At 45.3% G+C, this 115,343-nt stretch carries 97 protein-coding genes and 1 pseudogene (2 of these 98 cut by a window edge); 79 read left to right on the top strand and 19 right to left on the bottom strand.

Going from position 1 to position 115,343, the window contains the following annotated elements:
* The 5 genes from BN3261_RS11695 to BN3261_RS11675 all read left to right on the top strand — a co-directional run.
* On the top strand, window positions 1–1,014 hold the 3' portion of the coding sequence (locus tag BN3261_RS11695) for an O-antigen polymerase (protein WP_059086326.1). It extends 186 nt beyond the left edge of the window; only the last 1,014 of its 1,200 coding nucleotides appear in the window; its start codon lies off the left edge, out of view; it ends in the stop codon at window positions 1,012–1,014.
* A 12-nt stretch (window positions 1,015–1,026) separates the two neighbouring features.
* On the top strand, window positions 1,027–2,430 hold the full coding sequence (locus BN3261_RS11690; protein WP_059086325.1) for a lipopolysaccharide biosynthesis protein: 1,404 nt from the start codon (window positions 1,027–1,029) through the stop codon (window positions 2,428–2,430).
* 51 nt (window positions 2,431–2,481) lie between these two features.
* Window positions 2,482–3,453 carry a glycosyltransferase gene (locus tag BN3261_RS11685; protein WP_059086324.1) on the top strand — a complete coding sequence of 324 codons (972 nt, stop codon included), beginning with the start codon at window positions 2,482–2,484 and terminating at the stop codon, window positions 3,451–3,453.
* 75 nt (window positions 3,454–3,528) lie between these two features.
* Window positions 3,529–4,767, top strand: a complete 1,239-nt coding sequence (locus tag BN3261_RS11680; protein ID WP_059086323.1) for a nucleotide sugar dehydrogenase — start codon at window positions 3,529–3,531, stop codon at window positions 4,765–4,767.
* A gap of 20 nt (window positions 4,768–4,787) precedes the next feature.
* Complete coding sequence (locus tag BN3261_RS11675; protein WP_110925798.1) at window positions 4,788–5,354, top strand: VanZ family protein; 567 nt, start codon at window positions 4,788–4,790, stop codon at window positions 5,352–5,354.
* Between the two features lie 16 nt (window positions 5,355–5,370).
* Here BN3261_RS11675 and BN3261_RS11670 read toward each other — a convergent pair whose 3' ends face one another.
* A complete protein-coding gene (locus BN3261_RS11670) occupies window positions 5,371–5,844 on the bottom strand; it encodes an RpnC/YadD family protein (protein ID WP_059086322.1) in 474 nt (157 codons plus the stop codon).
* Window positions 5,845–6,282: 438 nt separating this feature from the next.
* Here BN3261_RS11670 and BN3261_RS11665 point away from each other — a divergent pair, with 438 nt between their 5' ends.
* The 6 genes from BN3261_RS11665 to BN3261_RS11640 all read left to right on the top strand — a co-directional run bounded on the left by BN3261_RS11665 (window position 6,283) and on the right by BN3261_RS11640 (window position 13,037).
* The gene (locus BN3261_RS11665; protein WP_059086321.1) at window positions 6,283–6,819 is read left to right on the top strand and encodes a hypothetical protein; all 537 of its coding nucleotides are present in this window, start codon (window positions 6,283–6,285) and stop codon (window positions 6,817–6,819) included.
* Complete coding sequence (locus tag BN3261_RS11660) at window positions 6,783–7,364, top strand: hypothetical protein (RefSeq protein ID WP_059086320.1); 582 nt, start codon at window positions 6,783–6,785, stop codon at window positions 7,362–7,364. The genes BN3261_RS11665 and BN3261_RS11660 overlap by 37 nt, the downstream gene beginning before the upstream one ends.
* A gap of 23 nt (window positions 7,365–7,387) precedes the next feature.
* Entirely contained in the window at window positions 7,388–7,771 is a 384-nt protein-coding gene (locus BN3261_RS11655) for a protein-export chaperone SecB (RefSeq protein ID WP_059086319.1), read from the top strand.
* 112 nt (window positions 7,772–7,883) lie between these two features.
* Window positions 7,884–9,272, top strand: coding sequence for a phosphoglucosamine mutase (gene glmM, locus BN3261_RS11650; RefSeq protein WP_059086318.1), 1,389 nt, complete (start codon window positions 7,884–7,886; stop codon window positions 9,270–9,272).
* A gap of 81 nt (window positions 9,273–9,353) precedes the next feature.
* Window positions 9,354–11,192 carry a glutamine--fructose-6-phosphate transaminase (isomerizing) gene (gene glmS, locus BN3261_RS11645; RefSeq protein ID WP_059086317.1) on the top strand — a complete coding sequence of 613 codons (1,839 nt, stop codon included), beginning with the start codon at window positions 9,354–9,356 and terminating at the stop codon, window positions 11,190–11,192.
* 219 nt (window positions 11,193–11,411) lie between these two features.
* Window positions 11,412–13,037, top strand: a complete 1,626-nt coding sequence (locus tag BN3261_RS11640; RefSeq protein ID WP_022426274.1) for an LCP family glycopolymer transferase — start codon at window positions 11,412–11,414, stop codon at window positions 13,035–13,037.
* 120 nt (window positions 13,038–13,157) lie between these two features.
* On the opposite strand, the gene rfbD is transcribed toward BN3261_RS11640, so the two are convergent.
* The 4 genes from rfbD to BN3261_RS11620 all read right to left on the bottom strand — a co-directional run bounded on the left by rfbD (window position 13,158) and on the right by BN3261_RS11620 (window position 17,422).
* Window positions 13,158–14,090: a dTDP-4-dehydrorhamnose reductase gene (rfbD, locus tag BN3261_RS11635; RefSeq protein WP_059086316.1), complete on the bottom strand. Its 933-nt coding sequence runs from the start codon at window positions 14,088–14,090 to the stop codon at window positions 13,158–13,160.
* Complete coding sequence (gene rfbB / locus BN3261_RS11630; RefSeq protein ID WP_021651092.1) at window positions 14,087–15,121, bottom strand: dTDP-glucose 4,6-dehydratase; 1,035 nt, start codon at window positions 15,119–15,121, stop codon at window positions 14,087–14,089. Before rfbB ends, rfbD begins: the two co-directional genes overlap by 4 nt.
* 93 nt (window positions 15,122–15,214) lie before the next feature.
* Complete coding sequence (gene rfbA / locus BN3261_RS11625; protein WP_015525711.1) at window positions 15,215–16,111, bottom strand: glucose-1-phosphate thymidylyltransferase RfbA; 897 nt, start codon at window positions 16,109–16,111, stop codon at window positions 15,215–15,217.
* A gap of 129 nt (window positions 16,112–16,240) precedes the next feature.
* The gene (locus BN3261_RS11620; RefSeq protein WP_021976536.1) at window positions 16,241–17,422 is read right to left on the bottom strand and encodes a MerR family transcriptional regulator; all 1,182 of its coding nucleotides are present in this window, start codon (window positions 17,420–17,422) and stop codon (window positions 16,241–16,243) included.
* Between the two features lie 234 nt (window positions 17,423–17,656).
* Here BN3261_RS11620 and BN3261_RS11615 point away from each other — a divergent pair, with 234 nt between their 5' ends.
* Together BN3261_RS11615 and BN3261_RS11610 are read left to right on the top strand one after the other, a co-directional pair.
* Complete coding sequence (locus BN3261_RS11615) at window positions 17,657–18,655, top strand: acyltransferase (protein WP_059086315.1); 999 nt, start codon at window positions 17,657–17,659, stop codon at window positions 18,653–18,655.
* A gap of 170 nt (window positions 18,656–18,825) precedes the next feature.
* On the top strand, window positions 18,826–19,536 hold the full coding sequence (locus BN3261_RS11610) for a hypothetical protein (RefSeq protein WP_015525714.1): 711 nt from the start codon (window positions 18,826–18,828) through the stop codon (window positions 19,534–19,536).
* Window positions 19,537–19,622: 86 nt separating this feature from the next.
* Here the strand turns inward: BN3261_RS11610 and glgD are convergent, their stop codons facing one another.
* Together glgD and BN3261_RS11600 are read right to left on the bottom strand one after the other, a co-directional pair.
* Entirely contained in the window at window positions 19,623–20,744 is a 1,122-nt protein-coding gene (glgD, locus tag BN3261_RS11605; RefSeq protein ID WP_015525715.1) for a glucose-1-phosphate adenylyltransferase subunit GlgD, read from the bottom strand.
* 1 nt (window position 20,745) lies between these two features.
* Complete coding sequence (locus BN3261_RS11600) at window positions 20,746–21,885, bottom strand: glucose-1-phosphate adenylyltransferase (protein ID WP_059086314.1); 1,140 nt, start codon at window positions 21,883–21,885, stop codon at window positions 20,746–20,748.
* 356 nt (window positions 21,886–22,241) lie between these two features.
* On the opposite strand from BN3261_RS11600, the gene BN3261_RS11595 reads away from it, so the two are divergent.
* Complete coding sequence (locus BN3261_RS11595) at window positions 22,242–22,895, top strand: DUF3786 domain-containing protein (RefSeq protein ID WP_015525717.1); 654 nt, start codon at window positions 22,242–22,244, stop codon at window positions 22,893–22,895.
* A gap of 159 nt (window positions 22,896–23,054) precedes the next feature.
* Complete coding sequence (locus BN3261_RS11590; RefSeq protein WP_235812377.1) at window positions 23,055–25,481, top strand: putative bifunctional diguanylate cyclase/phosphodiesterase; 2,427 nt, start codon at window positions 23,055–23,057, stop codon at window positions 25,479–25,481.
* 29 nt (window positions 25,482–25,510) lie between these two features.
* Here BN3261_RS11590 and BN3261_RS11585 read toward each other — a convergent pair whose 3' ends face one another.
* Together BN3261_RS11585 and BN3261_RS11580 are read right to left on the bottom strand one after the other, a co-directional pair.
* Window positions 25,511–26,305: an ABC transporter permease gene (locus BN3261_RS11585; protein WP_059086313.1), complete on the bottom strand. Its 795-nt coding sequence runs from the start codon at window positions 26,303–26,305 to the stop codon at window positions 25,511–25,513.
* On the bottom strand, window positions 26,298–27,065 hold the full coding sequence (locus BN3261_RS11580; RefSeq protein ID WP_044961273.1) for an ABC transporter ATP-binding protein: 768 nt from the start codon (window positions 27,063–27,065) through the stop codon (window positions 26,298–26,300). Before BN3261_RS11580 ends, BN3261_RS11585 begins: the two co-directional genes overlap by 8 nt.
* A 129-nt stretch (window positions 27,066–27,194) precedes the next feature.
* On the opposite strand from BN3261_RS11580, the gene BN3261_RS11575 reads away from it, so the two are divergent.
* From BN3261_RS11575 to BN3261_RS11545, 7 genes are all read left to right on the top strand, one after another.
* Window positions 27,195–27,860 carry an epoxyqueuosine reductase QueH gene (locus BN3261_RS11575; RefSeq protein ID WP_059086312.1) on the top strand — a complete coding sequence of 222 codons (666 nt, stop codon included), beginning with the start codon at window positions 27,195–27,197 and terminating at the stop codon, window positions 27,858–27,860.
* A gap of 151 nt (window positions 27,861–28,011) precedes the next feature.
* Entirely contained in the window at window positions 28,012–29,391 is a 1,380-nt protein-coding gene (gene argH, locus BN3261_RS11570; protein ID WP_015525719.1) for an argininosuccinate lyase, read from the top strand.
* Window positions 29,392–29,484: 93 nt separating this feature from the next.
* Window positions 29,485–30,570, top strand: coding sequence for an aspartate-semialdehyde dehydrogenase (asd, locus tag BN3261_RS11565; RefSeq protein WP_015525720.1), 1,086 nt, complete (start codon window positions 29,485–29,487; stop codon window positions 30,568–30,570).
* 99 nt (window positions 30,571–30,669) lie between these two features.
* Window positions 30,670–30,906, top strand: a complete 237-nt coding sequence (locus tag BN3261_RS11560) for a putative Se/S carrier protein (protein ID WP_059086311.1) — start codon at window positions 30,670–30,672, stop codon at window positions 30,904–30,906.
* A 181-nt stretch (window positions 30,907–31,087) separates the two neighbouring features.
* On the top strand, window positions 31,088–31,843 hold the full coding sequence (locus tag BN3261_RS11555; protein ID WP_059086310.1) for a formate/nitrite transporter family protein: 756 nt from the start codon (window positions 31,088–31,090) through the stop codon (window positions 31,841–31,843).
* Window position 31,844: 1 nt separating this feature from the next.
* Window positions 31,845–33,896, top strand: coding sequence for a DNA topoisomerase (locus BN3261_RS11550; protein ID WP_059086309.1), 2,052 nt, complete (start codon window positions 31,845–31,847; stop codon window positions 33,894–33,896).
* Complete coding sequence (locus BN3261_RS11545; RefSeq protein WP_059086308.1) at window positions 33,893–34,561, top strand: LbetaH domain-containing protein; 669 nt, start codon at window positions 33,893–33,895, stop codon at window positions 34,559–34,561. Before BN3261_RS11550 ends, BN3261_RS11545 begins: the two co-directional genes overlap by 4 nt.
* A gap of 123 nt (window positions 34,562–34,684) precedes the next feature.
* Here BN3261_RS11545 and BN3261_RS11540 read toward each other — a convergent pair whose 3' ends face one another.
* Complete coding sequence (locus BN3261_RS11540; RefSeq protein ID WP_021651110.1) at window positions 34,685–35,422, bottom strand: TraX family protein; 738 nt, start codon at window positions 35,420–35,422, stop codon at window positions 34,685–34,687.
* Window positions 35,423–35,668: 246 nt separating this feature from the next.
* Between BN3261_RS11540 and BN3261_RS11535 the strand changes: the two genes are divergently transcribed.
* From BN3261_RS11535 to BN3261_RS11525, 3 genes are all read left to right on the top strand, one after another.
* Complete coding sequence (locus BN3261_RS11535; RefSeq protein WP_015525726.1) at window positions 35,669–36,361, top strand: iron-sulfur cluster assembly scaffold protein; 693 nt, start codon at window positions 35,669–35,671, stop codon at window positions 36,359–36,361.
* A gap of 40 nt (window positions 36,362–36,401) precedes the next feature.
* On the top strand, window positions 36,402–37,412 hold the full coding sequence (locus BN3261_RS11530) for a GGGtGRT protein (protein WP_015525727.1): 1,011 nt from the start codon (window positions 36,402–36,404) through the stop codon (window positions 37,410–37,412).
* Window positions 37,413–37,624: 212 nt separating this feature from the next.
* Window positions 37,625–37,918 carry a phage holin family protein gene (locus tag BN3261_RS11525; RefSeq protein WP_059086307.1) on the top strand — a complete coding sequence of 98 codons (294 nt, stop codon included), beginning with the start codon at window positions 37,625–37,627 and terminating at the stop codon, window positions 37,916–37,918.
* Between the two features lie 189 nt (window positions 37,919–38,107).
* Here the strand turns inward: BN3261_RS11525 and BN3261_RS11520 are convergent, their stop codons facing one another.
* Window positions 38,108–39,391 (bottom strand): O-acetylhomoserine aminocarboxypropyltransferase/cysteine synthase family protein, encoded by a 1,284-nt coding sequence (locus BN3261_RS11520; RefSeq protein WP_059086306.1) that lies wholly within the window; start codon window positions 39,389–39,391, stop codon window positions 38,108–38,110.
* 512 nt (window positions 39,392–39,903) lie between these two features.
* Between BN3261_RS11520 and BN3261_RS11515 the strand changes: the two genes are divergently transcribed.
* The 9 genes from BN3261_RS11515 (at window position 39,904) to BN3261_RS11475 (ending at window position 50,217) form a co-directional block, all read left to right on the top strand.
* Window positions 39,904–40,908, top strand: coding sequence for a Gfo/Idh/MocA family protein (locus BN3261_RS11515; RefSeq protein WP_059086305.1), 1,005 nt, complete (start codon window positions 39,904–39,906; stop codon window positions 40,906–40,908).
* 201 nt (window positions 40,909–41,109) lie between these two features.
* The gene (locus BN3261_RS11510) at window positions 41,110–41,943 is read left to right on the top strand and encodes a sugar phosphate isomerase/epimerase family protein (protein WP_021651116.1); all 834 of its coding nucleotides are present in this window, start codon (window positions 41,110–41,112) and stop codon (window positions 41,941–41,943) included.
* Window positions 41,944–41,988: 45 nt separating this feature from the next.
* A complete protein-coding gene (locus BN3261_RS11505) occupies window positions 41,989–44,097 on the top strand; it encodes a cytidylate kinase family protein (protein WP_059086304.1) in 2,109 nt (702 codons plus the stop codon).
* Entirely contained in the window at window positions 44,094–45,014 is a 921-nt protein-coding gene (locus tag BN3261_RS11500) for a sugar phosphate isomerase/epimerase family protein (protein ID WP_015525733.1), read from the top strand. The genes BN3261_RS11505 and BN3261_RS11500 overlap by 4 nt, the downstream gene beginning before the upstream one ends.
* 439 nt (window positions 45,015–45,453) lie before the next feature.
* On the top strand, window positions 45,454–46,359 hold the full coding sequence (nadA, locus tag BN3261_RS11495; protein ID WP_059086303.1) for a quinolinate synthase NadA: 906 nt from the start codon (window positions 45,454–45,456) through the stop codon (window positions 46,357–46,359).
* A 73-nt stretch (window positions 46,360–46,432) separates the two neighbouring features.
* Entirely contained in the window at window positions 46,433–47,692 is a 1,260-nt protein-coding gene (locus BN3261_RS11490) for an FAD-binding protein (protein ID WP_059086302.1), read from the top strand.
* 101 nt (window positions 47,693–47,793) lie between these two features.
* Window positions 47,794–48,648, top strand: a complete 855-nt coding sequence (gene nadC / locus BN3261_RS11485) for a carboxylating nicotinate-nucleotide diphosphorylase (RefSeq protein ID WP_059086301.1) — start codon at window positions 47,794–47,796, stop codon at window positions 48,646–48,648.
* Between the two features lie 188 nt (window positions 48,649–48,836).
* Window positions 48,837–49,349, top strand: coding sequence for a transcription repressor NadR (locus BN3261_RS11480; RefSeq protein WP_059086300.1), 513 nt, complete (start codon window positions 48,837–48,839; stop codon window positions 49,347–49,349).
* 217 nt (window positions 49,350–49,566) lie between these two features.
* Complete coding sequence (locus BN3261_RS11475; protein WP_022426741.1) at window positions 49,567–50,217, top strand: trimeric intracellular cation channel family protein; 651 nt, start codon at window positions 49,567–49,569, stop codon at window positions 50,215–50,217.
* A 111-nt stretch (window positions 50,218–50,328) separates the two neighbouring features.
* Here BN3261_RS11475 and BN3261_RS11470 read toward each other — a convergent pair whose 3' ends face one another.
* Both BN3261_RS11470 and BN3261_RS11465 read right to left on the bottom strand, forming a co-directional pair.
* Window positions 50,329–52,053: an ammonium transporter gene (locus BN3261_RS11470; RefSeq protein ID WP_059086299.1), complete on the bottom strand. Its 1,725-nt coding sequence runs from the start codon at window positions 52,051–52,053 to the stop codon at window positions 50,329–50,331.
* A 290-nt stretch (window positions 52,054–52,343) separates the two neighbouring features.
* Window positions 52,344–54,446, bottom strand: coding sequence for a glutamine synthetase III family protein (locus tag BN3261_RS11465; protein WP_059086298.1), 2,103 nt, complete (start codon window positions 54,444–54,446; stop codon window positions 52,344–52,346).
* A gap of 391 nt (window positions 54,447–54,837) precedes the next feature.
* Here BN3261_RS11465 and purF point away from each other — a divergent pair, with 391 nt between their 5' ends.
* The 7 genes and pseudogenes from purF to pflA all read left to right on the top strand — a co-directional run bounded on the left by purF (window position 54,838) and on the right by pflA (window position 67,476).
* On the top strand, window positions 54,838–56,232 hold the full coding sequence (gene purF / locus BN3261_RS11460; RefSeq protein ID WP_015525743.1) for an amidophosphoribosyltransferase: 1,395 nt from the start codon (window positions 54,838–54,840) through the stop codon (window positions 56,230–56,232).
* A gap of 287 nt (window positions 56,233–56,519) precedes the next feature.
* Window positions 56,520–56,744: an HPr family phosphocarrier protein gene (locus BN3261_RS11455; RefSeq protein WP_022426744.1), complete on the top strand. Its 225-nt coding sequence runs from the start codon at window positions 56,520–56,522 to the stop codon at window positions 56,742–56,744.
* 321 nt (window positions 56,745–57,065) lie between these two features.
* On the top strand, window positions 57,066–58,694 hold the full coding sequence (locus BN3261_RS11450) for a CTP synthase (protein WP_022426745.1): 1,629 nt from the start codon (window positions 57,066–57,068) through the stop codon (window positions 58,692–58,694).
* Window positions 58,691–63,244: a glutamate synthase large subunit gene (gene gltB, locus BN3261_RS11445; protein ID WP_015525746.1), complete on the top strand. Its 4,554-nt coding sequence runs from the start codon at window positions 58,691–58,693 to the stop codon at window positions 63,242–63,244. The genes BN3261_RS11450 and gltB overlap by 4 nt, the downstream gene beginning before the upstream one ends.
* Window positions 63,245–63,257: 13 nt before the next feature.
* A pseudogene (locus tag BN3261_RS11440) lies at window positions 63,258–64,061 on the top strand (glutamate synthase subunit beta); the annotation flags it as partial.
* A 395-nt stretch (window positions 64,062–64,456) separates the two neighbouring features.
* The gene (gene pflB, locus BN3261_RS11435; RefSeq protein WP_235812376.1) at window positions 64,457–66,718 is read left to right on the top strand and encodes a formate C-acetyltransferase; all 2,262 of its coding nucleotides are present in this window, start codon (window positions 64,457–64,459) and stop codon (window positions 66,716–66,718) included.
* A gap of 8 nt (window positions 66,719–66,726) precedes the next feature.
* Window positions 66,727–67,476, top strand: coding sequence for a pyruvate formate-lyase-activating protein (pflA, locus tag BN3261_RS11430; protein WP_022427299.1), 750 nt, complete (start codon window positions 66,727–66,729; stop codon window positions 67,474–67,476).
* Window positions 67,477–67,531: 55 nt separating this feature from the next.
* On the opposite strand, the gene BN3261_RS11425 is transcribed toward pflA, so the two are convergent.
* Window positions 67,532–68,272 (bottom strand): lysophospholipid acyltransferase family protein, encoded by a 741-nt coding sequence (locus tag BN3261_RS11425; protein ID WP_022427300.1) that lies wholly within the window; start codon window positions 68,270–68,272, stop codon window positions 67,532–67,534.
* A 215-nt stretch (window positions 68,273–68,487) separates the two neighbouring features.
* Here BN3261_RS11425 and BN3261_RS11420 point away from each other — a divergent pair, with 215 nt between their 5' ends.
* From BN3261_RS11420 to BN3261_RS11380, 9 genes are all read left to right on the top strand, one after another.
* Entirely contained in the window at window positions 68,488–68,943 is a 456-nt protein-coding gene (locus tag BN3261_RS11420; protein ID WP_022427301.1) for a protease complex subunit PrcB family protein, read from the top strand.
* 3 nt (window positions 68,944–68,946) lie between these two features.
* Entirely contained in the window at window positions 68,947–70,515 is a 1,569-nt protein-coding gene (locus BN3261_RS11415; RefSeq protein WP_059086294.1) for a DUF3794 and LysM peptidoglycan-binding domain-containing protein, read from the top strand.
* A 90-nt stretch (window positions 70,516–70,605) separates the two neighbouring features.
* The gene (gene ispE / locus BN3261_RS11410; RefSeq protein WP_059086293.1) at window positions 70,606–71,487 is read left to right on the top strand and encodes a 4-(cytidine 5'-diphospho)-2-C-methyl-D-erythritol kinase; all 882 of its coding nucleotides are present in this window, start codon (window positions 70,606–70,608) and stop codon (window positions 71,485–71,487) included.
* Window positions 71,477–72,178 (top strand): GntR family transcriptional regulator, encoded by a 702-nt coding sequence (locus tag BN3261_RS11405; RefSeq protein ID WP_022427303.1) that lies wholly within the window; start codon window positions 71,477–71,479, stop codon window positions 72,176–72,178. Before ispE ends, BN3261_RS11405 begins: the two co-directional genes overlap by 11 nt.
* A 141-nt stretch (window positions 72,179–72,319) precedes the next feature.
* Window positions 72,320–73,816, top strand: coding sequence for a spore germination protein (locus BN3261_RS11400; protein WP_022427304.1), 1,497 nt, complete (start codon window positions 72,320–72,322; stop codon window positions 73,814–73,816).
* A 5-nt stretch (window positions 73,817–73,821) separates the two neighbouring features.
* Window positions 73,822–75,507: a GerAB/ArcD/ProY family transporter gene (locus BN3261_RS11395; protein WP_059086933.1), complete on the top strand. Its 1,686-nt coding sequence runs from the start codon at window positions 73,822–73,824 to the stop codon at window positions 75,505–75,507.
* Window positions 75,508–75,612: 105 nt separating this feature from the next.
* Window positions 75,613–75,852, top strand: a complete 240-nt coding sequence (locus BN3261_RS11390) for a hypothetical protein (RefSeq protein WP_021653073.1) — start codon at window positions 75,613–75,615, stop codon at window positions 75,850–75,852.
* Window positions 75,853–75,908: 56 nt separating this feature from the next.
* On the top strand, window positions 75,909–76,730 hold the full coding sequence (gene murI / locus BN3261_RS11385; RefSeq protein WP_021653072.1) for a glutamate racemase: 822 nt from the start codon (window positions 75,909–75,911) through the stop codon (window positions 76,728–76,730).
* A 32-nt stretch (window positions 76,731–76,762) separates the two neighbouring features.
* Window positions 76,763–77,209 carry a YwiB family protein gene (locus BN3261_RS11380; protein ID WP_021653071.1) on the top strand — a complete coding sequence of 149 codons (447 nt, stop codon included), beginning with the start codon at window positions 76,763–76,765 and terminating at the stop codon, window positions 77,207–77,209.
* Between the two features lie 99 nt (window positions 77,210–77,308).
* Here the strand turns inward: BN3261_RS11380 and BN3261_RS11375 are convergent, their stop codons facing one another.
* Window positions 77,309–77,749 carry a type IV pilin gene (locus tag BN3261_RS11375; RefSeq protein ID WP_059086292.1) on the bottom strand — a complete coding sequence of 147 codons (441 nt, stop codon included), beginning with the start codon at window positions 77,747–77,749 and terminating at the stop codon, window positions 77,309–77,311.
* A gap of 94 nt (window positions 77,750–77,843) precedes the next feature.
* On the opposite strand from BN3261_RS11375, the gene BN3261_RS17750 reads away from it, so the two are divergent.
* The 6 genes from BN3261_RS17750 to glgB all read left to right on the top strand — a co-directional run bounded on the left by BN3261_RS17750 (window position 77,844) and on the right by glgB (window position 86,192).
* Complete coding sequence (locus tag BN3261_RS17750) at window positions 77,844–78,047, top strand: hypothetical protein (RefSeq protein ID WP_173741147.1); 204 nt, start codon at window positions 77,844–77,846, stop codon at window positions 78,045–78,047.
* Window positions 77,998–79,482 carry a polysaccharide deacetylase family protein gene (locus tag BN3261_RS11370; RefSeq protein ID WP_330383266.1) on the top strand — a complete coding sequence of 495 codons (1,485 nt, stop codon included), beginning with the start codon at window positions 77,998–78,000 and terminating at the stop codon, window positions 79,480–79,482. Before BN3261_RS17750 ends, BN3261_RS11370 begins: the two co-directional genes overlap by 50 nt.
* Before the next feature lie 53 nt (window positions 79,483–79,535).
* Window positions 79,536–81,026 carry a polysaccharide deacetylase family protein gene (locus BN3261_RS11365; RefSeq protein ID WP_059086291.1) on the top strand — a complete coding sequence of 497 codons (1,491 nt, stop codon included), beginning with the start codon at window positions 79,536–79,538 and terminating at the stop codon, window positions 81,024–81,026.
* A gap of 78 nt (window positions 81,027–81,104) precedes the next feature.
* A complete protein-coding gene (tig, locus tag BN3261_RS11360; protein ID WP_059086290.1) occupies window positions 81,105–82,460 on the top strand; it encodes a trigger factor in 1,356 nt (451 codons plus the stop codon).
* Between the two features lie 227 nt (window positions 82,461–82,687).
* Window positions 82,688–84,094, top strand: a complete 1,407-nt coding sequence (locus BN3261_RS11355; protein ID WP_059086289.1) for a polysaccharide deacetylase family protein — start codon at window positions 82,688–82,690, stop codon at window positions 84,092–84,094.
* A 211-nt stretch (window positions 84,095–84,305) separates the two neighbouring features.
* The gene (gene glgB / locus BN3261_RS11350) at window positions 84,306–86,192 is read left to right on the top strand and encodes a 1,4-alpha-glucan branching protein GlgB (protein ID WP_059086288.1); all 1,887 of its coding nucleotides are present in this window, start codon (window positions 84,306–84,308) and stop codon (window positions 86,190–86,192) included.
* Between the two features lie 149 nt (window positions 86,193–86,341).
* Here glgB and BN3261_RS11345 read toward each other — a convergent pair whose 3' ends face one another.
* Window positions 86,342–88,036, bottom strand: coding sequence for a CapA family protein (locus BN3261_RS11345; RefSeq protein WP_235812375.1), 1,695 nt, complete (start codon window positions 88,034–88,036; stop codon window positions 86,342–86,344).
* 871 nt (window positions 88,037–88,907) lie between these two features.
* Here BN3261_RS11345 and tnpA (BN3261_RS11335) point away from each other — a divergent pair.
* From tnpA (BN3261_RS11335) to BN3261_RS11295, 9 genes are all read left to right on the top strand, one after another.
* Window positions 88,908–89,336: an IS200/IS605 family transposase gene (gene tnpA, locus BN3261_RS11335; protein WP_420313731.1), complete on the top strand. Its 429-nt coding sequence runs from the start codon at window positions 88,908–88,910 to the stop codon at window positions 89,334–89,336.
* The gene (gene tnpB, locus BN3261_RS11330) at window positions 89,336–90,433 is read left to right on the top strand and encodes an IS200/IS605 family element RNA-guided endonuclease TnpB (protein ID WP_059086285.1); all 1,098 of its coding nucleotides are present in this window, start codon (window positions 89,336–89,338) and stop codon (window positions 90,431–90,433) included. Before tnpA (BN3261_RS11335) ends, tnpB begins: the two co-directional genes overlap by 1 nt.
* Window positions 90,434–90,623: 190 nt before the next feature.
* A complete protein-coding gene (locus BN3261_RS11325; RefSeq protein ID WP_059086284.1) occupies window positions 90,624–90,839 on the top strand; it encodes a hypothetical protein in 216 nt (71 codons plus the stop codon).
* Window positions 90,840–90,854: 15 nt separating this feature from the next.
* A complete protein-coding gene (locus BN3261_RS11320) occupies window positions 90,855–91,244 on the top strand; it encodes a hypothetical protein (RefSeq protein WP_139148853.1) in 390 nt (129 codons plus the stop codon).
* A 54-nt stretch (window positions 91,245–91,298) separates the two neighbouring features.
* Window positions 91,299–91,730, top strand: a complete 432-nt coding sequence (gene tnpA, locus BN3261_RS11315) for an IS200/IS605 family transposase (protein ID WP_110103717.1) — start codon at window positions 91,299–91,301, stop codon at window positions 91,728–91,730.
* A 45-nt stretch (window positions 91,731–91,775) separates the two neighbouring features.
* The gene (locus tag BN3261_RS11310; RefSeq protein WP_059086281.1) at window positions 91,776–93,104 is read left to right on the top strand and encodes an IS200/IS605 family element transposase accessory protein TnpB; all 1,329 of its coding nucleotides are present in this window, start codon (window positions 91,776–91,778) and stop codon (window positions 93,102–93,104) included.
* A 237-nt stretch (window positions 93,105–93,341) separates the two neighbouring features.
* A complete protein-coding gene (locus BN3261_RS11305; RefSeq protein ID WP_059086280.1) occupies window positions 93,342–93,572 on the top strand; it encodes a hypothetical protein in 231 nt (76 codons plus the stop codon).
* 66 nt (window positions 93,573–93,638) lie between these two features.
* The gene (locus tag BN3261_RS11300; protein ID WP_227945569.1) at window positions 93,639–94,052 is read left to right on the top strand and encodes an acyl-CoA thioesterase; all 414 of its coding nucleotides are present in this window, start codon (window positions 93,639–93,641) and stop codon (window positions 94,050–94,052) included.
* Window positions 94,053–94,057: 5 nt separating this feature from the next.
* Entirely contained in the window at window positions 94,058–94,339 is a 282-nt protein-coding gene (locus BN3261_RS11295; RefSeq protein ID WP_021651190.1) for a hypothetical protein, read from the top strand.
* A gap of 10 nt (window positions 94,340–94,349) precedes the next feature.
* Here the strand turns inward: BN3261_RS11295 and BN3261_RS11290 are convergent, their stop codons facing one another.
* Window positions 94,350–96,122: a DUF885 domain-containing protein gene (locus BN3261_RS11290; RefSeq protein WP_235812374.1), complete on the bottom strand. Its 1,773-nt coding sequence runs from the start codon at window positions 96,120–96,122 to the stop codon at window positions 94,350–94,352.
* 168 nt (window positions 96,123–96,290) lie between these two features.
* On the opposite strand from BN3261_RS11290, the gene trxB reads away from it, so the two are divergent.
* The 13 genes from trxB to BN3261_RS11220 all read left to right on the top strand — a co-directional run bounded on the left by trxB (window position 96,291) and on the right by BN3261_RS11220 (window position 112,548).
* Window positions 96,291–97,229, top strand: a complete 939-nt coding sequence (gene trxB, locus BN3261_RS11285) for a thioredoxin-disulfide reductase (protein WP_015525369.1) — start codon at window positions 96,291–96,293, stop codon at window positions 97,227–97,229.
* A complete protein-coding gene (locus tag BN3261_RS11280) occupies window positions 97,216–98,253 on the top strand; it encodes a LacI family DNA-binding transcriptional regulator (protein ID WP_021651186.1) in 1,038 nt (345 codons plus the stop codon). The genes trxB and BN3261_RS11280 overlap by 14 nt, the downstream gene beginning before the upstream one ends.
* Window positions 98,254–98,673: 420 nt before the next feature.
* Entirely contained in the window at window positions 98,674–99,705 is a 1,032-nt protein-coding gene (locus BN3261_RS17345; RefSeq protein ID WP_110925797.1) for a PTS sugar transporter subunit IIAB, read from the top strand.
* 49 nt (window positions 99,706–99,754) lie between these two features.
* Complete coding sequence (locus tag BN3261_RS11270) at window positions 99,755–100,570, top strand: PTS mannose/fructose/sorbose/N-acetylgalactosamine transporter subunit IIC (RefSeq protein WP_059086278.1); 816 nt, start codon at window positions 99,755–99,757, stop codon at window positions 100,568–100,570.
* Complete coding sequence (locus BN3261_RS11265; protein WP_059086277.1) at window positions 100,567–101,397, top strand: PTS system mannose/fructose/sorbose family transporter subunit IID; 831 nt, start codon at window positions 100,567–100,569, stop codon at window positions 101,395–101,397. Before BN3261_RS11270 ends, BN3261_RS11265 begins: the two co-directional genes overlap by 4 nt.
* Window positions 101,398–101,588: 191 nt before the next feature.
* The gene (locus BN3261_RS11260; protein ID WP_059086276.1) at window positions 101,589–103,268 is read left to right on the top strand and encodes a glycoside hydrolase family 13 protein; all 1,680 of its coding nucleotides are present in this window, start codon (window positions 101,589–101,591) and stop codon (window positions 103,266–103,268) included.
* 160 nt (window positions 103,269–103,428) lie between these two features.
* Entirely contained in the window at window positions 103,429–104,271 is an 843-nt protein-coding gene (locus BN3261_RS11255; protein ID WP_059086275.1) for a Cof-type HAD-IIB family hydrolase, read from the top strand.
* Window positions 104,272–104,449: 178 nt separating this feature from the next.
* The gene (locus tag BN3261_RS11250) at window positions 104,450–105,307 is read left to right on the top strand and encodes a YitT family protein (protein ID WP_059086274.1); all 858 of its coding nucleotides are present in this window, start codon (window positions 104,450–104,452) and stop codon (window positions 105,305–105,307) included.
* Window positions 105,308–105,898: 591 nt separating this feature from the next.
* A complete protein-coding gene (locus tag BN3261_RS11240; RefSeq protein WP_059086272.1) occupies window positions 105,899–106,588 on the top strand; it encodes a C40 family peptidase in 690 nt (229 codons plus the stop codon).
* 206 nt (window positions 106,589–106,794) lie between these two features.
* Window positions 106,795–108,108 (top strand): M28 family metallopeptidase, encoded by a 1,314-nt coding sequence (locus BN3261_RS11235; RefSeq protein WP_059086271.1) that lies wholly within the window; start codon window positions 106,795–106,797, stop codon window positions 108,106–108,108.
* A 420-nt stretch (window positions 108,109–108,528) separates the two neighbouring features.
* A complete protein-coding gene (locus BN3261_RS11230) occupies window positions 108,529–109,290 on the top strand; it encodes a DeoR/GlpR family DNA-binding transcription regulator (RefSeq protein WP_015525379.1) in 762 nt (253 codons plus the stop codon).
* A 28-nt stretch (window positions 109,291–109,318) separates the two neighbouring features.
* Window positions 109,319–110,065 carry a copper homeostasis protein CutC gene (locus BN3261_RS11225; RefSeq protein WP_015525380.1) on the top strand — a complete coding sequence of 249 codons (747 nt, stop codon included), beginning with the start codon at window positions 109,319–109,321 and terminating at the stop codon, window positions 110,063–110,065.
* Window positions 110,065–112,548, top strand: a complete 2,484-nt coding sequence (locus tag BN3261_RS11220) for a transglutaminase domain-containing protein (protein ID WP_059086270.1) — start codon at window positions 110,065–110,067, stop codon at window positions 112,546–112,548. Before BN3261_RS11225 ends, BN3261_RS11220 begins: the two co-directional genes overlap by 1 nt.
* A gap of 185 nt (window positions 112,549–112,733) precedes the next feature.
* On the opposite strand, the gene BN3261_RS11215 is transcribed toward BN3261_RS11220, so the two are convergent.
* Window positions 112,734–113,750 carry a LacI family DNA-binding transcriptional regulator gene (locus BN3261_RS11215; protein WP_015525383.1) on the bottom strand — a complete coding sequence of 339 codons (1,017 nt, stop codon included), beginning with the start codon at window positions 113,748–113,750 and terminating at the stop codon, window positions 112,734–112,736.
* A 3-nt stretch (window positions 113,751–113,753) separates the two neighbouring features.
* Window positions 113,754–114,818, bottom strand: a complete 1,065-nt coding sequence (locus tag BN3261_RS11210) for a LacI family DNA-binding transcriptional regulator (RefSeq protein ID WP_015525384.1) — start codon at window positions 114,816–114,818, stop codon at window positions 113,754–113,756.
* A gap of 243 nt (window positions 114,819–115,061) precedes the next feature.
* On the opposite strand from BN3261_RS11210, the gene BN3261_RS11205 reads away from it, so the two are divergent.
* Window positions 115,062–115,343, top strand: partial view of an alpha-L-fucosidase gene (locus BN3261_RS11205; RefSeq protein ID WP_268872678.1) — the beginning only. The gene runs 1,083 nt beyond the window's last position; only the first 282 of its 1,365 coding nucleotides appear in the window; its start codon is at window positions 115,062–115,064; the stop codon falls past the right edge of the window.

Here is a 115,343-nt window from a genome sequence, read left to right as displayed (position 1 = left end):
ATTTTTTGTTTTTTTATAATAATTTTTTTAATTGATTTTTTAGGAGGTTATTTATATAGGAATACGCCACATTGTAGTTTTTCTTTTTCTACCAGATTTAAAAATAATGTGAGTGTAACGTTATTATTTTTTATCGGAGTTGTAGCATATAGTATTCAGTTTCTGCTTTTATATCGGAAATATGGATTATCAATTAAGGGGCTTAATGATGGAATTTTAGGACATTTAAGTTCATTTGCATTTATATTAGGTCCGGTAGCACTGGATCTTTCAATTAAGACAGGTAAAAAAATACGTATTATATTTGCTTTGCTTCTTAATATTCTAGTACTTGGCATAAGCGTGGCTTTTGGCGGAAAATATGTAATATTTATTAATTTAACTTACTTTTTGCTGTATTTTGTTTTGAAAAGAGATCGACAAGCTAATTTGCTAAAATTATTAAAAATTATTTTACCTTTAATTGGAGCTGCCTTTGGAGCATTTATAATTCTCTATTATATAATACCTAGAGTAACAGGACAATATCAATCTACGATGGATTTTGCTATTAAACATATGTTTTATTATTTACTAGGATCTGTAACAGCTAATAATTATACTATGGTTCATGCTGGACAGGGAGATGCTTTAATACCATTTACAGTAATAGTCAATATAGGTAAAGCATTATTTGGAAAGAATGATTATATCAGTTCTATCTATCCATTTATATTTCAAGTGGATAATATAACGAAAACAAATGTAGCAGGATTTCTTGGAGAAACAGTTTATAATTTGGGATTAAGTGGAGCATTTTTCTATACTTCAGTAATTTTTGGTGTAATAAATTATTTTTATTATCAATATAGAAGCAAAAACAAATTCTACCTTAGCTTTTGCTATTCCAATGCGATAATTGCTTTTCTATTTTTTTGCAATTTCTATTCAGTGTCAGGCGTCTTTTTACCTTTTTTACTGGCGGTCTTTTTAGATATGTTTTCGCTATGTAAAATAGGAGATTACCATATATAATCAGGAGATAGTATGAGTTCAAAAGTCAGTTTCAGTCAAATAAAAAAGAATATAGGCTTGTCGATTATAGCCCAAATAATTTCATTAGCTGTCAGCTTTGTCATGAATTTGATATTGCCTAAGTTTATTAGTGAATATCAGTACGCTTTATGGCAAACATATTTGTTATATATTGGTTATGTCGGAATATTGCATTTTGGATTGCTGGATGGAATTGTATTAAGGTATTCACAATATGATTATGGTGAGTTAGATAAACCAAGAATACGTTCACAATTTAAATGCTTACTAACAATGACAAGTGTATTTTGTTTAATTGCTATTGTATGTTCCAGTTTGTTTTGCAAATCAGAGATGCGATTAGTATTTATTATGACGGCAATAGGAATTATAACACGAACTATGTTTACTTATACATCTTATTCCTTTCAAATTACTAACCGCATAAAATATTATGCAGAAATGATTATTGGTTATAGAATATTTTATGGTTTTGGTGCCATTGTAATGTTATTTTTTGGATTCCATAATTTTTATTATTTCTGTTTGGTCGATTTATGCAGTGACATATTTGGAATTTTGTTTTCAGTACATAATAATAAAGGAATGTATTTTGGAACTTCTTTGAACATCAGAGATACACTTGAAGAGGCAAAAAAGAATATTTCTGCTGGCATTATGTTGATGATTTCAAACTGGAGTTCTTTTTTGTTAACTGGAAGTGCCAGGCTAATTATTCAGTGGCATTGGGATAAAATTACATTCGGGAAGGTATCATTTGCTTTTAGTATTACAAATTTGTTTTTAACTTTTGTGACAGCTATCAGCGTTGTGTTGTTTCCTTCTTTAAAGAGAACAGATAAGAAAAATTTGCCAGGATTGTATCAAAAAATAAGAGGAGCGATAAATCCTTTATTGATTACAATATTAATATTCTATTATCCAGGATGCTGGATCTTAAAAAAATGGTTGCCATCATATAATAATAGTTTGATTTATTTGGGAATATTATTACCAATTATAATTTTTACGTCAAAAATAAGCCTATTAACAAATAATTATTTGAAAGCATTAAGAAAAGAAAAAACAATGTTTGTTATCAATTTGATTTCAGTAGGAATTGCTGTTGGAATGTTTTCTATCAGTGCTTATGTAATTAATGATCTAAAAATGTTGTTGGTATCTATCGTTATTGCTATTATGATATGTTCTGTTTTATCAGAAACTGTTGTTATGAAGACACTAAGTGTATTTGATATAAGAAATTTTTTTGGTGAAATTATAATGACTGTAGTATTTGTTATTACGACCATACTGCCTTCTCAAATAATAGGGCTATTAATTTATACTATGGCAGTTGCAATATTCATATTTCTTAATAAGAAAAACATGTGTTATATTTTCAAAAAAAATTAGAATAAATAAACAGTTTGCCTAGTTAGAGTATTTTAAGAGGAAGTGATAATTTTGAAAAGTTTGGCAATTATATTATTAAATTATAATGGTTCTGTTGATACGATTGAGTGTATTGAGTCTTTGGATAACACAATAACAAATTATGAGTACGATATTTATATTATTGACAATGCTTCTCAGAAAGAAGAAGTTGATATTTTAAAAAGATATATCAGTAGCAGAGAAGAATTTGATATATATTCAGATGCTATATATGAAAGAAATAAGGTAAAAGGAAATCTTCTTATTCTGTCAAATGATAATGCGGGATTTGCCGGTGGAAATAATAAGGTCATTAGGAAAATTTATGAAGATTATTCGTATGTTTTACTTTTGAATAATGATACAGTAGTGCAACCGAATTTCATTGAAAAAATGATTTGTATGTTAAATGAAGATCCAACAATAGGTTATGCAAGTTGCAGGATTGATAATTATTATGATCATACATTATTATGGAATTGCGGTGGAAAACTTAGACCATGGGGATTGAGAAAATATTATTCAGAGAAAGAACTAAAAAAAATGCCAGATATTATTGATGCTGAGTTTATTACCGGATGTGCATTATTTATACGATCCTCAGTGATAGAAAAGTATGGTACTTTATCGGATGATTTTTTTCATGGAGAAGAAGATTTTAATTTTTGTTGGAGAATGAAGAAAAACCATATTAAAGGGAAATGTATAAATCAAACTTTAGTATATCATAAAGTAAGTGCTACAAGTAGTAAAAATGGATTACAACCAGGAAAAATGGCAAGTTATTATGCGTATAGAATTGTTGATATGAAACAATTTTATTCTGTATTTATATGGAATATATGGAAGTTTGTTTTAATGCAAATTTTAAAGATACGATGGATAAGAGGAGGGTATACACAAGAGGAAATAAGAAAAATGATGGATATTATCAAACGTACATCGAAATTAAATGCAATAAATCGTGAAGATACACTTAAAATATGGAATCTAACATATTAAATTTAAAAAGATGCGTTACTAAGATGGTTTTTTATTTAGAAAAAAATGATAGGTTATTGAAAGGGTATTATAATTATGAAAATAGCAGTAGCCGGAACAGGATATGTTGGACTTTCTATTGCCACATTATTATCTCAAAATCATGAGGTAATGGCAGTTGATATAGTCCAAGAAAAGGTAGAAAAGATTAATAAAAAAATCAGTCCAATTCAGGATGAGTATATTGAAAAGTATTTAAAGGAAAAACAGTTAAATCTGACAGCTACGTTAGATGCAGAAACAGCATATAAAGATGCGGATTTTGTAGTTATCGCTGCACCTACAAACTATGACAGCAAGAAAAATTTTTTTGATACATCAGCAGTAGAAGCTGTGATTAAGTTGGTTATTGGATATAATCCAGATGCAATTATGGTAATTAAATCTACAATTCCGGTAGGGTATACAGCAAGTATTAGAGAAAAATTTCACTGTGATAATATCATTTTCAGCCCAGAATTTTTGCGAGAATCTAAAGCATTATATGATAATCTGTATCCATCCAGAATTATTGTAGGAACAGATGTTGAAAATGCAAGACTTGTAAAAGCTGCGAACACATTTGCTGGCTTATTGCAGGAGGGGGCTATTAAAGAAAATATTGATACCCTGATTATGGGATTTACAGAAGCAGAAGCAGTGAAGTTATTTGCTAATACATATTTGGCTCTCAGAGTATCATATTTTAATGAGCTTGACACTTATGCCGAAATGAAAGGCTTGAATACACAGCAGATTATTAATGGGGTATGTCTTGATCCGAGAATTGGATTACATTATAACAATCCGTCATTTGGATATGGTGGTTATTGTTTACCAAAAGATACCAAGCAGCTCTTGGCTAATTACGAAGATGTACCGCAGAATATGATGTCTGCAATCGTTGAATCAAATAGAACCAGGAAAGATTTCATAGCAGATCGTGTTTTGCAGAAAGCAGGGTATTATGCTTATGAAGATGAAAATACTTATGATGCTTCTATGGAAAAAGAAGTTGTAATTGGTGTATATCGTCTTACCATGAAATCAAATTCAGATAATTTCCGTCAGTCTTCTATACAAGGTGTGATGAAGCGCATTAAAGCCAAAGGTGCCACCATTATTGTTTATGAACCGACATTAGAGGACGGAACAACATTTTTTGGAAGTAAAGTTGTAAATGATCTTGAGGCATTTAAAGAGCAGAGTCAGGCAATTATTGCAAATAGATATGATAAATGTCTGGATGATGTAAAAGAACGAGTATACACAAGAGATATCTTTTACAGAGATTAAAAGATAAGTTATAAATTTAAATGGATATTTATAAAACAATTACTAAGCAAAATCCCAGTTGGGGAATAACTGGGGTTTGTTGGTTTTTCGTATTTTTATTGTGTTTTAGCCGGATCATAAAACAGTCATACAAAAGTAACAGAATTAGCTTTTCACAAAGTCTGGCGTATATCGCAATTTTTATATATCTTTGGACAGTATTGGAATCTACAGTTTTTACCCGCATTCCACAGGCATATCCTCAATATGAACTTCACATATTCTGGTCCTGGAAAGCATTTTTTGTATATCATGACAATGAGATGCTGAAGGAAAATATTCTAAATTGCATATTATTGATGCCGTATGGCTGTTTATTGCCAGTTGCTTTAGATAAGAGAATCAACTGGAAAAGAGGTTTGGTGATTGGAATGGGAACATCGTTTGTGATAGAATTATTGCAGTTGATCACCTGTCGAGGATTGTTTGAGTTTGATGATATTATCCACAATGGGTTTGGATGTATGATGGGAGCTGTTTTGGGTTCCTGGTGTTGGCTGAGAATGTTAAAGAAATTTAAAATGCCCAGGAAGCCTCACGCTTCCTGAGCATTTTCTCAAATCATCATTTCTCCCGTAATTTCAGAACATCCTCAAGTGGCAGCCCTGAAAACCTGCTGATATCCTCAGGTGAGAATCTGGAATCCTCTAGCATGCGCTGTGCAGTAAGTAAAGCATGTTCCTGAAGACCTTGGGCGCGACCTTGAGATAGACCTTCGGCGCGTGCATCATCGCACATTTCCTGAACAGCCTGACACATATTAACACTCCCTTCTGTTTCTGTGAAACGTAAATTGATACCGGTTATGGAGTCAATGACTCGGGCTGCTTTGAGCTCGAGCGACCGGAAGCCAGGGGTCTGTGATGTGAGTTCCTGAAGCTTCCGTTTATCTTTGGAGTATTTGATGAAGAGCATGACTTCTTTGAGATTGCTCTGGAGTTTGTCAGGTTCTTCATCCTTTATCTCGGCAGGTGAGAAGAGATTGATCCGGTAATCTGGGACCAGAGAAAGAATCTCGGGGTCTTGGACAGAGAGCATTTCGTGGAGGCTCCTGGGAGCTTTCCAGGTATCGGAGCCGAAGTATACGACACGGTGATGACCGGAATCAGCCGGTCATCTTTGTAGAAGCCGGTGAGATATTCTCCGGATGTGGAGGGTCATTGCTTTGCAGCTCTGTGGGTTGTCAGCCATGTAATTTTTGGTGATGGTATCCTTTGTACCCATAGGTTTCACCACCTTCGATCTTGTTATGTGATCAGAATTATTTTATCATCGGATTCATTTTCTGGGTAACGTAGTTTATTGCTTTTGGAAAGAGGATTTTTGTGAAAAAGCTTCAGAGCTGCGCAGTTAAGGAGGATATGTTTGTCGAACGGAGTCGAAATAAATCAATAGACAAAAAGAGCGTATTGTGCTACTCTGAAAGCACGAATTATATATAGCAATGTAAGAAAAAATAGGGGTGAGATACAGATCATGCTAGAAAATGATGTTCTTATGGAGAAAAGTACAGTTCAGATACAGCAGGAAGAGGCATCCGAGGAATATATAAAACGATTTCCGACAAAGTTGCATGAGATGTTAAAAGACTCAAGGGTAAGAGATAAATTTTTTAAAAGTATATCCAAAGAATATGCGGACATAATTGTATATAGAGGAATTCATCGAGAGAATAAAATTGAGAGAGATGATTTTCTGGGAAACCTGGATGAAGCAGAGTTGTATGATCGTCCTGTCAGGAAACCGACATTTCAAATGTGCGGTGTTTCAGTTAATGAAGATCCGATGCAGTTGATTAAGGCGTTACATATTCCGAATCCTGGAAGACCAACTCTTGGAATAGTCAGAGGAATCATGAAATGTCAGTATGGACCAGCGGATTTTCAAGAGGGAAAAACACATCATAATTGGTATTTATTCAAAGATAAAATTGATTCAGCTAGCAGTGAATTCAAAATCATAGAGGTGGACGAACTATGCCAGAAGAATATTGGGACGAAATCAGGGGAATAGGTAAATTATATGTAGAAGAGGAACTGGTTGTGGGGATAGAACCTGTACTCTTTGTATGTATTGATGATAAGAATAATAGATATTTGGTTATGACATATGATTCCTACAACGGAATATATATATATCGGAAAATAGAATCTGATGAATTGTTAGATATGTTGGAAAATCGCAATACAATGGAACGTACTTTCCGTTTAGGTAAAAGAATTTATAAGACATTTATAGAAGAAAATAGCAATATACTTGGCGTAGAAGAATATGATTCGCAAACATTTTCGGGATCAATGCTTCCAGATGTGGGAGAATATTACGAGATACACTCGGAATATATACAAAAATATATTGAAAAGTTGCGAGGTTGTAAGATCAATCAACAGGAATTCGAAAAATTTGATTGTGAGATTATAGTTACGACGGTAAAAAATGGGAAAGATATTGATTACTGTGCCCTAAATTATAACAGACAATTCTGTAAAACCGTTACTGAAAAGGATATATGGGACAAGAATTATTGTTTTGAAGAAAAGATCAATTTTGCTGCATAGTTTTTTTAGGAGGATGGTGACGTATGGAATATGAAAGTCATCTTATTTTACAACATCTCGTGTTTGATGAAATAGAGTTTAAACGGTTGGGATTTAAAACAGAAAGTGAAGTTAATTATGGACTGGAAATACAGATAGGAAGAGATCATGATAATCAGGAACATTATAAAGTTACGTTAGTTTTAAATGGGAAGAAAGATAAAGAATATATTTTTAAAATTGTATTGAGTGGTTTCTTTGAAATAAAGAATGCGGAAAATATATCAGACAAAGAAACTTTGATACATAAGAATGCGGTTGCAATTATGATGCCATATTTACGAAGTGAGGTATCGTTATTAACATCACAACCGGAAACTAACAGTATCGTAATGCCAATTTTCAATATTAATAAGATGATTAAATAAACAGTATTATGGATGTGCATACAGAAATGGCAGAAGGAATTCTGATCAATCTATATGACACATCAATATATAAGATAAGTTATAAATATTAACATACAAAGGAGAGCAAGAAATGGGAAAATATTTTGGTACAGATGGCTTCCGTGGGGAGGCGGGTGTTTCGTTGACGGCGGATCATGCTTTCAAGATCGGGCGTTTTCTGGGGTGGTATTATAATGAGCTGCGCAGAAGAGCGGGGGAGACGGCTGCGGCCAGGATCGTGATCGGCAAGGATACCCGACGTTCCAGCTATATGTTTGAGTATTCGCTGGTCGGCGGACTGGTGGCGTCCGGAGCGGATGCTTATCTTCTCCACGTGACAACAACGCCGTCTGTGGCTTATGTTGCTCGTACCGATGGCTTTGACTGTGGTATTATGATCTCTGCCAGCCATAATCCTTATTATGATAACGGGATTAAGCTGATCAATGGCCAGGGTGAGAAGATGGAAGAGGAAATCATCGCTCTGGTGGAGGATTATCTGGATGACCGTCTTCAGCTGTTCGGAGAGAAATGGCATGAGATTCCTTTTACAAAGGGCGGTGAGATCGGCAGGACGGTGGATTATTCGGCAGGCCGGAACCGTTACATAGGATATCTGATCTCCCTGGGAGTATATTCCTTTAAGGGAATGAGGATTGGTCTGGACTGTGCCAACGGAAGTGCATGGAATATCGCAAAGGCGGTTTTTGATGCGCTGGGAGCGAAGACTTATGTGATCAATGCTGAGCCGGATGGTACCAATATCAATAACAATGCCGGTTCCACCCATATCGAGGGTCTCCAGAAGCTTGTAGTGGAGAAGGGGCTGGATGTTGGCTTTGCCTACGATGGAGATGCGGACCGCTGTCTCTGTGTGGATGAGAAGGGAAATGTGGTCAGCGGGGATGCGATCCTTTATGTGTACGGCCGTTATATGAAGGAGCGCGGAAAGCTTCTCACCAATACGGTTGTGACTACGGTAATGTCCAATTTTGGCCTTTACAAGGCTTTTGATGCTCTTGATATCGATTATGCGAAGACTGCAGTAGGGGATAAATATGTTTATGAATATATGATGCAGAATGGCTGCCGTATTGGTGGTGAGCAGTCCGGGCACATTATTTTTTCCAAGTATGCATCTACCGGGGATGGCATCCTTACAAGTCTGAAGATGATGGAAGTTATAATGGCAAGGAAGAAAAAGCTCAGTGAGCTTACTGCTGATCTGGCGATCTATCCCCAGGTTCTTGAGAACGTGCGTGTCCATGACAAGGCAGCAGCGCAGGCAGATGTGGATGTGCAGGCAGCAGTAGAGAGTGTGGCTGAGGCGCTTGGAGACACCGGAAGGATCCTGGTGAGAGAATCCGGTACAGAACCTCTGCTTCGTGTTATGGTTGAGGCAGAGAGTGAGGAGCTTTGCAGAAAATATGTGGACCAGGTGGTTGAGATCGTCCGTAAGAAGGGGCATGTGGCAGAGTGATGTCCTGGATGCAGACCGCAGGTGTCTGAAGAACGGAGCAGTCAGAAGAATATAAAAATGCAATAAGAGGAGAAAAAAATCATGTGTGGAATTGTAGGTTTTACAGGCAGGCATCAGGCAGCACCCATCCTTCTGGACGGGCTTTCCAAACTGGAATACAGGGGATATGATTCCGCCGGCATCGCAGTGCGTGACGGGGAAAAGGATATCGAGATCATTAAGGCGAAGGGCCGTCTGAAGGTCCTTCTGGAGAAAACAAACGCAGGTGAATCTGTTCCGGGTATGTGCGGGATCGGTCATACCCGCTGGGCAACTCACGGAGAACCATCAGAGGTCAATGCCCATCCTCATGTCAGTGATAACGGAAATGTGGCAGCTGTGCATAACGGCATTATCGAGAATTACCAGGAGCTGAAGGAGAAGCTTCTCCGCAGGGGATATTCTTTTTATTCTTCCACAGATACGGAGGTTGCTGTGAAGCTGGTGGATTATTACTACCAGAAATACGGCGGATCTCCGGTTGAGGCAGTGCGTCATGCCATGGTGCGTATCCGTGGTTCCTATGCGCTGGCAATGATGTTCCGTGATTATCCGGAAGAGATCTTTGTAGCGAGAAAAGACAGCCCTATGATCCTGGGTGTGGAGAATGGAGAATCCTATATCGCATCGGATGTTCCTGCGATCCTGAAGTATACAAGAAATGTTTATTATATCGGAAATCTGGAGCTGGCATGTGTAAAACCGGGTGAGATCACTTTTTACAATCTGGATGGTGAGGAGATCGAGAAGGAGCCTAAGATCATTGAGTGGGATGCAGAGGCAGCGGAGAAAGCCGGTTTTGAGCATTTCATGATGAAGGAAATCCATGAGCAGCCGAAAGCAGTTGCAGATACACTGAACTCCGTTATCCGGGAGGGCAAGCTGGATCTGACGGAGATCGGTCTGGATGATGAGAGAATCCGCAGCATCAGCCAGGTTTATATCGTGGCCTGCGGCTCTGCTTACCATGTGGGAATGGCTGCACAGTATGTGATCGAGGATCTTGCAGGTCTTCCGGTGCGTGTGGAGCTTGCTTCGGAGTTCCGTTACCGGAAGCCGCTTCTGGATCCTGACGGCCTGGCAGTGATCATCAGTCAGTCCGGTGAGACTGCGGACAGTCTGGCTGCGCTTCGGGAATGTAAGGAGAAGGGAATCCGCACGCTGGCTATTGTCAATGTGGTCGGCTCTTCCATTGCAAGAGAGGCGGATCATGTATTCTACACACTTGCAGGACCGGAGATCTCGGTTGCTACCACCAAGGCGTACAGTACACAGCTGATCGCTTCCTATGTGCTGGCATTGCAGATGGCACTGGTCCGCGGAAAGATCTCAGAGGAGCAGTGTGAGTCCTACATTAAGGAACTGAAGACACTTCCGGACAAGATCGGCAGGATCATCGAGGATAAGGAAAGGCTTCAGTGGTTTGCCTCCAAGCAGGCCAATGCAAAGGATATCTTTTTTATCGGAAGAGGGATTGATTATGCCATCAGCCTTGAGGGCAGCCTTAAGATGAAGGAGATCAGCTACATCCATTCTGAGGCGTATGCGGCTGGCGAGCTGAAGCATGGCACCATTTCCCTGATCGAGGACGGCACTCTTGTGATCGGTGTCCTGACACAGCCGGAGCTTTATGAGAAAACAGTCAGCAACATGGTGGAGTGCAGAAGCCGTGGAGCGTATCTGATGGGGCTTACTACGTTTGGAAACTATAATATCGAGGATACTGCAGATTTTACGGTTTATATCCCGAAAACAGATCCGCATTTTGCAACTTCTCTGGCAGTGATCCCGCTGCAGCTTCTGGGTTACTATGTCAGTGTAAATAAAGGTCTGGATGTGGATAAGCCGAGAAATCTTGCTAAGAGTGTTACCGTGGAATAAGGATATCTGTTTCATGGAAGGAACATTTTAGAGGCAGTTCCGTGACATCGTGAGAGCATAAAAGAATCATGATATCACGGAACTGTTTTTGCATTTGGCGATTTACGATATTTCTTGCTTTTATCAGTAAAAAAGCGTAAAATGATTAGGATATTTGAATCTGTACAGAGGGTGTCCATATGTAATATTCTCTGTACCATCAAAAATGGAGGATTGCATATGAGAAAAATGGGAAAACATATCCCAGGGCTGATCGTGACGCTTGTGGTTCTGATCACAGCGATCGTATTTGCGGTCATGCTTCTGAATATGAAGGTGATCCCGACGAAGTTCATTGCAGTGATCGGACTGGTAATGCTGGTCCTGATCGTGATCGTCGGAGCGCTTGTATGGAGTACGGATGGTAAGATAAGATTTGTAGTGGGAGTGATCCTGGCAGCAGTTTTTGCAGCAGTATTTATTCTCGGAAGTATGTATGTTTATAAGACACATTCCACACTGGCAGGGATTTCCGGTGTGAACACAGAGGTTACGGAGGTCGGCATTTATGTCCGTGCAGATGATTCTGCAGATTCCATAGAGGCTACAGCAGATTATGTGTATGGTGTGCTGACAGATCTTGACAGAGCCAATTCGGACAAGGCTATCCAGGAGGTGGATTCCGAGACAGGCAAGACTGTGCAGGTCCAGGAGTATGCAGGACTTACAGAGCTGGTTGACGGTCTTCTGAACGGACAGACAGGTGCGATCGTGCTGAACAGCGCATATTTAAGCGTTATTGAAGAGATGGATGGATATTCCGATATTTCTTCCAGGATCAAAGAGCTGACCGTGAAGAAGGTGGAGACGACCATTGAACCGCAGGAGACAGAGGCGAAGGCTGAAGAGAGTACCAATGACGGTTCTGTATATACCATCTTTATCAGTGGTATCGACAGCCGCAGCGGCCTTGTTGCAAAGAGCCGAAGCGATTCCAATATCATTGCTACGGTAAATACAGCTACCAGACAGGTGCTTCTGGTTTCCACACCTCGTGATTATTTTGTACCGCTTTCTATTTCAGGCGGACAGAGAGATAAGCTGACACATGCAGGTATCTATGGTATCAATGTATGTATGGATACTCTGGGAATGCTTTATAATGAGGATATCAACTATTATTTCCGTATCAACTTTGCGGGATTTGAGCAGCTGATCAATTCGCTTGGCGGAGTTACTGTTTATTCTGACTATGACTTTGATTCCAAGAATGAGACAGGATATCACTTCAATCAGGGAGAGAACTACCTGAACGGTGAGCAGGCTCTGGTATTCAGCCGTGAGCGTTATGCCTTTAAAGAGGGCGACCGTCAGCGTGGCAAGAACCAGATGGCAGTGATCAAGGGTGTGATCAACAAGGCTCTTTCACCGGAGCTTCTGAAGAATTATTCTTCTGTTCTTTCCAGCATCCAGGGATGCTTTGAGACCAATATCTCCTACGAGGAGATCGCCAGACTGCTCCAGCAGCAGCTGAACAACGGTGGTGACTGGAACATCGTAAGCTACAGTGTAAATGGTACCGGTGACACACAGAAGCCGTATTCTATGAGCCAGAAGGCTTACGTTATGATTCCGGATGAGTCTACCGTTCAGAAGGCGGAGGCCATGATGAAGAAGGTTCGTGACGGAGAGACTGTTTCCCAGGAGGAGGCAGACAGTGCAACATCAGCGGCAGTAGCTACGGATAATGATGCACAGGCAGCTGCAGAGGGAAGTACAGCAGAAGCGCAGGGTGAGACTGCAGATGCCACACAGAATGGCACAGCAGATGCCCAGAGTGCAGACGGAACTGTTGCACAGCAGTAAGATAAAATTATTAAATTTTAGCATAAGAACAGCCGGGGAAGCGTAAAGCTTTCCACCGGCTGTTTTTTCATGAGAAACAGAACGAAAAAAATCCACCGGCGATCACCGATGGATTTTTTTTTACAGGATCTCTTTCAGATATCTTTCCAGGGCATCCTGCCATGTTGGAAGTGGCTGGAAGCCGTTTTTTACAAGCTTGGATTTATCCAGGCGGCTGTTGAATGGACGTACAGCCTTGGAAACGCCGTACTCTGCAGTTGTGACAGGAGATACCTCTACTTTTTCGTATTCCTTGTGGCCGAGGGCAGCAGCCTGGCGGAAGATCTCTTTAGTGAAATCATACCAGCTGATGAAGCCGCCTTCGTTGGTTGCGTGATAGTAGCCGTATTTCTCTGTCTCGACCATGTCTACCAGAAGACGTGCAAGGTCGTAGGTGTAGGTCGGAGTTCCGATCTGGTCACTGACTACGGTAAGCTTGTCATGGGTTTTTCCCAGATTTACCATGGTACGGATAAAGTTTTTGCCGTTTTTGCCGAATACCCATGCAATACGTACGATAAAGAATTTATCTACAGTGCCGGATACTGCCAGTTCACCGTCAAGCTTGGTCTGACCGTATACGTTCTGTGGAGCGTAGTCCTTGCAGTCCGGATCCCATGGTGTGGTTCCCTGGCCGTCAAAAACGTAGTCTGTGGAAATATACATCATCTTGATGCCAAGCTCCTTGCAGATGTCCGCAATGTTCTGTGTTCCTACAACATTGACAAGACGTACCTTCTCACGGTTTTCCTCGTCCTCTGCAGCATCTACGGCTGTCCATGCGGCACAGTGTACTACTGCATCAGGCTTTACCTCACGGATGGTTTTTGCTACCGCTTCTTTATCTGTGATATCAAGCTGCACATAAGGCATGGTGGTAACAGGAGTACCATCAGCGATGCCGCTGTAGGAAGGAGCAATGTCACTTCCTACGCCTTCATATCCACGGCCGGACAGTTCATTCATTACGTCATGGCCAAGCTGGCCGCCAACACCTGTTACGAAAAATTTCATGCTTTAACCTCCTCGCGGTTTCCATACATTTCTTCGTAGTAGTTCTGATACTCGCCGGAGATGATGGTTTCCCACCATTCCTTGTTGTCAAGGTACCATTTGATGGTCTTTTTGATTCCGTCTGCGAATTTTGTTTCAGGAAGCCATCCAAGCTCGTTGTGGATCTTGGTCGGGTCGATAGCGTAGCGCATGTCATGGCCTTTACGGTCTGCTACATGTGTGATCAGGCTTTCCGGTTTGCCAAGCTCCTTGCAGATCAGTTTTACGATATCGATGTTTTTCATCTCGTTATGTCCGCCTACATTGTAAACCTCGCCTACACGTCCTTTGTGGATGATCAGGTCGATGGCACGGCAGTGATCCTCAACATAGAGCCAGTCGCGGACATTTTCACCCTTTCCGTAAACCGGGAGTGGTTTGTCGTTCAAAGCGTTGGCGATCATCAGCGGGATCAGCTTTTCCGGGAAGTGATACGGGCCGTAGTTGTTGGAGCAGCGGCTGATGGTCACAGGCAGGCCGTAGGTTCTGTGGTATGCGAGAACAAGAAGGTCAGCACCTGCTTTGGAGGAGCTGTACGGGCTGCTTGTATGGATCGGAGTTTCCTCTGTGAAGAAGAGGTCCGGTCTGTCAAGAGGAAGATCTCCGTAAACCTCGTCTGTGGAAACCTGATGATAACGCTGGATTCCGTATTTACGGCAGGCATCCATGAGAACAGCAGTACCCTTGATGTTGGTGTCAAGGAATACCTCCGGGTTTTCGATGGAACGGTCTACGTGGCTCTCAGCTGCGAAGTTTACCACGATGTCAGGATGCTCCTCCTCGAAAAGCTTGTAAACAGCGTCACGGTCTGTGATGCTTTCCTTTACAAAGCGGAAGTTCGGTTTGTCCATGACCGGTGCAAGAGTGGAAAGGTTTCCGGCATAGGTCAGGCAGTCCAGGCATACGATACGGTAATCCGGATGAGCCTCCATCATATGAAAAATAAAGTTGCTTCCGATAAATCCGGCGCCGCCGGTAACGATGATTGTCATAAAAAATCTCCTTTATAATAAATGATTGATCTTATGCGGATTCCGTCGAAACGGAGTCCGCAGGTAAATTCAGTGTCGGAAAATCAGATCGGCTTAGTGAAGCGCGTCCAGATATTTTCCATCCAGAACATCCTTGAGATACTGGCCATACTGGTTTTTCTTAAGGATTTCGTAAACCTTGAGCACGTCCTCCTTTGTGATCCAGCCGTTTAAGTAAGCAATCTCCTCAAGGCATGCGATCTTGCGGTGCTGATGCTGCTCCATGGTTTTTACGAAGTTGGTTGCCTCTACAAGGCTTTCATGTGTACCGGTATCCAGCCATGTGAAGCCCTGGCCCAGAAGCTCAACGTTCAGCTGTCCTTTCTCAAGGTAGATACGGTTCAGGTCTGTGATCTCAAGCTCGCCTCTTGCGCTTGGCTTCAGATTTTTTGCGTACTCTACAACCTTGTTGTCGTAGAAGTAGAGACCGGTTACACAGTAGTTGCTTTTGGGCTTTTCCGGTTTCTCTTCAATGGAAACCGCTTTTCCGTTCTGGTCGAATTCCACGATGCCGAAACGCTCCGGATCATCTACATAGTATCCGAAAACAGTGGCACCTTTGCCTGTTTCTGCGTTGTCTACAGCAGCTTTCAGGCGCTTTTTGAGGCCATGTCCTGCGAAAATGTTGTCACCAAGGACCATACATACGGTGTCGTTGCCGATGAATTCCTCGCCGATGATAAATGCCTGAGCAAGTCCGTCCGGGCTTGGCTGTACAGCATAGGTAAGGTTGACACCGAACTGATGGCCGTCACCGAGAAGCTCCTCAAATCTCGGGGTATCCTGCGGGGTGGAGATGATCAGGATATCACGGATGCCTGCGTTCATAAGAACAGACATAGGATAGTAGATCATCGGTTTGTCAAAGATCGGCAGAAGCTGTTTGGAGGTCACCATGGTAAGTGGGTAAAGACGTGTTCCGGAGCCTCCGGCTAAAATAATTCCTTTCATATGTTTTCTCCTTTGCGTGATGATGTGCAGCATAAGTCGTGCCTGCACATAACTTTGTTACTGTAACTGTATTATAAAAGGTGACGCAAGGTCACCTTCAAGAGCTTTTTTCATATTTTTTATTTTTGGCTATTTTTCACAAAGAAATACGCCGGCATCTTTGGTAATGCGGAATCCTTTGGCAGTTTTTCTGGCGGTGTAGGCCCGGAATTCCTTGTAACGGTCCAATATATACTGATTCTGGTTGCCGTGGCAGGAGAGGACGTAGGAGATCAGCGGCTCCGCATCCTGGACCAGAAGGCAGTCTTCATAAGAAAGCCACTGAGCCTTTGGGAAAAAAGGCGCTAGGATACTCTGACCGTTTTCACGTCCGAACCGTTCATAAAGCCGGTCTGCGGAAAGCACGATCCGTTCATCAAAATCCTGCACCAGCTGGCTGACCTCCTGCATATGTGCCTTTCCGTAAGCACTGCAGAGAAATCTTCCGCCGGGAGCGAGGACACGGCGGACTTCCTTCAGGACGGAAGGAATATCATCGCAGTAAAAAAGCACGTGATTGGCGATCACCAGATCAAAGCTTTCGTCCTTGCAGGGGATTTTTCTGCAGTCAAAGGCCCGGAATGCAAACCGGGTATCCGAGGAACCGATGGCTCGTCTGGCATCGCGGAGCATACCGCTGGAAATATCGGAAAGTGTGATGGAGATATCCTCCGGCAGAAGGGAAAGATTGTCGGTCCATAACGTTCCGTCCCCGCAGCCCAGCTCCAGAATACGAAGACCGGGTGAGATCCGGCATTGCTCAAAGATCCAGGGAAACCATCCCTGTTTGTTCTGGGAGTACAGGCTGTGGAGGTTGATCCTGGAGGAAATGTTGGTGGCATTCTGATACTGATTCTTGAGGCTTTTTTCCATGCCGGTCAGGTGGATCAGGTTCAGCATCTGGCTCCAGTCAATGGTGTGCTGTTCCTTTATCATCTGTGCGGTATCCTGGATCGCTTTTTCCACCAGCTGCATCTGTTCGATCCGGTCACGGACCAGACGAAGCTGGATATTCAGAGAATTCAGCATGAAATGATAATCGGAATCACCGATGGTCATTTCACGGATGTCATCCAGGGAAAAGCCCAGGTATTTCAGAAGGAGGATCTGCTGAAGCCTTGCAAAATCCTCATCTGTATAAAAACGTGCGCCGGATTCGGTGACGAGAGAGGGTTTCAGGATATCCTGTTTATCATAATAGCGGACAGTACGCAGAGTTACGTGTGCCATGCGTGCAAATTCGCCGGAAGAATAGTAGCCGTCTTTTTTCATAAAAAATAGAATCCTTTCTGAGGAAATAACAAACATCCTGTCATAGAAGTCATAAAAGAATTATAATTCAGATCCGGAAGCCGTACAAGAGTAAAACGTATAAGAGCAAACCGTACAGGAGAAAAACAGCATTGACAAAATTCTGCTGGTTTGTTAGTATATCGTTTCGAAAAAAAGGGAACCCCGGAATCATATTTCCGGGATAAGCGTTCGATATAAAAAGGAGTAATTTTTATGCGAAACCGTACTCTGGATATGGTAAAGGCAATCTGTGCTTATGCAGTTGTGCTTCTTCACGTCCATTTTCCGGGAAATGCCGGAATTATAGCCAATGTACTTGCCAGATTTGCAGTACCTGTGTTTTTTATGGTATCCGGATATTTTTGTTTCCGTGGCGATGATACGGAATTTATAAGAACCGGAAAAAAGATCCGGCATGTTCTGAAGCTGATGCTTGTGGCATTTCCGGTCTGCTGTCTGTGGGAGCTGATCCAGAACCACATCGACGGAGCAAGCCAGAAGGAATGGCTGGAAGCCCTGGTTTCGGGGGAACATATCCGCCAGTTTCTTCTATATAATAACAGCTCTCAGGTGAAATGGCATCTGTGGTTTCTCCCGGCACTGCTCTATTGTTATCTTCTTTTTGCCCTGGCAGCAAGATTCCGGATTTGTAAGCAGGTATATGTTCTGATACCGGTGCTTCTTCTGATCCATTTCGGAATGGAGGAATTTTCGACCTTCCTGTTCCCGGAAAAGCATTTCCGTGTTATGCAGTTTCGAAACTATCTGTTTACCGGATTTCCGTTTTTTATGTTGGGACATCTGATACACAGACATCAGGAAAAGCTGGAAGCCTGGTTTGCCGGAAAAAAAGTGCTTCTTTTGTATGGCATGGCAGCTGGCGGCGGGATCGCAAGTCTGCTGGAATACCGGTATTTTGGCAAACTGGAATTGTTTCTGGGGTCAGTATCTATGGCTGTTGGTCTTTTTCTCATTGCGATCATGGGAAAGAATCGGAAAGTGCCCGAGCTTCCGGCAGCCATCGGTCAGAAATATGCGTTTTTTATTTATCTGTTCCATCTCTGCGTGGCTGATATCCTGAAGGATGTGGCTGTGGCAGCTGGAATTGAGAAAAATCTTTTATATCTGTGGATGAGACCGGTGATGGTCTGTGTTCTTGTGACTGCTGTGGCGGTAATGTATGGATATGGAATGAAGATCTGCCGGAAATAGAAGAGTTTATGGTATTTTCATATTTATGCGCTGTGATTTTGTACCAAAATATGCTAAAATATCCTTTATTGATAAGTCACAGCACCCACCCGGAGGATGTGGGGAAAGCGACTGGAATATCCCGCTTCAGGGTAAAAAATACTGAGACATGAAAGAAAAAGGAGATTTTTATGGATTTACAAAACAGAGCGGAGGCCGGCAGTGACGGACACGATGAGAGTGTACTGAATCCGGAGATGCCCAACGAAACTGATCTGACGAAGAAGGAACGCCGCCGGATCGAAAGAGAGAAACTGAAGGGAATGGGAACAGGTAAGAAGATTCAGTATATCTGGATGTATTATAAGATACATATGCTGTGCGTGCTTCTTGCCATTGGCGGAGTCTGTCTGGGAGTGAATATTTATCGTCACGCACAGATGAAGACGGTGCTTTCCATTGCGGTGGTGAATGCAGGGAATTATGACTCTGAGAAGGTGGAAGAGGATGTTTTGAAGACACTGGGAACAGAGGATAAATATGCAGAAGTCAGTGTGGCGCAGAATCTGATGACGGACGAGACAGGAGAGGATTTTGATTACTATGCCAGGATCGCATATGTGACGGAAATCCAGAGTGCTACCGTTGATGTCCTGATCATGCCGAAGGAACTCTATGAACATGAGAAAGATAGCGGAATGTATGCAAATCTCAGGGAAACGTTTGGAGATGAGGTGTTTGAGTCTCTGGGCGCTGTGGATGATCAGCATCTGGAGCTTGACGGCAGCAGTAGTGTTGCTCAGGACTTTGGCCTGAGATATGATCCGGTGTGCATCTGCCTTCCGGGTAATGTGAAGAATAAAGAGAATGCGTTGAAATGGATCCAGTCTGTTCTGAAATGATGGATCCATATGTTTAGCTGAGTACAGAGATAAATAAGGCCTCCGGTTCGTAACACAGGAACCGGAGGCCTTATTATATATGAATATTACAGTGTATCGTTACGTTTGATGTAGCCAGGCTCATCCGCAGGACGGATGATCTCCTTGGCATGCGTGATCTTGGCATGCTTGTCTACCACCAGATTTTCGATATGGACATTCTCACCGATGGTACAGTCTGCAAGAACGACACAGTTCTTGATAACAGCGCCCTTTTTGATGGTACAGCCACGTCCGACAATGGAATTTTCTACAGTTCCCTCGATCATGGAGCCGTTGGAGATAACGGAGTTGGAAACATTGGCTGTGTCAAAATAATGGGTCGGACAGGAGTTGTTGGTGCGTGTATAGATCGGCCAGTTATCATGGAAAAGATCGGTTGCAGTTTTGTAGTCGATCAGATCCATATTTGCATCGTGATAGCTCTTGAAATCAGTGATCGATGCAAAATATCCGCGATGAGATATACCACGCACATCCAGCTCACCGTCTCTGCAGCCGGCATTGATCACGTCTGCAAGGGTATAAAGAGAGGAGATCTCTTTTGCCTTATGGATGAGGCTGATGAAAAGCTCCTTGCTCATTACGTAGGTATCCATGAAAATGTTGCGGTTCTTTGCATTGCCGTGGTTGTGCTCAATGGAGAGAACACCCTTCTGACGGTTCAGGTTCAGGATGTGGCAGTTCAGATAGTTCTCCTTGGCATTATCAACGGAATGATAAAGCATGGTCACATCTGCACCGGATTCGATATGGGCATCGATCAGCTTGGAATAGTCGGTGGTGTAGATCATGTAATTCGGAGCGATAACAACATACGGATAATGAACTGCTTCGATGCACTCCAGATTGGAGTAGTAGTTGTCGATATCGGTGTTATAGATATCGTTGACTCCGGAATGCTCTGAAAAGAGGAGTTGGAGATTACCGCTCTTGGAGTTGATGTTGTAGTGACGTCCGGTTCCGAGATGTTCTACAAGAGAACGGGGTTTGTTCTTTACATAGACCTGAATGTACTCAATTCCGCTGTTGGTCATATTTGAGATCGGGAAGTCGATGACACGATATCTTCCGAGAAATGAAAAGGCGCCGATCGCACGGTAGTCCTGAAGCCCCTCCACATGGATATTTCTTTCTGAGGAATTCACGATTCCAAATGCTTTAAACATATTACTCAGCCCCCTTTACACGTTTTGATACAAGTTCGATGTGCTCACTGTCCTTGGAACCGACACGAGCATTGGTACCGATCACGACTCCGTCTGCAACGAGAGCACGCTGGACAACGGCACCTGCTTCAACAACAACACCCGGCATCAGGACACTGTCGATGATCTTGGCACCAGGACCGACCTTGACGCCTGTGAAAAGTACGGAGTTGGTGATCTCACCTTCTACAACACAGCCCTGAGTAATGAAAGCAGTGTTGATCACAGCGGTATCACAGATATACTGTGGAAGAGAGGTAGCATCCTCAGTGTAGATTTTCCAGGTAGGATCGTTAAGATCCAGTTCACTGTTAGGACTGAGAAGATCCATGTTCGCTTCCCAGAGGGAATCGATGGTTCCTACATCCTTCCAGTAGCCTTTGAACTTGTAGGCGTAGAGCGCCTTGTCCTGTGCAAGGAGTGTAGGGATGATGTCTTTACCGAAATCGTGATTGGAATCCGGATTTTTGATATCTGCCAGCAGGAGCTTGCGCAGAAGCTTCCAGTTGAATATGTAGATACCCATGGAGGCAAGATTGCTCTTCGGGTGTTCCGGTTTCTCTTCAAATTCCACGATGCGGTCATCTTCACCGGTGTTCATGATACCGAAACGGCTGGCTTCCTTCATGGGAACCTCGATAACTGCAATAGTCGCATCTGCCTTATGCTGGATATGGTCATCAAGCATCTTTGCATAATTCATCTTATAGATATGGTCACCGGAAAGGATCAGAAGGTATTCCGGGTTCTGTGAGTCGATGAAATCAATATTCTGAGAGATCGCATCAGCTGTTCCACGGTATACATCCAGACCGGCATCAGCCTTCTCACGTGGAGGAAGTACATAAACTCCGCTGTCCTTGGCATCAAGGCCCCAGCGGCCACCGGCTGCTACATAGCTGTTCAGTAAAACTGATTCATACTGTGTCAGTACACCTACGACATCAATGCCGCTGTTGGCACAGTTACTGAGCGGAAAATCCACGATACGGTATTTACCGCCATAACCAACGGCTGGCTTGGCAACTTTATTCGTCAACTCGTGAAGACGACTTCCTCTTCCACCGGCCAGGATCATTGCTAACATACTGTTTTGTTTCATGGCGAATCCTCACTTTCATTTCTTGTTTACTGCCAGGTGTCTTTAACCATAAAAACAATAAACTTTGTTAATATTATACACCTTTCGAAAAAGGAAATCCAGTTTTTTGTGCAAAAAAACGTTATTTTTATATTGAGAAATTAGACGAATTTGGGAAAATTGATGGATGATCTGTCGAAAAAAAGAAACGTTTAAGAAGGTTCCGGGATGCTGAAAAAACAGTAACACTGAAAATAGCCGGATTTCGGATACATCGGCGAAGATTCTTGCGGAAAATGTGAAAGCAGTGTATTCTGTAAAAAAAGTCCGGAATACAGCGGAGAAAGGATATTGATATCAGACAGGGAGAAGACAGGATGAAAGAAGAAAGAATTTCCAACTATGTAAAACTATGTGAAGAGTGGGCACAACGCTTTTTGAAGATGGATCAGGCAGATCTGCATAAACGGGTGCCGGAACTGAAGGAAGAAAACGGGTTTCTCACGATCATTCATTTCGGAAGAAGATATGGGGTGAGTTTGGAAGACGGCAGTATCCGGAGCCTGGATGGACAGAGAGAACCGGATACTACGGAGATGCTGAATATTTATACGCTTCTGGGGTATGCGAAAGAGGGGGCTTTTATTATGGATAAGTGGGTCCCTTTTGCAGATCTCAGGAATGCAAGACCATTTGCACCGGCGTATCAGATCGGAGAGACGGACGTGTTCAGTGCTACATTTTCCGGCCATGAAAAGGAATTGAGGGAGGCGTTTCAGAAGCTTGACGGCAGGGAACTGCCCCAGGGTGATGTGGGATATGAGATCAGGGCCTTTGACTGTATGCCTATGAGATTCTTTTTCTGGGAACGGGACGAGGAGTTTGAAGCACAGGGAAATATCCTGTTTGATTACAGTGCCACAGATTTCAATCATGTGGAGAGTGCGGTATCCATAGCAGATTCCGGGATCAAAAGGCTTGCGGAGCTTGCCGGGGTTCCGCTCAGGGGGAAATCTTTTCAGATGCGCTGATAACCGAAATATAATAAAACCAATATGAAAAATAAATAATACGAAAGATAATTGCAGTTATCAGAAAAATCGTATATAATGAAGGAATATTTAAGGATTTTGAGACAGTAACTGTCACGAAGGATCTATGAGAAATTTACGAATCCGGAGGTGATGCTCGTGGGGAAAAATGCATCGGGAATGTATGTCATAGATGAGGATTATAAGATTATCAGCTATAACCTGGCAGCACGTGAGATCTATCCGCAGCTGAAGAGGGGCGAGAAATGCTATCACTGTCTGAGAAACAGAGAAACTCCCTGTGAGATCTGTCCGGTCGTTAACGGGATCAAAGGTCCGAAGAACTATCTGGAACCGGGACGGAATATCCTGCGTTCGGTTGATGCTGTGGAGATTCCGCTGGAATCCGGCGGGACAGGACATGCCCTTGTTTTTTCGGATACAGAGACGAATGATGAGATCAGCAGCGGAATGATGGAGAATCCGCTTCTTATGGGGATCATTAATGTTCTCGGAAAAAATTTTATCAATATCTACTCTGTTGACAGAGAGACTCATAAGGTCCAGGTATGCCGCTTCCAGGGGCAGAGTGGAGCTTATGTGGAGGAGGGACTTCGCAGTGATGAATCCTATGAGAAGATCATGGATATTTATATTGAGAGCATTGTTGCGGCAGAGGACAGGATCCGGATGCATCAGATGATGGATTTTGAGAAGATATGCCAACGTCTTACAAGGATTCCCCAGTTGATGGTACATTATCGTGTACGCCGAAGCAACGGGAGGATTGAATATTTCTATGTGAAATGTGCCAGGGTAGGAACGGCTGAGGATTTTCAGGCCGTGGTGTTTGCTTTTGCCAATGAGGATATGGATGTACGGTACAGTGAGATGGAGGCCGTACTGGAACCAGGAGGAACAGCATCCGGAAGAAAACTTCTTATTGTAGTGAATGACGAGACGGATCGGAAAGCGCTTACAGAACATCTGGAGGGCAGTTTTGAGGTTATCACTGCGATGAATGAAGCAGAGGGGATGAAGCGTCTGTCTGAGAATTACAAAACCCTTTCTGCAATTCTTCTTGATATGAGTGTGCCGGTATGTGATGAATTTCAGTTTCTGGAGCTGATCCGTGATGATGTGATGCTGACCTCTGTGCCTGTGATCATCATAACCGGAAGTAACCGGTTGGAGGATGAGGTGCGATGTCTGGAACTGGGAGCAGTGGATTTTGTACGGAAACCGTATAATGTCCGTATATTAAAAAGTAAGATCAACAATGTGATCAAGCTGAGAGAGTCCGTGATGGTACTCTCAGCTCTGGAATATGATGATCTTACAGGGCTTTATATCAGACAGGCCTTTTTCCATCATGCAAAGACGCTGATGCGCTTTAATACGAATCAGGATTTTCATGTGGTGGTGGCAGATATAAAGAACTTTAAATGGATCAACGGAACCTATGGAGAGAAGACCGGTGATCAGGTTCTTACCTATCTGGGAGATACGTATAGAAATCAGGTTCGCTACGGGACGGTGGGCAGATATGGAGGAGACCAGTTTGTAGCCATCATATATGGAAAGAAAGAGATCCGTAGGGCAGATATGGAGAAATTTATCCACAGGGTCGAGAGCGGAGCGCCGATTCCTAATCTGGTGGTCAACTATGGGGTTTATGAGAATGTGGATAAGACACTGCCTTTTACCCTGATCTGTGACAGGGCTTTTCTGGCCATGAAGAGTATCCGGGATGACTATGAGCACCAGATTGCTTTTTATGATGATGAGATGAGACAGAGGCATATCCGTAACGGACAGATGGAGAATGCTTTCGTGGAGGCTATACGCAATGAAGAATTCGTAGTCTACCTGCAGCCGAAATACAGTGTGGAGACAGAAGAGATCGTTGGGGCGGAGGCACTGGTGCGCTGGAAGAGAGCGGAAGGAACTATGGTTTCGCCGGGAGAATTTATCCCTCTTTTTGAGAAGGATGGTCTGATCGTACGCCTTGATGAATATGTTTTCAGAAAGGTATGCAGCATCCAGGGGGAACGTATAAGATCAGGGAAAAAGATACTTCCGATTTCGGTGAATCTGTCACGTGCCAGTATCCATTACGATAATATGATCTGTCGTTATGTGAAGATCGTGGAAGAAAATGGCATTCCGTTTTCTTCTGTTCCCATTGAATTGACAGAAACTGCTGCGTTGTATAATGATCGGATCAGTAAGCTCATAGAGAAGATGGTGGATGCAGGATTCGAGCTGCATATGGATGATTTTGGCTCCGGCTATTCATCTATGACAAGCCTGAACCAGCTGCCATTCGATACTCTGAAGCTGGATAAAAGTCTGATCGATTACATAGAGAATTTTCGTGGGCAGCAGGTGATTCGTCATACCATTTCGCTGGCACACAGCCTTGGAATGAAGGTTCTTGCCGAGGGCGTGGAGAAAGCAAAACAGGTGGAGATCCTGCGAAGCCTGAGCTGCGATGAGATCCAGGGCTTTTATTATGCACGGCCTTTGCCGTGGGAAAACTTTGAAACAAAGGTTATAAGAGCAAAAGAGGCGTGTAAAAAATGAGAGATCATTTTTACACGCCCTTTTTACAGCTAATGTTTCCGGACCTGTTTTTCAATAAGATAAAGTGCAAAATATAGCAGCATGGCAATGATGCAGAGGATCACAATGGACATCAGGACCCATGTAAGTCTGAATGTCTGGCTTCCGTAAATGATCAGGTATCCCAGGCCTTTTCGGGCACCGATAAATTCTCCGATGATCACGCCCACCAGGCAAAGCCCGATGTTGACCTTCATCACACTCAGGATAAGAGGAACGGAGGAGGGCAGGACGATCTTCAGAAGCTTTTCCTTTTTGTGTCCCCCCAGAGTTTCGATCAGCTTCAGCTTTTCCGGATCTGCCTGGCAGAAGCCGGAGTACAGATTGATAACGGAGCCGAAGATGGCTACAGACATGCCGGCGACCACAATGGTACGTTCGTTGGCACCAAGCCATACGATCAGAAGAGGGGCCAGAGCAGATTTCGGGAGACTGTTCAGTACCACCAGACATGGCTCCAGGATCCGTGCGATCCGTCGGGAGCACCAGAGAAGTACTGCGGTTCCTACACCTAGGATCACAACAAAAAAGAAACTGACAAGAGTTTCTGCCAGTGTCACGGCAATATGTGCAAACAGGGACTGATCCCTGCACATGGAAAGAAAGGTCTTTGCGATCAGGGAAGGACTGCTGAAGATAAAGGAATCGATCCATCCAAGATCAGAGGATATTTCCCAAAGTCCCATAAACAGAACAAAAAGAAGTGTCCGTGCAGCCAGGATAATGTTTTTTTCTTTTTTTTGCCGTGCAAGATATTGTTTCTGCTGTCTGGAAATTTCAGGCATTTTCATTGAGCTCCTTCCATATGATGTTAAAATATTTTTTAAAATCCGGAGCATTTCTGGAGGAGAGGGGAGTGCGGTCGCTGATATCCAGATCGATATCAATGATCTTTCGTACAGTGGCAGGACGTGCAGAAAGGATCAGTACCCGGTCGGCCATACTGATGGCTTCGGAGATATCGTGAGTGACCAGGATCGCAGGCTTGCCGGAGCTTTTGAGGATTTTTCCTATATCATCACTGACATTTAAGCGGGTCTGGTAATCCAGAGCGGAAAATGGTTCGTCCAGAAGAAGGAGCTCCGGTTCCAGCACCAGGGTCCGGATCAGAGCGGCACGTTGGCGCATACCGCCGGAAAGCTGGGAAGGGCGGGCATCACGGAAACGGTCCAGACCGTAGGTCTGAAGAAGGGCTTCTGCATGTGCCAGCTTTTCAGGTGTGAGCTCTTTCCGGATCTCCAGGCCGAGAAGGATGTTTTTGTAGATGCTCCGCCATTCCAGAAGATGATCCTTCTGGAGCATATATCCTACAGCGGCACTGCCGGAGGATACCGGACGGTTTCCCAGAGTAATGGAACCGTGTTCCGGAGTGAGCAGGCCGGCAATGAGATTCAGAAGAGTGGATTTTCCGCATCCGGAAGGTCCTACAATGGACAGGAATTCACCGGGCATCAGGTCAAAGGATATATGAGAAAGGGCGGGTGTCTCACCGGACAATGTGTGATAGGAGAGACACACGTCCCGCACTTTCAGGACAGGATTCATGGATGTTGCCTCCTTTTCGTAGATAATGGTATAATATTATCATATGTCTGAAACATGAGAAGGCCAATGGCAGAGATGCATACTTTGATGTCTGCCTGAAAACGGTCATAGAGAAAGGAATTACAAACATTGAACAAGAGAAACTACCAGAAAGAACTGGATAAACTGATTGAAAGAAACCAGAAAGAAGGGAAAACCCCCAGACTTTTTCTGCATGCCTGCTGTGCGCCATGCAGCAGCTATGTGATGGAATATCTGTCGCAGTATTTTGAAATCACGATATTTTTTTATAATCCCAATATCGCACCGGTGGAGGAATATTCACACCGCGTGGCTGAGATCCGCCGCCTGATCGGGGAGATGGAATTTGTCCATCCGGTAACGCTAGTGGAGGGACGGTATGACCCGAAGGAATTTTACGAGATGGCCAAAGGCCTGGAAGATGTTCCGGAAGGAGGAGAACGGTGCTTTCGGTGTTACCGTCTGCGGATGGAAGAGGCGGCAAAACTGGCGAAGGAGGGCGGATATGATTATTTCACCACAACCTTAAGTATCAGTCCGCTGAAAAATGCACAGAAGATCAATGAGATTGGCGAGGAGCTGGCAGAAATCTATAAAGTGCCACATCTGACTTCGGATTTTAAGAAAAAGAATGGCTACAAGCGTTCTATTGAACTGTCTCATGAGCATGCTCTGTACCGGCAGAATTATTGCGGCTGTGTATTTTCAAAGAAAGAAGCCATGGACAGAGAACGGCTGGTTACTGAGAATCGAGTGAACAGTAACAACGGCTGAAGACAGCAAACGTATAATTATGAAAAACTTTGCATTTTTATAAAAATATGTTACACTAACACAGAAAAGTGCAGACGTCCGGGAGACGGAGCTCGTGTATGTCCGGAGAAGACAGTTCTGCCGCAAAAAAGAAAAGTGAGGAAGAATCAATATGGCACAGTTATGGGGAGGCCGTTTTACAAAAGAAACGGACAAGCTGGTTTACAATTTTAACGCATCCATTTCCTTTGATCAAAAATTTTACAGACAGGATATCCGTGGAAGCAAGGCACATGTTGCCATGCTTGCAAAACAGGGGATCCTGACAGAGGAAGAAAAGGAGCAGATTACAGAAGGACTGGACGGTATCCTTGCAGACGTGGAAGCAGGAAAGCTGGAGATCACAGCGGAGTATGAGGATATCCACAGCTTCGTGGAGGCAAACCTGATCGACCGTATCGGAGATGCCGGAAAGAAGCTTCACACAGGAAGAAGCCGTAATGACCAGGTAGCTCTGGATATGAAGCTTTATGTCCGCGACGAGATCGATGAGACAGATAAGGAGCTGAAGGACCTTCTTCTTGCCCTGCAGAAGATCATGGAAGAGAATGTTCACACCTACATGCCGGGATTTACCCACCTTCAGAAGGCACAGCCGGTAACTCTGGCACACCATGTAGGCGCATATTTTGAGATGTTCCGCAGAGACCGTGACAGACTTTTTGATATCCGTAAGAGAATGAATACCTGTCCGCTTGGAGCGGGAGCACTGGCAGGAACCACTTATCCGTTGGATCGTGCCTATACTGCAGAGCTTCTCGGCTTTGATGCACCAACCAGAAACAGTATGGATTCCGTATCTGACAGAGATTATGTCATCGAGCTTCTCAGTGCGTTTTCTACGATCATGATGCATCTGAGCCGTTTTTCAGAGGAGATCATTCTGTGGAATTCCAATGAGTACCGTTTCGTTGAGATCGATGACGCATACAGCACAGGCAGCAGTATCATGCCGCAGAAGAAGAATCCGGATATCGCAGAGCTTGTCCGTGGAAAAACAGGCCGTGTTTACGGAGCGCTGACATCTATTCTCACAACCATGAAGGGAATCCCGCTTGCATACAACAAAGATATGCAGGAAGACAAGGAGCTGACCTTTGATGCCATCGACACTGTAAAGGGCTGTATCGCCCTGTTTACCGGCATGGTTTCCACTATGCAGTTCAACAAAGCCAACATGGAGGCAAGTGCAAAGAGAGGCTTTACAAACGCCACAGACGCAGCGGACTATCTGGTTAACCACGGTGTACCGTTCCGTGATGCTCACGGCATCGTCGGAAGACTGGTCCTTCTCTGTCTGGATAAGGGAATCTCTCTGGATGAGCTTCCGCTTTCCGAGTACAAAGAGATCAGTCCTGTGTTTGAGGAGGACATCTATGAAGCCATCAGTATGAAGACCTGCGTGGAAAAACGTGTGACTCTGGGAGCGCCGGGACCGGACGTGATGGAGCAGGTGATCGCTCAGAATAAAGAATATCTTGAAAAAAATTAAGATAATGCTTGCATTTTAGGAAAAATTGGTATAGTATTTACAGAAAAGACAAATGTGTGCCATGGAGGGACACAAGATGAGGAGAGTTTTATTATGAGTGAAAAGCTTAAAGTCGGTATTTTAGGTGCAACTGGAATGGTTGGTCAGAGATTCATTTCTCTTCTGGAGAATCACCCGTGGTTTGAGGTGGTTACTGTAGCGGCAAGCCCGAGAAGCGCAGGCAAGACCTACGAGGAGGCTGTAGGCGGCAGATGGAAAATGGATACTCCGATGCCGGAGGCAGTAAAGAAGCTGGTTGTTATGGATATCCACGAGGTTGAGAAGGTTGCAGCTACTGTTGACTTTGTATTTTCCGCAGTTGATATGACTAAGGATGAGATCAAGGCGATCGAGGAAGAATATGCAAAGACAGAGACACCGGTTGTGTCCAACAACAGCGCACACCGCTGGACACCGGACGTTCCGATGGTAGTTCCGGAAATCAATCCGGAGCACTTCGAGGTTATCGAATTCCAGAAGAAACGTCTCGGAACAAAACGCGGCTTTGTAGCTGTTAAACCGAACTGCTCTATCCAGAGCTACGCTCCGGTACTTACCGCATGGAAAGAGTTCGAGCCGTATGAAGTAGTTGCCACTACATACCAGGCTATTTCCGGAGCAGGAAAAACCTTCAAGGACTGGCCGGAGATGGAGCACAACATCATTCCGTACATCGGTGGTGAGGAAGAGAAGAGTGAGAAGGAGCCATTAAGACTCTGGGGCAAGATCGAGGACGGCGTGATCGTTCCGGCTACCACACCTGTCATCACATGCCAGTGTGTACGTGTTCCGGTCCTCAACGGACATACAGCAGCTGTATTCGTTAAATTCCGCAAGAAACCTACCAAAGAGCAGCTGATCCAGAAGCTGGTTGAGTTTAAGGGACTTCCGCAGGAGCTTGAGCTTCCAAGCGCTCCGAAGCAGTTCATCCAGTATCTTGAGGAGGACAACCGTCCGCAGGTACAGATGGATGTAAACTATGAGAATGGAATGGGAGTATCTGTAGGACGTCTTCGTGAGGATACTGTTTATGATTACAAGTTCATCGGACTTTCCCATAACACAGTAAGAGGTGCCGCAGGCGGAGCAGTTCTCTGTGCAGAAACTCTGAAAGCGAAAGGATATATCCAGGCTAAATAAGAACTGGATCCTTTACAGGAAATAAAGAAAATCATCAGAAACGGGATATCGGTTTTTCCGGTGTCCTGTTTTTGTGTATGTGGAAGGAACAAAGGAGATATGCGCAGAAAAGTAATTACTACAGTTGTGACATTTTCCACAACCACGGCTGCCATGAAAATGGAAAAAACGGCCAGGGAATCTGAATTTCAGGGAAGACTGATCCCGATCCCTTCAGAGATCAGTGCCCAGTGCGGACTGGCCTGGAAATGCGTGGAGCAATCAGAGGAGGAAACAGAAGATTTCCTGAAAAAAAAGGAACTGGCCTGGGATGGCATCTACCGTGTTCTGGTATAAAGCGGATATTGTTTGTTGTATGTAACAAAGCGGAAATTTTTGAAAATTTTCGCATTTTTATTGTGGAATAATTGGTAAAGTGTTACAATATAACAAGCAGATTTCCGGAAAGCGTGTTACTGTGAACAAAGAAGCAGTAACAAAGTGCCACGCTTGCTAAAAATATGTGGAGGTGCTATTTATGAACAGGGAGGATGTAGAGAAACTGTCAACCGCTGCGAAGGGTAAGATAAACTTACTGAACAGCAATTTCGGAAAATACTTTATGCGGGCGATCATGGCCGGATTTTTTATTGATGTGGCGATGATCTACAGTAACGTTGTTGGAAATGTATTTTCCAAAACTTTCCCGGAATGGGGGAAATTCCTTGGAGCCATCGTGTTCTCCATTGCGGTCTTGCTGATCGTAATGGTAGGAGGAGAGCTGTTTACCGGTAACAATCTGGTAATGGCTTTTGGTGCGTATGACAAGAGCGTATCATGGAAAGACGTAGGCAAGGTCTGGGGAATCAGTTACATCGGCAATTTTGTGGGATGCCTGATCCTGGCGCTGATCTTTGCAGGTGCAGGAGCGTCCGGTACAGCAGATTATTTTGCCGGATTTATAAACGGAAAACTGAGTATTCCGGCAGGACAGATGTTTTTCCGTGCGGTACTTTGTAATTTCTTCGTCTGTCTTGCTGTTCTCTGCGGCATTAAGCTGAAGAGTGAGTCAGGCAAGTTCCTGATGATCGTGATCTGTATTTCAGGTTTCGTTGTCAGCGGATTTGAGCATTGTATTGCAAATATGGGTATTTTTACAGTTGCATTCTGTATGGTGCCAGGATTGTCTGTCGGCGCTATGCTTAAAAGCATGGTGATCGTAACACTGGGAAATATAGTTGGCGGAGCTGTGCTTCTGGCATGGCCGCTTAGAAAGATGAGTGCAGATAAATAGTATGGCAAAGGCTTTATACATAGCGGAGAAGCCCAGCGTGGCACAGGAATTTGCGAAGGCTTTGAAGATCAACGGTCAGAGAAAAGACGGATATCTGGAATCTGATGATTCTGTGGTAACCTGGTGTGTAGGACATCTGGTTACCATGAGCTATCCCGAAAAATATGATATCAAGTTTAAAAGGTGGAGTTTTGATACCCTGCCTTTTTTGCCGCGCGAATTCAAATATGAAGTGATCCCCGGGGTCAAAAAGCAGTTCGAGATCGTAAAAGGACTGCTGAACCGGCCGGATGTGGATACCATTTATGTGTGTACCGACTCCGGACGTGAGGGTGAATATATCTACCGTCTGGTAGCCCAGATGGCAGGAGTAAAGGGAAAAGTCCAGAAACGTGTGTGGATCGATTCCCAGACAGAGGAAGAGATCTTAAGAGGGATCCGTGAAGCGAAGGACATCTCGGAGTATGATAATCTGGCAGCGTCTGCGTATCTCCGCGCAAAGGAAGATTATCTTATGGGAATCAATTTTTCCAGAGTTCTGACCCTGCGCTACGGAAGCAGTGTCACCAATTATCTCCATTCCAAATATCAGGCTATTGCAGTTGGGCGTGTGATGACCTGTGTTCTTGGCATGGTGGTGCGGAGAGAACGGGAGATCCGTGTCTTTGTGAAGACACCCTTCTATCGTGTCCTTGGCAGTATTGGACTTGCAGGCGAAAATTTTGACGGTGAATGGAGAGCTGTGGAAGGCAGCAGGTATTTCCAGTCCCCGTATCTTTATAAAGAAAACGGCTTCAGGAAAAAAGAGCATGCACAGATGCTGATCGATCAGCTGATGGTGAACCAGCCCCTTTCCTGTATTGTGGAAAAGGTGGAACGAAAAAAAGAAAACAAAAATCCGCCGCTTCTTTTTAACCTGGCGGAGCTTCAGAATGTGTGCTCAAAGCTGTTTAAGATCAGTCCGGACGAGACACTCCGGATCGTACAGGAGCTTTATGAGAAGAAGCTGGTGACTTATCCGAGAACGGATGCCAGAGTTCTTTCCACGGCAGTGGCCAAGGAGATATACAAGAATATATCCGGTCTTCGAAATTATCAGCAGGCCGGTGCTGCGGCGGCAGAGGTTTTGGGGATGGAATCCTGGAAAAGCATTGCAAAGACCAGATATGTGAATGACAAGCAGATCACAGACCATTATGCGATCATTCCTACCGGTCAGGGATTGAATGCACTGGGAAGCGTGTCTCTTACTGCGCAGCGTGTGTACGAGACTATTGTACGGAGATTTTTGTGTATTTTTTATCCGCCGGCCGTTTATCAGAAGGTGAGTCTTGTGACGAAACTGGACGGCGAGGCATTCTTTTCATCCTTTAAGGTTCTCAAAGAAGAAGGCTATCTGAAGATCGCCACGAATTCTTTTTCGCAGAAAAGGGCTTCAGACAGTGAGAAAAATAGAAATGGAGAGGAAGACGAGGTTTCCTGTGATACTGTGCTCCTGGAGGCGTTGCAGAAGCTGAAAAAGGGTGATATACTTCCTGTGAACGGTTTGAGTATCAAGGAGGGTGAGACTTCACCGCCCAAACGATACAATTCCGGTTCCATGATCCTTGCCATGGAAAATGCAGGACAGCTGATCGAGGATGAGGAGCTTCGAGCCCAGATCAAGGGAAGCGGGATCGGCACCAGTGCTACCCGTGCCGAGATCCTGAAGAAGCTTTTTAACATCAAATATCTGGCACTGAACAAAAAGACTCAGGTGATCACTCCAACGCTTCTTGGGGAAATGATCTTTGATGTGGTAAATTGTTCTATCCGGCAGCTTCTGAACCCGGAGCTTACGGCAAGCTGGGAAAAGGGGCTCACCTATGTGGCAGAGGGCAGCATCACGGAACAGGAATATATGGACAAGCTGGAGCATTTTGTGCGGGTACGTACCCGGCAGGTGGAGGCAAGCAATTATCAGTATAACCTGCGGCAGTTTTTTGATGCGGCCGCTGTAAACTACAGGAAGCCGGAGCGAGCTTCCGGACAGGGAGGAAAGAGATCATCATGATGAAAGATTTTACTATCAGCAATATGCTGGATCTGAATGAGACCATTGCAGCAGAGCTTTTTGAGGGAAAAACCTATCCGTGGGAGGTTCTTCCTGAAATCGGAGATTTCATTATTAAGCTTGGAAAAACACTGGATCCTTCTGAATATGAGGAGAAGGGCGAAAATGTATGGATCGCAAGATCCGCTACAGTTGCGCCGACTGCAAGTATCACCGGACCGGCTATCATTGGCAGAGACGCCGAGGTGCGCCACTGTGCATTTATCCGCGGCAAGGCTATCGTTGGTGAGGGCGCAGTTGTGGGAAATTCCACAGAGCTTAAGAATGCAGTGCTGTTTAACAAGGTTCAGGTTCCTCATTATAATTATGTTGGAGATGCTGTGCTGGGATATAAGTCCCACATGGGTGCCGGATCGATCTGTTCCAACGTAAAATCAGACAAGAAGCTGGTTGTCGTAAAAGACGGGGATGAAGAGATCGAAACCGGTCTTAAGAAATTCGGAGCGATGCTCGGAGATCATGTTGAAGTCGGATGCGGTTCTGTGCTGAATCCCGGTACTGTGATCGGACGGAATTCTAATATCTACCCGCTGTCACCGGTACGTGGATGTGTTCCTGCAGATTCCATTTATAAAAATGCAAAAGAGATCGTAAAGAAAAAATAAGAAACAGATTCTTCTGGACACGCATTTAGGCTGCACTTTTGAGAGAGTGCAGCTTTTTTTGATGGGGTGATGGATGCAACAGTATTGGTCGTGGAAGGATGAACCGACCGGGAGCGGGCGGGATTAAGATAAAAACAAAAGCTGTCGAAGTATGACCAGTCCTATAATATGGACTGGGTAAAACCAGTAAAAGAAATATTTTGCTGATTTTCCGCGGATGAAGCCTCTTTTTCCATTGTACAGGTTAATGGACAGAAAGGCAAAGGAGGCTCTCCATTCATAGTAAAGCCAGCAGCTTCCGAGGATTGCCTGGCCTGGTTTATCGTTTCGCATATAGTATATGATCAGCAGGAAGATATACCCCCGCCATCCATAGTCTGCTTTCAGAAAAATGGAAACAACAAGCAGTCCCAGGATGCAGAGAAGCTGCATCGAAGGTCTGGTCTGGAAATATTCGATGGCACAAAAGGCCAGATATCCGAGGAAAAGCGTAAAAAACACATTTTGTCTTTCGTAACGCAGCGTATTTGTAAACATCAGATTCCACGGAATTTCTGAGAGCAGCGCAAAAAGAAGGAGATTTCTTCCATAGAGGAACCTGCTCCGTGTATGCCGGAAGCCTTCCAGCAGGAGAAAACAGAAGATGGGAAAAGCAGCTCTTCCGATATCGCGGAAAATAAGATATACAGTATATTCTCTGCCGAAAAGTGTAAACAGGATTTTCTGTGCGGGCTGATACATACTGAGTAGCACAGCTCCGATATGATCGATCAGCATGGTGATGACCGCGATCATCTTCAGAGCGCTTCCGCTGAGAATGCGGTATTTTTCTGGAAAAACAGAATCCACAGATGCATTCATGAAAAATATACCTCCAAGGTTAAACTTGCTAATATATTATCACATACATACAGTAGTTGCCAGAAATATTTGACAGTTAGGCATGCAATACTGCCGGAATAACCACCAATATTATGCGTTTTATGGCAAAATTTTATCAAATATGACTGGACGAAACAAAGGTTTTGTGAGAAAATAGCGATAGGGTGTTATCGAACTTTTTTTCTCAATAACATCGGTCAATCTATACTTGAAAGGAGTTTTAAAATGATTTATTCACGCGAAGTAGAAGAAATGTGTCCAGTGGCACAGGGCGTACATCATGGTGCCGCTCCGATCCCGGAAGAAGCAAAATGGGTTCAGGCAAAAGAAGTAAAGGATATCTCCGGATTTACACACGGTGTTGGCTGGTGTGCTCCGCAGCAGGGTGCATGTAAGCTGTCCCTTAACGTTAAAGAGGGAATCATCCAGGAGGCACTTGTTGAGACAATCGGATGTTCAGGAATGACTCATTCTGCAGCTATGGCTTCTGAGATCCTTCCAGGACTTACCGTTATGGAGGCACTGAACACAGACCTTGTATGTGATGCAATCAATACAGCTATGAGAGAGCTTTTCCTTCAGATCGTTTACGGACGTTCCCAGTCTGCATTCTCCGAGGACGGACTTGCAGTAGGCGCTGGTCTTGAGGACCTTGGAAAAGGACTTCGTTCTCAGGTTGGTACAATGTATGGAACTCTGAAAAAAGGACCTCGTTACCTTGAGATGGCTGAGGGTTATGTTACAGGTATCGCTCTTGATGAGAACGATGAGATCATCGGATATCAGTTCGTAAGCCTTGGAAAAATGACTGACTTCATTAAGAAAGGTGATGACCCGAACACAGCATGGGAGAAAGCAAAAGGTCAGTACGGCCGTGTTGCAGATGCTGTTAAGATCATCGACCCAAGAAAAGAGTAATTACACTTCGTAAGGTAAAAATATCAGGAGGTTACAGGAAATGGCTTTATTTGAATCATATGAGAGACGAATTGACAAGATCAATTCTGTTTTAAACAGCTATGGAATCGCTTCTATCGAAGAAGCTGAGAAAATCACTAAAGACGCAGGACTGAACGTTTACGATCAGATCAAAGGCATTCAGCCGATCTGCTTCGAGAACGCTTGTTGGGCTTACACAGTAGGTGCAGCTATCGCGATCAAAAAAGGCTGCAGAAGAGCCGCTGACGCAGCAGCAGCTATCGGAGAAGGCCTTCAGGCTTTCTGTATCCCGGGATCCGTTGCAGACACACGTAAAGTAGGTCTTGGACATGGAAACCTTGGAAAGATGCTTCTTGAGGAAGAGACAGACTGCTTCTGCTTCCTTGCAGGACATGAGTCTTTCGCAGCAGCTGAGGGTGCGATCGGTATCGCAGAGAAAGCAAACAAGGTTCGTAAAAAACCTCTTCGTGTTATCCTGAACGGTCTTGGAAAAGATGCTGCTCAGATCATCTCCCGTATCAACGGCTTTACATATGTAGAGACAGAGTATGATCCATATAAGAACGAGGTTAAGGAAGTATTCCGTAAATCCTATTCTGAGGGACTTCGTGCAAAGGTTAACTGCTACGGCGCTAACAGCGTTCCGGAAGGTGTTGCGATCATGTGGAAAGAGGGCGTTGACGTTTCCATCACAGGAAACTCCACAAACCCGACTCGTTTCCAGCATCCGGTAGCAGGAACATACAAAAAAGAGTGCAACGAGAAAGGCAAAAAATACTTCTCCGTTGCTTCCGGCGGTGGTACAGGACGTACACTTCATCCGGACAACATGGCAGCAGGTCCTGCTTCCTACGGTATGACTGATACACTTGGACGTATGCATTCTGACGCTCAGTTCGCAGGATCTTCTTCCGTACCGGCTCACGTAGAGATGATGGGTCTTATCGGCGCTGGAAACAACCCGATGGTTGGTATGACAGTTGCTGTAGCTGTTTCCGTACAGGAAGCTGCTGACGCTGGCAAGTTCTGATTTCAGATAACGAAAAATAGTGGGAAAGGCTGTAAACCTTAGGGTTTATGGCCTTTTTCTTTTTGAATCGGAATAGAACAAAATATTTTCAAAAAGTGCGAAAAAACAGCAATAGCGAACACGTAGCTAACATTTTTGGGGAATTTATGAAATATTTTTTGGAGAAATTCATAAAATAAATCAAAGCGGCAGGGGAGATATTGAGAATATTTATGGAAGCGCTTGTGGATTATATTAAACCGGAATTGCTGATCACAGCGATCGCTTTGTATTTTATGGGGATCGCACTGAAGGAGGCTCAGGCTGTGAAGGACAAATATATTCCGCTGATATTGGGGTGTGCAGGAATCCTTATATGCGGAATTTATGTTTTTGCTACCTGTTCCTGTAAAAATGCACAGGATATTGCAATGGCAGTATTTACATCCACAACACAGGGAGTCCTGGTGGCGGGGCTTTCTACATATGTGAACCAGCTGATCAAACAGCTGGAAAAAGATGAATAATGGATTTTGTAAGGTAGTTTCAGATACATGCAGCAGCTGCAGGAATTTATGCGCCAGAAGAAAGCCTTTCAGAACAGGATGCAGGTAATTTGCGGAAATGCCATAATTGAGAGTAGGAGAAAATATATCATAAAAAGGAAGGATACATCATGCATGAGCAGATGCATCCTTCCTTTTTGAATTGGTTATTTATGCATTTTTCAGTGCCTGATCCAGATCCTTGATAATATCATTCACATTTTCGATACCAATGGAAAGACGGATCATTCCGGGAGAAACTCCTGCTTCAACCAGCTGCTCGTCGTTCATCTGACGGTGGGTATGGCTGGCTGGGTGAAGGACCATAGTGATGGAAGCAGCAACATGAGTTGCGATGGTGGCAAGCTTCAGACTGTCCATAAAACGGACTGCTGCATCACGGCCACCGGTCAGTTCAAAGGAGATAACGCCGCAGGTACGACCATCCTTCATATATTTCTGAGCCAGTGCGTGATATTTATCCTCCGGAAGTCCTGCATAATTTACATGAGAAACCTTTTCGTGTGCGTTCAGGTATTCTGCGATCTTCTGGGCATTGGAGCAATGGCGTTCAACACGCAGTGGAAGCGTTTCCAGGCCGAGGTTCAGAAGGAAGCAGTTCATCGGGGATGGAATAGAGCCCAGATCACGCATCAGCTGGGAAGTAGCCTTAGTGATGTAAGCTTTTTTTCCAAACTGCTTTGTATAGATGACGCCGTGATAGGATTCATCCGGCTCTGTCAGGCCGTGATATTTATGGCCGTAGGCATCCCAGTCGAAGTTACCGCTGTCGACAATGGCGCCGCCTACCTGAACGGCATGCCCGTCCATATATTTGGTGGTGGAGTGGGTAACGATATCTGCACCCCACTCGAAGGGACGGCAGTTTACCGGTGTGGCAAAGGTGTTATCCACAATAAGAGGCACGCCGTTCTGGTGTGCAACGTGTGCAAATTTCTCGATGTCCAGGACGACCAGAGCCGGATTGGCAATGGTTTCTGCAAAGAGAACCTTTGTATTTGGTTTAAATGCGGCAGCGATCTCTTCTTCTGTTGCATCGGTATCAACAAAGGTGCAGTCAATGCCAAGCTTCTTGAAGGTGACGGCAAGAAGGTTGAAGGTTCCTCCGTAAATGGTAGAAGCGGCAACAACGTGATCGCCTGCCTCGCAGATATTAAATACTGCGTAGAAGTTGGCTGCCTGTCCAGAAGAAGTCAGGATCGCAGCAACACCGCCTTCCAGATCTGCGATCTTTGCGGCTACGGCATCGTTGGTCGGATTCTGGAGACGGGTATAAAAATATCCGTCTGCCTTCAGATCAAATAACTGGCCCATTTCGTCGGTGGTGTCATATTTGTAAGTGGTGCTCTGATAGACAGGAAGTGCACAGGGCTCGCCCTTGGATGGGGTATAGCCGGAGTGGATACATTTAGTTTCTAAATTATAGTCGCTCATAGGGATAAGTCCTTTCTGCTGTGTTTTTCGTATGAATTTAACCGAATCAGGGAAGTTTGCTTGCGTTTCAGGGATTTCTGAGAGAAGCTTTGATCCTTACAGTTCGGTTAAATAAAGTATGAAAAAGGCATTTGTATATTTTTAATAAAACTACATATAAGTATAACTCTTTAGGTGTTGAAATACAATAATATTCTACATAAACTCTACTAGGGTATAAGGGAAATGAAATACTGCGTTCTGGTGCACATAATAAAACACTATATGATCAACGTTCAAAATAAGCATAGTAAGTCATTTTATAGATGCGAAAATGTGAGTGAATGCCGAAAAAATACTGTAAAACAAACAAAATATGTGAATGAAGTAACAAATAGTGAAAATCGCATAAAAACAAAATGGAAAATTTGTACAAAAAAGACATTGCGTTCACGTGCACAAAATGATAATATAACATCATCAAAAAGAACACAAAAACAGAAAACAATAAAAAATGAACGGAGGAATTTAAAATGTTAAGAGTAGGAGTTATCGGATGCGGCGGAATGGGAAGAGATCATATCAGAAGACTGACAGAGAAGATCCAGGGAGCAGAAGTAGTAGCTGTTTCCGATGTATTTGAGGAAAGTGCCAGGAAAGCAGCCGAGATCTGCGGAGCAAAAGTCTATGCAGACAGTAAGGAGCTCATCAATGCAGAGAACGTAGATGCAGTATTTATCGTATCTCCGGGCTTCGCACATGTAGATTCTCTTCTTCAGGCGATCGAGGCCGGCAAGAGGATTTTCTGTGAGAAACCATTATGTACAACTGCTGAGGACTGCCTGAAAGTAGTAAAGGCAGAGGAGGCAGCCGGCAAACATCTCATCCAGCTTGGATTTATGAGACGCTATGACAAGGGATATCAGCAGATCAAGGAAGCACTTGCAACCGGAGAATACGGCGAGCCGATGATCCTTCACTGTACACACAGAAATCCAGAGGTAGGTACCAATTACAATACACCAATGGCTGTGCACGATACCGCAATCCATGAGATCGATGTCCTTCACTGGCTTGTAGATGATGAGTATGAATCAGCACAGGTAGTAATGCCAAGAGTGACGAAATATTCCCACTCTGAGCTGAAGGATCCGCAGATCATGATGCTCCGTACTAAAAAAGGTGTATGCATTGATGTAGAAGTATTTGTAAACTGCAAGTTTGGATATGACATCAACTGTGAAGTTGTATGTGAGGACGGTGCACTGAAAATGGCACAGCCGGCTTATCCGTCTATCCGCAAGAATGCGGCAGTGTCCACTGCTATTGACACAGACTGCTTCGTAAGATTTAAAGACGCTTATGATAAAGAGGTTCAGGACTGGGTTGATAACGCAGAGGCAGGAGTGATCACAGGACCGAATGCATGGGATGGATACCTGGCAGCGATCACAGCAGATGCTCTTGTAAAAGCGCAGGAAACCGGACAGATCGAGAAAATCGTTTCAGCAGTTGAGAAGCCGGAATTTTATAAATAAATATATTTTACGAGCTCCACCTCATCAAGTGTGAGTTATCATACCAACTTATTGCTACAGACTTCCCAATGAGTCTGCGGCGGCAGTTACCGGCAGGATCCGATTCCGCTTCGGCTTTGTTGAAACTGCAGTGGAAAACCTGCCGGTGAGATTAACTGGGAAAATTGGCTGAAAAGTAAAAACATATGGAGGGTATTGAAGATGAAATTAGGATTTAATGAAGCAACTGCACTGGAATGTAAAGGACAGTCTCTTATGGCAGACCTGGAGATGTGCGAGAAATATGGTTTTGATTATATTGAGATCCGCTTTGACTGCGTAAAGGACTATCTCAAAGAGCATACACTGGAAGAACTTGCAGACTGGTTTAAGAATCATCATCTGAAACCATGGGCATACAACACTCTGATCTTCTTTAACCAGAGAGATGAGGCAGGGGAAAAAGAGATTGACGAAGAAGTTGATTTTATCCTGAAGGTTTCCAAAGCAATCGGAATGAAAATGCTGATCACCGTTCCAAGCTTTGATGTAAAAGACAAATCTGTCAGTGAGATCAAAGAAGAAGCAGTTGCACGTCTTCGTTATCTTTCCGATAAGGTTGGCGCGGATATGAAGATCTCCTTGGAGTTCTGTGGTGCACCGAACTGCTCCATCAATCAGTTTGGAACAGCCTATGATGTGGTAAAAGCAGTAGACAGAGATAATGTAGGCGTTACCGTGGATACCTTCCATTTCCATGAGATGTGCTCCCGCCTTGAGGACCTGAGAGCTGCTGATGGCAAGAAGATTTTTGCATACCATTTAAATGACTGTGAGGATCTTCCGCTTGGCTCCTGCGGAGACGACAAGAGACTGTGGCCGGGTGAGGGTGTTGTAGATCATGCAGGAATCGCAGCTGCACTGAAGGAGATCGGTTTTGATGGCGTTTGCACCATCGAAGAGTTCCGTCCGGAATACTATGCAATGAGCCATGAGGACAACGTGAAAAAGGCTGCGGAAGTTACCAGAGACTTTGTGCAGAAATATTTCGGATAATTCATTCAGAAAGGTCCGACCTTAAACCGATAGGAGGTAGATACTATGGCTGGTAAGGGAATCCCTGAATTGTTGAATTACAAGCAGAAGGGGAAAGACTTGAATGAATTCATCAAGGTTCCGTTGTCGGAAAAGCTGGCATACTGTTTTGGTGATCCGGCACTGACCTTGATGTATACCATGACTACAACTCTGCTGATCTATTTTTATACCAACGTTGTTGGAATATCAGCAGGTGCGGTAGGAATGATCATGCTTTTGTCCCGTGTTTTTGATGGATTTTCCGATGTGCTGATGGGAACTATTATCGACCGGACTCATTCCAAGTATGGAAAAGCCAGGATCTGGATCTTAAGACTTGCGGTTCCTTATGCGCTGGCAGCGGTGCTTTTGTTCACCATGCCGCCAATGGGAAATATGGGAAAAATCATCTATGCTTTTGTTACCTATAATATCATGAATACGGTTGTATACACTGCTATCAGCCAGCCATTCCATGCACTGGGATCTCTGATGAGCCGTGACCGTCGTGACCGTGATGTGATCTGTAACATCCGCATGGTATTGTCGATCACAGCAAGTATGATCATTACTGCGTTCACACTGCCGCTGATCAATATCGTAGCGAATATTACCGGCAATCAGCAGATGGCCTGGATCCTAGTAACTGCCGGCTATGCGATCATTTCTGTCGGTGTACTTGTGAATACTTATATGGTCTGTACAGAGCGTGTTTCTGCAGCAAAACAGGAAAAGGAAGATATTCCTTTTGTGGAAGCATTTAAAGCAACCGTTACCAACCGGTATTTCCTTATCGCTCTGGGGCTGATGATCTTTTATACCGCATATCAGATCATTATCGGAACGGACCTTACTTATTACTGCCAGTATGTACTCGGAAATGTAGACCTCGTCATGCCTCTTTCCGCAGCTGAGAAACTGGCAACTGTGGCAGGAATTGCCCTTTTGCCGAAGGTGCTTCCCCGCTATGGAAAAAGAAATCTCATCTGTGTCGGCTGCATCCTGGGCGTTGCAGGACAGCTTCTGTTCCTGATGAATATTACCAGTGTTTCGCTTGGTGTTGTAACCTGTATCATGAGAGGTATCGGAATCGCCCCATTCTATGGTGTGCAGTATTCTCTTCCAAGCGATGCTATTGAGTATGGCCAGTGGAAAACAGGCAAGCGTGTGGAGGGTCTGATGTTCTCATCTATGAGCATGGGTCAGAAAGCCGGTTCCGGACTGACTTCTGCTATTATGGGAGGAATTCTTTCGGCGGCATACTTTGACGGAACAAAGGCGACAGCGGCAGAGCAGTCTGCAGAGGCAATCAGCGTGATCAAGGGATTTTATCTGTATGTTCCGATAGCAATCTGGGTAGTGATGTTTGTGATCGCAGCATGCTACCAGCTGGACAAAGTTTATGACAAAATGATGCGTGAACTGATCCAGCGAGAATCGGGAGAGGAAAGCGTCTCTGTGCCGGGCGAGATTCAGTCCATGCCGTTACCGGAAGCTTCCGGAAACCGGATCAACGTGGCAATTGGAAGACTGTATGGCAGCAGTGGAAGAAAGATTGCCGAGGATGTTGCAAAAGCACTGGACTGCAAGGTTTATGATCGTCAGATCATCTGTCTTATGGCAGAAAAGTTCGGTATGGAAAAAGCAGATCTGGAAAGTGTAAGGCAGTATCTGGATTCCTACAATTATGAGGATTCTGAGCTTACATTTTCCCCGTATGGACATTCATCGGCAGGTGCGGCAGCAGATTATACAGGTGTTCAGATGTTTGAGGTGCAGAGCCGGATCATCCGTGAGCTTTCTGAGAGAAGACCAGGTGTATTCCTGGGAAGATGTGCCAACTATGTGCTTCGTGGAGAGCCACATGCATACAGCTTTTTCGTTTATGCAGATGATGCTTACCGGGAAAAAGAGGGCCAGGAATATTATAAAGGCCAGTCTCTTGGAGAACTGGAGAAACGTGATCAGATCCGAAATGAATACTATGAGAAGTTTACCGGAATCCGCAGAGACGATCCCCATTATTACGATATGGTGATCAATGTATCCAAAACAGGTGCAGCCGGAGCGGCCAGCCTGATCCTGGATTATATCCGGAATAAAGAAGAGGAAAAAGGAGGGAATGCATCATGAAGATCGCATTTGACGTAGATGTTCTTGCAAAACAGATGGATATCAACCGTATGGTCCATCAGGTGGCGGACTGGGGATATAAATATATTGAACAGTCTCCGCATCCGAGGATCAATCCGTTCTATAAGCATCCACTGTTTTCAAAAGAATGTGAACAGGAATACAGACAGGCTCTTAAAGAGACTGGCGTTGAGATTTCGTCCTTTATCGTGGTGTATCGCTGGTCTGGTCCGACGGAGGAACAGAGACAGTTTGCAGTTGCAAACTGGAAACGGATGATCCAGATCGCCGGAGATATGGGAGTGAAGGTTATCAATACAGAGCTTTCGGGTGATCCGAACCAGCAGGAGATCTGCAATGGAATGTGGTTTAGATCCATGGAGGAATTGCTTCCGCTGATCGAGCGTGAGGGTATCCGTGTGGAGATCCAGTCTCATCCTTATGATTTCTGTGAGCTGAATAATGAGACCTGTGATATGGTGAAATCCTTCCGTTCTCCAAATCTTGGTTATGTGTATTCTTCTCCTCACGGCTTCTTCTACGATGAGGGCAAAGGAGATGTGCGGTCCATGCTGAAATATGCGGGAGATGAACTGACCCATGTACTTTTTGCGGATACCTTTAACCAGACCATGGACTGCAGATACATTTTAAATCCGCCGTGGCTGAATGGCCGTGGAAAAGCGGATGTGACGGTGCATCAGCATCTTGCAATGGGTGAGGGTGATGTGGATTTTGATGGTATTTTTGAAACATTGAGAGAAATGGATTTTGCCAGCAAGCAGCTGAAACCGGATGCACCGAAAGCCGGCGGCGATAACATTGCCTGCGTTTCCATGTTTGGTTTTCCGGAAAAGATGGATAAGCAGGCACCGGAAGCAAGAGAGCGGATTGAGAGAGAACTGCTGGGGAAATGATCGGGTGATCGCGGCAGATCAGAAAGAAAACTGTAATAAATGAGTAGCTGACAGTACGCAGAACGGTGAATAAGACTGATAAAATAATGAATGTGTGCAGAAACACGGTTTCCAGGATGAAAGTTTCATTGTGGAAACCGTGTTTTTTGATGTCTTTCTTTACAAAAAAACTTTACATATATCAAACAACTGTCTTGTCACATGTAAAGGACTGTGGTATTATGTGTAAGATGTTTTGAAAAAAGTTACATGATAATAAAAAAGCAGATCAGAAGCATCTGCATAATAAAGACTAGTACAGCGAAAATTAAGTTTCTGCTATATTGATGCAGCAGATGAAAAATCAGACAAGTCAATATGGCGGTTACTTAATATTCGCTGTACTAGAAAGCAAAAGCAGGAACTCAAAAAAGAAATCCTGCAGGAAAGGTGAAAGATAATGACAGTTGCAGAAGAAATCCAGAAATTAAAAAAAGAAAAAGATGCCATCATCCTTGCACACTACTACGTGCGTCCCGAAGTACAGGATGTAGCTGACTATATAGGAGATTCCTTTTATCTCAGCAAGATCGCAGCCAGCGCGAAAGAGAAGACGATCGTGTTCTGTGGAGTAGGATTTATGGGAGAGAGTGCGAAGATCTTAAGTCCGGATAAAACTGTTCTGATGCCTGCCATGGATGCAGACTGTCCGATGGCTCATATGGCAACAGAAGAAGGCATCCGCAAGGTGCGAGAGGAATATGACGATGTGGCAGTTGTCTGTTACATTAATTCCACAGCAGCATTGAAGGAGCTTTCTGATGTATGTGTTACTTCCGCAAATGCAGTAAAGATCGTAAAAGCGCTTCCGAACAAAAACATCTTTTTTATCCCGGACAGAAATCTTGCACATTTTGTTGCAGAACAGGTTCCTGAGAAGAACTTTATTTATAACGAAGGTTTCTGTATTGTCCATGAATTTATGGATCCGGAAGAAGTAAAAGCAGCAAAAGAGGCGCACCCGGATGCACTGGTTCTGGCACATCCGGAATGTCCTCAGACAGTTCTGAAACAGGCTGATTACATCGGAAGCACATCTGGAATCATCAAATATGCACAGGAAAGTGACAATAAAGAGTTTATCATCTGCACAGAATGTGGCGTTCAGTACAAGCTGGAAACTACATGCCCGGATAAAAAATTCTACTTCACAGAAACCGTACCGGTCTGCAAAAACATGAAAAAAGTATTTCTGGAAAAAGTTCTCCACGTTCTGAAAACCGGGGAGAATGAGGTTCATGTAACAGACGAGACACGTGAAAACGCGAAGAGACCGCTGGAGCGGATGCTGGAACTGGCAAAATAAATAAAACACATTTGTATAAAAGATTTGTCTGAGTTGGCTGAAAAGAGAAATCAAGACAGAGAGGCGAAAAGCAATGAGAATTAAAACAGACGTAGTGATCGTGGGAACAGGTGTTGCAGGTATGTTCAGTGCCTTGAAGCTTCCGCGGGACAAAAAGATCGTGATCATCACAAAAGAGGATATGAGGAGCAGTGATTCTTTCCTGGCGCAGGGCGGGATCTGTGTGCTTCGTGATGAAAACGATTACGACAGCTATTTTGAAGACACCATGAAGGCAGGACATTACGAAAACAGAAAAGAGTCGGTAGACATTATGATCCGAGGCTCCAGAGACATCATTAATGACCTTGTCGGATATGGCGTGGATTTCAAGATGGATGGAGATGATTTTGCTTATACAAGAGAAGGTGCACATTCCAGACCGAGGATCCTTTATCATGAGGATATCACAGGAAAAGAAATTTCCGAAAAACTGCTCCAGCAGGTTCTGAAGCTTGAAAATGTAACAATTCTGGAATATACTACCATGCAGGATATTCTTGTGGAAAATGGCAAATGTACAGGTCTGAAGGCAGTTTCCGCAGAAGCAAACAGGGCACGTCTTGAAGCTATGGAAGCCGGAAAAGCAGTGAAAAGCCAGGAAGAGATCCAGCCTGGCGGAGAAATCCCGGTAGAGATTTATGCACAGGATACGATCCTGGCCAGCGGCGGGATCGGAGGAAGATATGCGCATTCCACCAACTATCCGCATCTCACAGGGGATGCTCTTGATATTGCAAAAAAACACAATGTGCGTCTGGAACATCTGGATTATGTGCAGATCCATCCGACAACGCTGTATTCCAAGAAACCGGGCCGCAGATTCCTGATCTCGGAATCGGTCCGCGGAGAAGGTGCAGTGCTTTATAACAGCAAAAAAGAGCGTTTTGTCAATGAACTTCTTCCAAGAGATGTAGTAACAAATGCGATCCGGGAAGAAATGAAAAAAGAAGGAACAGACCATGTATGGCTTTCCATGGAAAATATTGATAAAGATACGATCCTGAATCATTTTCCGAATATTTATCAGAGGTGTCTGGAAGAAGGCTATGATGTGACAAAAGAATGCATCCCTGTTGTTCCTGCTCAGCATTATTTCATGGGCGGTATCTGGGTGGATTCTGACAGCAAGACCAGCATGGACCAGCTTTATGCAGTGGGAGAAACCAGCTGCAACGGTGTACATGGCGCGAACAGACTGGCAAGTAATTCCCTGCTGGAGAGCCTTGTATTTGCAAAACGTGCAGCCAAAGCAATCTCAGCAGAAAAGAAAAGTGCTGCAGGTGCGGCATAAATGCAGTCGGAATATAAATATCCGTATTATGAAAGACAGGAGCAGCCTTGCTTTGGAGAACAGGGCTGCTGTGATAATTAAGAAAGAGCAGGTATTGTAAAATGAATAAGATCACAATGACACTTCAGGTAGATCACCTGATCCTGGAGGCTTTAAAGGAAGATATTTCAAGCGAAGACGTTACCACAAACTCTGTTATGAAAGAAGCAGTTCCGGGAGAGGTAGATCTGATCTGTAAAGAGGATGGAATCATTGCGGGACTGGAAATCTTCAGCCGTGTATTTACGCTTCTGGATGCTGACACAAAAGTGGAGCTGTTCTGCAAGGATGGCGATGAAGTAAAAAAAGGTCAGAAAATGGGAAAAGTTACAGGAGATATCCGGGTGCTTCTTTCCGGCGAGCGTGTGGCGCTGAATTATCTTCAGAGAATGAGCGGGATCGCAACCTATACACATTCGGTTGCGTCACTTCTTGAAGGAACAGGGATCACATTGCTGGATACCAGAAAAACGACGCCGAATATGCGTATTTTTGAGAAATATGCTGTTCGTGTAGGCGGCGGACAGAACCACAGATATAATCTTTCAGATGGAGTCCTTCTGAAAGACAATCACATCGGAGCAGCAGGAAGCGTTGCGAATGCTGTAAAAATGGCGCAGGAGTACGCTCCTTTTGTCCGCAAGATCGAAGTTGAGGTAGAAACTCTTGATCAGGTAAAAGAAGCTGTTGAGGCCGGCGCAGATATCATCATGCTTGATAACATGACTCCGGAGATGATGAAAGAGGCGGTGCAGCTGATCGATGGAAGAGCAAAAACTGAATGTTCTGGAAATGTTACAAAAGAAAACATTGCAAAGATCAGGGATGTTGGTGTAGACTATGTATCAAGTGGTGCATTAACGCATTCTGCACCGATCCTTGATATTTCGCTTAAGAATCTTCATCCGCTTTCCTGAAAAATGCAGGATTTTACAGAATACCGAGTGCTGTGACAGGAAATACCCCGAATATCAGAAAAGAAGCGTGAATTGCCGGAAGCAGAGGCATAGCAGGTGATGTCGGGCCGGGTTGGAGAGATCGCGAGAATGAAGGAGAGAGGTATCGGAATAAAAAGTACAGGCACAGCCAGGAAAGGGGAACTTAAATGACTGGTTCAGAACGCAGGACAGCGATCATGGATCAAATTAAAAACAGTGAACGGCCGGTCTCAGGAAGTGCTCTGGCCAGAACATTTCAGGTCAGCAGACAGGTGATAGTGCAGGATATTGCGCTGATACGCGCGGAGGGGAATGACGTGATCTCCACCAATAGAGGATATATTTTTACTGCTCCCCATACTGTGAGCCGGATATTCAAGGTGCATCATACAGATGCGGATCTGGAAAACGAGCTCTGCGGGATTGTGGATCTTGGCGGAAAAGTGATCAATGTAATGGTGAATCACAGAGTTTACGGGCATATCGAGGCAGAACTGAATATCAGCTCCAGGCGCCAGGTTGAGAATTTTATGGAGGATATCCGAAACGGCAAGTCCAGTCCTCTGAAGAATATCACATCGGATTATCATTATCATAAAGTAGAAGCAGAATCCGAGGAAATCCTGGATATGATCCAGGATATGCTGAAACGGCGAGGATTTCTGATCGAAGCAGAATAGTAGAAGTCAGATATAAAAAGAAAAGATATACAGAATGAGAAAATTCTGTTAATATGAAAATATAGTGATCACGAAAATAGGAGAAGGAATCCTGCATGGCAGGGTTCCTTCTTGCACCCTGCGGAAATGTGCACCTTGTGGAAATGTGCAGACAGGGAAAACAGGATGCAGATATGAGGGTGAGAAAAAATACGGCTTGATATGCATGGAGGGGGAAATGGATTATCAGAGTATGTTTACATTTATGCTGGAGATGGCAGGAACTATTGCGTTTGCTGCTTCCGGAGCTATGGTGGGGGCGCAGAGAGGAATGGATATTTTCGGGGTCTGCGTTCTTGGAGTGGTGACTGCAGTGGGCGGAGGAGCTACCAGGGATATTATCCTGGGAATCGTGCCGCCGGGAATGTTTCAGGATCCGCTGTATACCATTGTGGCAACCGTGACGTCCTGTATTGTTTTTGCAGTGATGTACTGGAAGCAGGAGCTGCTGGAAGGCGGGAACCGGCTGGTCTATGATAAGGTGATGCTGGTGATGGATACGGTTGGCCTTGGTGTGTTTACTGTCATGGGGGTTGATAAGGGGATTTCCCAGGGGTATATGGAAAGAACATTTTTTCTTGTATTTCTTGGGACTGTCACAGGAGTTGGAGGCGGCCTGATCCGTGATATGATGGCAGGAGTACCGCCATATATTTTTGTGCGCCATATTTATGCCTGTGCGTCTATTGTAGGGGCCATTGCCTGTGTTTGGATATACAGGCTGTGGGGCGGAGTGCCGGCCATGGTGATCGGAACGGTAGTAGTGATCCTGATCCGGTACCTAGCGGCACATTACCGGTGGAATCTGCCGAGACTGAGAAGAGAATAAAAAAAGATATGAAAAGCTCCGGAACATTTAAGGAATAATGTTCCGGAGCTTTTTGGCTTTTATTTGGTTTATATTGCGTAGAAGATTTTATCTGTTCCTCTCATAAGAGAATCATGCGTCTGTATCCTGCAGAGCCAGGAAGCCTTCCTCGCCGGTACGGATCTTGACAACGTTTTCGATATCGTAAACGAAGACCTTACCATCACCGATCTGACCGGTATGAAGAACTTCTTTTGCAGTATCAATAACCTTCTGAACCGGTACAAGACTTACAACGATCTCGATTTTAACCTTCGGACGGAGGTTCATGTCAACCTCAACACCACGATAGTAGGTTGGAGCACCCTTCTGAACACCACAGCCCATAACGTTTGTGATAGTGATACCGGTTACGCCGATCTCGTTCATAGCCTGCATAAACTCATCCAGCTTGTTCTGACGTGTGATGATAACAACCTTTGTCAGTTTGTGTACGCCGTCTGCAGGAATTTCAGGAACAGATTCAGCAGGAGCAGAAGGAGCATGTTTTACAACAGGGGCTTTTACGGAAGTTCCCATTGGAGTCGGAGCCTTTGTCATGGTATCCTGTACAAAGAATCCATCGTATGCACTTGCGAGGCCATGCTCTTTCATATCCAGACCTGCGATCTCTTCCTCAGCGGAAACACGAAGTCCGATCGTGTGTTTGATCACCTGGAAGATAATTGTCATAGTAACAGCAACCCATGCGATGGTGATAACCATACCAATAAACTGAACACCGAAGCCATGGAAACCACCGCCTGTGAGAAGACCTTTCCACTCGGTACCTGCACCGTCGGAGAAAAGACCGACAGCAAGAGTTCCGAAAGCACCGTTAAGACCGTGAACGCCAACAGCACCAACCGGGTCATCAATTTTGAGAGCTTTATCAACAAATTCAATACCAAATACTACAATGAATCCGGAGAGGATTCCGATGATAGCTGCAGATGTAGGAGATACGGTATCACAGCCTGCTGTGATGGCTACCAGTCCTGCAAGAGAACCGTTCAGGGACATGGAAACATCCGGTTTTTTATAGCGGATCCATGTGATCAGCATAACTGTTACAGTAGCAACAGCAGCTGCAAGGTTTGTTGTTACGAAGATCTTTCCGGCGCTTACAATGGCATCGCCTTCCATGCTGACAGTAGATGCACCGTTGAAACCGAACCAGCAGAACCAGAGAATGAATACACCAAGTGCACCAACCGTAAGGTTATGTCCCGGGATCGCTCTGGATTTACCGGATTTGGAATATTTTCCGATACGAGGTCCGAGGATGATGGCACCGATCAGTGCAGCAACACCACCAACCATGTGAACGGCACAGGAACCTGCGAAATCATGAAATCCCATCTGGCTGATAAAGCCGCCGCCCCAGATCCAGTGACCGGATACAGGATATACAACGAGACTGATCAGTAAACTGTAGATACAGTAGGAGATGAATTTAGTACGCTCTGCCATGGCACCGGACACGATGGTAGCAGAAGTAGCACAGAATACAGTCTGGAAGATGAGAAATGCCCAGAAAGGAACTCCATCCGGAAGCATTGCGTTTCCGTAGTTTGCCTCTGAGGCGATTCCGCCAATCTTGCCGAAGAAACCGTTTCCTGCACCGAACATGATGCCAAATCCAACCAGCCAGAAGACCGGTGTACCGATACAGAAGTCCATCAGGTTTTTCATGATGATATTTCCTGCGTTTTTTGCTCTTGTGAATCCTGTTTCGACCATTGCAAATCCAGCCTGCATGAAGAAGACCAGTGCTGCACCGACGAGGACCCAAGTTGTGTTTACTGAAGAATACATAGTAACACTCCCTTTCCCAATTTTTTTCTTTCCTATTATGTATAGAAAGAATTTTTGTAATACCGGACAAAAAACAGACAGAATTTATCCAGTATCAGTATAACGAAAAAGCGCAGGAGAGAGGAAATTCTCTTCCGCGCCTTTACGAAATCAAAATTAGTATATGTAAAACAGGGGATATCTGTATCGTGTGATTAATGGATGAGGAAATCGATAATGAATTATGAAGTAGAGTTCATAAGGGATATCCCCTGTATTTACCGTATGAAATTGTTATCTGATATCCGTGATCAGATGGAGAATAACAGCTCGTCGTAGGTCGGATAAGGAAGTAACTCATCCGGGATCAGAGCCTCTGCCTCATCTGCAGATTTTCTTAAAGTTTCCATGTCTTCCAGAACAGTTTCCTGATAAGCCTTGGAGCATGCAAGTACATCGTCAGAAGAAGCAAGAGCTTTTGCTGTATCTGCTTTCAGAGTTTCCAGATCTTTTGCCATGGTGTCTGCAAGTGTACTCAGTTTGGAGATCAGAGCAGCTTCACTTGCTACAGAAATATCAGCTACTACGGATTTCTTTGCAGCTGCAGTATCTGCAAGCTTTTCAACATATGTATATACAGAAGGAATTACCTGCTTCTGGATCATCTCAGCCAGAGTGTTGGACTCGATGTTGATGGTCTTGTAATAGTTCTCAAGCCAGATCTCGTAACGGGAGAAAAGCTCTTCCTTTGTAAAAATGCCATGCTTTGTAAACAGCTCAATGTTCTTCTCAGCAATGAAATGAGGAAGTGCATCCGGAGTTGTTTTCAGATTGTAGAGACCACGTTTCTCAGCTTCTTCAACCCATTCATCTGTATATCCGTTTCCGTTAAAGATGATGCGTTTATGCTCTTCAATGGTCTTCTTAAGAAGTGCATGTACTGCGCTTTCCATTTCTTCTTCCGGAACATCCTTAAGAGCTGCGCTGAATTCTGCAAGAACCTCTGCAACAGCGGTATTCAGTACGATGTTCGGGTTTGCGACAGATGCTGCAGAACCAAGCATACGGAACTCAAATTTGTTTCCGGTAAATGCAAATGGTGAAGTACGGTTTCTGTCTGTGGTATCCTTTATGAAGTGCGGAAGTACCTTTGCTCCGATATCCATCTGTACCGCATGCTTATTGCTGAAGAAGGTATCGTTTTCAATAGATTTCAGTACGTCTGTCAGCTCATCTCCAAGGAAGATGGATACGATCGCAGGCGGTGCCTCGTTTGCTCCAAGACGATGATCGTTTCCGGCGCTTGCAACGGATACGCGGAGAAGATCAGCATAATCGTCAACGGCTTTGATGACAGCTACCAGGAATACCAGGAACTGTGTATTTTCTGCCGGTGTTTTTCCTGGATCAAGAAGGTTTACACCTGTGTCTGTGCTCATAGACCAGTTGTTGTGTTTACCGCTTCCGTTGATTCCCTCAAATGGTTTCTCGTGAAGGAGGCAGACCATGTTGTGCTTGTCGGCAACCTTCTTCATGATCTCCATGGTCAGCTGGTTGTGGTCAACAGCAACATTTGTGGTATCAAATACAGGAGCCAGTTCGTGCTGTGCAGGAGCAACCTCGTTATGTTTTGTTTTGGCTGGAATGCCAAGCTTCCAAAGCTCTTCGTCAAGATCATGCATGTAAGCAGCAACGCGAGGCTTCAGGGCTCCGAAGTAATGATCTTCCATTTCCTGTCCTTTTGGTGCAGAAGCGCCCAGAAGAGTACGGCCGCAGAAGATCAGGTCTTTTCTCTTTTTGTAAAGATCCTTGTCAACCAGGAAATATTCCTGCTCAGGTCCTACGGTTGTGTCGATGTGACGGACCTCTTTGTTTCCAAGGATGTGAAGAATACGAACCGCTTCTTTGTTCAGAACATCCATGGAACGAAGAAGAGGAGTTTTCTTATCCAGTGCCTCTCCGCTGTAGGAACAGAATGCAGTAGGAATGTAAAGAGTTTTATCTTTAATGAATGCAGGTGAAGTAGGATCCCATGCTGTATATCCTCTTGCTTCAAAAGTAGCACGAAGTCCGCCTGACGGGAAGCTGGATGCATCCGGCTCACCTTTTACCAGCTCTTTACCGGAGAAATCCATGATCACCTGTCCGTCACCTGTAGGGGAGATGAAGCTGTCATGCTTCTCAGCAGTTACGTTTGTCATCGGCTGGAACCAGTGTGTGTAATGTGTCGCACCGTTTTCAGTAGCCCATTCTTTCATTGCAACTGCTACGGAATTTGCAACGTCCAGTTCCAGATGAGTTCCGTTTTCAATTGTTTTCTTTAATGCTTTGTACATGTCCTTTGGCAGTTTGCTTCGCATCACTTTGTCATTGAATACAAGGCTGCCATACATTTCAGGGATACTCTGTGCCATATAGGTACACTCCTTTCGATTTCACTCATTCATTATAATTTTTAATTATTTTATAAGGACCGCTGCCGGAAGAACCGGGTATAAACGGACCGGAAAACAAAAAAAGCGCTTCAGATACCTGCCGTATCCAAAGCGCCTTTGCTTTATGTGTTGCAGTATACACCAAAATAAAATATTGTCAAGAGCTTTTTTGAAAAAATCTAAAAAATTGACCAGGGCGATCGGACTGTCGGAAAATAGGCAGGGTTGACAAATCTTGTCCTTTTATTATAATCTGATATCGTAGTTATACAGTCGAAAAGTCAGCGATCGCTATAAGTGATCGAGGCAAAAGAAGCTTTTTGACCAGTGACAAAGATGTACAATACGGAAAGAACAGATGGAGGGAAATATGTCAGGAGTAAAGGAAGAATGTGGCGTATTCGGGATTTATGATCTGGATGGAGGGAATATTGCACCATCTATTTATTATGGTCTTACCTCGCTGCAGCACAGGGGACAGGAGTCCTGCGGAATGGCCGTTTCAAGGACGGACGGAGAAAGAGGAAACGTACAGTTCCATAAAGATCTCGGACTGGTAAGCGAAGTTTTACGAAAAGATGTTGTACATAATATGAATGGTGATATCGGAATCGGACATGTTCGTTATTCCACCACCGGAGAATCTGTCGCAGAGAATGCACAGCCGCTGGTACTTTCTTATATCAAGGGAAGTCTGGCACTTGCGCACAACGGAAATCTGGTTAATACAGAAGCTCTGAAATGGGAGCTGATCCAGACAGGCGCAATTTTCCATACAACTACCGACTCAGAGGTTATCGCGTTCCATATCGCAAGAGAACGTGTGCATTCTGCCACTGTAGAGGAAGCAGTACATAAAACCGTAGAGAAGATCCGCGGAGGATATGCTCTTGTGATCATGAGCCCCCGGAAGCTGATCGGTGCCCGTGATCCTTACGGACTGAAACCCCTCTGTCTTGGAAAAAGAGATAATGCCTATGTCCTTGCATCTGAAAGCTGCGCGCTGACATCTGTAGGAGCGGAATTTATCCGTGATATTGAACCGGGTGAGATCGTCACGATCACCAAGAACGGACTGAAATCCAGTAAACTGACTGAGAAGAAAAAGCATGCTCATTGTGTTTTTGAATATATTTATTTTGCAAGACTGGACAGCACCATGGATGGCGTGAAAATCTATGATGCAAGGATCCGTGGAGGAAAATCTCTTGCAAAATCCTATCCGGTAGAAGCGGACCTGGTGACCGGTGTACCGGAATCCGGACTTCCGGCAGCAAAAGGCTATTCTGAGGAATCCGGAATCCCGTTTGGCTTTGCGTTCTATAAAAACAGTTACATTGGAAGAACTTTTATCAAGCCTACACAGCAGGAGAGAGAGTCCAGTGTCCATCTGAAGCTGAGCGTTCTGGAATCCGTGGTGAAGGGGAAGAGAATCGTTCTGGTGGATGATTCCATTGTCCGCGGAACTACCATTGCCAATCTGATCCACATGCTGAAAGAAGCAGGAGCAAAAGAAGTCCATGTACGTATCAGCTCCCCGCCATTTTTACATCCCTGTTATTTTGGTACCGATGTGCCGTCCAATGACCAGCTCATCGCAGCACAGCACAGCACGGAAGAAATCCGTAAGATGATCGGTGCAGACTCCCTGGGTTATATGCAGATCGATTATCTGGAAGGCATGGCAGGTGGACTTCCGCTGTGTAAAGCATGTTTTGATGGCAATTATCCGATGGAAATACCGGCAGAAATCAAACAGGATTAATGAACTATGTGGAATTAATCTCACAGTAAAAAATAATGGATTGAAAAACGAAAATGTAAAAACTGCACAATAAATATATAAAAAACCCGGATTTTGTCATATAAAATCCGGGTTTTTATAGAAAGACTCTTAAAAACGATAAAAAACATCAACTTGACAAATCTGACAACATGAGACATAATGTGGAACAGCCAGATGAAAAAGGCCGCTGGTCTGGAATATACAGGAAAACAGCAAGGCCGAAAAAAGGCCGGTTTTTTGCCGAGATAAAAGAGAGGATGATATTTATGTCTAAAAAAATTAGATTGAATGCGACAGAGGATGTTAAAGAATTTGTTAAGGCTGCAAGTAAATGTGATTTTGATGTAGATATTTCATATAACAGAATTTTAATTGATGCAAAATCTATTCTTGGAATCCTCAGCATGGATCTGACCAGAGTTCTTACAGTAACCTGTCATGGCGAGGATCATGAGTTTGATCGTTTCCTTCAGAAATATGCAGTTGCCTGACAGACAGTGCAGAGACAGACAAGATATGAAAGACATAAAAAGAAAAGGCAGACGTGACTGCAGAGACAGGAGATCAGTTTGAAATCCTTAGCAGGCGTCTGTTTTTTCTTTGCATCCATTTCATAGGAAGAAATTCCGCAGACTATATGAAAAATCAGTTATTGACAAATAAAAAAAAATAGTTTATAGTAAACCATATTTTATATGAAAGATAACTGACAAAGGCGTCAGGAACGGATACCACAGGGGAATTCTCACCCCTTGGAATCTGTTCCGGACGCCTTTTTGTTGTGGGACACAAAATGGAGGAGGAAATCGAAGATGGCAGTAAAGTATGTTTTTGTAACAGGTGGAGTTGTTTCCGGTCTGGGAAAAGGAATTACCGCAGCGTCTCTTGGGCGCCTTCTGAAAGCCAGAGGGTATCAGGTGACCATGCAGAAATTTGATCCCTACATTAATATTGACCCGGGAACTATGAATCCCATTCAGCATGGAGAGGTTTTTGTAACGGATGACGGTACAGAGACTGACCTTGACCTTGGACATTATGAGCGTTTTATTGATGAAAGCCTTGACAAAAATTCCAATGTGACAACCGGTAAGATTTACTGGTCTGTTCTTCAGAAAGAGCGTCATGGTGATTTCGGCGGAGGTACCGTTCAGGTAATCCCGCATATTACCAATGAGATCAAGAGCCGTTTTTACAGAGCAAAATCCGCAGACGAGGACAGAATTGCCATCATCGAGGTTGGTGGTACAGTCGGTGATATTGAGAGCCAGCCGTTCCTGGAATCCATCCGTCAGTTCCAGCATGATGTGGGACATGACAATGCGATCCTTATCCATGTAACTCTGATCCCGTATCTTCGTGCTTCCGGAGAGATGAAGACCAAACCCACCCAGGCCAGTGTAAAAGAACTTCAGGGAATGGGAATCCAGCCGGATGTCCTGGTATGCAGAAGTGAGTATCCTCTTACCGAGGATATCCGTGGAAAGATCGCCCTGTTCTGTAATGTGCCTGTAAGCAATGTGCTTCAGAATCTGGATGTGGAATATTTATATGAAGCTCCTCTTGCAATGGAGAGAGAAAAGCTTGCAGACGTAGTACTGCAGAGCTTAAGACTGGAGAATCGCAAACCAGATCTTACAGACTGGGAAAATATGGTAGAAAATCTCCGCCACCCGGATAAAACTGTGAAAATCGCCATGGTTGGTAAATATACACAGCTTCATGATGCATACTTGAGTGTTGTGGAAGCACTGAAGCATGGCGGGATCTCTTGCCGTGCAAAGGTTGATATCACCTGGGTGGACTCCGAAGAACTCAATGAAAAAAATTTGGATCAGACTCTCCATTCTGTAGATGGAATCCTGGTTCCGGGAGGATTCGGAAACCGTGGTACAGAAGGAATGATCCTTGCGGCACAGTATGCAAGAGTTCATAAGATCCCATACCTTGGGATCTGCCTGGGAATGCAGATGGCTATTGTGGAATTTGCCCGCCATGTGCTTGGATATGAAGATGCCAACAGTATTGAGCTGGCACCGGAAACAACACATCCGGTCATTGCCCTGATGCCGGATCAGGAGGATGTGGAAGATCTTGGAGGAACTCTTCGTCTTGGAAGCTATCCGTGTGTGCTTGCAGAAGGCTCCAGATCCTATGAGCTTTTTGGAAAGAAAGAGATCCAGGAACGTCACAGACATCGTTATGAGGTAAACAACGCATTCCGTAAGGAACTGGACGAAAAGGGAATGTCCATTGTAGGAACATCCCCGGATGCTCACATTGTTGAGATGATCGAAATTGCCGGACATCCGTTCTTTGTGGGAACACAGGGACATCCGGAATTTAAATCCAGGCCAAATCATGCACATCCACTGTTCCGTGGATTTGTGCAGGCGGCAGTTGATAAAAAGACGGCAGAAGAAGCTGCAATGAAAGGATGAGAAAAATGAGAGAAGTAGCAAATCAGCAGCAGGGCCTCTACCGCCCTGAATTTGAACATGATAACTGCGGTATCGGAGCCGTTGTTAATATAAAAGGAAAGAAAACACATGATACAGTTGCCAATGCTCTTAAGATCGTAGAGAATCTTGAGCATCGTGCTGGTAAGGATGCAGAAGGAAAAACCGGTGATGGTGTCGGTATCCTTCTTCAGATCTCCCACAAATTTTTTAAGAAGGTCTGTAAAAAAGAAGGCTTTGATATCGGCGGAGAGAGAGAATACGGTGTAGCCCAGCTCTTTTTTCCACAGCAGGAGATCAAACGTGCCCAGGCAAAGAAGATGTTCGAGATCATCGTGGAAAAAGAGGGTCTGGAGCTTCTTGGATGGCGTACAGTACCGGTCTTCCCGGAGGTTCTTGGTCATAAAGCAAAAGAGTGCATGCCGTGCATTATGCAGGCATTTGTTAAAAAGCCGGAGGATGTGGAAAAAGGTCTTGCCTTTGACCGTATGCTTTACATCGCACGTCGTGAATTTGAACAGAGTAATGATAATACTTACGTAGTTTCCATGAACAGCCGTACCATCGTATACAAAGGTATGTTCCTGGTAGGACAGCTCCGTACCTTCTTTGGCGATCTTCAGAGCCAGGATTACGAGTCTGCCATTGCAGTGGTACATTCCCGTTTCAGTACCAACACGAATCCAAGCTGGGAGAGAGCACATCCGAACCGTTTCATCGTACATAACGGTGAGATCAACACGATCCGCGGAAACGCCGATAAGATGCTTGCACGTGAGGAAAACATGGAGTCTCCGTATCTGAAGGATGAGCTTCACAAGGTCCTTCCTGTAGTTAACCGCAATGGTTCTGACTCTGCAATGCTTGACAATACCCTGGAATTCCTGGTTATGAGTGGAATGGATCTTCCACTTGCAGTGATGATCACGATTCCGGAGCCATGGGCAAACAACGATACGATTTCTCAGGAGAAGAGAGATTTTTATCAGTACTATGCGACTATGATGGAGCCATGGGACGGTCCTGCGTCCATTCTGTTCTCAGATGGCGATGTAATGGGAGCAGTTCTTGACAGAAACGGTCTTCGTCCATCCAGATACTATATCACATCTGATGGCTATATGATCCTTTCCTCCGAGGTTGGTGTTCTTCCTGTGGATGAGGAGAAGATCGTATTAAAAGAACGTCTTCATCCGGGAAAAATGCTTCTGGTTGATACCGTTCAGGGTCGTGTCATTGATGATAATGAGCTCAAAGAAAAATATGCGAAAAAACAGCCTTATGGTGAGTGGCTGGACAGCAATCTGGTACAGCTTCGTGATATCAAGATCCCGAATCAGAGAGTTGTCGAATACACTCCGGAGGAGAGAGCACGCCTTCAGAAAGCCTTCGGATATACTTATGAGCAGTACCGTACTTCGATCCGAAACATGGCATTAAACGGCGCAGAAAGCATCGGAGCCATGGGACATGATACTCCCCTTGCAGTATTTTCCAAGGAACATTATCCGTTGTTCGATTATTTCAAGCAGCTTTTTGCACAGGTAACAAACCCGCCGATCGATGCGATCCGTGAGGAGATCGTTACTTCTACAAGTGTATATGTAGGTAAAGACGGAAACCTTCTGATCCAGAAGCCGGAGAACTGCCAGGTGCTGAAGATCAACAATCCGATCCTGACCAACACCGATATGCTGAAGATCAAGAATATGAAAAAGGACGGCTTCAAGGTTGTAACACTTTCTACATTATATTATAAGAGCACAAAGCTTGAACGTGCCATTGACCGTCTGTTCGTAGAGGTAGACAAAGCCTTCCGTGAGGGAGCAAACATCCTGGTCCTTTCTGACCGCGGTGTGGATGAGAACCATATGCCGATCCCGTCCCTGCTGGCGGTTTCCGCAGTACATCAGCATCTTGTAAAAACAAAGAAGAGCACTTCCCTTGCCCTGATCCTGGAGTCAGGTGAGCCGAGAGAGGTACATCATTTCGCAACACTCCTCGGATATGGTGCAAGTGCAGTCAATCCGTATCTGGCATTGGATACGATCCATGAGCTGATCGATACACATATGCTGGATAAGGACTATTACGCAGCCGTTGATGATTACAATCATGCAGTGATCAGCGGTATCGTAAAGATCGCTTCCAAGATGGGTATTTCCACTATCCAGTCCTATCAGGGATCTCAGATCTTTGAGGCAATCGGAATTTCCCAGGATGTGATCGATCGTTACTTTACAGGAACCGTAAGTCGTGTAGGCGGAATCACATTGGAAGATATCGAGGATAATGTAGAAAAACTTCATTCTGAGGCATTTGATCCCCTTGGACTTGCCACAGATCTTACTCTGGACAGCGTAGGTGCCCATAAGATGAGAAGCCAGGGTGAGGAGCACAAATATAACCCGCGTACCATTCATCTTCTCCAGCAGTCCACAAAACAGGGCAGCTATGAGATGTTCAAGGAATATACAAAGCTGGTGGATGACGAGGGTCATGGAAACTTAAGAGGTCTTCTGGACTTTAAGTTTGCCAAGGAGCCTATTCCGATCGACCAGGTTGAGAGTGTTGAGGATATTGTAAAACGATTTAAGACAGGTGCCATGTCCTACGGTTCTATTTCACAGGAAGCACATGAGACACTGGCTATTGCCATGAACCATCTCCATGGAAAATCCAATACCGGTGAGGGTGGTGAAAGTGATGAGCGTCTGGATTCTGCAGGAACAGACAATGACCGCTGCTCTGCGATCAAACAGGTAGCCAGCGGACGTTTCGGCGTTACCAGCCGTTATCTGGTTTCCGCAAGAGAAATCCAGATCAAGATGGCACAGGGGGCAAAGCCGGGTGAGGGCGGACATCTTCCTGCAAAGAAGGTATATCCGTGGATCGCAAAAACCCGTCATTCCACACCGGGAGTCAGCCTGATCTCTCCGCCGCCACATCATGATATCTATTCTATCGAGGATCTGGCAGAATTGATCTATGACCTGAAAAACGCCAATAAATATGCGGATATTTCCGTAAAGCTGGTTTCTGAGGCGGGTGTTGGTACGGTTGCAGCCGGTGTAGCAAAGGCCGGTGCACAGACTGTTCTGATCTCCGGATATGACGGAGGTACAGGAGCAGCGCCAAGAAGCTCTATCCATAATGCAGGACTTCCATGGGAGCTTGGACTTGCAGAAACACACCAGACGCTGATCATGAACGGACTTCGTAACCGTGTACGTATCGAGACAGACGGTAAGCTGATGAGCGGCCGTGACGTTGCCATTGCAGCACTTCTCGGTGCAGAGGAATTCGGTTTTGCAACAGCGCCACTTGTAACGATGGGCTGCGTGATGATGAGAGTCTGCAATCTGGATACCTGCCCGGTAGGTGTGGCTACACAGAACCCGGAGCTGCGTAAGAGATTCCGCGGAAAACCGGAGTATGTGGAGAACTTCATGCGCTTTATTGCACAGGAGCTGAGAGAGTACATGGCACGCCTTGGTGTTGCCACCATCGATGAGATGGTAGGTCGTACAGACCTTCTTACAGTTTCTGACAGTGTGCAGGAGCCGCATAAGGGTAAGGTTGACTTAAGTGCCATCCTGAATAACCCATATGCAGGAAAGGGCAAAGTAACCTTTGATCCGAAGGCTGTATACAATTTCAATCTTGAGAAAACTCTGGATGAAAAAGTTCTGGTCAAGAAATGTGCACCGGCGATCCAGAAGGGTGAGAAAGTTTCTGTTGATGTAAATGTTACCAATACAGACCGTGCATTTGGTACCATCCTCGGATCTGAGATCACAAGAAATCATAAGGATGGACTTCCGGAGGATACGGTAACTGTAAACTGTACAGGTGCAGGCGGACAGAGCTTCGGTGCCTTTATTCCGAAAGGACTGACATTGAAACTGACCGGTGACAGCAACGACTACTTCGGAAAAGGCCTTTCCGGTGGAAAGCTGATCGTTAAGGTTCCAGAGAAGGCCGGATACAAGGCTGAAGAGAACATCATCGTCGGAAACGTGGCACTCTATGGTGCGACCAGCGGAACTGCATTTATCAACGGTGTTGCAGGTGAACGTTTTGCAGTCCGTAACTCCGGTGCAGTGGCAGTAGTTGAGGGTGTTGGTGAGCATGGATGCGAGTACATGACCGGTGGCCGTGTGGTAGTTCTCGGAAAAACCGGAAAGAACTTCGCGGCAGGTATGAGTGGCGGTATCGCTTATGTTCTTGATGTGGACAACGTTCTTTACAAGAACCTTAACAAAGCAATGATCTCCATTGAAAAAGTGGATAATAAATATGATAAAAAAGAGCTTCGTGATCTCATCGAGGCTCATGTAGAAGCAACAGGCTCCGAGATCGGTAAGAAGGTGCTGGCTGATTTTGATTCCTATCTGCCTCACTTCAAAAAACTCATTCCGGATGAGTACAAGAGAATGATCACATTAAGTGCAAAGCTGGAAGAAAAAGGTCTGACCAGCCAGCAGGCACAGATGGAAGCATTCTATGAGAGCATCGGCGTGAAACATTAAGGAGGATGAGGAAATGGGAAAGCCAACTGGATTTTTAGATTATGAAAGAGAAACGGCAAAAGTTCTGCCGCCAAAAGAACGTATTCAGAATTTCAACGAATTTCGTATTCCGTTAAATAAAGAAAAACAGAAACTTCAGGGAGCACGATGCATGGCCTGCGGCGTTCCCTTCTGCCAGGCAGGTATGATGATCGGCGGAATGGCTTCCGGCTGCCCGCTTCACAACCTGGTTCCTGAGACAAACGATCTTGTATACACAGGAAACTGGAAACAGGCATTTCTTCGTCTGAACAAGACCCACAGTTTTCCGGAGTTTACTTCAAGAGTATGCCCGGCACTCTGTGAAGCTGCCTGTACCTGCAACCTGAACGGAGATCCGGTCAGCACAAAGGAAAATGAGAAAGCCATTATTGAGACTGCCTATGCAGAAGGCTGGGTAAAACCACAGATCCCGCCTGTCCGCACAGGAAAGACAATCGCAGTCATCGGAAGCGGCCCTTCCGGACTGGCAGCAGCACAGCAGCTGAACCGCCGTGGTCACAGCGTAACCGTATTTGAAAGAAACGACCGTATCGGAGGACTTCTCCGCTATGGTATCCCGAATATGAAACTGGAGAAAAAAGTCATCGACCGCAGACTGAAACTGATGGAAGAGGAAGGCGTGAAGTTTGTCACCAACATCAACGTTGGTGTGGACATTACCGCGGAGCAGCTTCTGAAAGATTATGACCGTGTCCTTCTCTGCTGCGGAGCTTCCCATCCGAGAGATATCAAGGTTCCGGGAAGAGATGCAAAAGGAATCTACTTTGCAGTGGATTTNCCGGAAAGGGGGAGCGCGAGGGGGAAAAGCGGGCTTCGTAACTCCGAGCGCCTTTCCCCCTCGCAAACTTGCCCACGCCAAAGTGTCCCCCAGAAAGGGAAACCCCACTGCCAAAGTGTCCCCCAGAAAGGGAAACCCCACTGCCAAAGTGTCCCCCCTGGAAAGGAAAAGCCCTCCGTCAGACGCCCGACATTGTACAATATCTGGTACAATTTTCTCATTATTTTTATCAATAATACAATTACATGTATATTATAAAGAACATACTTCCAAGCTGTTGACTTTAAATTCGGAATCTGTTATCTTATGGTCGTCATGAGAAATGTTATATATTACTAACTGCGCGGACAGTGAACGAAATATTGAGACAACAGGAAAGGATGTGTAACAAATTGGCAAAAGTTGATTTTGAACAGTGGAATGGTTTTAAGGGTGATCGTTGGAAAGAGAAGATCGATGTTCGTAATTTCATCAGTATGAACTATACACCATATGATGGAGATGCTTCCTTCCTGGAAGCACCAACAGAGGCAACAGATAAACTCTGGGGCAAGCTTCAGGAGCTTCAGAAAGAAGAGCGTGCAAAAGGCGGCGTTCTTGATATGGAGACAGAGGTAGTAACAGGAATCACAGCATATGGTCCTGGATATATCGATGAGGAGCTGAAAGATCTTGAGCAGGTTGTAGGTCTTCAGACAGACAAACCTCTGAAACGTGCTTTCATGCCATACGGCGGAATCAAAATGGCAGAGCAGGCATGTGAGACTTACGGATACCATGTAAGCGACAAGATCAAAGATGTTTTCAACAACTATGAGTTCAAAACACACAACCAGGGTGTATTCGATATCTACACACCGGAGATGAAGAGAGCACGTCACAACAAGATCCTTACAGGACTTCCGGATACTTACGGACGTGGACGTATCGTAGGTGATTACAGACGAGTTGCTCTTTACGGAATTGATCATCTGATCGCAGGTAAAGAGAAAGACTTCGCAGCATGCGACCGTCAGGGTATGAGACGTTATGACTTCCAGCTTCGTGAGGAGATCGCAGATCAGATCCGTGCTCTGAAGAAGATGAAAGAAATGGCTCAGATCTATGGCTTTGATATTTCCCAGCCGGCTAAGAATGCAAAGGAAGCATTCCAGTGGCTGTACTTTGGATATCTTGCAGCGATCAAAACTCAGAACGGAGCTGCAATGAGTGTTGGACGTATCTCCACATTCCTTGATATCTATATTGAGAGAGACCTTGAGAACGGAACTCTTACAGAGAAAGAGGCACAGGAGCTTGTTGACCATATCGTAATGAAATTCCGTATGGTTAAATTCGCTCGTATCCCGTCTTACAACCAGCTCTTCTCCGGTGACCCGGTATGGGCAACTCTGGAAGTAGCAGGTATGGGACAGGACGGACGTTCCATGGTAACAAAGAACGACTATCGTTTCCTTCATACACTTGAGGATATGGGACCGGCTCCGGAGCCGAACCTTACAGTTCTCTACTCTTCAAGACTGCCTGAGAACTTCAAGAAATATGCAGCAGACATCTCTGTTACAACAAGTTCCATCCAGTATGAGAACGATGATGTTATGCGTCCGGTATGGGGCGATGACTACAGCATCTGCTGCTGTGTATCTGCTACAGAGACCGGTAAAGAGATGCAGTTCTTCGGTGCTCGTGCTAACCTTGCAAAATGTCTTCTTTACGCGATCAACGGTGGTGTTGATGAGAAGACAAAACAGCAGGTAGGACCTCAGTACCAGGCGATCACTTCCGAGTACCTTGACTATGACGAAGTAATCGCAAAATATGATCAGATGATGGACTGGCTTGCACATCTGTATGTTGGAACACTGAACATGATCCACTACATGCATGATAAATACTACTATGAGGCAGCTGAGATGGCACTTATCGATACAAAGGTTGACCGTTCCTTCGCAACAGGTATCGCCGGATTCTCACACGTAGTAGATTCCCTTTCCGCTATCAAATATGCAAAAGTAAAAGCAATCCGTGACGAGGACGGAATCACAACAGACTTCCAGGTTGAGGGTGACTTCCCACGTTATGGTAACGATGATGACAGAGCAGACGAGATCGCAACAACTCTGCTTTCCACATTCCTTGAGAAACTGAAACACATCCATACCTATCGTGATTCCAAGCCAACCACATCCATCCTTACCATCACATCCAACGTTGTTTATGGTAAAGCTACAGGATCTCTTCCGGACGGAAGAAAAGCCGGCGAGCCTCTGGCACCGGGAGCAAACCCGTCTTACGGCGCAGAGCAGAACGGACTTCTTGCTTCCCTGAACTCTGTTGCAAAGCTTGACTATGAGGATGCCCTTGACGGAATCTCCAATACTCAGACGATCAACCCGGATGCACTTGGCCATTCTGAGGAAGAGCGTACAGAGAATCTTGTAAATGTACTTGACGGATACTTTGATCGTGGTGCACATCACCTCAATGTAAACGTATTCGGTAAAGAGAAACTTATCGATGCTATGGAGCATCCGGAAAAAGAGGAGTATGCAAACTTCACGATCCGTGTTTCCGGATACGCTGTTAAGTTCATCGACCTTACAAGAGAGCAGCAGCTTGACGTTATCGCAAGAACCTGCCACGAAAGGATGTAATAAAAAATATGGACGACCAGAAAAAAATCACTGGCTACGTCCACTCACTGGAGAGCTTCGGCTCTGTTGACGGACCAGGAGTCCGGTATGTGATCTTTTTGAGCGGCTGCGCCATGCGCTGTCAGTTCTGCCACAATCCGGACACCTGGCAAATGAAAACAGGGACGGAGTACACAGCAGATGAGCTGCTTGAAAAAGCCTGTCGATACCGCTCTTACTGGGGAAGTAAGGGCGGTATTACTGTGAGTGGAGGCGAGCCACTGTTACAGATCGATTTCCTTACTGAGCTGTTCAGAAAAGCAAAAAAACTTGGGATCCACACAACACTTGATACCAGCGGCAACCCTTACACAGAAGAGGGTCCGTGGTATGAAAAATGGGAAGAGCTGATGAAGTACACAGATCTTGTCATGCTGGATATCAAGCACATTGATGAGGAACAGCATAAGATCCTCACAGGATGTACCAATAAAAATATCCTTGCCATGGCCCGGAAGCTTTCCGATATGGGCGTATCCATGTGGATCCGTCACGTACTGGTTCCGGAACGCAATGACCGGGATGACTATCTCCACCGGCTGGCTGACTTTATCGCAACACTGAAGACAGTTGAGAGAGTGGAGGTTCTTCCATATCACACACTCGGAACCTTTAAATGGGAAAATCTGCATATTGATTATCCGCTGAAGGGAATTGATCCGCCAACAAAAGAACGGATCGAAAATGCGGAAAAAATCCTGGGAGCAGGTACACAGTAATAAAAAAACCATATCTTATGTCGAAAAACAGACATAGATATGGTTTTTTTGATGTTCACACCAGTTCTTTGTTTTTGATCAGCATTTCTTTGATGATATCCTGTGTATAGGAACCTAAGCGGCGCTGAGTATCCCGGTCAAGCTCTGAAGGAATGATAGGCTTGCCATATTCGATCACTACGTGTGTAGGTGTCATCTTCGGGAAATTGGCCTCCCAGATATTGGCAGAGTTGCTGATCGCAATAGGAATGATCGGGCTTTTGGCTCTGGTCGCGATCTTGAAGCTGCCGTCATGGAAAGGCAGCATTTCTGTTTCATCAGCATTTTTATTTCGGGTTCCTTCCGGGAAGATACATACGGAAATGCCGGATTTCACATAGTCTGCAGCCTGAAGGATCGTTTTCAGACCCTGCTTGATATCCTCTCTGTCGAGAAAGAGACAGTAGAGATTGCGCATCCAGTTGGAGAGCAGCGGATAATGCTCCATTTCCTTCTTGGCAACATAGCCGGTGCGGATCGGACAGCGGCTGTAGGTGAGCAGGATGTCGAAATAGCTTCGGTGGTTTGCTACATAGAGAACAGCCTGATCCTTTGGAACGTTTTCTTCGCCGATGACGGTGACTTTGGCGCCTGTGATCCACAGGATGAATTTGAATATGGCCTGTACCATGCGCAGAGAGCTGATATCCTTAGTCATGGGAGAAAATTTCCCGATGATCCATTCTACAAGGAGAACCGGAATGGTCAGCACCAGATAGGCGATCACCACGATACAGACAAGTATGAATCGAATCATGTCTTTTGTCCTTTCTGTTATAGATACTTGCGGAGAGTTCCGCAGTAAGATGGTATTTTTATATTATACGAAGAAAATCCGATAGTTGCAATAAATCTTTCCCTGCTCACATAGAATAAATACTGAATAATGGTTACTGTTTACTGGTGATCTTCCGCAAAGCGTGTTACTGAGAACGGAGTGAACAGTAACGAATCATGCAGGTGGCTTATATTATGAAAAAAGCAGTATTTCTGCGGATCGTGCTGACAGCTGCCGTGCTGGCACTGCTGCTTTCCGGGTGTCGATTTGTCCGGGTGGAGGAAGAAGAACGAAAACCGGTAGATTACATCGTTGTGGAACGCCGGGATATCCCGGCGGAGCTTTCCAGGCTTATGGAAGAAAAAAAGGAAAAGGAATTTCAGCTGAGTTATGAAACCGGAGAGGATCTTTACCTGGCCAAAGGGTACGGGCGGCAGATGAGTGGCGGATACAGCATCCAGGTAGAGGAGCTTGGAGAATCCTCGAATGGGATATTTTTTGTTACAAAACTTCTTGGACCGGAGGATCTTAAGGAGGCAGGAGTTCCGTCCTATCCCTGCATTGTGATAAAAACCCGGAAACAGGAAAAGCCGGTAACGTTCCGGGAAAGCAGCAGTCCGGTGAAAAAAGAGTCGGAGAAAGGGGAATAGACTGTGGAATTAAAAAAAGAAAGCATGCAGATATTAAAGGAAAAAAGCAGGGCAAAAAGTCAGATCACTTTTGATGAGGATTTTAATGTACCGGATGCAAAACCGGATGCAGGAAGACTGATTCAGAATAAGGGCAGGATCATTATGGATGATGTCCGTCTTACTGACGGGAAAGGTATTCTTACGGGAAATCTGCAGGTAGATATCCTTTATGTGGGGGAAGAAAGAGGGATCGTCAGCAGTCTTACTGCAAAACTTCCATTTGAGGAAACCTTGAACCTGAAGAATATCATAAACGGGGATAAAATGTGTCTGAAGTGGGAAATTGAAGATCTTACGATCCGCCTGATCCATTCCAGAAAGCTTAATATCAAAGCTTTGGTAACTTTTTGTGCGACTGTGGATGAAACAGAACAAATCCGCCTGCCGGTGGCGCTGGATGCAGAAGAGGTATCCGTCAGAAAAAAAACAGTCCGTTTTCTGGGACTTACCGTACATAAAAAAGATACACTCCGGATCAAGGATGAGTATACCATTGCCTCCAATCGTCCGGATATCGCCAGCCTGATCTGGTATACTATGGATATACGGGGGCTGGATCTGAAACCGGAGGAAAATGTGGTAAAGGCAAGAGGAGAGCTGTCCGTTTTTGTGCTGTACGGAGCTGAAGATACAGAAGCCCCGGTGCAGTGGCTGGAATATTCTCTGCCTTTTTCCGGAGAAGTGGAATGTCCGGACTGCACGGAGGAACTGATCCCGCTGATCGAAGCTTCGGTGATGCATCAGAGTCTGGAGGCCAAACCGGATGTCGATGGGGAAGAACGGATCCTTGTTTCGGATGTTGTGCTGGAGCTGGATATGAAATTTTTCAGGGAAGAGGAATATGATCTTATTACCGATGTGTATACACCGATCCGTGAATGTGTTCCGGAAGGAAAGAATGAGGTACTGGAACGGCTTCTGGTACGTAATTTTTCCAGATGCAGGATCAGTGACAGGATCCAGGTAAAGGAGACTCAGGGAAAAGTCCTCCAGCTGTGTCACAGTCAGGGAAAAGTGAAGATCGATAAGACCAGAATCGTAGAGAACGGTGTGCAGGCAGATGGCGTAGTCATGCTGAAGATCCTGTACATTATTGGAAATGATGATATGCCGTTTTATTCCATGGAGGCAATGATACCGTTTTCCCATATGGTGGAAGCAAGAGGGATCCGACAGGACAGCTGTTATCAGTTAAAAGCAAAGCTGGAGCAGCTTTCCGCAGCCATGGCAGATGGAAATGAGATCGAGATCCGGGCAACTGTAGGACTGGAGCTTCTGGCAGTTGCCAGAGAGCCGGTATTTATCATTGAGAAAGTAGAGGAAAAACCACTGGATATGAAAAAACTCCAGGCTATGCCGGGAATCCTGGTTTATATGGTAAAACCGGGAGATGAATTGTGGGATATTGCAAGGAAATATCACACATCTATCCAGGAGATCCGGACGATCAATGCTCTCAAGGAAAATCAGGAACCCTCTCCGGGAACTCCGCTTCTTGTTGTGAAAAAAGTGGAAGGTCAGATCAAATAAAAAGTGGAATATTTTGCTGTTGAAAAGAATGTAAAAATCATATAAAATACATGTATAAATACTGTATACAAAGTACAAATGGAGGGGCTTATGCGTTTAAAAGCAATGGCAAAGATCAATCTCGGACTTGATGTTCTGGGAAAGAGAGAGGACGGTTATCATGAGGTACGCATGATCATGCAGACCATCCGTATGTATGATATCCTGGATATCAGAAAGACCAGACGGCCGGGGATCGTACTGACGACCAATCTTCCGTTTATTCCTACAGATCAGAGAAATCTTGTATATAAGGCAGCACAGATGCTGATGGAGGAGTTCGATGTTGAAGAGGGACTTTCCATCAAGCTTCGTAAATTTATCCCGGTGGCAGCAGGCATGGCAGGAGGCAGCTCCGATGCAGCGGCCGCATTTGTGGGTGTGAACCGGATGTTCCATTTAGGACTTACCGAAGAACAGCTGATGGAACGTGCAGTAAAGGTCGGAGCAGATGTTCCGTATTGTATCATGCGGGGAACAGCGCTTGCGGAGGGAATCGGAGAGAAGCTGACCAGACTTCCGGAAGTTCCGAAATGTTATGTTCTGATAGGAAAACCGGGGATCAATGTTTCCACAAAAACAGCCTATGAGAATCTGAATCTGGAAGGGATCGGAAAACATCCGGACATCGATGGACTCATCGGAGCTATCAGAAATAATGATCTGTATGCCATGGCATACAGAATGGAGAATGTATTTGAACCGGGGATCATCCGACAGTATCCTGTGATCGGCAATATCAAGAACCTTATGGAAGAAAAAGGTGCGCTGAAAGCCGTGATGAGCGGAAGCGGTCCTACTGTGTTTGGAATCTTTGATAACAGGGATAAGATGGCCGCGGCAGCCAGAAGCCTCAGAAAGAGCGGGCTTGCAAAGACTGTATTTGCCACGGATATTTACAATAGAGATGGAGGAGTTACAAATGACAAGTGATTTTTCTGTGGATATGAATGAATATCTGCCGCTTCGGGATGTTGTTTTTAACACCTTGCGGCAGGCAATCCTGAAGGGAGAGCTGAAGCCGGGCGAAAGACTTCTGGAGATTGCCCTTGCAGAGCGTCTTGGCGTGAGCAGAACACCGGTGCGTGAGGCTATGCGCAAGCTGGAGCAGGAAGGTCTTGTAGTGATGATCCCACGCAGAGGTGCACAGGTAGCCAGCATCACAGAGAAGGATCTGAACGATGTTCTGGAGGTGCGTATCGCCCTCGAAAATGTTGCCATAGAAAAAGCGTGCAAGCTGATCACAGAGGATGAGCTGGGAAGGCTCTGGGTGGCAGCCAAGGAATTTGAAAAAACAAAAGCAGAGGGAAATCTGGTCCGTCTGGCGGAAACCGATGTGGCTTTCCACGAGATCATATATCAGGCTTCTGATAATAAGCGTCTGAATCAGGTCCTGAATAATCTCCGTGAGCAGATGTATCGCTATCGTGTAGAGTATCTGAAGGAGGAGCAGACAAGAAATCTTCTGGTCAGTGAGCATGAAGAACTGGTAAAAGCCATCCGTGAAGGAGATGTGCAAAAGGCGCAGGATATTTCTTTCCATCATCTGGAGAATCAACGAAAAGCGATCATCCGTACTATCCGCGCGGAGAATGAGGCCAAAGAGGCCGAGAAAAAAGAATAAGAACCGGATATGCGGGAATATTAAGAGAGATGTCATTGGGGCATCTCTTTTTTTAACCGAATCAAGTAAGTCCCCTGTTTCAATTGCGAAAAGCAATAAGCAGTGGGGGGGGGGGAACTTGCTGCAAAGGATGGTGGCTTTATGGAAACAAGGAAGATATCGATATCTCTTCATGAAAATGAATCATATATCCGGAAACGGTGTGAAAACTGCGATGATATCCTGATCAGGCCCATGCGCCTTGGTGAGGGACATAAGGCGGACTGTCTGATGGTCTATATTGAGGTTGCGGTTTCAAACATGATGCTGGATGATTCTGCTATCGGAAAAATGATCAATCATTTCTGGGAGATCCCGGAGGAAAAGATCCGGGAATTTATCCGTCGAAACAGTCTTGGAATTGCAGATGTGAAGGAGCTGTCTTCCATGGAGGAGGTATTTGGTGCCATTCTTTCGGGAAATGCAGTTTTCTTTCTGGATGGATACGACAAAGCAATGAAAATTTCCAGTAAAGGATATCCGGGGTTGGCTGTATCAGAGGTGAAGACGGAAAAGGTCCTCAGAGGCTCCAAGGAGGGCTTCTGTGACAGTGTAAAAACCAATGCGGCCCTTGTGAGAAAGCGGATCCGGGATACCAGGCTGAAGGTGGAGCAGAGCAGCATCGGTGTACGCTCCAATACGGTGGTACAGCTTCTTTATGTGGAGGATCTGGTCCATGAGGAGCTTCTGACTGCTGTGAAAGAGCGCCTGGAATCTTTTGCAGTGGACGGGATCCTGGACAGCGGGATGCTGGAACAGCTGACAGAAGAAGCATGGTATTCTCCCTTTCCTCAGTTTCAGACAACGGAGCGGCCGGACCGGGCTGCCCAGGAGCTGCTGAATGGAAAAGCAGTTCTGCTCTGTGACAACTCGCCGGTGGCACTGGTGGTTCCCGGAGCATTCAACAGTTTTATGGAAAGCAGTGAAGACTGGTACAACCGTTTTGAGATGGCATCCTTCCTGCGGGTGCTCCGGTATCTGGCCATGGCTGTGGCAACGCTGCTCCCCGGACTTTATCTGGCTGTGATCCGGTTTCATACACAGATCCTTCCGGCGAATCTGATCCTTTCCTTTGCACAGGCAAGAGAGGGCGTTCCATTTTCCAGTGTAGTGGAGCTGGTGTTCCTAGAACTGTCTTTTGAGTTGATACGGGAGGCTGGTGTGCGGATCCCGGGAGCTCTTGGAAATGCCATTGGGATCGTAGGAGGACTGATCATCGGACAGGCTGCGGTGGAGGCCAATCTTGTCAGCCCGGTGGTAGTGATCATCGTGGCACTGACAGCACTGGGATCACTGGCTATACCTAATGAGGAATTTGCTTCTGCATTCCGGCTTCTGAAGTACGCTTTTCTGTTTCTGGGAGGATTTCTAGGTATATTCGGAATCGTGTTGGGACTGTATCTCACCATGGCGCATCTGGCAGGACTTTTAAGCTTCGGTGTCCCATATCTGGTACCTTTTGTAGAGAAGAACAGTGAGGCGGAAACCGGTGGAAGGATTTTGCGACAGCCCTTCCGGAAGCGGAAATTCCGGCCGCTGTATGCCAGAAATGCCCAGAAACGCAGGCTTCGGACAAGGCCATGGAGCCGGAAAGGATAAAGGTTATGAGATTTGCGGAGAATAACAGGATTTCCCACAGACAGCTTTTTCGGCAGATCATACTGGTGTTTCCGGCGCCGTTTCTGCTGTGCCTGTTTAAGAATGGAGCGATGTTGGGCATCAGTGCCATGGCAGGGACAGCTGCTGCGGCCGTAGTGCTCTCTTTTTATGTGATCTGGCTGATACGTCTGACACCTGCATATGGGGAGCTTTCCAAAAGGACAGGAAGTTTTACTGTACGATTTATTGGCCTGTTCTTTTTGGTATATGTGATCGCAAGTTCGGCATTTCTTTCGGGCCTTCTGGGGGAGGTGATCCCGGAAAGTCTGATCAGCGGGATTTCCGGAAAATGGCTGTCTCTTCTTGCAGTTGCAGCCTGTAGTCTGGGAACGCATCGCGGAATGCAGAGAAGAGGGCGGATCGCTGAGGTGTCCGGAAGGATTTTTCTGGCAGGGATCCTTCTTCTGATGCTTTTATGTGCAGGGCAGGGAAAAACAGAGTACTTTATGGAAGTGATGAAAGATCCGGAAACAGGATTTACAGGAGAGCGATGGCTCCGTGATCTGTATACACTTTTGTGTGCTTTTTCAGGAGCAGGACTTCTTCCCTTCGGGCTGGAGTATGCAAAAAAACAGGGAAGTGCTAGAAAACCTGTGATCCTGGCTTTTCTTACAGTTTGCGGGATCATTTTTGGAATGCAGCTCCTTCTTCCGGCAGTCTTTGGAGGTGCACGCCTTAAAAACGAGATCTGTCCGGTACTGCCTCTTTTGGAGGGTGCAGATCTTCCGGGAAACGTACTGGCGAGATTTGATGTGATATGGATGGGGTTTCTGGTATTCGGACTTTTGTTTTCTCTGGGAAGTTTGTTTCATTACGGAAATCAGATCGCGGAAAAAACCGGATTCGGGACCGGTCGGTACTGGATCCCGGCAGCAGGCTGGCTGCTTTCCCTGTATGAGAGAAACGGGATGGGGATCCGGGAGTATTATGGCGGGTATCTGGGGTACATCTTTGTGCCGTTTCTGCTTGTGATACAGCTTTTTCTCAGTACGGAAAACCGGGGAAGACGGAAGAAAAAAGTAACTGTGGCAGGACTTGTCCTGGTCATCACTTTGACGGGATCAGGCTGTGCGGCAGTAGAACCGGAAAAAAGAGCTTATCCGCTGGCACTGGGGGCCGGTGTTTCAGAGAATGGCTTTGTGCTGAAATATGCAATGCCGGATATGAGTACAGCTACCGGACAGGAAAAACCGGACGAAGATCCGATTTCTGTGCTGACTCTTTCCGGCCGGGACTTTCAGGAGATCGAGGCAGTCTACAACCGGTCTCAGGAAAAATTTCTGGATCTGGGTCATCTTGAAGTGCTGATCCTGGATGAACAGATCCTGGGAGAGGGAGCCCGGGAAGCACTGATCGGATATCTGAAGCAGGAAGAGCATATCGGAGAGGATGTCTACGTGTTCCGGACGGATATGCTGGGAGATGTTTTTCAATGGAAGGGAGCCCGGGAAAGCTCCATAGGGGAATACCTTCAGGGAATTCAGGAGAACCGCACATCCGGGCAGCAGAAGAAGGGTGTGACTCTGCGGGAGGTATATCATCAGTTCTGTCAGGATGGAACGCTGCCCTGGCTTCCGGAGATATGGGTGGAAGGTGAGCTTCTGGAAGTGGATTACGGCAGTAATGAATAGATGGGAGCCGGACTGTTAATAATACAGATGATGATCAGTACGATAAATCGTACAGTATATCTCTGGATAAGATCATCCGAAGATTTTTGACAGGAGGGCTTGCTCATGGAGCATATAAAAATGAAGAAGCATGTATTAAAAAAAGCAGGAGGGTTCCTTTTGCTCACGGCAGTGATCCTTGCAGGGAGTACCTGGGAGAGAAGAACTGCCGGTGATCGGCAGCCACAGTTTTATGCCTGGTGGGGAACGATCTACCCGGAATTCTGTTTTGAAAAAGCAGAGGATAACGGGGAAAATAAGCCGGTGAAGATATCCTTCTGGCTTGCGCAAGCCCTGGATTGGTGATACAATATTTCAACGGACCAATCACGTTCGATTAATTATTTCAGGAGATAAGATCAATGAATATAGACAGAAACGCACCGGTGGGTGTGTTTGATTCCGGTATCGGAGGACTGACAGTAGCCCGGGAGATCATGCGCAATCTCCCATCGGAAAAAATCGTATATTTCGGAGACACAGCCAGAGTTCCCTATGGAAGCAAATCCAGAGAAACGGTGATCCGTTATTCCCGCCAGATCATTCATTTTCTGCAGGAACAGAAGGTGAAGGCCATTGTGGTGGCCTGTAATACAGCCAGTGCATTTGCTCTGGATGCGGTGAAGGATGAACTGGATATCCCGATCCTTGGAGTGATCGAGGCCGGTGCCAAAGTTGCTGCCCAGGAAACCAGAAATAAACGGGTGGGCATTATCGGAACGGTGGGCACGGTAGGAAGCGGTATCCATGCCTCTTATCTGAAGGAACTGGATCCGGAGATCACCGTGATCGGAAAAGCGTGCCCGCTGTTTGTTCCACTGGTAGAAGAGGGCTGGTATCATGATCCGGTCACCGAGGAGGTTGCCAGAAGATATCTGAAGGAGCTGCAGGAGCAGGAGATCGATACACTGATCCTCGGATGTACGCACTATCCTCTTTTAAGATCTACCATCCGCAAGATCATGGGTGAGGAGGTCTGCCTTGTGAATCCTGCATATGAGACGGCGCTGGAGCTTAAAAAGCTGCTCTCCAGACTGGATCTTGCCAGCAATGAGGTAGCACAGGAGGAATTCCCGTATCGCTTTTATGTAAGTGATCTTGCAGAGAAGTTTAAGGATTTTGCCAATTCCATCCTGCCGTATAACGTAGAAAAAACACAGAAGATCGATATCGAAAAATATTAAACAGATCTGTACATAAATGATAGGAGAAAAGAATGCAGAAAGAAGTTTTGATCCATGTAAGAGGGCTTCAGATGATGGATGCACAGGGGGATCAGGAACCTATAGAGATCATTGTTCCGGGACAGTATTATTTCCGTAATGGTTCTCATTATCTCAGATATGAGGAACTGCTGGATGAAACAGCAGAACCCACCATCAATTACATAAAAGTATCCGGAAAGGGTCTGGAGGTCAGCAAGAAGGGACTGGTCAATGTACACATGGTATTTGAACAGGGCAAAAAAAACATGACCTATTATACTACCCCTTACGGAACACTTCAGATGGGAATCTCAGCTACGAATCTGGAGCTGACGGAAAGCGAAGAGAACCTTCAGATCAAAGCAGATTATGCGCTGGATATGAATGAAGAACATGTGGCAGACTGCTATCTGGCAATCCAGGTACAGCCAAGAGACTGCAAGGATTTTGTTTTATAGATCCTGCAGAAAATAAAAGATATATAATTACACTACATAAGAAAAGCCGCCGTGCATCAGGGGAATTCCTGAAAGCATGGCGGCTGTTTTGGATTCTGATCATTTACGGAATCTTGCGAGGAAGCCTTTTTTCTTCTTCTGTGGTGCTTCGAGAGAACCACGGATTCCTTTTACGCCAACGATGTAAAGACCGCTGACTTCAGCTTTGATCTCTTTTTTGACCGGGATCAGATCAAAAACTTTTTCATCTGCAATAAGGATACTGATCTTCGGACCGACTTTGGCTTTTACGATCGGAAGCTTGGACCGGCGCATAAGCTTAGGTGTTTGGTCGATGACCATCTGTGGAAGTCCGGAATCTTTCAGCGGCATCCGTTTTTTATCGATGACCAGCATGGAAACTGTCTGCTTGTTAGCCTGGATCTGAGCCTGCTGTTCGTCCTGTTTTTTCTGAGCTTTTTTTCCGAAGAAATAGAGTGCGATCACTGCTGCGATCAGAATAACGAGGATGACCAGAAGAACGATGGTAACTGTACTCATTTGAGAATCCCCCTGTATATATATTTGTTTCGCAATCGGTTACATTACGCAAACAACATTTTAGCATTGTTTCGTCAAAAAGGCAATTAAAAAAGTGAAAAAGACAGGTGGAACGGTGGAAATTTCAGCAGTTACCAGTTATAATGATTACGATGCAGTTCATCTGTGTATGCTGCAGAGAATACAGGACATAACTATCTTTGAGCTAACATATGTAATGGATAAACCAGAGATGGAGGAAATATTATATGAAAGAGAAAAAGCCCGGGGGAACCCGACCGGAAATGGGAACTCCTGAGTACGAAGAATGGCGGAAAGAGATATTGAAACGCCGCAGAAAGCGCCAGCTGAAGGAACGCAGAAAACGTCTGGCCATCATAACAGCGGCAATGATCGTCGCAGTCGGGGCATCAGTAGGAGTCGGTGCGCTGAAGGGCAGAAGTGAGAAGGCTTCAAAAGAGAAGACAGTTTCTTCTGACAAACAGAAAGAACAGACCGTTTCCGGAGAAAAAGCTTTAGAAGCAGGTACTAAAAATACAGAGACCGCTTCCAAAGATACTCTCGCAGAGGCAGAGCTTCTGGCCAGTCAGTATAACTATGACAAAGCTATCGATCTTCTGAAAAAGGCTCCGTCCTATGATTCGGATAAGAAGATGCAGGCAGCTGCAAAAAAATACGAAGACATAAAAGCAACCTGTACGGCATGGCCCCTTGAAAAGGTGACACATGTCTTTTATCATATTCTGATCAAGGATCCATCCAAAGCGTTTGACGGAGACTACAAAGAAGCAGATTATAATCAGGTCATGACAACCATTGATGAGTTTAACAAGATCACGCAGACCATGTATGACAAGGGCTATGTGATGGTAAGCATCAAGGACATGGCAAAGGCAGACGACAACGGGAATATCACAGAGGGAGAGATCCTTCTTCCGCCTGGGAAAACGCCGTTTGTCCTCTCACAGGATGATGTATGCTATTATCATTACATGGACGGTGACGGCTATGCCACGAAGCTGATCGTGGATGATAAAGGAAAGATCCGCAATGAATATGTGGAAGATGACGGAAGCGTATCCGTGGGAGATTACGACATGGTTCCGCTGATCGACCGTTTTGTGGAAAAGCATCCGGATTTCTCATACCGCGGTGCAAAAGGAATCCTGGCACTTACCGGATACAACGGGATCCTGGGATACCGGACCGACGAAAGCTATGAGACCCGTCCGGCAGATCTGGATGAAAATAAAGTACAGTGGCTGGATGCACATCCGGATTTCAGCCTGGAAAAAGAACGGGCAGCCGCAAAAAAGGTTGCCGATGCCATGAAGGCAGAAGGCTGGGAATTTGCGAGCCATACCTGGGGACATCAGAATGTGGGACAGGTCACACTGGAGAAGCTTCAGGCAGATACCGAACGTTTCAAGAAAAATGTAGATCCGCTGATCGGGGGAACGGATGTTATCATTTTTGCTTTTGGAACCGACATTACCAATGACCAGGAGTATTCCGGGGATAAATTCGAATATCTGAAGGGGCAGGGATATAATTATTACTGCAACGTGGATTCCAGCCAGTATTATGTACAGATCCGGGATCGGTACTTCCGTCAGGGAAGACGAAATCTGGATGGATACCGTATGTATTATAACCCGGAACTGTTATCCGATCTTTTTGACGTAAAAGATGTTTTTGATCCGGCAAGACCGACACCGGTACCGCCGATGTAACGGTCATATCCGGAGATACGAGGGGACTTTTAGAAAGGGGCATATATATTATTATGAAGAAAAAAATTGCAGGTGTACTGACAACAGTGCTTGCGGCGTCACTTCTTGTGGGCGGAAACCATCCGGTCACTGTTCAGGTGGACAATATGATCTCCGGGACACAGGATGACGAGGATACACAGTCTGATGGAGCGGAAGTAGAAGCCGAAGAAGAACAGTCCGAAGAAGCCAAAGTAGCAGCGGATCCGGAGGACCAGCCGGCAGCTACCGAGACACCGAAGGAAGAAAAAAAGGCAGAAAAAGAAACACAGAAAAGGGAAGCAGCCGAGAACAGCTCTGACAGTACTTCCTCAGACGAAAAAACACTTCTCAAAAAAGCCAAAAAACTGGCACAGCAGTATGATTATACCGGCGCGATCTCCGTGCTGAAAAACAACTGGAAATTTGCTACCAGTGACAAGATGCAGGAAGCAGCAGCAGCCTACATGAAAAAAAGAGATGCCTGTGTGGAATATCCACTTGAGAATATCACCCATGTATTTTTTCATTCCCTGATCGTGAATACCTCACTGGCCTTTGACGGAGATTCCGATGAGGCCGGATATAATCAGATGATGACCACAGTCAGCGAATTCAAAAAAATGCTCCAGATCATGTATGATAAGGGTTACGTACTGGTGAGTCCTCATGATATGGCTGTGATCAATGATGACGGAACCATGAGCAAGGGAAAGATCATGCTGCCGGAAGGCAAGATCCCTTTTGTTCTTTCAGAGGATGACGTCAGCTACTATCATTATATGGACGGAGACGGATTTGCCACAAAGCTGGTGATCGACGACAACGGAGATATCAAATGCGAGTATAAGAAGGCAGACGGTACAGTTGTGACCGGAGATTACGATGTGGTGCCGATCCTGGATTCCTTTATCAAAGAACATCCGGATTTTTCCTATCATGGAAGAAAGGGTATTCTAGCAATGACCGGTTATAATGGTGTTCTGGGCTACCGTACAGATGGGGCATATAAGACCAAGAAGAATCTTCAGGATGACCAGAAGGCTTTTCTCAAGGCCAATCCGGATTTTGACTATGATAAAGAAGTAAAAGCAGCCAAAAAAGTGGCGAAGGCCATGAAAAAGGACGGGTGGGAATTTGCAAGCCATACCTGGGGTCACAGAAACGCTACAAGCTCCACAGCAGCGGAGTTGAAGACCGATAATAAAAAATGGGAAAAATATGTGGCACCCATCCTCGGAAAAACCGATATGATCATTTTTGCCTTTGGTGCGGATATCGGCGACTGGGAAGGATACACTTCGGATAATGAGAAGTATGAGTATTACAAAAGCCGTGGCTACCGCTATTTCTGCAATGTAGATTCCAGTCAGTATTTTGTGCAGATCACAAGTGAATATTTCCGTCAGGGAAGACGGAATCTGGATGGATACAGAATGTATTACAATCCGGATATGCTCAGTGACCTGTTTGATGTATCGGAGGTGTGGGATTCTTCCAGACCGACACCGGTACCGGAAATGTAAGACAGCAAACACACTTTACAAATCTGTATAAAAAAAGATTATAATCGAACCGACAGTACTTGATGAAGGGAGTAGGTTATGAAGAAAAAAGCATATCTCATGGTTCTTGCACTGTGTGCGGCACTGGCGATCACTGCATGTGGCACATCAACAGACCAGAAAGATGACAAAAAACCTGCAGCAGAAGCGCAGGATACAACAGATAAAGAAGATTCCGGATCTGCAGATTCCAAAGAGTCAGAAGAAACGGATTCCAATAAAGACAGCGAAGAGGCAGCCTCCGGAGATACAAGGCTTGTTTCCGTGGATGATGTGAGCAAATATGTGACCATCGGAGAATATAAGGGACTGACTCTTGATAACACAGTAGAAGCCGTAACCGATGATATGGTTGACGGAAGGATCAAGGAAGAACTTCAGAACAAGGCTGAGGAAGTAACGGAAGGCAGTGTTCAGAACGGAGATGTGGTTATCATTAATTATGTGGGAACCAAGGACGGAGTGGCTTTTGACGGCGGTACTGCAAATAATTATGAGCTGACCATAGGCTCCGGAACGTTTATCGACGGATTTGAGGACGGGATCATCGGAATGAAAAAAGGTGAGACCAAGGATCTCGATCTGACTTTCCCGAAGGAATACTCTTCGGAAGAGCTGGCCGGACAGGAAGTGGTATTTAAGGTCACTCTGCAGAGCTTTAAGCGTGCACCTGAGCTTACCGATACCTGGGTAGCCAAGAATACAGACTGCAAGAGTGTGGATGATTACAAGAAGGAAATCCGTACCACACTGGAGGATGAAGCGAAGACAAGTGCACAGAACACATTGCGTGAAACTGCATGGAACACAGTGCTCTCAGCATCTGAAGTGAAGGAATATCCACAGGAGGATCTGGATACAGCCAAGACAGAGTTTCGCAGTCTGTATGAGAATTATGCAAAACAGGGTGATATGACGCTGGAGGATTTTGTAAAAGCTCAGGGAATCTCCATGGATGATTTTGAGGAGCAGAGCGGTCAGTATGCGGAGTTTAAAGTAAAGCAGAACCTGATCGTACAGGGGATCATGGATGCGGAGAATATGACACTTGAAGATAAAAAATCTCTCAGTATCCAGGATGAACTGATCAAAGCATACAGTGTGAAGGATCTGGCTGCGCTGGTAGATAAATACGGACAGGCAGCCGTGGATGAATCCATCGGACTTCTCAGAGTGGAAGATTTTATCCTGGACAATGCAACGGTTGAGGAGAAGGTTTCTGCCGGTGATACCCAGGGAGTAAACGGAGATGATCCTTCCTCGGACGGAAGCAGTGCGGAAGGTACCGTGGATGAAGAGCTGGAAGCGGCAGAGGCTACAGATATGGTGCCGGAAGACGGCGAGGCGGATCAGGATGCAGACAGCAGCACATCGGATGCAGCGGGGCAGGAGTGATCTGACAGTATCAGCAGCTAAAAAAGTGTGGTGCCCGGAATGTGTTCCGGGTACCATTTTTTTTACATGTGCATCGCGAAGTGTGTTACTGAGAACGGAGTGAACAGTAACAAATTAAGAGATTCTTTCGGGAATTTCCATTGTATTTAAGCGTTAAATGCGGTATGATTAAAGACAGACATTAAATATCAAAGAAAGATATGAGTATATAAACGGGGATGTAAAAAATGGACAAAAGAGTTTTGCGTGAGAGGATGCGCAGAAAACAGCAGCAGTTAAGACGGCGGCGGATGATGAAGCGGATAACCTGTGTAGTTGCGGCGATTCTTCTGCTGGTTTTTGTTGTTCGAGGGGTAATTCTTCCCATCGTCAACCATGCAGGCGGCGGAAGCAATAAGGATGCGGAGACAGTAAATGTCCAGGCAAATACCGCCGGAGCTTCCACAGGCAGCAGTACGAAGGACGGTACGGCATCGACGGATACGGCTGCTTCGGATACAGACAGCGCGGATTCCGGTACGGATGCAACGGTGATGCCGGTAAAGGGCAGTGCAGCAGGCGAAAGGCTTTCTGTTATGACTCCGGGATGGCATGAGGATTCTACAGGAAAGTGGTATCAGAATCCGGATGGTACATATTATGTAAATGGTTTTGCGGATATTGACGGAACAACATACAGCTTTGATAAAAAGGGATACATGCAGACCGGATGGGTGGAGAAAGGTGTGAAGGACTATTATTTTAATGAGGATGGCTCTTATGATCCTTCCAAGAAGCGCCCGATGATCGCTCTGACCTTTGATGATGGTCCTGGAGAGTATACAGAGACACTTCTTGATACTGTTGAGAAATACAATATCCATGTTACGTTCTTTATGCTGGGACAGAATGTGGAGGGCCGTGAATCTACCATACAGCGAATGGTAAAGCTTGGCTGCGAGATCGGTAACCATACTTGGGATCATCCGGAACAGACGCTGCCGAATATGGATCTGGATTCTGTTATGCAGGAGTTCCAGAAGACGGATGATGCACTGGTAAAAGCCTGTGGGCAGGCATCAACGGTATGTCGTGCACCGTATGGCGCGATCACAGATGAGCAGATGAGTGCAGTTGGCAAGCCTTTCTTCATGTGGTCTACGGATTCTCTGGACTGGAAGCTGATGGATGCGGATGCAGATTATAACCAGATCATGAATGATTCCTCACTGGGAGATGGTTCTATCATCCTGATGCATGATATTCATGAACCATCTGTGAAGTGTGCCACAGAGAAGCTGATCCCGGCACTGATCGACCAGGGATATAAGCTTGTAACAGTCAGCGAGCTTGCAGAAGCAAAGGATGTTACGTTACAGAGTGCTTCCTATTCTGACTTCTGGGACAGCTCTCTTCAGGCTGGTCGTGTTGCAGGATATGCAGGAAATTCCAGCGATTCAGAGGATTCCTCAGAGGATGGCTCCGATGGAAGCGATTCTTCTGACGGATCTGATGTCAGTGACGGATCTTCCGATGAAGGGGACTATTCCGATGGTTCTGACGAAAGTGATTCTTCGGATGGATCTTCCGATGATGGAAGCTATGATGATGGTTCCTACGACGAATCTTATGACGATGGAAGCGAAGAATATTAAAAAATGACAGGAGAGACCTGAATGACAAAATGTGTGTCATTCAGGTCTCTTTTTTGACTTTATCTGACACTGTCGGATAATAGACACATATTAGCCGGAGAGGGTTTTTCCTTGACTGAAAATATGGGGATTGGTATAATTATAGAATAAAAAATTCCACTTAAAATTGGGGAATGGACGGTGGCAGAACTATAAAGGGAGGTACCTGAAAATGGGAAAGAAATTACAATTTACGGAGCTTGACCAGTATCTGTTTGGTCAGGGCACGAATTATGATATTTACAGGAAGCTGGGAGCACATCCAGATACGCAGAACCGGAAAAAAGGGGTTTATTTTGCAGTGTGGGCACCTAATGCACAGGCGGTTTCTGTTATAGGTGAATTCAACGAATGGGATACGGAGAAGAATCCCATGAAAAAAGTTGGACCCATTGGCGTTTATGAGACATTTGTACCGGGAGCGAAGATCGGACAGCTGTATAAATTTTACATTACAGGTGCACATGGTGAGGAGCTTTACAAGGCAGATCCATATGCCAATGCCGCTGAAATGCGTCCCGGAACAGCCTCTCGTATTACAGATATCACCAACTATAAATGGAAAGATGATACCTGGATGAAAAATCGCGAGAACTTTGATCCGGACACAAGTGCCATGTCTATCTATGAGGTGCATCCGGGTTCCTGGATGAAGCATCCGCAGACAGCAGAGGATGAGGATGGTTTCTATTCCTACAGAGAACTGGCGCCGAAGCTTGCACAGTATGTCAAAAAAATGGGATACACCCATGTGGAGCTTATGGGTATCGCAGAGCATCCTTTTGACGGTTCCTGGGGCTATCAGGTAACCGGCTATTACGCACCGACTTCCCGCTACGGAACACCGCAGGATTTCAAATATCTGGTGGATTATCTTCACCGTCAGAAAATCGGTATCATTCTTGACTGGGTACCGGCACATTTTCCGAAGGATGCACACGGACTGGTTAACTTTGACGGAACTGCTGTATATGAGCATGCAGATCCGAGACAGGGTGAGCATCCGGATTGGGGAACCAAGATCTACAATTACGGACGTCCGGAGGTGAAGAATTTCCTGATCGCAAACGCTCTTTACTGGGTAGAGGAATGCCACGTTGATGGTCTTCGTGTAGATGCGGTTGCATCCATGCTCTACCTGGATTACGGTAAGAAAGACGGTGAGTGGATCGCCAATAAATACGGCGGAAACAAGAATCTGGAGGCTATTGAATTTTTTAAGCATCTGAATACCGTTGTTCTCGGAAGAAATCATGGAACTGTCATGATCGCAGAGGAATCTACCGCATGGCCGATGGTAACAGGTAAGGCAGAAGACGACGGGCTTGGATTCTCCCTGAAGTGGAATATGGGCTGGATGAACGACTTCCTGGAATACATGAAGCTGGATCCATATTTCCGTAAATTTAATCATAATAAGATGACATTTTCTATGACTTATGCATACAGTGAGAAATATGTTCTGGTTCTGTCTCATGATGAGGTAGTACATCTGAAGTGTTCTATGCTGGAGAAGATGCCAGGAGAGCTGGATGATAAATTCAAGAACCTGAAGGCCGGATATACTTTTATGTTCGGGCATCCGGGTAAGAAGCTTCTGTTTATGGGACAGGATTTCGGACAGCTGCGTGAGTGGAGTGAGGCCAGAGAGCTTGACTGGTATCTTCTTGGCGAGGAAAATCATCAGAAGCTGCAGCAGTATGTCAGTGATCTTCTGCATATCTACCGCAAATATCCGGCACTTTACGGTGCAGATAATGATCCATCTGCATTTGAGTGGATCAATGCCAACGATGGCGACAGAAGTATCTTCAGCTTTGTGAGAAAATCTCCTACAAGACGTAATAATATCCTGATAGTATGCAACTTTACACCGGTAGCACGTCCGGATTACCGTGTAGGCGTTCCGAAGAAAAAACAGTACAAACTGATTATGGATGAGCAGGGGCTTCTTCCAAAGGGCAAGGTATTTAAAGCCGAAAAGAAAAATTGTGACAACCGGGAATTTTCTTTTGCATATCCGTTGGAAGCTTATGGAGTTGGTGTGTTTACATACTGATATTCTATATAGTGAAATCTTTGAAAGAAAATATAAAAGATAAAATAAAAATACCGGAGATCTGTGTGCCTTTGAAGTGTTGGCTTCAGAGGTGCCGGATCTCCGGTATTTTATGGATCTGGGTATAAACTGGTTACGAAAAGTTATCGCTATTCTTCGCTATCATCGTAGGAACCATCATCGTAGGAACCATCATCGTAGGAACCATCATCGTAGGAACCGTCGTCGTAGGAACCGTCGTCGTAGGAACCATCATCGTAGGAACCATCATCGTAGGAACCATCGTCAGAGTAACTGTCGTCGTAGGAACCGTCATCCGAGGAGTCGTCTGTGCTGCCTGAGTTATTATCAGCAGAGTTAAAGTCTTCGGAAGTGATGTCAATGCCTTTATCTGCGTAATATTTTTCTGCTGTGATAGAGTCGGTATCTTCTATGACATTTCCGGATGCATCGATCATGTTCAGGTCTGTGTCAATGGTCACATCCAGGAGGTTGGTCCCTGTGGATGGAGTGACATTCATGGACATGATCTCGTTGAACTTCTTTTTCAGGTTGTCAAGAGTGAATATACCGGAGCCAATGTATGACTGTACACCGTTCTGAGATGCAAGTTCTTCTGTGTAATCGGAAAGCATATATGGTCCGAATTCACCGGCATCGCTGTTGTAATGCATGACCAGAGGTTCCACTGTAGGGGTCAGGATCTCAATTGAGGTCTTGCCGTCCTGTACGGTTTTCTGAATGGTGAATTTTGCCATTCCGCCGAGAAGTTCTTCCAGCTTCTGCTGGGTGGATACGAAATTTCCCAGAGAGTAGAAGACTACAGTTTCATTGCCTTTGTCATCAGTAAGGCGGCCATATGGCTGGAGTACATGTGGATGTCCGCCGATGATGACATTTACGCCCTGCTCCATAAGGTAGGCTGCCCACTGTTTTTCGTATTCGTTTGGCATGGTTTCGTCTTCGGTACCCCAGTGTGCTACAAAGATGATGCAGTCGGTCTGCTGTTTTGCTTTCTGGATCATGGCTGTGATCTTGTCTTTGCGGATCATGTCGATCATGTAGTCTTTTCCTTCAATGCCGCCTACGTTTGTGCCGTAGGTGTAATCCAGAAATGCGATCTTGATACCGTTTACTTCACGGATCTTGACGGTGTCGGCATCTTCCTGGGAGTCGTGGATCCCCAGAAGTGTGACATCCGGATATTTGGTTTTCCAGAAGTTCAGTGTGTCTGTGAGGAAGCCTTCTCCGAAGTCATCGATGTGGTTGTTGGCGGATTCTACTACGTTGAATCCTGCTTTTATAATGGCGTCTCCTACTTCTGTGGGTGTTGCAAAGGATGGGTAGGAGCTTACGCTGTCATGGTCGGTTGTGAAGACGGTTTCCTGATCGATCATTTTGATGTCTGCGTCCTTGATGGCGTCCTGGATGTGGGTGTAGATCTTGTCGTAGTTCCAGTTGCCGTCAGAGGATACGCCTGCGTCGATGAGACTCTGGTGATAGAGGTTGTCGCCTACTGCGATGACTGAGGCAGTGGTAGTTTCGGCAGTGGTGTCGGCTGCTTCCTGATCGGCCTTGGCTTTGACTGCCGCGGCTTTTTTCTGGGCGTCTATGGCTGGTTTGCGGATGAGGCGGTAGTCCAGCTGATTGAAGAAGAGGACTAGGATCGCAAGGACGATGACGGATGCCATAAGACTTACGCGGGCATTGCTGCGTTCGCGGAAGTTCAGGGGGATGTTGTCCTTGGGGTTGCGCCGGGTTTCTCCGAGGGGCTCCGGGGTGGAGCTTTTTTTGAAGACTCCTTTGAGGGAGCCGGGGATTTTGATGTTGGGTGGAAATTTCATTTATGTTTTACCTTGTCTTTCTTTGGATTTTGAATGCGATTGATTGGTGATTGTTCGCTTTGTTATTTTTGATTTTTGTTGTGTGGTTGTATTATAGCAGATTTTTATTTTGGTGGGAAGAGGGTGGTGGGGGTGAACGTACGCCCGAGCCGGGGATGCTGTCTGGTCTGCGGCTTCGTCGGGGGCTGGCTTCTAGGCTGCCGGGAATCTGCTAAAAGCGTTTTCCAAAAGTCCGAACTCGCGTCTTGCAGCCGCTCAGACAGCGGACTTTTGAAAAACAACGCAGATTTCCGCCAGCCAAGAATCAGCTCCCCTCCTGCAGAGGCAGACCAGACAGCATCCCCGGCTCGGGCTGTGAGGTTCAAGGCGGTAGGGCTAGGGTGGCTGGGCGGGAGTTGGATGAGCCGTCAGCGCTGCGCTGGACGGCGTGGAGGAAAGGCTGAGTTTCCTTGTGGTTTGATGGGAAGGGGGTGGGCCGAGGCACTTCGCTGTCGGCTGGGAGTGTATCGAGGCGCTTCGTTGTCGGCTGGGAGTGTGTCGAGGCGCTTTGCTGTCGGCTGGGAGTGTGTCGAATTGCGGTGGAATTTTTGGATGGGTTTTGCGTGATTTTTTTTCTGGTGTATGGTATGGTTGGTATATCTTATAAGATCTTTTGTCTGTATGGACATTCTTGGAGCTTCGGGTTCTGAAGCGTTTTCCATTTTTTGTTACTGTGAAGGTTCTGAAAATCCGTTTTATGGGGTTTTTATCCAATGCGTCGTAAAACCCCTTGCGTCAGCTATGGGGATATAAGACGCGTCCATCGAATTTATGCAAGTAATTGAAGATGGACAAAATAGTAATTGTATTAACTAATGAGCCATAGTATAATATAAATATAAACATAACATATGAATCAAACAACAATGTCGTCTATTCCTGTAAATACCATGTAGTATGGTGTCCAAAGTATAGACGAAAAGTATTAATTAATGGTGTGGACGTCCGGCTGAAGGAGCTGCTCACAGAGTATGCTGCAAATCTTTCTGTAGACATTCTGGAAATGGAGATCATGCCAGATCATGTTCATATGCTTTTGGAAGTAGATCCTCAGTTTGGCATCCACAAAGCTGTAAAGTCATTTAAAGGCTATACGTCCAGAATTTTAAGACAGGAATTTCCCTATCTTAAAACGAAAATGCCGACTCTCTGGACAAACAGCTATTTTGTATCGACGGTGGGCGGTGCTCCGCTGGAAACAGTAAAACAGTATATTGAAAACCAGAAAACATCGCAGAGACAAAAGGATAAGATGGGATAATGCAAAAAGGAATTAAATTCAGGATCTACCCGAACAGAGAACAGAAAAACTTCATCCATCAGACCCTGGGATGTTGCCGGTTCATCTACAACCGGGGACTTGCCATGCGTAAGGAAGGCTATGAAAATGGGGAAAAGATCGGCTATTCCCAGACTTCCGCCATGCTGACTGAACTGAAAAAGCAAGAGGAGTTTGCCTTTCTGAAAGCAGCAGATTCCATTGCATTACAGCAGTCTTTGCGGGATCTGGACAGGGGATTTGTGAATTTCTTTCAGAAACGGGCTTCCTATCCAACCTTCAAAAGTAAACATAACCGGTTCCAGTCATACAGAACGGTAAATCAAAAAGATAATATTCGTATTGTGGGAAGATATATCAAACTTCCGAAACTTGGATTTGTTAAAATACGGCAGTCGATGGAAGTGGAAAAGATTAATCACGTGATCATTGAGCACACACCGGCTGGAAAATATTTTGCGGTTTTAAATGTTGATTTTGAACCGGAACCACGCTCAAATGCTGGCGGAACGATAGGGATTGATGTCGGGATCAAAGCGTTCTACTCCGACAGTAATGGAAATACGGTATCAAATCCCAGATATCTGGAACGCTCAATGCGAAAACTCATAAGAGAACAGCGCAGGCTTTCCCGAAAACAAAAAGATTCCCATAACCGCGAGAAGCAGCGGATCAGGGTGGCAAGAGTGTATGAGAAAGTAACCAATCAGCGGAATGATTTCCTGCAGAAACAGTCAACGATGCTGGTGCGTGAAAACCAAACCATCTGTATTGAAGATCTGAATGTTAAGGGGATGATCCGGAATCATAAACTGTCAAAATCGATAGCGAGTGTTTCCTGGGCAAAATTTTTTGAAATGCTGGAATATAAAGCTGGCTGGTATGGAAATGAAATTCACAGAGTACCAACGATGTATCCGAGCAGTCAGACCTGCAGCTGTTGTGGCTACAGAAATCCACGGATAAAAAATCTGGGCATTCGTATCTGGGAGTGTCCCAAATGCCATGCGGTTCATGACCGGGATACGAATGCAAGTATCAATATTCTGAAAAAAGGACTGCAGATGCAGTCTGCATAAAGATAAAAACTGTACCGTAGGGCATACGGGAACAGTATAAATATAGCTTGTGGACACTGTGTAAGACATTGCAGTACCGTAAGGTGTTTGCCAATGCAGTAGTGGGAGAAGCAAGAATCCCCCTGCTTTAGCTGTGGGGAGTGTCAAGTTTTCTTTGTGTGGTATAATTTATATATCAGTAGGAGTGTTAATGAATAACAATACTATATTTGACGATGTTTTCCGGACAATGGTGGAGAGGATGACTTACCTGCTCGTTCCGCTTATCAATGAGGTGTTTCATACTTCGTATCCGGAGAATGTAAAGATTGTGCATCTTCGGAATGAGCATCAGCTGGAGGATGGGGAATTGATCACGGATGCCCGGCTGTTGATCGGGGATAAGGTGTATCATATTGAGTGTTAGAGTGCGGATGATACTATGATGGCGATCAGGATGTTTGAGTATGATTTTGCGATTGCTTTGGAGAGTAGGCGGAGATTAGGACGGAAGTTTTATGTGGAGTTTCCGAGATCATGTGTAATTTATTTAAGATCTACGAAGAATACGCCGGATGTTGAGGAAGTGGAGCTGCTGCTTCCGGATGGGCAGGTGTGTGCATATCGTGTTCCGACGGTGAAGGTGGAGCGTTATACAAAGGATAGCATTTTTGAGAAAAATTTACTGCTGTTGCTTCCGTTTTATGTAATGAGATACGAGGAGTCGGCGCATATAATAGGTGAGGATTCTGAGAAACTACGAAGATTATTGAAAACCTGTGCGTCGCATTCTCGTTACTTCAGTGATGAGTTAGGCGCACTATTTTTTTGAGAATAAGCAGAACAAATGTTTGTGAATTCTATTTGCATATGGTATAATAAAAACATGGATAAAAATATGTTTAATATCAATAACAATGAACTTTCATATGGTAGAGGATATGTGTATTCCCTGCAGTACCATCTGGTATGGTGTACAAAATATCGGAAAAAAGTTTTAAAAGATGGTATTGATGCAGAATGCAAAGAAATGCTCTGTGACCTTGCAGAAGAATATAAATTTCAGATCCTGGCAATGGAGGTTATGCCGGATCATATCCATCTTCTTGTAGACTGCAGACCACAGTTTTATATCTCGGATATGATCAAGATCATGAAGGGGAACATTGCCAGGCAGATGTTTCTTGCGCATCCGGAACTGAAGAAGGAACTTTGGGGAGGGCATCTGTGGAATCCATCTTATTGTGCAGTAACTGTGAGTGACAGGAGCAGGGAACAGGTATGTTCTTATATCGAAGGGCAAAAAGAAAAACAGTAATCTGAAAGAACTCGTTTTTTATATTTGTAAGAAAGAGGAAAAAAGATGAGGACAGTATCCAGTTATGGCGTAGAACTGCGAAAACAGAATATCCCGATCCGCCAGACACTGGATATTTATCGTTCTGCGGTCAGCTGCCTGATTGAGATCTATGCCCAGGCATGGGATGAACTGGCAGTGATCACGGAACCTAAAAAACGTTTCAATACTGCAGAACATCTGGTGCATACCACTAAAAAGAACCAGGCAAAGTTTGCTTTTGACCTTCGTTTTCCAAAGATGCCTTCTTATCTCAGAAGGGCAGCTATCCAGCATGCCTTGGGAAGCGTATCCTCATATAAGACGAGGCTGGAACTGTGGAAAAAAATGGATAAGAAAGGCGGCACGCCGAAGCTGGTGTGTGGTAATCATGCTATGCCGGTATTTTACCGTGATGTGATGTACCGTGAAGATACGGAGGAAAAAGATGGAGCGTACCTGAAACTTTATGACGGCCATGACTGGAAATGGTTCCGGGTCAGTCTCAGCCATACAGATATGGAATATCTGAGGAAATACTGGGCGGGAAAAAGAACAGCAGCTCCCGTGCTGGAAAAAAGGCATCGTAAATACTTCCTGCGTTTTTCTTATACAGAAGAGGTGCCGCTTACAAAGGCACCTGTAAAAGAACAGATCATCTGCAGTGTGGATTTAGGGCTCAATACGGATGCAGTCTGTACCATTATGCGGTCAGATGGAACTGTCCTGGGAAGAAAGTTTATCGATCTTTCCAGTGAAAAAGACCGGATGTACCGTGTGCTGGGACGGATACGCAGGTTCCAGCGGGAACATGGTCCTGTACAGGTGAAAAGCAGATGGGCTTATGCGAAGCGTCTTAACACAGAACTTGGAAGAAAGATCGCAGGAGCAGTTGCAGGATATGCGGAAGAAAACCACGCGGATGTGATCGTGTTTGAGTATCTGGAAACAAAAGGAAAGATATCCGGAAGAAAGAAACAGAAGCTGCATTTGTGGAGAAAAAGGGATATCCAGAAAAGATGTGAACATCAGGCGCATCGCAGAGGGATGCGGATATCCAGGATCTGTGCATGGAATACCAGCAGGCTTGCCTGTGATGGGTCGGGAACAGTTGTCCGTGATCCAGGCAATCACAGTTTATGTACATTCCAGAATGGAAAAAGATATAACTGTGATCTTTCGGCGTCCTATAATATTGGAGCAAGATATTTTATCCGGGAACTCTTAAAACCCCTTCCGGCAACGGAAAGGTCTTTGCTGGAGGCAAAAGTCCCTTCAGTAAAGCGTAGGATCTCATGTGTATATGCGGACTTAAGAGAACTATTTTCAGAAATGGAACTCTTAAGAGCAGCATAAACACAGGCAGATATACAGCGGATTACCTGCAGTGTGGGAACCTGCCATATCTGGCATGGAAAAAGCGCATGACTGCGCATATCCTAAGTTACAGGCGTATCCGTCGATATTTAGCCTTGTCGCTTAAAGCGACTGAGGAGCATGTGACTTTAGTCATGTGAGATCCACTAGATTGATTGTAAGGATATCAGATTACATTTTCCGAAAAGAAGAAAAAATCAAGGAGTAGATGAAGTTATGGGTGGAAAGGTTTTACAGTTGGAATCGGAACGCTTGTTTGAGCTGGGAGAAGCACGTGGGAAAATTATTGGAAAAGCAGAGGGAAAAGCAGAGGGCGAGGCTATTGGAGAAACGAGGATGAGGATGTTGATCAATCGTTTGATCGCGGATGGTCGAATGGATGAGATTGGGAAAATCATAGACAGTGCGGAGGCTTGCAGGGAGTTGTATAAAGAGTATGGTTTGTGAGAAATAAAGAGGATGTTTTGTTACTGGTGACAAATGTCAGATTTTTACAGAAGAGAGGATATAAACATGGGTGTTTACAGGCGTAAGGCACAGTATCATGAGACGGATCAGATGGGGATCATCCATCATTCCAATTATGTGAAATGGATGGAAGAGGCCCGGATCGATTTCATGAAGGAGTTGGGCTTTGGTTATGGTGAGGTGGAGAAGCGGGGGATTGTTTCTCCGGTTGCAGGGGTTTCAGTTTCTTATAAGAAGCCGGTGCTTTTTGATGATGTAGTTGGGATTTCGGTTTCGGTGAAGAAGTACAGTGGTGTGGTTCTGGAGCTGGCTTATGAGTTTTTTAATGTGACCAGAAGTGAGGTTTGTACAGAGGCTTCCTCGAAGCATTGTTTTACCAGGAATGGGGAGCTGGTTTCTCTGAAAAAAGAGATTCCGGAACTGGATGTGCTGTTCAGAAGCTGTGTGAAGGGGGATTGAGTCTGATGGAAGTTGTGGAGATGCTTGATAATCTGAAGGAAAAGGCCCGCAGGGACCCGGCGCTTCGGGAGATGTTGCTTGCTACCCGCAGGGAGAAAGCGCCGCTGGCTGCTTTCTGTAAGAAGTGCCGGGAGCTTGGGGTTCCGGTTTATGAGATGGATCTGATCGCAGCTGGTGAGGAATTTTATGCAGCGATGAAGAGGAGTACCAATGGCGGCGGAGAGAATTCTCCGATGCTTGAGGGTGAGGATGATTTTTATGAACTGTTTTTTGCTGGGTTGGAGTGAAAAAACAGTTTCAAAATTCCGCATCAATATACTTCTCCAGCACCGGGAACTGTACACCACCGATCTTCAGTACCTGGCTGTGGAAAGCTTTCAGATCAAAGTCCTGACCAAGGCGGTTTTGTTCGGAAGTGCATAAGTCCAGAAGACTTAAGTAGCCCCAGTAGTATTTCAGATAATTTCCCGGGGTTTCCAGGATATACTGGTAGATCTCGGAGACAACGGCGCTGTCTTCGATACCAAAGGCTTTCAGAAAGCTGGCGGCTTCGGCCTGAGTCCAGCCGTTGTAATGGATCTCAATGTCCAGAAGGGAGTACATGCATAAATTGATGCTTCGGTTCAGCCAGGAGATTCTGGCAAGCTCTGTGGCAGAAGGATCCTGAATATAATCGGCGGCGTACTGGTAGGCATAGGGTTCGATGTAGGTGGCCCATCCTTCTGCAAAGCCGGAGGTGCAGAGAAGATTTCGGATGTTGGAGGATTTTTGGCGTTGGAAGGTGACAGTCTGGTAAAGATGCCCCGGGAATCCTTCATGTGCCAGTGTGGTAAAAAGCTCCAGACCCTGGTAGCTGGCAGCCGGATTTATGTAGATCACATTGGGGGTTCCGGTATCCATAGGTGGGGTGAGATAAAAGGCGGGGCTTAGATATTCTTTCATGGAATCGTGGACTGTGCGGAGCTCAAAGGTGACATCTGTGAGAGGTGGGAAGTCTGTTTGGATCTTCTGCTGCAAGGCATTCAGCATCTGGGCAGGCTTTATTTCTCTGAAAGTGATTCCCCGGCTGAGAGTAGTCAGAAGCTCCGGGTTTTGTCGAAGTATGGTTCCTGCGATGCCGATCTCGTCGGAAAGCTGTCCGGAGAGTCGTTTTTCCATTTGCTTTACAGGAACGTAAGAGCCGGTCTGACTCTGAAGAAGATAGAGATAGTAGGCTTTTCCTCCCTTGAAATAAGTCAGGCCACGAGTGTTTTTTCCTGTGCCACGCAAAGCTTCCAGACCGGTCATAAGTTCCTGATAGGCTGGGATGACTTCTGTTTTCATAAGATTTTGGTGGGTCAGGACCAGAGCGTTCTGCTCTGAGGAAGGAAGTTTTCCATATTCGGATAGCTTTTTCTGGAAAATTTCCAGCATATAATTGTTGTCGGGATTCTGGATAAAAGCACTGCATTGTGCAAGGATCCGGTCCAGTGTGGTGTCACTCATAAAAAAACCAGCTTCGGATTTCTTTTTCTCAAATTCCAGGATGCTCCGAAAGTATGGGCGGATGGTGGTGAGAAGAGTGAGATAGTCGGTGATATCACGATCTTCATAAAAGGCATATTCCGCCAGAAGAACCGGAAGCTGAGCCTGAATACCAAGACTTGGGCCAAGAGGCTCCTGAAGCAGATAATTGTCGCCCAGTGATTTTTCCGTGTGGTAATAGAGGAGCATGGAGTCCAGCGTCAGCTGATTTTCCGTGGAAAGGCGGCTGTAGCGGAAGGATTTCAGCTTTTTTTCGTACTGGCTGCAGATCTGGTATGTATTTTTCATATCTGTGGGGACAGTGCCAAGAGAAGCTTTTTTTCGCCGGATACCCTGTTTTTCCGGATGTGCCAGGGTATAATGGAGGGTAAGGGTGCTGCCGGAAACTTCATTTTGAAAAACTTTTCCGGAAAAGGCTTCGAATTTTCCGTTTTCTGTGATCCCGTGAGTGGAAAAATAACCGGCAGTAAGGCCGGTGAGAAGTGCCAGGATAAGAAGCAGAGTGATGATAATAGGAGATTTATTTTTCCTGATTTTAAGAGACATAAGACAGTCTTTCATTACTGTTTACAGACATATACCATGTGGAGAGTGCTGATGGTCTCGAAGCAAACAGTAACGTCCTTTCAGAGTGGCGCTTTGTTCTATCATATTGGAAAATTACGGAATCTATGATATTATGTGAGCGGAAATATACAAAAATGGAGAAATAACATGAGTGATATTTATGATCTTGCAATTTTAGGCGGAGGTCCGGCAGGGATCACGGCAGCGATCTATGCGTCCAGGGCCAGGTTAAATACCATATGGATCGATAAAAACTTTGCACCGGGCGGTCAGGTCACAGCTACCTATGCGGTGGATAATTATCCGGGAATGCCGGGGATATCGGGCATGGATCTCGGAGAAGCCTTTGGGGCACATGCCCGGAAGCTGGGCTTGGAACCGCAGCGAGAGAAGATTCTTTCCCTGGAAAATATTTCCGGAGAGATCAAGACGATCCGTACAAAAAAGCATGAATATCAGGCGAAATCTCTGATCCTTGCATTTGGGGCAGAGCACCGGAAACTTGATATCCCGGGAGAGGATGATCTGAGCGGCCTTGGTGTTTCCTACTGCGCTACCTGTGACGGAGCTTTTTATAAGGATCGGACCGCAGTGGTAGTGGGGGGAGGAAACGTGGCAGCAGAGGATGCAGTTTTTCTTTCCGGCCTCTGTGAAAGGGTATATCTTGTTCATCGCCGTGATGCGCTTCGAGCAGATCAGACACTTCAGGAGAAAATTTTTGCCTGTGAGAATATAGAAATGGTGTGGGACAGTGTTCCCCTTGAGATCCTGGGACAGGACGAAGTGACCGGTCTTAAGATCCGTAATATAAAAACAAATGAAGAGAGGGAGCTGACCGCAGATGGTGTTTTCATTGCTGTGGGGATTGTTCCTAATACGACACTTGTAAAGGATCAGCTCAAGCTGGATGAAAATGGATATATCTGTGCAGGAGAAGAGGGGGTTACCAGCGCACCTGGGGTTTTTGCAGCGGGGGATATTCGTACCAAGGCACTTCGCCAGATAGTAACTGCTGTTTCAGATGGAGCCAATGCAGTGGCTTCCGCACAGAAATATCTCTGGAGGAAAGATAATGGCAACGATTAAGGAAATCGCACAAAGAGCAGGCGTGAGTACAACAACTGTTTCCAATGTCATACATGGAAAAACAAAAAAAGTATCTCCTGCCAATATTCAGAAGATCGAGAATCTTATCCGGGAAATGGGATATGTCCAGAAAATGGGACTGAGAGTTCTGAATAAAGAAAAATCCCAGCTGATCGCAGTTGTGATCAATTATCATAAAGACTTCAGGGATTCTATCATCGGAGATCCTTTTTATGGAAAGATCATCGGTTTTATCGAGAAATACGTGCAGGAGCTGGGATATTATCTGATGCTGTATTTCGCAAAGGATACAGATAAGATATTCCAGATGGTCATGGGCTGGGATGTAGATGGCGTTATTGCCATCTCCTTCAGCAAAAGCAACTGTGAAAAGATCTATCAGCTGATCAACAAACCGATCGTTTCCATTGATGCATACGGTGAGCTTGATGCAGGCCAGGAAAAACATGTCCTGAATATCGGACTGGACGACGAAAGCGGCGGCTATCTTATGACAAAATATCTTCTGGAATGCGGCTATGAGCATATCCAGGTTTGTGCAGGCCGTGATAATGGTGTGGACCATCTTCGTTACATGGGCGCTCAGCGGGCGGCGAAGGATTTTGCAAAGAAAAAGCAGAAGGTGCAGTTTACTGCTCTTGGAATGAACTACGCCAAACGAAAAGAAAGCTATGCGTGGCTGCTCCAGCGGAAAAAACCAAAGGCCGCACTGTTTTTCTTGTCGGACCTCTATGCATTGGAGGCTATCAGCTTTTTCAGCAGTCGTGGAGTAAAGATTCCGGAGGAGATCGGAATTGCAGGATACGATAACATCAGCTATGCGGAATTTTCCGTGCCTCGTCTGACTACTATCAGCCAGAATGTGGAGCAGAAGGCATCTCTTGCAGTGGAAATTCTGATGGAACGGATCAATGGAGTGGAAAAAGAGCGTGAAAATGAGATCATGCTTCCGGTCACGCTGATCCCCAGGAGATCTGTACAGCCGCAGCATGAAGAAAAGTAAGTCTGCAGAGAATGTACCTGATCTGATCAGGGGGTAGATACGAGAAGTCACTGTAGAACTGTGAAAAATAGAAAATCGGGACTTTCAATATAGTAAGAGTATAGAGAATCTAAGATATAAAGATATCAAAAGCCGAAATATACGGGAACTGTCAGTGTCTGACAGTCAGAGTATTTTCGGCTTTTTGTAAATTTACCTGAAATCGTAAAAGAGTTATCCTGTGTAGGTTCGTGCTGAAGATGTGGATAATAAGCATTTGCTGTTCTATGTGAAACCTGCACAAAACCATGATTTTGAACTTGTTACAATGATAGGTTATGTACATAACCTATTTACACAGTCTAACTTTGATGCTATAGTGTGAACATAAAGGTTAGGTACATAACCAAAGGGAAAGAGTACAGAAGGAGTGAATACCAGATGAAACAGATTCTGATCGCCACACATGGAAAAATGGCCTCCGGCATTCGTTATACAGCAGAGCTGATCGTTGGAAAAATGGATGAGATCACAACCATCGACGCATATGTGACACCGGAAGACAATGTGGAGAAAAAGTTTGAAGAATATTTCGCACAGCATGAAAACGACAGGATTTTCGTTTTCACAGATCTGATGGGAGGAAGCGTAAATCAGAAGCTTCTGGGATACAGCCAGAAAGAAAATGTCATACTGATCACAGGAACCAACCTTCCGGTCCTGATGCAGGTCATGATGGCAGATGACGATGTGACAGAGGAGGAGATCCAGGAGTTCATCGATGATGCCAGAGAAGAGCTTCAGATGGTAGACCTTGGCGGTGGAAAGAAATCCACATCTGAAAAAAATGCTGAAGAAGATACTGCACAGGGTATCGAAAATACTGCGCAGATTTCAGAAGGTGCTGCATCGTATGCAAAAAAATCCGCACCGAAAAAAGCTCTGGCTCCCCAGTCCTATGACAATTCCACAGCAAAGATCACCGCACTTCGTGTAGATGACCGTCTGATCCACGGACAGGTTGCCATGACCTGGACCAAACAGCTGGCTGTACAGGGAATCGTGGTAGCTAACGACGAGGCAGCTAACGATAACACCCAGAAGATGGCATTGAAAATGGCCGTACCGGGCGGAATCAAATCGCTGATCAAACCGGTGGATGAAGCCATTCGTATCTTAAACAATCCGAAGGCATCCAGGATGCGTATTCTGGTTCTGACAAGAACGGTAAAGGATGCTCTGAAGATAAGACAAAATGTTGGTGAGATCGGATTCCTCAATGTAGGAAATACGGGACGTTTTGATGGAATCGATGTTTCCGAGAAGCTTGTCCTGGCCCCGACTATCATGTTGACAAAAGTAGAACAGCAGGCACTGAAAGAGCTGGTGGCTCTTGATCCGAAGGCCTGTATGCAGCAGGTACCCAATGATGAGCAGAAGCTTGTGAAGGATATACTGGACAAGCTTGACTGACATCCACTGAATAAATAAAACGTAGCACAAAAAAGGGAGGAAAGAAAAAATGTTAAACGCATTTCTTGTAGCACTTGCCGTATTTATCTGTGTCGGCGGTGCAGAGCTGGTCGGATTTACCATGCTGAACCGTCCGATCGTCATCGGGCCACTGGTAGGTCTGTTCCTTGGAGATCTTCACACAGGAGTTATCATCGGAGCTTCATTGGAAGCTGTATTCATGGGAGTTGTAAATATCGGCGGAGCTTCTGCAGCAGAACCCGGAATTGCCACAGCTGTAGGAACTGCCTTTGCCATCATGCTTGGCAAAGGCTCTGAGGTTGCCCTGACACTTGCACTTCCAATCGGTATCCTTGGTCTTCAGATCAAGACCGTTCTCTATATTTTTATTGTAGGTATGTTTGCAAAAACCTTCGACCGTCTGGCGGCAGAAGGAAAAGAAAAACAGATCGTTGCTCTTCACTATGGGCTCTGGGCTGTAAACTGGTTTTTATATTCCCTGTTCGCATTTTTCGGGATCCTGTTCGGATCTGATGCAGTCAGTGCACTTCTGGATGCCATCCCGGATGTTGTTATGAATGGTCTGACAGTTTGCGGCGGACTTCTTCCGGCAGTAGGTATGGCAATGTTGATGAAGATGCTCTGGGATAACAAGATCTGTATGTTTTATTTCCTGGGCTTTGTCCTTGCAGCATACTTAAAGCTTCCACTGATCGCTCTTGCCGTGATCGGTGTGATCATTGCCATTTCTATTGGTATGAATGATTACAAGCTGAACCAGCTTGCGGCGCAGAGAGTGACAGCTTCACCGGCCGGTGGTTCTGACGAATATCTTGATGAAGAAGAGGAGGAATTTTTCTCATGAGTAATTTAACGAAATCCATTCCAGCAGATGAAAGAAAAATGCTGAGAAAAGCGTTCTGGCGTTCCTTCACTCTGTATGCGGCAGTAAGCCCGGCAAAACAGGGAGCTTCCGGTTTCTGCTATTCCCTGATGCCATTTATCAACAAATTTTACAAAAACGATGAGAAAGGCAAAAAAGCTGCCCTCACAAGAAGTATGTCCTACTTCAATACAACCATCACCTGTTCCACTTTCATCATGGGTCTTGTAGCTTCCATGGAGAAGAAAAACAGCGAGCAGAAGGATTTTGACGCGAGCTCTATCAATGCAGTTAAATCCTCTCTGATGGGACCTCTGGCCGGTATCGGTGATTCCATTTTCTGGGGCGTTCTCCGTGTGATCGCAGCCGGGATCGCAGTAGGTCTTGGTGCATCCGGAAATGTTCTGGCACCGATCGTGTTCCTGCTTCTTTTCAACATTCCGTCTATTCTTGTGAAATATTATGGAACATTCCTGGGCTACAAGCTTGGTTCCGAATATATTCAGAAGGTTTATGCAAGCGGTCTTATGAACATCCTGACAAAAGCTGCCAGCATTGTAGGTCTGATCATGGTCGGCGGCATGACTGCCAGCATGGTAACCTTTAATTCCACTTATGAGCTCACCATGAAGGGTGAATCTGTTCTGAATCTCCAGAACATGTTGGACCAGATTTTTATCGGTATTGTTCCTCTTGGACTGACTCTTCTGTGCTACTATCTGCTGAAAAAGAAAAATATCAGCATCACAGTTCTGATCATCGGTGTTATCATCCTGAGCATCCTTCTCTCTCTTCTTGGAATTGCATAAACCTTAAGGATAAAGATCAGAACTATGAAAAGGCGGACCTCAGGTGGTCCGCCTATAAAAAACCTGAAAAAAAGTTATATTGAAATAACTGACTGCAAAAGGGCAGTTGAAGAATACCTGACCGGATATAAATAAGCGGCAAATACGGATTATAAATATCTGCTCAATGCAAAATAAAGGAGACATAAGAAATGAAAGATTGGTGGAAGAATTCCGTTGTATATCAGATTTATCCAAGAAGCTTTAAGGACTCCAACGGGGACGGCTTCGGCGATCTCAAGGGTATTATTGAAAAGCTCCCTTACCTTCAGAATCTTGGAATCGATGTGATCTGGCTCAGCCCTGTTTTTGACTCCCCACAGGACGACAACGGTTACGATATCAGTGATTACCGGAAGATCTACGCGGGCTTCGGAAGTAACGAGGACATGGATGAGCTGATCGGAAAAGCTCATGAGCATGGTATCAAGATCATTCTGGATCTTGTTGTCAACCATACTTCCGATGAGCATGCATGGTTTGTGGAAAGCCGGAAATCAAAAGACAGCAAATACAGTGATTATTATATCTGGAAGGATCCGAAAGCAGACGGCAGTGAGCCAAACAACTGGGGCTCCAGCTTCTGTGGAAGTGCCTGGGAATATGATGAAGAGCGCGGCCAATATTACCTTCATTTTTACAGCAGAAAACAGCCGGATCTCAATTGGGAAAATGAAACCGTCCGTAAGGAAATCTATGATCTGATGAAATTCTGGATGGATAAAGGAGCTGACGGATGGCGTATGGACGTAATCGCATCCATCTCCAAAGACCAGTCTTTCCCGGATTACCCGAAAACGGATGGCCGCAAGTATTATACAGGAAAATATCACAGCAACGGACCAAGACTTCATGAGTTTATCCATGAGATGAACCGGGAGGTGCTTTCAAAATATGACTGTATGACGGTAGGTGAGGCGCCGGGCTCCACACCGGAGGTTGCAAGACTGTTTACAGATCCGGAGCGTGAGGAGCTGAATATGATCTTCACATTTGAGCATATGAACATCGACCGTATTCCGGGCTCTGTAAACCGCAAGTGGGAATTGAAGCCTTTTGATCTCCGTGATCTGAAACGTGTTATGAGTGAGTGGCAGAACAAGCTTTATAACAAGGGCTGGAATGCTCTGTATTTTGAAAATCATGACCAGCCACGTGTGATCTCCAGATGGGGAAATGACACTACTTACCGCGAGGAATGTGCAAAGGCTTATGCTACCGTTCTCCATGGTATGCAGGGAACTCCTTATGTATATCAGGGAGAGGAAATCGGTATGACAAACGTGCAGTTCCCGCTGGAGGAGTACGAGGATATCGAGGTTCGTAATGCATATCAGGATCTTGTCGTTAAGAACAAAACCATTTCTGAGGATGATTTCCGCAAGGCAGTATGGAACAAGAGTCGTGACAATGCCAGGGTTCCTATGCAGTGGGATGACAGCGAAAATGCAGGATTTACAACCGGTAAGCCATGGTTCCGCCTTTCTGATCGTTACCAGGAGATCAATGTAAAAAAAGCTCTGGAAAAAAATGATTCCGTGTTTTATTATTATAAGGATCTGATCTGTCTTCGTCATGAGGAAGAGCTTCTCACAGAAGGTGACTATCAGCTCCTTCTTCCGGAAGACGAGAAGATCTTTGCATATTTAAGAACTTCCGACAAAGAGCAGTGGATCGTGGTGGCAAACCTTTCTGAGGATACGGTAAGTACAGAAGGTCTTGCGAAATATGTGTCCGATAAAGAGGATATTAAGATTGCAAACTATAAGGACAGAACAGGAATCAAAGCGGACTTAAGACCGTACGAGGCGTTTATGATGAGGATCCGGTAATTCCTGAGCTGTTGTATATGTAGTAGTAAAGTGGAAGAAAAGTCTCCGCTTTACAGAGAGCAGGTATGAGTATTTGTGCGTATCTGTACTGCCAAAGGATATCCGGGTGCAGTGCAGATGCGCTTTTTGCCTGTGAGGAAAAGACAAACAGGAGGAATTTATGGAAAAATATATCATTGCAGTGGATATGGATGGAACTCTTCTGAACAGTGAGAATAAGATTTCTGAAAGGAACAGAAATGTTCTGCAGCGTCTGATCGATGACGGACATTATGTGGTGCCGGCAACCGGAAGGACCAGAGAACTGATCCCTCGGGAGTTTTCTGTGCTCCGGGGTGTGAAATGGGGAATCGTGGAAAACGGCTGTGTTGTCTGGGATTACGATAAAAATGAGATGATCTGGCGAAAAACCATGCCAAAAGGAATGGTAAGTAAAATCCTGAAGGATGTGGAAAACAGCGACGCAAAAGGCTGGATCGCAGAGGCTTATGCAAACGGAATCGCCTATTCTGATGCGGATGCCAGAGATTATGTGGCATCTGTAGCGGATAAAGATCTGCTGGAAAAAACTTTTGTAGATTATTTTCTCAGCAGACATGTATATATTAAGGATTTTTATCATCAGAAAGATATTCTGGATCAGGCAGAGAAGATCAATATTTATTTTGATGATATGGAGACCAGCAGGGCACTTCGTGAGAAATGGAAGGATCTGGATGATGTGGCAGTGACTACTTCCATCAGCGGCAATGCGGAGTTTAATGCAGCAGGCGTGGACAAGGGTGTGGGTCTTGCCATGCTTCGCACAAAGCTTGGTATTGACCGGATGCATGTGATCGCTTTCGGAGATAATGAGAATGATCTGGAAATGCTGGAGGGTGCAGGTATCGGTGTTGCTATGGGCAATTCCAAACAGTATGTAAAGGATGCAGCGAATGAGGTGACCGGAGATAACGATCATGATGGTGTGGCGGAATTTCTGGAGAGGTTTTTCGGACTGTAAGCTGTGGTTGATCGTGCTCGTTGATATAAGGGACAGGGAAATGTATTTTTCTCTGTCTTTTTTTATTTGCATTTTTGGTGATATAAGGTATGATAAACGAAGAGGATGCGGGGATTGCTGGTTTTGACCGGTAGTTACCGGTGAAAATTATTTGAGGAGATCAGGAGGATATTTTTTAATGAAAAATCTGATACCAAAGCGTGTGATGGAGTATATCATTATCACATTTGCCGTTGTTCTGATGGATGTGGGAATTTATGTATTTAAGTTTCCGAATAATTTTTCCTTTGGTGGTGTTTCGGGTATGGCGGTTGTGTTTTCGCATTTTATTCCGATGACGTCTGCGCAGATCAACCTGGTGATCAATCTGATTTTGCTGGTGATCGGGTTTATTGTTCTTGGCCGGGATTTTGGAGTGAAGACGGCTTATGTTACGGTTGTTTCTTCTTTGCTTCTGAATGTGTTTGAGAAGGTTTTTCCTATGAACAGGGCGCTGACGGGGAATATTATGCTGGAGCTTTGCTTTGCGATCATTTTGCCGGCGCTGGCTGCGGCGCTGCTGTTTTTTGAGAATGCTTCGGGTGGTGGCACGGATATTGTGGCGATGATCATTAAGAAGTATTCTACGATGAATATTTCGGGTGCATTGTTTGCGGTGGATTGTGTGATCGTTGTTGTTTCGTTTATGGTGTTTGATCTTACTACGGGGCTTTGTTCTGTGCTGGGGCTTATGGCTAAGACGTTGCTGATCGATAAGTCTATTGAGAGAATGAAGCTGAATAAGTATTTTACGATCATTTCCAGTAAGCCGGATGAGATCTGTGAGTTTATTATGAATGGGCTGGATCGGAGTGCTACGGTTTATCATGGGGAGGGTGTTTATTCGCATAAGGATAAGAAGATTATTTTGACGGTTGTTGATGTGAGACAGGCGGTGCTTCTGCAGAGGTTTATTGATGAGGTGGATCCGCAGGCGTTTTTGATGGTTACTAAGAGTAGTGAGGTTGTTGGGAAGGGGTTTATGAGTTATATTTGATGCGATCGTATGGGGTTGTATGCTGATCGTAGGTGATTGTGTATGATTGTAAGCTGATGGAAATTAGGAGAGCGTTCTTTGCGGGCTGGATGGGCTGCGGGGCGCTCTTTTTTGTGGTGGATGGCGTCTCCCCGGCTGTTCGGTTCCGGGCGGGAGGTAGTGGTGGGGGTGTGGGGCGACTGGCGGAAGTGGGGATTGATGAGGGCTGGAGGATTGAGTGGATTCCCGGGAGTTGGATGAGCCATCAGCGCTGCGCTGGATGGCTGGGAGGAAAGGCTGAGTTTCCTGTGGTCTGAAGGTGAGGGATGAGCCATCGTCGCTGCGCTGGATGGCTGGGAGAAAGGTTGAGTTTCCTGTGGTGAAGGTGATGGCTGGGGCATCGTCGCTGTGTTGGATGGCTGATTGGTGTGTGAAGGTTTTGTGAAAGGGGTTTGACAGGTGGGGATTTTTATGGTAGGATACACACTTACGTAACAAATTTAATAAAAATGTAACAAAATGGCGAATGAGGAGCGTGGCGAAGTGGATTGTGAATGTCTGCCTGAATGGGTGGTGCTGCTGCGTGGTTTTCTGAGAGGAGTTTTATTGTTTATGTTTTATAAGAAATTTGCTGCTGTTGTTCTGAGTGCTGTTCTTGTGGGTGTGGTTCCTTCTGTTGTTTTTGCGGATGTGGATGATGTCAGTGCTGTGTCTGATGGAGATGTGGAGGAGCTTTCTATTGAGGATGATTTTTCGGATGGTGCGGATTCTATTTCTGCTTTTGCCAGTGCTCTGGCGGATAAGACGGTTTCTGAGGTTCAGGGGTATCAGGAGGCGAAGGCTGAGGCTGAGGTGATCGCACAGGAGAGGCTTGAGGCTGAAGCGGCTGCTGAGGCTGCGCGTAAGGCGGAAGAGGAGCGTAAGGCTGCTGAGGTTGCGCGTCTGGAGAAGCGGCAGGGGATTGTGGATTTTGCGCTGCAGTTTGTGGGGAATCCTTATGTTTATGGTGGTACGAGTCTGACTAACGGGGCGGATTGTTCGGGGTTTGTGATGTCAGTGTTTGCGGAGTTTGGGTATGAGCTTCCTCGTGTTGCTGCGGCTCAGTGTGCGGCTTCCGAGAAGAAGGATGTTTCGGATATTGAGGCTGGTGATCTGGTTTTTTATGGTGATGGTGGTATTGATCATGTGGCTCTTTATATTGGTGATGGCAAGATCGTTCACGCCAGTACAGCAGCTACAGGGATTAAGGTTTCCGACTATGATTACCGGGCTCCGGCTGCGGTTGGTTCGTTTGTGGCTTAGGATATGGATATAAATGCTTTACTGATATGAAATATAAACTGTCTGTGGAGATTTTTTGGTTGGGTAGGCTGAAAAATAGCTGCAGGCAGTTTTTTTGCAGAAAAATAGTGTATAATTTAACCGAATCAAGTAAGTCTCCTGTGGGTTGCGAAAAGCAATAAGCAGTGGGTGGGGACTTAGATAAAATTCAGAAAGGTTGTGGGGTTATGAATACGAAGGAAATCAGTGGTAAGCGGCAGATGGAGTTTCTGGCCGGGTTTGATTTTGTCAGAGAAGCGGGTACTGCGGGGGAAGTGAAGGCGGCGAAGATGATCCGGGATACTTTGGACAGCTTCGGAGTGAAGAATCGGATGGAGGAGTTTGATTTTTGGGGTTTTCGGATCAACAGAGCGGTGCTTAAGGTTGTGGAGCCTTATCAGAAGGAGTATGTGGTGACCGGGTATGGAAGATGTGGAAATACTGGGGCAGAAGGTCTGAAAGCGGATTTTTTGTATGTGGAGAATGGAGATGCTGTCAGTCTTTCACGGGCGAAGGGTAAGATCGTTATGGTGAATGGCCGGGTGAGTGGTGATGTGTATCAGAGACTGGTGAGCGCCGGAGCTGTTGGTTTTATCAGTGTGGAGGGTTCTCCGCTGGATGAAGGAGTGGACAGGGTTCCCTGTCAGCGCAGCCTGCCGATGATCTTTCCGGGGGATGCAGCAGAAGAGACAGAAGGATTGTCGGAGTCTGCAGAGGATATTCACAAGATGCAGGAAAAATATAGTGGCAGGATTCCGGGGGCGAATCTTCATTATAAGGATGCAGTGGAGCTGGTGACGGAGGGTGCGTCTGAGGTGTGCTTGGTTGTGGAACAGGATGTGACGGCGTGCAGATCCCGTAATGTAGTGGCGAGGATCGAAGGTACGGATAAGAAAGATGAGATCTTGACGATTACGGCGCATTATGATTCGGTGCCGGAGGGACCAGGGGCCTATGATAATATGGCTGGGGCAGCGATCATCATGGAGCTTTGCAGATATTTTCAGCAGTATAGACCGCGCAGGACTATGGAATTTGTGTGGTTTGGTGCTGAGGAGAAGGGTTTGCTGGGCAGCCGGGATTATATCAGAGTTCATGAGAGTGAGCTTGGAGCGCATCGTTTTAATATGAATGTAGATCTGGCCGGGCAGCTGATCGGAGGAAATGTTCTGGGAGTGACGGGAGAGGCTTCTGTTTGTGATAAGCTTCTTGAGATCGCTGACGAAGCAGGGATCGGAGCGTCTGTGAAGAATCAGATCTGGGGAAGTGATTCCAATTCTTTTGCATGGAAGGGAATTCCGGCCATGACTCTGAACCGGGATGGTTTTGGCATGCATACCCGTTATGATACGATTGATCTGCTGTCTGCCTGGTCGCTGGAGAGAAGTGCGATCCTTCTGGGATGTATTGCGGATGCGCTTGGGAATACGGAGGTTTTCCCGTTTGAGAGAAAGATGCCGGAGAAATTTATCGGAGAGCTGGATGAATATATGTGCAGATAGTAAAAAGCTGATTTTATCTGCTCATAACTGGATATTTGTTATGGAACTGTGGGGACTTGTCTGTTTCGGGAAGAGTACAGACAAGTCCTCATAAGTTATTCAATATTTTCAATGGTTATTGACCTTTATAATTCCGCAAGGGAACATGTGGCTTTGAGTCAGGGGGATATTTGCAGCTTTGTAAGGGATTCCCGGAACAGGGGGCAAGCGGAGGTTTGCAATTGAACCAGTGGAATTACTTGATTTGATCAAAATACGATAAAACAATAAAAAATAATACAAAATAATTGACAGTAAGATATCGAACTGTTATACTGAAATCACAGGCTTTCCAGGGATCAATGCGCCGGATATTGTTTTGCGGAGTATTGATTTCTGGAACTTTTATCACAGAAAAATCAGGAATGAGGAGATAGGACCATGTTTACAGAAGAACGACAGAATGCAATAGAGAAATGTCTCCGCGAAAAAGGAAAAGTCAGGGTCAAAGAATTAAGCGAGATGTTTCAGGTTACGGAGGACTGTATCCGCAAGGATCTCAAGATCCTTGAAAATGCAGGCAGATTAAAGAGGACTTACGGCGGAGCGATCCTGTCACAGGAGTATCCTCTGGAGAGAAACGTAGTAGACAGGCGTATGTACAATCTTGATAAGAAGAAAGTGATTGCTGCGAAAGCCTTCAAGCTGATCAAAAATAACGAAACGATCTTTCTGGATGTTTCCACTACAAATATAGAGCTGGCAAGGCTTATCGCTTCGTCGGGTATGCATGTTGTGGTTGTCAGCAATATGATCGATATCCTGCAGATCCTTGCTGCGAATCCGTCCATCACGGCCATAGGCACAGGGGGAACTATGTACCGTTCGGTGAATGGATTTATGGGAGCTGCGGCCATTGAGGTGATCAAGCAGTACAGCTTTGACCGGGCATTTTTGGGAAGCTGTGGCGTGGATATGACAGATTTTGCAGTTACTACATCCGGAGTGGAGGATGGATTGACCAAGAAGGCGGCAGTGCAGAGCAGCAGACATAAATATGTGGTTATGGAGAGAGAGAAGTTTTATTTTAACGAATCTTATAAATATACACATTTTGATGATATCAGCGGGATCATTACCGATGAATTTCCGGATGATACCATTGTGAACATACTGAGGAATACCGGAGTGAAATTACTCTGAGCAGACAGTAATAAAGGGGGATTTTTACATGAAAGACTATATTCTGGAAACCTGTGTGGATTCTGTGGAATCCGCCATGGCAGCAGCCGAGGGTGGTGCGGACAGATTGGAGCTTTGCAGTAATCTGATCATCGGGGGAACAACTCCCGGCCCATGGCTTTTTGAGGAAATAAGGAAGCGTTCAGATATCCGGATCCATGCGCTGATCCGTCCGCGGTTTGGAGATTTCTGTTATACAGATGCGGAATTTTCTATGATAAGGAATGCAGTAAAGGATTTCCGCAAAATGGGAGCGGAGGGTGTCGTGGTAGGTATCCTGAAACCGGATGGCACCTTGAATATGGAACAGATGAAAGAGCTGATGGATGCGGCGGGAGATATGTCTGTTACGCTGCACAGGGCTTTTGATGTGTGCGCAGATCCGATCGAGGCTATGGAACAGGCAATCTCTCTGGGAATCGATACGATCCTTACCTCCGGACAGAAGAATACCTGCCTTCAGGGTGCGGAGCTTTTGAAGGAACTGGAAACCAGGAGTCAGGGACGTATCACCATCCAGGCGGGGAGTGGCGTCGGTGCGGAAGTGATCCGCCAGCTTTATCCTCTTACCGGGATCAAGGCTTATCATATGAGCGGCAAGGTTGTAACGGACAGTGCGATGCAGTTTCGCAAGGAAGGTGTCAATATGGGACTTCCGACATTCAGTGAATATGAGATATGGCGTACAGATATTGAAAATGTTCGTGCTGCAAAGAAAGTTCTGGAGGAATTATAATGGCTGAGGGGAAGATTTTTCTGAAAGAAAACCGTGATCGGATCGAAAAAAAATATCGGGAGCAGATGATGGGGTTACCGCAGGTTTTTGCGGAGATTGATAAAAAGCTTGCGGAATGCACAGACGAAGTGGCTCTGGCGTGCAAATATTTATATGCGTTCATGCCGTACAGTGATATCGGAAATTACGCGTTTGAAGTATTCCTGGATTATGCGGAGAATGGCGTATATTTATGGAAGGAAAACTCCGGGGTGGCAGAGCTGCCGGAGGAAATCTTTTTGAATTATGTGCTGTTTCATAGAGTAAATGAGGAGGAGATCGCACCCTGCCGTACATTTTTCCGCAGGGAGATCGGAGAGAGAACTGAGGGAATGAGCTTCCGGGAAGCTGCCCTGGAGGTGAACTACTGGTGTGCACAGGAGGCTACCTATCATTGTACAGATGATCGTACCCTGTCTGCACTTGCCGTATACCGCAGAGGAAACGGAAGATGCGGAGAGGAATCTGTATTTACCGTTAATGCACTGAGAAGTGTTGGTGTACCTGCCCGTCAGGTATATGCACCAAAGTGGTCTCATTGTGATGACAATCATGCGTGGGTGGAAATCTGGTGCGATGGAAGCTGGTATTTTCTGGGAGCCTGTGAGCCGGAGGAGATCCTGAATAAGGGATGGTTTACCAACGCTTCCTCAAGGGCCATGATGGTCCATTCAAGAGTTTTTGATACCATGATCCCGGAGGGAGAAGTGATCGGCAAAGATGGTATGGTGACTATGCTCAACGAGCTGAAACGATATGCACGGACAAAAGAGATCACTGTGTCCGTAAAGGATTCACATGGAAAACCGGCAGAAGGTGCAGAAGTTTCTTTTGAGGTGCTGAATTATTCGGAATATGCCCCGATCGCAGAACTGAAAACCGACAGTCTGGGAAAAGTCAGCCTGACAACAGGGCTTGGAAGTATCCATATTTCTGCAAGGATGTATGCAGATGGAGAATGGCTGCATGCAGAAAACAGCATGGATACAAAAACAGAGGATTGTTGTGAGATCTGTCTGATGCCCGTAGGAAAGGAAAAGGGTATTTTTTATGAGGAGTGGACGGAGATCGATATGATCGCACCTCATGATGCACCTGTAAATAAAGATATGCCAACACCGGAGCAGAAGGAAAGGGGTAGCAAACGTCTGGCAGAGGCAAACGCTTACAGGGAACAGAAGGTAAGAAACCTGAGCAATCCGGAGTGTCGGAAATTCCTGGAAAAAGAAACTGGAGATTCTTCAATGAGAAAAAAACTCCTTGAAGTCCTCACAGAGAAAGACAGAACAGACTGTATCAGCCAGGTTCTGGAGGAGCACCTGAAATCTGCATTACCGTATGAAAAAAACATGGATGCAGATATTTTTGTACCATATGTACTGAACCCGAGAGTTGACGATGAAGTTTTGCAGAAATACAGAAAAACGATTCTTGAGCAACTGTCGGAAGAAGAAAAAAATATGCTGCAAAAGGAACCGGCGAAGATCTGGAAGTGGATTGAGGATAAGATCGTTTCCAGTCCGGAGAAAGAACGCAGCAGTGTGATCACCACGCCGTCCGGATGTTTGAAAACGGGAACAGGAAGCATTCTGTCAAAGAAGATCCTTTTTGTGGCAATGGCGAGAACACTGGGGATTCCGGCACGCCTGAACCCTCATGACCGTTCCATGGAGTATATGAAAAACGGAAAATTCATCTCAGTATCTGCGGAAACGGAGAAAAAGGCATCGATCCTTCTGAAGGCAAGTGCGGATACACAGTGGAAATATTTCCAGAACTGGAGCATCGCAAAACTGGAAGCCGGAAAATATATCACACGGAAGCTGGAAGCCGAAAATTTCAGAGATCAGGTGATGAAGCTGCCGCTGGAAGCGGGAAATTACAGGATCCTTACCTCAAACAGATTGCCAAATGGAAATATATTTGCAGCGGAGTATTATTTTGAGGTTCAGATCGGAGAAATGAAGAGGGTGGAGCTGGCATTTCGGAATGCAAACCTGGAAGATATGCTGGAGAATATCTCCATACCGGAATTTACTCTCAGAAAAGAAGATGGAAGCACCGTGAAGGCGTCAGAACTGACGGCAGATGGGAAGCATATCCTGGCGTTTCTGGAAGAGGAGAAAGAACCGACGGAGCATATCTTAAATGAGATGATGGAGCAGGAAGAAGCTTTTTCCCGATATGCGAATAGGATCATTTTTGTAGTAAAAAGCAAAAAAGCGCTGGAGACACCTACCCTTTCAAGAGCACTGGGCAAGCTTGGAGATGTTCAGATCTTATATGATGATTTTTCAGAGATCATCAATACACTGGGAAGAAGAATGTACGTAGATCCGGATAAGCTTCCGCTGATCATTGTGACAAACAAAAGCCTGAATGGGATCTATGCAACCAGCGGATACAATGTGGGAACCGGAGATATGCTGCTGAGACTGCTGTGACAGATATAACGGATATATACAGAAGGAACACAGGCCGTATCATCGACTGTGTCGGTGACGGTCTGTGCCCTTTGTAAAAGCTGTGAAATTATTGCAGTGGTTCAGATGCTCAGAATATGCGGGCAGATCGGAATGAAAATGCCTGTTGTGCTTCCCGAAATTGCCGTAATAAAAGTTGCTTTGCATTACTTAGCATCAGAAAAGAGATCACGCACGGAATCCCGGTAGATACATTCTGGCTTCAGGCGTATCGTCCTTGGAAAATCACTGTAGTCTCCGTTCATTCTGCGAAGCAGCAGATCACAGGCCTGCTCTGCCAGACCGGTCAGCGGCTGACGGACAGCGGTCAGCTGAGGAGAAAGCAGCATGGACAGTTCAAAATCATCAAAGGAGACAACAGACAGGTCTTCCGGGATCCGGATGCCAAGGCTGTAGATCGCTTCATAAATACCGAGGCATAGTGTATAGTTCGCAGAAAATACGGCAGTCGGACGTTCCGGAAGATTCCATAATTTCTGCATTGCCTGATATCCAAAGTCGTTTGTGTAATTTTCAGCGATGATATAATCGGGATTAACCGGAATATCGTAGTCTTCCAGTGCCCGGAGATAGCCTTTTTTTCGTTCACATGCAGTATAGGATGCAGGAGAACCGGTGACAAGGGCGATCTTCTGATGCCCCATTTTTATCAGATGCTCCACGATCTCGTAGGCTCCGGAGGTACAGCTGGTCTGTACACAGTCTGTACGGTGGAAATGGCTGTGTTCTTCCAGCTCCACAACAGGGATTTTGGCGTGTTCCACAGCAGAACAGATGTCCTGGTTCAGACTGAAAGAGGTAATGATAAGGCCGTCGATCCCAGAGCGGAGCATGTGAGGGACGAATTTATTGACATGATCCTTATACTTGTCGCCGCTCATAAATGTGAGAGAATAACCGTGAGCGCGCATGGTGTTTTCTATTTTGCTCAGAAGAAAAGCATTATGCGGAGTATTGGGAGGACCGGATACCAGACCGATACGGTAAGTCTTGGAGGAACGAAGTCCCCGGGCCGTGTTTCGTGGAACGTAATTCAGTTTCCGGATCGCTTCGTCGATCTGCTTTTTGTTTTGCGGCCGTACAGTTCCGCCGTTGATATATTTTGAAATGGTGGCCAATGCCAGACCGGTTTCTCTGGCAATGTCCTTGATGGTTGCACTCATAAATCAATCCTTTCCGGATGCTGTACTGTTGTGTTCGGACAGGTCTTTTACGGAGCGCCGCGGGTGGAATACAACATCCAGCATGTCTATTTTGGGAAAATCCGTATAGTCTCCATGGATCCTTTTTAAAAGTAATTCCACAGCATGTTTCCCCATGCTTGTCAGATCCTGTGAGACGCAGGTCATAGTCGCGCTCATGGTCTTGAAAAGCGGATCATCATCAAAGCACACAAAGGAAATATCCTGAGGAACGGAAATTCGTGCCTGGCTGGCAGCGCTTAAACCGCCCATTGCGGAGAGATAGCAGTCAAAAAAAACAGCAGTAGGGGGATCGGAAGAATCCATAAGCTTCTGGAAATGCAGGTTGCTCTGGGTGATCGTTTCTGCAGTGGAACCAAAAGAAACAGGGGGAAAAGAATCCTGCTGTTTCAGAAGGTCAATGCCATTTTTCTGATATACATCCACAAAGCCCTGGATCCGCTGCTCGATGGTGTAGGAGTCCAGATACTGTTCCATGATCCAGACCTTTGTGTGGCCTTTTTCCAAAAGGTGCTCTGCCAGCAGTGCACCGCCTCTGTAATTATCAGAAATAACACAGTCTACAGGAAAATGTCTCATGGAAGCAGGAATCTGATCGAGCATTACAACCGGTATGCCGGCATTCTGTAAGAGCTGGTACAGGTCATCATGCCAGCAGGATGGGAGCATGATGACTCCGTCAAAGTGCTGGGAGATAATATCCTGTATCGTATCGATCTCCTTCTGATGTTCAAAAAAGAAAGAACAGACAATAACTGTATAGCCATGATCCGTGAAATGCTTGATAATGGAGTTGACAAGCTCGCCCCAGAAATAATTACCAAGATCTGAGATCAGGATACCGATGGTATGTGTGTTTTTGGCACGGAGAAGCTGGGCATTCCGGTTTGGGGTATATCCAAGCTCCTGAATTGCCTTTTCTATAAGGATACGATTTTCTTCCCGTATTTTTTTGTGGTTTATATATTTGGAGATCGTTGCGGTGGACAGGCCTGTCGCACGGGCGATATCATTGATCGTAACGTTCATGTAAAACCTCCGGTTCTGATACATTTACAGATAATAGAGTATTTTCATATTATATCATGAAAAAGAAAATGCCTCAATACACATGGCATTTTTTACACATAAAGTATCAGAAAAAACGAGCGTATTGTACAGAAAATTGATAAAAATGAAACGTTTAACAAAACCTGATACGAAAAAGTACACAAAAACAAGACGAAATAATTGTAAAAAATAGGAAAAATGATTTTTGCCCTATGATTTTACTTGAAAAGCTGCTTCGGATGCGGTAAGATAGTCTTAACAAAAAACGAAACGTTTTATGCAACAAGAAAATCAGCTATACGAAACAAGGAGAAGGTTATGGCAGACACAAAGCAGCAGTGGTATAAAGATGCCAAATACGGATTATTCATCCATTGGGGACTTTATTCCATCCTTGCAGGAGAATGGAAAGATCCGAAGACCGGCGAGGTCACCAAGACAGACCGTATCGCAGAGTGGATCGAGAACAATCTCAACATTGACAAGGAAGATTACAGAAAGCTG

The organism is Blautia massiliensis (ex Durand et al. 2017), assembly GCF_001487165.1.
Lineage (GTDB): Bacteria > Bacillota > Clostridia > Lachnospirales > Lachnospiraceae > Blautia_A > Blautia_A fusiformis.
This window is presented reverse-complemented; position numbering and strand designations above follow the sequence as displayed.

Bases quoted from the DNA above. Each gene is read 5' to 3' on its own strand.
- BN3261_RS11690 (WP_059086325.1), top strand. From the start codon at position 1,027: ATGAGTTCAAAAGTCAGTTTCAGTCAAATAAAAAAGAATATAGGCTTG.
- BN3261_RS11680 (WP_059086323.1), top strand. From the start codon at position 3,529: ATGAAAATAGCAGTAGCCGGAACAGGATATGTTGGACTTTCTATTGCC.
- BN3261_RS11675 (WP_110925798.1), top strand. From the start codon at position 4,788: ATGGATATTTATAAAACAATTACTAAGCAAAATCCCAGTTGGGGAATA.
- BN3261_RS11670 (WP_059086322.1), bottom strand. From the start codon at position 5,844: ATGCTCTCTGTCCAAGACCCCGAGATTCTTTCTCTGGTCCCAGATTAC.
- BN3261_RS11665 (WP_059086321.1), top strand. From the start codon at position 6,283: ATGCTAGAAAATGATGTTCTTATGGAGAAAAGTACAGTTCAGATACAG.
- BN3261_RS11660 (WP_059086320.1), top strand. From the start codon at position 6,783: ATGCCAGAAGAATATTGGGACGAAATCAGGGGAATAGGTAAATTATAT.
- BN3261_RS11655 (WP_059086319.1), top strand. From the start codon at position 7,388: ATGGAATATGAAAGTCATCTTATTTTACAACATCTCGTGTTTGATGAA.
- glmM (WP_059086318.1), top strand. From the start codon at position 7,884: ATGGGAAAATATTTTGGTACAGATGGCTTCCGTGGGGAGGCGGGTGTT.
- glmS (WP_059086317.1), top strand. From the start codon at position 9,354: ATGTGTGGAATTGTAGGTTTTACAGGCAGGCATCAGGCAGCACCCATC.
- BN3261_RS11640 (WP_022426274.1), top strand. From the start codon at position 11,412: ATGAGAAAAATGGGAAAACATATCCCAGGGCTGATCGTGACGCTTGTG.
- rfbD (WP_059086316.1), bottom strand. From the start codon at position 14,090: ATGAAATTTTTCGTAACAGGTGTTGGCGGCCAGCTTGGCCATGACGTA.
- rfbB (WP_021651092.1), bottom strand. From the start codon at position 15,121: ATGACAATCATCGTTACCGGCGGCGCCGGATTTATCGGAAGCAACTTT.
- rfbA (WP_015525711.1), bottom strand. From the start codon at position 16,111: ATGAAAGGAATTATTTTAGCCGGAGGCTCCGGAACACGTCTTTACCCA.
- BN3261_RS11620 (WP_021976536.1), bottom strand. From the start codon at position 17,422: ATGAAAAAAGACGGCTACTATTCTTCCGGCGAATTTGCACGCATGGCA.
- BN3261_RS11615 (WP_059086315.1), top strand. From the start codon at position 17,657: ATGCGAAACCGTACTCTGGATATGGTAAAGGCAATCTGTGCTTATGCA.
- BN3261_RS11610 (WP_015525714.1), top strand. From the start codon at position 18,826: ATGGATTTACAAAACAGAGCGGAGGCCGGCAGTGACGGACACGATGAG.
- glgD (WP_015525715.1), bottom strand. From the start codon at position 20,744: ATGTTTAAAGCATTTGGAATCGTGAATTCCTCAGAAAGAAATATCCAT.
- BN3261_RS11600 (WP_059086314.1), bottom strand. From the start codon at position 21,885: ATGAAACAAAACAGTATGTTAGCAATGATCCTGGCCGGTGGAAGAGGA.
- BN3261_RS11595 (WP_015525717.1), top strand. From the start codon at position 22,242: ATGAAAGAAGAAAGAATTTCCAACTATGTAAAACTATGTGAAGAGTGG.
- BN3261_RS11585 (WP_059086313.1), bottom strand. From the start codon at position 26,305: ATGCCTGAAATTTCCAGACAGCAGAAACAATATCTTGCACGGCAAAAA.
- BN3261_RS11580 (WP_044961273.1), bottom strand. From the start codon at position 27,065: ATGAATCCTGTCCTGAAAGTGCGGGACGTGTGTCTCTCCTATCACACA.
- argH (WP_015525719.1), top strand. From the start codon at position 28,012: ATGGCACAGTTATGGGGAGGCCGTTTTACAAAAGAAACGGACAAGCTG.
- asd (WP_015525720.1), top strand. From the start codon at position 29,485: ATGAGTGAAAAGCTTAAAGTCGGTATTTTAGGTGCAACTGGAATGGTT.
- BN3261_RS11560 (WP_059086311.1), top strand. From the start codon at position 30,670: ATGCGCAGAAAAGTAATTACTACAGTTGTGACATTTTCCACAACCACG.
- BN3261_RS11555 (WP_059086310.1), top strand. From the start codon at position 31,088: ATGAACAGGGAGGATGTAGAGAAACTGTCAACCGCTGCGAAGGGTAAG.
- BN3261_RS11550 (WP_059086309.1), top strand. From the start codon at position 31,845: ATGGCAAAGGCTTTATACATAGCGGAGAAGCCCAGCGTGGCACAGGAA.
- BN3261_RS11545 (WP_059086308.1), top strand. From the start codon at position 33,893: ATGATGAAAGATTTTACTATCAGCAATATGCTGGATCTGAATGAGACC.
- BN3261_RS11540 (WP_021651110.1), bottom strand. From the start codon at position 35,422: ATGAATGCATCTGTGGATTCTGTTTTTCCAGAAAAATACCGCATTCTC.
- BN3261_RS11535 (WP_015525726.1), top strand. From the start codon at position 35,669: ATGATTTATTCACGCGAAGTAGAAGAAATGTGTCCAGTGGCACAGGGC.
- BN3261_RS11530 (WP_015525727.1), top strand. From the start codon at position 36,402: ATGGCTTTATTTGAATCATATGAGAGACGAATTGACAAGATCAATTCT.
- BN3261_RS11525 (WP_059086307.1), top strand. From the start codon at position 37,625: ATGGAAGCGCTTGTGGATTATATTAAACCGGAATTGCTGATCACAGCG.
- BN3261_RS11520 (WP_059086306.1), bottom strand. From the start codon at position 39,391: ATGAGCGACTATAATTTAGAAACTAAATGTATCCACTCCGGCTATACC.
- BN3261_RS11515 (WP_059086305.1), top strand. From the start codon at position 39,904: ATGTTAAGAGTAGGAGTTATCGGATGCGGCGGAATGGGAAGAGATCAT.
- BN3261_RS11510 (WP_021651116.1), top strand. From the start codon at position 41,110: ATGAAATTAGGATTTAATGAAGCAACTGCACTGGAATGTAAAGGACAG.
- BN3261_RS11505 (WP_059086304.1), top strand. From the start codon at position 41,989: ATGGCTGGTAAGGGAATCCCTGAATTGTTGAATTACAAGCAGAAGGGG.
- BN3261_RS11500 (WP_015525733.1), top strand. From the start codon at position 44,094: ATGAAGATCGCATTTGACGTAGATGTTCTTGCAAAACAGATGGATATC.
- nadA (WP_059086303.1), top strand. From the start codon at position 45,454: ATGACAGTTGCAGAAGAAATCCAGAAATTAAAAAAAGAAAAAGATGCC.
- BN3261_RS11490 (WP_059086302.1), top strand. From the start codon at position 46,433: ATGAGAATTAAAACAGACGTAGTGATCGTGGGAACAGGTGTTGCAGGT.
- nadC (WP_059086301.1), top strand. From the start codon at position 47,794: ATGAATAAGATCACAATGACACTTCAGGTAGATCACCTGATCCTGGAG.
- BN3261_RS11480 (WP_059086300.1), top strand. From the start codon at position 48,837: ATGACTGGTTCAGAACGCAGGACAGCGATCATGGATCAAATTAAAAAC.
- BN3261_RS11475 (WP_022426741.1), top strand. From the start codon at position 49,567: ATGGATTATCAGAGTATGTTTACATTTATGCTGGAGATGGCAGGAACT.
- BN3261_RS11470 (WP_059086299.1), bottom strand. From the start codon at position 52,053: ATGTATTCTTCAGTAAACACAACTTGGGTCCTCGTCGGTGCAGCACTG.
- BN3261_RS11465 (WP_059086298.1), bottom strand. From the start codon at position 54,446: ATGGCACAGAGTATCCCTGAAATGTATGGCAGCCTTGTATTCAATGAC.
- purF (WP_015525743.1), top strand. From the start codon at position 54,838: ATGTCAGGAGTAAAGGAAGAATGTGGCGTATTCGGGATTTATGATCTG.
- BN3261_RS11455 (WP_022426744.1), top strand. From the start codon at position 56,520: ATGTCTAAAAAAATTAGATTGAATGCGACAGAGGATGTTAAAGAATTT.
- BN3261_RS11450 (WP_022426745.1), top strand. From the start codon at position 57,066: ATGGCAGTAAAGTATGTTTTTGTAACAGGTGGAGTTGTTTCCGGTCTG.
- gltB (WP_015525746.1), top strand. From the start codon at position 58,691: ATGAGAAAAATGAGAGAAGTAGCAAATCAGCAGCAGGGCCTCTACCGC.
- pflA (WP_022427299.1), top strand. From the start codon at position 66,727: ATGGACGACCAGAAAAAAATCACTGGCTACGTCCACTCACTGGAGAGC.
- BN3261_RS11425 (WP_022427300.1), bottom strand. From the start codon at position 68,272: ATGATTCGATTCATACTTGTCTGTATCGTGGTGATCGCCTATCTGGTG.
- BN3261_RS11420 (WP_022427301.1), top strand. From the start codon at position 68,488: ATGAAAAAAGCAGTATTTCTGCGGATCGTGCTGACAGCTGCCGTGCTG.
- ispE (WP_059086293.1), top strand. From the start codon at position 70,606: ATGCGTTTAAAAGCAATGGCAAAGATCAATCTCGGACTTGATGTTCTG.
- BN3261_RS11405 (WP_022427303.1), top strand. From the start codon at position 71,477: ATGACAAGTGATTTTTCTGTGGATATGAATGAATATCTGCCGCTTCGG.
- BN3261_RS11400 (WP_022427304.1), top strand. From the start codon at position 72,320: ATGGAAACAAGGAAGATATCGATATCTCTTCATGAAAATGAATCATAT.
- BN3261_RS11395 (WP_059086933.1), top strand. From the start codon at position 73,822: ATGAGATTTGCGGAGAATAACAGGATTTCCCACAGACAGCTTTTTCGG.
- BN3261_RS11390 (WP_021653073.1), top strand. From the start codon at position 75,613: ATGGAGCATATAAAAATGAAGAAGCATGTATTAAAAAAAGCAGGAGGG.
- murI (WP_021653072.1), top strand. From the start codon at position 75,909: ATGAATATAGACAGAAACGCACCGGTGGGTGTGTTTGATTCCGGTATC.
- BN3261_RS11380 (WP_021653071.1), top strand. From the start codon at position 76,763: ATGCAGAAAGAAGTTTTGATCCATGTAAGAGGGCTTCAGATGATGGAT.
- BN3261_RS11375 (WP_059086292.1), bottom strand. From the start codon at position 77,749: ATGAGTACAGTTACCATCGTTCTTCTGGTCATCCTCGTTATTCTGATC.
- BN3261_RS11370 (WP_330383266.1), top strand. From the start codon at position 77,998: ATGAAAGAGAAAAAGCCCGGGGGAACCCGACCGGAAATGGGAACTCCT.
- BN3261_RS11365 (WP_059086291.1), top strand. From the start codon at position 79,536: ATGAAGAAAAAAATTGCAGGTGTACTGACAACAGTGCTTGCGGCGTCA.
- tig (WP_059086290.1), top strand. From the start codon at position 81,105: ATGAAGAAAAAAGCATATCTCATGGTTCTTGCACTGTGTGCGGCACTG.
- BN3261_RS11355 (WP_059086289.1), top strand. From the start codon at position 82,688: ATGGACAAAAGAGTTTTGCGTGAGAGGATGCGCAGAAAACAGCAGCAG.
- glgB (WP_059086288.1), top strand. From the start codon at position 84,306: ATGGGAAAGAAATTACAATTTACGGAGCTTGACCAGTATCTGTTTGGT.
- BN3261_RS11345 (WP_235812375.1), bottom strand. From the start codon at position 88,036: ATGAAATTTCCACCCAACATCAAAATCCCCGGCTCCCTCAAAGGAGTC.
- tnpB (WP_059086285.1), top strand. From the start codon at position 89,336: ATGCAAAAAGGAATTAAATTCAGGATCTACCCGAACAGAGAACAGAAA.
- BN3261_RS11325 (WP_059086284.1), top strand. From the start codon at position 90,624: ATGAATAACAATACTATATTTGACGATGTTTTCCGGACAATGGTGGAG.
- BN3261_RS11320 (WP_139148853.1), top strand. From the start codon at position 90,855: ATGATGGCGATCAGGATGTTTGAGTATGATTTTGCGATTGCTTTGGAG.
- tnpA (WP_110103717.1), top strand. From the start codon at position 91,299: ATGGATAAAAATATGTTTAATATCAATAACAATGAACTTTCATATGGT.
- BN3261_RS11310 (WP_059086281.1), top strand. From the start codon at position 91,776: ATGAGGACAGTATCCAGTTATGGCGTAGAACTGCGAAAACAGAATATC.
- BN3261_RS11305 (WP_059086280.1), top strand. From the start codon at position 93,342: ATGGGTGGAAAGGTTTTACAGTTGGAATCGGAACGCTTGTTTGAGCTG.
- BN3261_RS11300 (WP_227945569.1), top strand. From the start codon at position 93,639: ATGGGTGTTTACAGGCGTAAGGCACAGTATCATGAGACGGATCAGATG.
- BN3261_RS11295 (WP_021651190.1), top strand. From the start codon at position 94,058: ATGGAAGTTGTGGAGATGCTTGATAATCTGAAGGAAAAGGCCCGCAGG.
- BN3261_RS11290 (WP_235812374.1), bottom strand. From the start codon at position 96,122: ATGTCTCTTAAAATCAGGAAAAATAAATCTCCTATTATCATCACTCTG.
- trxB (WP_015525369.1), top strand. From the start codon at position 96,291: ATGAGTGATATTTATGATCTTGCAATTTTAGGCGGAGGTCCGGCAGGG.
- BN3261_RS11280 (WP_021651186.1), top strand. From the start codon at position 97,216: ATGGCAACGATTAAGGAAATCGCACAAAGAGCAGGCGTGAGTACAACA.
- BN3261_RS17345 (WP_110925797.1), top strand. From the start codon at position 98,674: ATGAAACAGATTCTGATCGCCACACATGGAAAAATGGCCTCCGGCATT.
- BN3261_RS11270 (WP_059086278.1), top strand. From the start codon at position 99,755: ATGTTAAACGCATTTCTTGTAGCACTTGCCGTATTTATCTGTGTCGGC.
- BN3261_RS11265 (WP_059086277.1), top strand. From the start codon at position 100,567: ATGAGTAATTTAACGAAATCCATTCCAGCAGATGAAAGAAAAATGCTG.
- BN3261_RS11260 (WP_059086276.1), top strand. From the start codon at position 101,589: ATGAAAGATTGGTGGAAGAATTCCGTTGTATATCAGATTTATCCAAGA.
- BN3261_RS11255 (WP_059086275.1), top strand. From the start codon at position 103,429: ATGGAAAAATATATCATTGCAGTGGATATGGATGGAACTCTTCTGAAC.
- BN3261_RS11250 (WP_059086274.1), top strand. From the start codon at position 104,450: ATGAAAAATCTGATACCAAAGCGTGTGATGGAGTATATCATTATCACA.
- BN3261_RS11240 (WP_059086272.1), top strand. From the start codon at position 105,899: ATGTTTTATAAGAAATTTGCTGCTGTTGTTCTGAGTGCTGTTCTTGTG.
- BN3261_RS11235 (WP_059086271.1), top strand. From the start codon at position 106,795: ATGAATACGAAGGAAATCAGTGGTAAGCGGCAGATGGAGTTTCTGGCC.
- BN3261_RS11230 (WP_015525379.1), top strand. From the start codon at position 108,529: ATGTTTACAGAAGAACGACAGAATGCAATAGAGAAATGTCTCCGCGAA.
- BN3261_RS11225 (WP_015525380.1), top strand. From the start codon at position 109,319: ATGAAAGACTATATTCTGGAAACCTGTGTGGATTCTGTGGAATCCGCC.
- BN3261_RS11220 (WP_059086270.1), top strand. From the start codon at position 110,065: ATGGCTGAGGGGAAGATTTTTCTGAAAGAAAACCGTGATCGGATCGAA.
- BN3261_RS11215 (WP_015525383.1), bottom strand. From the start codon at position 113,750: ATGAGTGCAACCATCAAGGACATTGCCAGAGAAACCGGTCTGGCATTG.
- BN3261_RS11210 (WP_015525384.1), bottom strand. From the start codon at position 114,818: ATGAACGTTACGATCAATGATATCGCCCGTGCGACAGGCCTGTCCACC.